General features: G+C 31.7%; 94 protein-coding genes, 1 tRNA gene and 1 pseudogene (1 of these 96 cut by a window edge). 61 read left to right on the top strand and 35 right to left on the bottom strand.

Annotated elements, in window-relative coordinates:
- From BTO16_RS00570 to BTO16_RS00560, 3 genes are all read left to right on the top strand, one after another.
- On the top strand, positions 1 to 398 hold the final stretch of the coding sequence (locus BTO16_RS00570) for a C45 family autoproteolytic acyltransferase/hydolase (RefSeq protein ID WP_105019749.1). 625 nt of this gene lie to the left of the window's left edge; the window shows 398 of its 1023 coding nt (coding positions 626-1023); the start codon falls outside the window, past its left edge; it ends in the stop codon at positions 396 to 398.
- A 75-nt stretch (positions 399 to 473) separates the two neighbouring features.
- Complete coding sequence (locus BTO16_RS00565; protein WP_105019748.1) at positions 474 to 1832, top strand: NAD-dependent succinate-semialdehyde dehydrogenase; 1359 nt, start codon at positions 474 to 476, stop codon at positions 1830 to 1832.
- A gap of 529 nt (positions 1833 to 2361) precedes the next feature.
- Entirely contained in the window at positions 2362 to 4704 is a 2343-nt protein-coding gene (locus BTO16_RS00560) for a transglycosylase domain-containing protein (RefSeq protein WP_105019747.1), read from the top strand.
- A gap of 322 nt (positions 4705 to 5026) precedes the next feature.
- Here the strand turns inward: BTO16_RS00560 and BTO16_RS00555 are convergent, their stop codons facing one another.
- Positions 5027 to 5629, bottom strand: a complete 603-nt coding sequence (locus BTO16_RS00555) for an RNA polymerase sigma factor (RefSeq protein ID WP_105019746.1) — start codon at positions 5627 to 5629, stop codon at positions 5027 to 5029.
- A 353-nt stretch (positions 5630 to 5982) separates the two neighbouring features.
- Here BTO16_RS00555 and BTO16_RS00550 point away from each other — a divergent pair, with 353 nt between their 5' ends.
- From BTO16_RS00550 to BTO16_RS00285, 54 genes and pseudogenes are all read left to right on the top strand, one after another.
- Positions 5983 to 7209: a M14 family metallopeptidase gene (locus tag BTO16_RS00550; protein ID WP_105019745.1), complete on the top strand. Its 1227-nt coding sequence runs from the start codon at positions 5983 to 5985 to the stop codon at positions 7207 to 7209.
- A 205-nt stretch (positions 7210 to 7414) separates the two neighbouring features.
- Positions 7415 to 8572, top strand: coding sequence for a FecR family protein (locus BTO16_RS00545; RefSeq protein ID WP_105019744.1), 1158 nt, complete (start codon positions 7415 to 7417; stop codon positions 8570 to 8572).
- A gap of 154 nt (positions 8573 to 8726) precedes the next feature.
- Positions 8727 to 12080: a SusC/RagA family TonB-linked outer membrane protein gene (locus tag BTO16_RS00540; RefSeq protein ID WP_170064389.1), complete on the top strand. Its 3354-nt coding sequence runs from the start codon at positions 8727 to 8729 to the stop codon at positions 12078 to 12080.
- 20 nt (positions 12081 to 12100) lie between these two features.
- Complete coding sequence (locus BTO16_RS00535; protein WP_105019742.1) at positions 12101 to 13714, top strand: SusD/RagB family nutrient-binding outer membrane lipoprotein; 1614 nt, start codon at positions 12101 to 12103, stop codon at positions 13712 to 13714.
- A 15-nt stretch (positions 13715 to 13729) separates the two neighbouring features.
- The gene (locus tag BTO16_RS00530; protein ID WP_105019741.1) at positions 13730 to 14875 is read left to right on the top strand and encodes a hypothetical protein; all 1146 of its coding nucleotides are present in this window, start codon (positions 13730 to 13732) and stop codon (positions 14873 to 14875) included.
- Between the two features lie 118 nt (positions 14876 to 14993).
- Positions 14994 to 16235, top strand: coding sequence for a T9SS type A sorting domain-containing protein (locus tag BTO16_RS00525; RefSeq protein ID WP_105019740.1), 1242 nt, complete (start codon positions 14994 to 14996; stop codon positions 16233 to 16235).
- 68 nt (positions 16236 to 16303) lie between these two features.
- Positions 16304 to 17140, top strand: coding sequence for a lamin tail domain-containing protein (locus BTO16_RS00520; protein ID WP_105019739.1), 837 nt, complete (start codon positions 16304 to 16306; stop codon positions 17138 to 17140).
- 338 nt (positions 17141 to 17478) lie between these two features.
- Complete coding sequence (locus BTO16_RS00515) at positions 17479 to 18759, top strand: TolC family protein (protein ID WP_170064388.1); 1281 nt, start codon at positions 17479 to 17481, stop codon at positions 18757 to 18759.
- 6 nt (positions 18760 to 18765) lie between these two features.
- Entirely contained in the window at positions 18766 to 19689 is a 924-nt protein-coding gene (locus BTO16_RS00510) for an efflux RND transporter periplasmic adaptor subunit (protein WP_105019737.1), read from the top strand.
- Entirely contained in the window at positions 19689 to 22688 is a 3000-nt protein-coding gene (locus tag BTO16_RS00505) for an efflux RND transporter permease subunit (RefSeq protein WP_105019736.1), read from the top strand. Before BTO16_RS00510 ends, BTO16_RS00505 begins: the two co-directional genes overlap by 1 nt.
- Position 22689: 1 nt before the next feature.
- The gene (locus BTO16_RS00500) at positions 22690 to 23832 is read left to right on the top strand and encodes a serine hydrolase domain-containing protein (RefSeq protein ID WP_105019735.1); all 1143 of its coding nucleotides are present in this window, start codon (positions 22690 to 22692) and stop codon (positions 23830 to 23832) included.
- Between the two features lie 72 nt (positions 23833 to 23904).
- Complete coding sequence (locus tag BTO16_RS00495; RefSeq protein WP_105019734.1) at positions 23905 to 24579, top strand: response regulator transcription factor; 675 nt, start codon at positions 23905 to 23907, stop codon at positions 24577 to 24579.
- 3 nt (positions 24580 to 24582) lie between these two features.
- Positions 24583 to 25833 carry a sensor histidine kinase gene (locus BTO16_RS00490; RefSeq protein ID WP_105019733.1) on the top strand — a complete coding sequence of 417 codons (1251 nt, stop codon included), beginning with the start codon at positions 24583 to 24585 and terminating at the stop codon, positions 25831 to 25833.
- Between the two features lie 65 nt (positions 25834 to 25898).
- Complete coding sequence (locus BTO16_RS00485; RefSeq protein ID WP_105019732.1) at positions 25899 to 28307, top strand: outer membrane beta-barrel family protein; 2409 nt, start codon at positions 25899 to 25901, stop codon at positions 28305 to 28307.
- Between the two features lie 162 nt (positions 28308 to 28469).
- Complete coding sequence (locus BTO16_RS00480) at positions 28470 to 28940, top strand: PepSY-like domain-containing protein (RefSeq protein WP_245891911.1); 471 nt, start codon at positions 28470 to 28472, stop codon at positions 28938 to 28940.
- Between the two features lie 139 nt (positions 28941 to 29079).
- On the top strand, positions 29080 to 29649 hold the full coding sequence (locus tag BTO16_RS00475) for a phosphatase PAP2 family protein (RefSeq protein WP_105019731.1): 570 nt from the start codon (positions 29080 to 29082) through the stop codon (positions 29647 to 29649).
- 123 nt (positions 29650 to 29772) lie between these two features.
- Positions 29773 to 30396, top strand: coding sequence for a flavin reductase family protein (locus BTO16_RS00470; protein WP_105019730.1), 624 nt, complete (start codon positions 29773 to 29775; stop codon positions 30394 to 30396).
- A gap of 6 nt (positions 30397 to 30402) precedes the next feature.
- Complete coding sequence (locus BTO16_RS00465) at positions 30403 to 31824, top strand: SDR family oxidoreductase (protein ID WP_105019729.1); 1422 nt, start codon at positions 30403 to 30405, stop codon at positions 31822 to 31824.
- A gap of 2 nt (positions 31825 to 31826) precedes the next feature.
- Positions 31827 to 31967: a DUF2256 domain-containing protein gene (locus tag BTO16_RS00460; RefSeq protein WP_105019728.1), complete on the top strand. Its 141-nt coding sequence runs from the start codon at positions 31827 to 31829 to the stop codon at positions 31965 to 31967.
- Complete coding sequence (locus BTO16_RS00455; RefSeq protein ID WP_105019727.1) at positions 31937 to 33247, top strand: DASH family cryptochrome; 1311 nt, start codon at positions 31937 to 31939, stop codon at positions 33245 to 33247. Before BTO16_RS00460 ends, BTO16_RS00455 begins: the two co-directional genes overlap by 31 nt.
- 1 nt (position 33248) lies before the next feature.
- Positions 33249 to 34781, top strand: coding sequence for a cryptochrome/photolyase family protein (locus tag BTO16_RS00450; protein WP_105021456.1), 1533 nt, complete (start codon positions 33249 to 33251; stop codon positions 34779 to 34781).
- A complete protein-coding gene (locus BTO16_RS00445; protein WP_105019726.1) occupies positions 34771 to 36261 on the top strand; it encodes a cryptochrome/deoxyribodipyrimidine photo-lyase family protein in 1491 nt (496 codons plus the stop codon). Before BTO16_RS00450 ends, BTO16_RS00445 begins: the two co-directional genes overlap by 11 nt.
- A 95-nt stretch (positions 36262 to 36356) precedes the next feature.
- Positions 36357 to 36791, top strand: coding sequence for a hypothetical protein (locus BTO16_RS00440; protein ID WP_105019725.1), 435 nt, complete (start codon positions 36357 to 36359; stop codon positions 36789 to 36791).
- Positions 36792 to 36800: 9 nt separating this feature from the next.
- Complete coding sequence (locus tag BTO16_RS00435; RefSeq protein ID WP_407675507.1) at positions 36801 to 37073, top strand: TIGR03643 family protein; 273 nt, start codon at positions 36801 to 36803, stop codon at positions 37071 to 37073.
- Positions 37074 to 37131: 58 nt separating this feature from the next.
- Positions 37132 to 37824 (top strand): GTP cyclohydrolase I FolE, encoded by a 693-nt coding sequence (folE, locus tag BTO16_RS00430; protein WP_105019723.1) that lies wholly within the window; start codon positions 37132 to 37134, stop codon positions 37822 to 37824.
- A gap of 3 nt (positions 37825 to 37827) precedes the next feature.
- Entirely contained in the window at positions 37828 to 38055 is a 228-nt protein-coding gene (locus BTO16_RS00425; protein ID WP_105019722.1) for a 6-phosphofructokinase, read from the top strand.
- 77 nt (positions 38056 to 38132) lie between these two features.
- Positions 38133 to 38348 (top strand): hypothetical protein, encoded by a 216-nt coding sequence (locus BTO16_RS00420; RefSeq protein ID WP_091894668.1) that lies wholly within the window; start codon positions 38133 to 38135, stop codon positions 38346 to 38348.
- Positions 38349 to 38353: 5 nt separating this feature from the next.
- The gene (locus tag BTO16_RS00415) at positions 38354 to 39037 is read left to right on the top strand and encodes an SDR family NAD(P)-dependent oxidoreductase (RefSeq protein ID WP_105019721.1); all 684 of its coding nucleotides are present in this window, start codon (positions 38354 to 38356) and stop codon (positions 39035 to 39037) included.
- A 17-nt stretch (positions 39038 to 39054) separates the two neighbouring features.
- Positions 39055 to 39525, top strand: a complete 471-nt coding sequence (locus BTO16_RS00410) for a glutathione peroxidase (RefSeq protein WP_105019720.1) — start codon at positions 39055 to 39057, stop codon at positions 39523 to 39525.
- A gap of 6 nt (positions 39526 to 39531) precedes the next feature.
- Positions 39532 to 39702, top strand: coding sequence for a Lacal_2735 family protein (locus tag BTO16_RS00405; protein ID WP_105019719.1), 171 nt, complete (start codon positions 39532 to 39534; stop codon positions 39700 to 39702).
- Positions 39702 to 40163 (top strand): annotated as a pseudogene (locus tag BTO16_RS00400) (TspO/MBR family protein). Before BTO16_RS00405 ends, BTO16_RS00400 begins: the two are co-directional and overlap by 1 nt.
- Before the next feature lies 1 nt (position 40164).
- A complete protein-coding gene (locus tag BTO16_RS00395; protein ID WP_105019718.1) occupies positions 40165 to 40632 on the top strand; it encodes an SRPBCC family protein in 468 nt (155 codons plus the stop codon).
- Between the two features lie 109 nt (positions 40633 to 40741).
- Positions 40742 to 42049 carry a cryptochrome/photolyase family protein gene (locus BTO16_RS00390; protein ID WP_105019717.1) on the top strand — a complete coding sequence of 436 codons (1308 nt, stop codon included), beginning with the start codon at positions 40742 to 40744 and terminating at the stop codon, positions 42047 to 42049.
- Positions 42050 to 42127: 78 nt separating this feature from the next.
- Positions 42128 to 42201, top strand: a tRNA-Thr gene (locus tag BTO16_RS00385).
- A 190-nt stretch (positions 42202 to 42391) separates the two neighbouring features.
- Complete coding sequence (locus BTO16_RS00380) at positions 42392 to 44227, top strand: WS/DGAT/MGAT family O-acyltransferase (protein WP_105019716.1); 1836 nt, start codon at positions 42392 to 42394, stop codon at positions 44225 to 44227.
- Positions 44227 to 45162, top strand: coding sequence for an alpha/beta hydrolase (locus BTO16_RS00375; RefSeq protein ID WP_105019715.1), 936 nt, complete (start codon positions 44227 to 44229; stop codon positions 45160 to 45162). Before BTO16_RS00380 ends, BTO16_RS00375 begins: the two co-directional genes overlap by 1 nt.
- A gap of 9 nt (positions 45163 to 45171) precedes the next feature.
- Positions 45172 to 46332 carry an alpha/beta fold hydrolase gene (locus tag BTO16_RS00370; protein WP_105019714.1) on the top strand — a complete coding sequence of 387 codons (1161 nt, stop codon included), beginning with the start codon at positions 45172 to 45174 and terminating at the stop codon, positions 46330 to 46332.
- A gap of 2 nt (positions 46333 to 46334) precedes the next feature.
- A complete protein-coding gene (locus BTO16_RS00365; protein ID WP_105019713.1) occupies positions 46335 to 49580 on the top strand; it encodes an HAD-IB family hydrolase in 3246 nt (1081 codons plus the stop codon).
- A 13-nt stretch (positions 49581 to 49593) separates the two neighbouring features.
- Complete coding sequence (locus tag BTO16_RS00360; protein WP_105019712.1) at positions 49594 to 50595, top strand: NAD(P)H-dependent glycerol-3-phosphate dehydrogenase; 1002 nt, start codon at positions 49594 to 49596, stop codon at positions 50593 to 50595.
- A gap of 10 nt (positions 50596 to 50605) precedes the next feature.
- Positions 50606 to 51118, top strand: coding sequence for a hypothetical protein (locus tag BTO16_RS00355; RefSeq protein ID WP_105019711.1), 513 nt, complete (start codon positions 50606 to 50608; stop codon positions 51116 to 51118).
- 7 nt (positions 51119 to 51125) lie between these two features.
- Positions 51126 to 51929: an AfsR/SARP family transcriptional regulator gene (locus tag BTO16_RS00350; RefSeq protein WP_105019710.1), complete on the top strand. Its 804-nt coding sequence runs from the start codon at positions 51126 to 51128 to the stop codon at positions 51927 to 51929.
- Between the two features lie 367 nt (positions 51930 to 52296).
- Positions 52297 to 52554 carry a hypothetical protein gene (locus tag BTO16_RS00345; RefSeq protein WP_105019709.1) on the top strand — a complete coding sequence of 86 codons (258 nt, stop codon included), beginning with the start codon at positions 52297 to 52299 and terminating at the stop codon, positions 52552 to 52554.
- A gap of 82 nt (positions 52555 to 52636) precedes the next feature.
- A complete protein-coding gene (locus BTO16_RS00340) occupies positions 52637 to 53476 on the top strand; it encodes a hypothetical protein (protein WP_105019708.1) in 840 nt (279 codons plus the stop codon).
- Between the two features lie 30 nt (positions 53477 to 53506).
- Positions 53507 to 53797, top strand: a complete 291-nt coding sequence (locus BTO16_RS00335) for a hypothetical protein (protein ID WP_105019707.1) — start codon at positions 53507 to 53509, stop codon at positions 53795 to 53797.
- 121 nt (positions 53798 to 53918) lie between these two features.
- Positions 53919 to 54581: a TetR family transcriptional regulator C-terminal domain-containing protein gene (locus BTO16_RS00330; protein ID WP_105019706.1), complete on the top strand. Its 663-nt coding sequence runs from the start codon at positions 53919 to 53921 to the stop codon at positions 54579 to 54581.
- A 2-nt stretch (positions 54582 to 54583) separates the two neighbouring features.
- Positions 54584 to 55894, top strand: coding sequence for an ABC1 kinase family protein (locus BTO16_RS00325; protein ID WP_105019705.1), 1311 nt, complete (start codon positions 54584 to 54586; stop codon positions 55892 to 55894).
- Between the two features lie 51 nt (positions 55895 to 55945).
- Complete coding sequence (gene udk, locus BTO16_RS00320) at positions 55946 to 56551, top strand: uridine kinase (protein WP_105019704.1); 606 nt, start codon at positions 55946 to 55948, stop codon at positions 56549 to 56551.
- Positions 56552 to 56596: 45 nt separating this feature from the next.
- Positions 56597 to 56872 (top strand): FtsB family cell division protein, encoded by a 276-nt coding sequence (locus BTO16_RS00315; protein WP_317045770.1) that lies wholly within the window; start codon positions 56597 to 56599, stop codon positions 56870 to 56872.
- Positions 56872 to 58227 carry a methylmalonyl-CoA mutase subunit beta gene (locus BTO16_RS00310; protein WP_105019702.1) on the top strand — a complete coding sequence of 452 codons (1356 nt, stop codon included), beginning with the start codon at positions 56872 to 56874 and terminating at the stop codon, positions 58225 to 58227. The genes BTO16_RS00315 and BTO16_RS00310 overlap by 1 nt, the downstream gene beginning before the upstream one ends.
- The gene (gene scpA / locus BTO16_RS00305; protein ID WP_105019701.1) at positions 58220 to 60295 is read left to right on the top strand and encodes a methylmalonyl-CoA mutase; all 2076 of its coding nucleotides are present in this window, start codon (positions 58220 to 58222) and stop codon (positions 60293 to 60295) included. Before BTO16_RS00310 ends, scpA begins: the two co-directional genes overlap by 8 nt.
- A gap of 101 nt (positions 60296 to 60396) precedes the next feature.
- Positions 60397 to 61791 (top strand): leucine-rich repeat domain-containing protein, encoded by a 1395-nt coding sequence (locus tag BTO16_RS00300; RefSeq protein ID WP_105019700.1) that lies wholly within the window; start codon positions 60397 to 60399, stop codon positions 61789 to 61791.
- 28 nt (positions 61792 to 61819) lie between these two features.
- Complete coding sequence (locus BTO16_RS00295; protein WP_105019699.1) at positions 61820 to 62059, top strand: CBU_0592 family membrane protein; 240 nt, start codon at positions 61820 to 61822, stop codon at positions 62057 to 62059.
- A 220-nt stretch (positions 62060 to 62279) separates the two neighbouring features.
- Positions 62280 to 65414, top strand: coding sequence for a cytochrome c biogenesis protein CcsA (ccsA, locus tag BTO16_RS00290; RefSeq protein ID WP_105019698.1), 3135 nt, complete (start codon positions 62280 to 62282; stop codon positions 65412 to 65414).
- 146 nt (positions 65415 to 65560) lie between these two features.
- A complete protein-coding gene (locus BTO16_RS00285) occupies positions 65561 to 66076 on the top strand; it encodes a hypothetical protein (protein ID WP_105019697.1) in 516 nt (171 codons plus the stop codon).
- A gap of 103 nt (positions 66077 to 66179) precedes the next feature.
- Here BTO16_RS00285 and BTO16_RS00280 read toward each other — a convergent pair whose 3' ends face one another.
- From BTO16_RS00280 to porU, 7 genes are all read right to left on the bottom strand, one after another.
- Entirely contained in the window at positions 66180 to 67793 is a 1614-nt protein-coding gene (locus tag BTO16_RS00280; RefSeq protein WP_245891910.1) for a PBP1 and LysM peptidoglycan-binding domain-containing protein, read from the bottom strand.
- A 5-nt stretch (positions 67794 to 67798) separates the two neighbouring features.
- Positions 67799 to 69334, bottom strand: coding sequence for a glutamine-hydrolyzing GMP synthase (gene guaA, locus BTO16_RS00275; RefSeq protein WP_105019695.1), 1536 nt, complete (start codon positions 69332 to 69334; stop codon positions 67799 to 67801).
- Between the two features lie 207 nt (positions 69335 to 69541).
- Positions 69542 to 70606, bottom strand: coding sequence for a 3-oxoacyl-ACP synthase III family protein (locus tag BTO16_RS00270; RefSeq protein WP_105019694.1), 1065 nt, complete (start codon positions 70604 to 70606; stop codon positions 69542 to 69544).
- A 100-nt stretch (positions 70607 to 70706) separates the two neighbouring features.
- Positions 70707 to 71093, bottom strand: coding sequence for a group III truncated hemoglobin (locus BTO16_RS00265; protein ID WP_105019693.1), 387 nt, complete (start codon positions 71091 to 71093; stop codon positions 70707 to 70709).
- Between the two features lie 80 nt (positions 71094 to 71173).
- Positions 71174 to 71656: a cytidine deaminase gene (cdd, locus tag BTO16_RS00260; protein ID WP_105019692.1), complete on the bottom strand. Its 483-nt coding sequence runs from the start codon at positions 71654 to 71656 to the stop codon at positions 71174 to 71176.
- Between the two features lie 74 nt (positions 71657 to 71730).
- Positions 71731 to 72858: a type IX secretion system outer membrane channel protein PorV gene (gene porV, locus BTO16_RS00255; RefSeq protein ID WP_105019691.1), complete on the bottom strand. Its 1128-nt coding sequence runs from the start codon at positions 72856 to 72858 to the stop codon at positions 71731 to 71733.
- A gap of 38 nt (positions 72859 to 72896) precedes the next feature.
- Positions 72897 to 76292: a type IX secretion system sortase PorU gene (porU, locus tag BTO16_RS00250; protein ID WP_105019690.1), complete on the bottom strand. Its 3396-nt coding sequence runs from the start codon at positions 76290 to 76292 to the stop codon at positions 72897 to 72899.
- Positions 76293 to 76489: 197 nt separating this feature from the next.
- Between porU and gldJ the strand changes: the two genes are divergently transcribed.
- Positions 76490 to 78172: a gliding motility lipoprotein GldJ gene (gene gldJ / locus BTO16_RS00245; RefSeq protein ID WP_105019689.1), complete on the top strand. Its 1683-nt coding sequence runs from the start codon at positions 76490 to 76492 to the stop codon at positions 78170 to 78172.
- A gap of 64 nt (positions 78173 to 78236) precedes the next feature.
- Positions 78237 to 79496, top strand: coding sequence for a UDP-N-acetylmuramoyl-tripeptide--D-alanyl-D-alanine ligase (locus BTO16_RS00240; protein WP_105019688.1), 1260 nt, complete (start codon positions 78237 to 78239; stop codon positions 79494 to 79496).
- A gap of 1262 nt (positions 79497 to 80758) precedes the next feature.
- Here the strand turns inward: BTO16_RS00240 and BTO16_RS00230 are convergent.
- Positions 80759 to 81610: a BadF/BadG/BcrA/BcrD ATPase family protein gene (locus tag BTO16_RS00230; RefSeq protein WP_105019686.1), complete on the bottom strand. Its 852-nt coding sequence runs from the start codon at positions 81608 to 81610 to the stop codon at positions 80759 to 80761.
- Between the two features lie 1148 nt (positions 81611 to 82758).
- Between BTO16_RS00230 and BTO16_RS00225 the strand changes: the two genes are divergently transcribed.
- On the top strand, positions 82759 to 83499 hold the full coding sequence (locus BTO16_RS00225) for a tyrosine-protein phosphatase (RefSeq protein WP_105019685.1): 741 nt from the start codon (positions 82759 to 82761) through the stop codon (positions 83497 to 83499).
- Between the two features lie 1359 nt (positions 83500 to 84858).
- Here BTO16_RS00225 and BTO16_RS00220 read toward each other — a convergent pair.
- The 26 genes from BTO16_RS00220 to BTO16_RS00090 all read right to left on the bottom strand — a co-directional run bounded on the left by BTO16_RS00220 (position 84859) and on the right by BTO16_RS00090 (position 113291).
- Complete coding sequence (locus BTO16_RS00220; protein WP_105019684.1) at positions 84859 to 87231, bottom strand: GumC family protein; 2373 nt, start codon at positions 87229 to 87231, stop codon at positions 84859 to 84861.
- Between the two features lie 12 nt (positions 87232 to 87243).
- Positions 87244 to 88017 carry a polysaccharide biosynthesis/export family protein gene (locus BTO16_RS00215; protein ID WP_245891908.1) on the bottom strand — a complete coding sequence of 258 codons (774 nt, stop codon included), beginning with the start codon at positions 88015 to 88017 and terminating at the stop codon, positions 87244 to 87246.
- A 336-nt stretch (positions 88018 to 88353) separates the two neighbouring features.
- Positions 88354 to 89745, bottom strand: a complete 1392-nt coding sequence (locus BTO16_RS00210) for an undecaprenyl-phosphate glucose phosphotransferase (protein ID WP_105019683.1) — start codon at positions 89743 to 89745, stop codon at positions 88354 to 88356.
- Positions 89746 to 89924: 179 nt separating this feature from the next.
- Positions 89925 to 90638: a WecB/TagA/CpsF family glycosyltransferase gene (locus BTO16_RS00205; RefSeq protein ID WP_105019682.1), complete on the bottom strand. Its 714-nt coding sequence runs from the start codon at positions 90636 to 90638 to the stop codon at positions 89925 to 89927.
- Positions 90639 to 91448, bottom strand: a complete 810-nt coding sequence (locus tag BTO16_RS00200) for a 6-hydroxymethylpterin diphosphokinase MptE-like protein (RefSeq protein WP_105019681.1) — start codon at positions 91446 to 91448, stop codon at positions 90639 to 90641.
- Positions 91423 to 92706, bottom strand: coding sequence for an O-antigen ligase family protein (locus BTO16_RS00195; RefSeq protein WP_105019680.1), 1284 nt, complete (start codon positions 92704 to 92706; stop codon positions 91423 to 91425). Before BTO16_RS00195 ends, BTO16_RS00200 begins: the two co-directional genes overlap by 26 nt.
- Positions 92707 to 92754: 48 nt before the next feature.
- Positions 92755 to 93726: a hypothetical protein gene (locus BTO16_RS00190; RefSeq protein WP_105019679.1), complete on the bottom strand. Its 972-nt coding sequence runs from the start codon at positions 93724 to 93726 to the stop codon at positions 92755 to 92757.
- A complete protein-coding gene (locus tag BTO16_RS00185; RefSeq protein ID WP_105019678.1) occupies positions 93719 to 94522 on the bottom strand; it encodes a 6-hydroxymethylpterin diphosphokinase MptE-like protein in 804 nt (267 codons plus the stop codon). Before BTO16_RS00185 ends, BTO16_RS00190 begins: the two co-directional genes overlap by 8 nt.
- A gap of 11 nt (positions 94523 to 94533) precedes the next feature.
- A complete protein-coding gene (locus BTO16_RS00180; protein WP_105019677.1) occupies positions 94534 to 95955 on the bottom strand; it encodes a polysaccharide biosynthesis protein in 1422 nt (473 codons plus the stop codon).
- Complete coding sequence (locus BTO16_RS00175; RefSeq protein WP_105019676.1) at positions 95956 to 96894, bottom strand: NAD(P)-dependent oxidoreductase; 939 nt, start codon at positions 96892 to 96894, stop codon at positions 95956 to 95958.
- Between the two features lie 5 nt (positions 96895 to 96899).
- Positions 96900 to 97979 (bottom strand): hypothetical protein, encoded by a 1080-nt coding sequence (locus BTO16_RS00170; RefSeq protein ID WP_146105322.1) that lies wholly within the window; start codon positions 97977 to 97979, stop codon positions 96900 to 96902.
- The gene (locus BTO16_RS00165) at positions 97976 to 98635 is read right to left on the bottom strand and encodes an HAD family hydrolase (RefSeq protein ID WP_105019674.1); all 660 of its coding nucleotides are present in this window, start codon (positions 98633 to 98635) and stop codon (positions 97976 to 97978) included. The genes BTO16_RS00170 and BTO16_RS00165 overlap by 4 nt, the downstream gene beginning before the upstream one ends.
- 4 nt (positions 98636 to 98639) lie before the next feature.
- Positions 98640 to 99332: a 6-phosphogluconolactonase gene (gene pgl / locus BTO16_RS00160; protein WP_105019673.1), complete on the bottom strand. Its 693-nt coding sequence runs from the start codon at positions 99330 to 99332 to the stop codon at positions 98640 to 98642.
- A complete protein-coding gene (locus tag BTO16_RS00155) occupies positions 99325 to 100209 on the bottom strand; it encodes an NAD-dependent epimerase/dehydratase family protein (RefSeq protein ID WP_105019672.1) in 885 nt (294 codons plus the stop codon). The genes pgl and BTO16_RS00155 overlap by 8 nt, the downstream gene beginning before the upstream one ends.
- Positions 100209 to 100994, bottom strand: coding sequence for an HpcH/HpaI aldolase family protein (locus tag BTO16_RS00150; RefSeq protein WP_105019671.1), 786 nt, complete (start codon positions 100992 to 100994; stop codon positions 100209 to 100211). The genes BTO16_RS00155 and BTO16_RS00150 overlap by 1 nt, the downstream gene beginning before the upstream one ends.
- Positions 100975 to 101436 (bottom strand): YhcH/YjgK/YiaL family protein, encoded by a 462-nt coding sequence (locus BTO16_RS00145; protein ID WP_105019670.1) that lies wholly within the window; start codon positions 101434 to 101436, stop codon positions 100975 to 100977. The genes BTO16_RS00150 and BTO16_RS00145 overlap by 20 nt, the downstream gene beginning before the upstream one ends.
- Complete coding sequence (locus BTO16_RS00140) at positions 101433 to 102107, bottom strand: acylneuraminate cytidylyltransferase family protein (RefSeq protein ID WP_105019669.1); 675 nt, start codon at positions 102105 to 102107, stop codon at positions 101433 to 101435. Before BTO16_RS00140 ends, BTO16_RS00145 begins: the two co-directional genes overlap by 4 nt.
- 44 nt (positions 102108 to 102151) lie before the next feature.
- Positions 102152 to 103279 (bottom strand): GDP-mannose 4,6-dehydratase, encoded by a 1128-nt coding sequence (gene gmd / locus BTO16_RS00135; RefSeq protein WP_105019668.1) that lies wholly within the window; start codon positions 103277 to 103279, stop codon positions 102152 to 102154.
- A 266-nt stretch (positions 103280 to 103545) separates the two neighbouring features.
- The gene (locus BTO16_RS00130; RefSeq protein WP_105019667.1) at positions 103546 to 104493 is read right to left on the bottom strand and encodes a GDP-L-fucose synthase family protein; all 948 of its coding nucleotides are present in this window, start codon (positions 104491 to 104493) and stop codon (positions 103546 to 103548) included.
- A gap of 79 nt (positions 104494 to 104572) precedes the next feature.
- Positions 104573 to 105010, bottom strand: coding sequence for an adenylyltransferase/cytidyltransferase family protein (locus BTO16_RS00125; RefSeq protein ID WP_245891905.1), 438 nt, complete (start codon positions 105008 to 105010; stop codon positions 104573 to 104575).
- Positions 105011 to 107208: 2198 nt separating this feature from the next.
- A complete protein-coding gene (locus tag BTO16_RS00115; RefSeq protein WP_105019665.1) occupies positions 107209 to 107589 on the bottom strand; it encodes an HU family DNA-binding protein in 381 nt (126 codons plus the stop codon).
- Between the two features lie 1499 nt (positions 107590 to 109088).
- Complete coding sequence (locus BTO16_RS00110; RefSeq protein WP_105019664.1) at positions 109089 to 109523, bottom strand: adenylyltransferase/cytidyltransferase family protein; 435 nt, start codon at positions 109521 to 109523, stop codon at positions 109089 to 109091.
- Positions 109524 to 109527: 4 nt separating this feature from the next.
- Positions 109528 to 109953: an adenylyltransferase/cytidyltransferase family protein gene (locus BTO16_RS00105; RefSeq protein WP_105019663.1), complete on the bottom strand. Its 426-nt coding sequence runs from the start codon at positions 109951 to 109953 to the stop codon at positions 109528 to 109530.
- A gap of 44 nt (positions 109954 to 109997) precedes the next feature.
- Positions 109998 to 110930, bottom strand: a complete 933-nt coding sequence (locus BTO16_RS00100) for a Gfo/Idh/MocA family protein (protein WP_105019662.1) — start codon at positions 110928 to 110930, stop codon at positions 109998 to 110000.
- Positions 110931 to 111408: 478 nt separating this feature from the next.
- Positions 111409 to 111753, bottom strand: coding sequence for a four helix bundle protein (locus BTO16_RS00095; protein ID WP_105019661.1), 345 nt, complete (start codon positions 111751 to 111753; stop codon positions 111409 to 111411).
- Between the two features lie 260 nt (positions 111754 to 112013).
- Complete coding sequence (locus BTO16_RS00090; protein WP_105019660.1) at positions 112014 to 113291, bottom strand: nucleotide sugar dehydrogenase; 1278 nt, start codon at positions 113289 to 113291, stop codon at positions 112014 to 112016.
- A gap of 839 nt (positions 113292 to 114130) precedes the next feature.
- Here BTO16_RS00090 and BTO16_RS00085 point away from each other — a divergent pair.
- The gene (locus tag BTO16_RS00085; RefSeq protein WP_105019659.1) at positions 114131 to 115048 is read left to right on the top strand and encodes a phosphatase PAP2 family protein; all 918 of its coding nucleotides are present in this window, start codon (positions 114131 to 114133) and stop codon (positions 115046 to 115048) included.
- Positions 115049 to 115343: the final 295 nt, after the last annotated feature.

Below are 115343 nucleotides of genomic sequence, written 5' to 3'. Positions count from 1 at the left end.
TGTTTTTATCACCAGATAATTTACCAATAGTTACCGATATTGCTTTTACTACCAATCATCAATTACAAGTGGATTGGCCAGAAAACGCTGCTTTTAACGGAACAATGAAACGTGCTACATTCTTAAAAAACTTACTAGAAACAGCACCTTTAAGTCCAGAGAATTTAACAAAAGCATTCTTGTATCCGCCTCTTTACAACACTCTTTTTAATGAAGGTTTTGGTACTTTATACACAAGTGTATACAGGCCTTTAGATGGTGCTGTGCAGTTGCATTGGCATCAGCAAGCAATTTATCAGTCTTTTGATCATTTTATAGAAGGAAATATATCCATCGAGATGGAAGGAAAACTTGAAATGAATATTCAAAAAACTACTTGGGACTATCTGTATCAGTAGCCTACTAAAATCAGCCTTTTAGTTAGTTTTAAATAAATAACTCACCCAGGTTTTCGAACCTAAAATTAATTAGCAATGGAATTTAAAAGTATCAATCCTTATAACAATCAACAAGTTGGTAACTATACAGCCCTTACAGAAGTTGAACTGGATAAAAAGTTAAGTAAAAGTCAAAAAGCATTTACAACTTGGCGCAACGTACCAATTGCAGAACGTTGCGCACTTATTAAAAAAGCCGGTCAAATATTGCGCAATCATGTAGAAGAATATGCAAAAATGATTACACTAGAAATGGGGAAACCTATTGCTGAATCTAGAGCCGAAGTAAACAAATGTGCTTGGGTTTGTGATTATTATGCAGATAACGGCGAAACCTTTTTAGCCAATGAGATTATTGCTACAGATGCTGCACAAAGTTTTGTAAAACACGATCCAATAGGTGCTGTTTTAGCAATTATGCCTTGGAACTTTCCGTTTTGGCAAGTTTTTAGGTTCGCTGCTCCTACTCTTATTGCAGGAAACACGGGTCTTTTAAAGCATGCGCCAAATGTTTTTGGAAGTGCAAAATTAATTGAAGAAGTATTTACAAAAGCCGGAGTTCCTGATGGTGTTTTTCAAAATTTAATAGTTCATCATGAGCAAACAGAAAAAATAATTGCACATACTGCAGTGCAAGCAGTTACCTTAACAGGAAGTGAAAGAGCGGGTTCTGCGGTTGCTGAAATTGCGGGCAAGCACATTAAAAAATCGCTTTTAGAACTTGGCGGAAATAACGCTTTTATTGTTTGGGACGATGCGGATATTGATGCTGCTGTAAAAACGGCCGTTGTTGCACGAATGTTAAACTGCGGACAGAGTTGTATAGCAGCAAAACGCTTTATTTTAATAGAACGTATTTATGATGAGTTTGTAACTAAATTTACACAAGCTGTGCGTGCATTAAATGCTGGTAACCCTTTGGATGAAGACACTAAAGTTGGACCATTAGCACGTAAAGATTTAGCAGATCAATTGCAAAAACAAGTAAAAGAGTCTGTTAAACTGGGCGCTGAGTTACTACTTGGCGGTCATCAGAAGGATTGTTATCATGAACCAACCATTTTAGGAAATGTTACCCCAGGAATGCCTGCTTTTGATCAAGAAACTTTTGGTCCTTTGGCTGCCATGATAAAAGCAAAAGATATTGAACATGCTTTTGCACTCTCTGAACAATCTACTTACGGATTAGGTGTTACAGTCTTTACCAAAAACATTAAAAAAGCGATTAGCTATGCAGATAAGGTTAGCGATGGCGCTTATTTTATTAACGAATTGGTAAAATCGGATCCAAGACTGCCTTTTGGAGGAACTAAAAAATCTGGTTATGGACGCGAACTCTCAAAAGATGGCATCCTTGAGTTTGTAAATAGAAAAACGATCTACGTAAAAAATTAAACGGCAATTAAATGTCTGTAATTTATTATATATCAGCCTCTAAATGGTGCTTAACATAGTTACTTATTTTTAAAATAGGTAACTATGTTCATTTTATACTGTCTTCATATACTCATTTAGCATAAAAACACCTTTTTTATCTGTAAAAATGCAAACTTTTTGGTTACGATCAGTACTAGCCTAGCTATTAAGCCTTGCGCACTAGAAAATAGTAGCTGCTAAATCAATTTTAAAAATGAAAGGTTTGATGTATATTGCAGTCGATTAATACGCTAGGCTAAGACTTTAAAATTAAGTTATAATAAGTTGTATTTCAAATAAATACACTTGTATAAATGTAAAATAGTGAGCATGAATTGTGTTACCTATAAAGTTAAAAGTGGTTCATTACTAGTAATATGTGGTACTTATATACCCTGCGGATGAACTTGCATAGCGTGCATTTTTAAAAAAAGTGAAAAGTAAAATGCTAAATGCAATTACTTGCCACTAGTAAATATATTAATAAAGCGATTAAAGAATAAATTGTATGTGGGATAACTATTTAAAAGAATTCAAAACCAAATTTATAGCACTTGTTTCATTTGTAAAAAAGCATCCTTTTAAAAGTGTCTTTTATGCAATATTATTAGGGTTTTCTTCTATAATTTTATTGGTAGTACTTACGTACTTGGGTGCGTTTGGTAAACTACCTTCTAAAGATTTTCTATTACAATTAAAAACGCCGCTAACCTCTACACTTTATGCAAGTAATAAAGAACAAATTGGCTTATATTTTCTTCAAAATAGAACCAATGTAGACAGTGTAGAAATACCTTCTGCTTTAAAAAATGCATTAATTGCTACCGAAGACAATCGTTTTTATGAACACAACGGTATCGATTATAAAAGTTATGGTCGTGTTTTTATAAAGTCTGTAATTCTTAGACAAAATGCTGGTGGCGGTAGTACACTTACGCAGCAAGTAGCAAAAAACACCTTTGGTAGAGAGCGCCATTTTATGTTAACAACACCCATTAATAAAATTAAGGAAGTTTTTATTGCCAAAAGACTCGAGGAAATCTACACAAAAGATGAAATATTACTCTTATACTTAAATACGGTTACGTTTGGAGAAAATATATACGGAATAGAAAAGGCGGCTTTGCGTTTTTTTAATAAACGCGCTAAAAAATTATCTGTTTCTGAATCTGCAACCCTGGTTGGCTTGCTAAAAGCGCCTACATATTACAGCCCAAGAGTGCATCCAGATAGAGCAACTACAAGACGTGATGTGGTATTACAACAAATGGTTAAGTACAACTACTTAACGCCAGAAGAACAGAAGGCTGCTCAGATTCCTTTAAAACTAAAATACCAAGAACCTAAAAAATTATCTTCTTTAACTACCTATTTTAAAGAATATGTAGAAAAGGAGTTTACTACTTGGGCAGCAGCTAATCCGGCGGCAGACGGTCATATCTATAATTTAGAAAGTGATGGTTTAAAAATATACTCTACGTTAAATACCTCTGTACAAAAATCTAGCGAAAGAGCAATGTTAAGACAAATGGAGAGCCTTCAAAAATTAATGGATCAACATTGGGATGCGCTAAGCACAGAAGGTGGTAAAGAAGCGTTGCTTAAAAAATTATTAAATCAAACAGTTGCTGTAAAACAATGGAAAGCAGAAGGAAAAAGCGAACTTGAAATTCAAAAATTGATTGCTGTTAAAAAGTCTAGAATTCAATGGACTATAAATGCAGGTAACATACCAAAAGTACAATCTTTAAAAGATTCTATTGCGGGTGCTATTAATAGATTACATACTGGTTTGCTCACAATTAGCAGTCAAACTGGGCGAATTATGGGCTATGTTGGAGGTATGGATTACGGAATGAGCCAAAGAGATAATATTTTAGAAAAAAATCAGGTAGGTTCTACCTTTAAACCAATTACCTATCTTGCTGCTCTAGAAAAAGGTAAAAATCCGTGTAATTATTACGATAATAATTTAGTTTCTTATGCTGATTATAAAGATTGGAAGCCTCGAAATTCAAATGGGCAGTATGGCGGCAGCTATAGTATGCACGGTGCATTGGCAAATTCTATTAATACAGTATCTGTACGAATTCAGATTGAAACGGGTATTGAACCGGTTAAAGCTTTAGCTAAAAATATGGGTATTACTGCTACGCTACCTTCTTGGCCTTCTATTGTTTTAGGTACTGCAGATATATCGCTGCTAGAGATGGTTACTGCTTATGCTAGTATTTCTAATGGTGGTAGACGTGTGCAACCCTATGCTATTGAGCGTATTGAAGATGATAACGGTAAAGTATTGTACCAAGCAAAACCGCCTTATGGAGATCGTGTAGCAAGTGAAGTAAATACCAAACGTTTGCAACAAATGATGGGTAGTGTGCTTACCGAAGGAACCGCAGGCCGTATACAAGGGTACGGAATTCCCAATAATTTAATTGGTAAAACAGGTACCACTCAAAACAACGGAGACGGTTGGTTTATTGCTTGTTCGCCAGAGATAGTTGTAGGTTCTTGGGTTGGTACTTATGATAAAAGAGTACAGTTTAAAACTACAAATATGGGTTCTGGTGCTAACACTGCATTGCCTATGGTGGCGTCTGTATTTAAAGGTATGAGTGCTTGGAACAATTCTATGCTTACTAATTTTGTGTATGAAAAAGACTATTTTGATTGTCCACCATTTTTAGAAATGAGTCCTTCCGAAGCTGCAGAATTTGCAAAAACAGATAGTACATATATTATGCAACGTAGGTTTAAAGATTCCATTTTTGATAACGGTGCTAAATTATCAGATTCTATTCTTACGCTTCCGCTAAAAACAATTAAAACAGATTCTATATCAAACTAGCCAAGACCTTTATTTCTTTCAATGATTTACTCCTTTAAAGGAATGTGTTACTGAATTTTAAATCCAGATAACCTATAATGAATTATAATACAGACTATTATATTTAAAAAATAATAGTTATTGGGCTTTGAGCTAAGCGTAAATGAGTAGAGTTTTCTATTTATTATACTAACCTTTAAGTTATTTAGCAGTAGCTAATTGGTCTTATTATTTAGAGATATTAATTTGTGAAGTTTTAGGTTTTTTTAATCCAATGGTCTGATTAGAAGTTATAGGTATACAAGTACCTTAAACAAAAAGTTTATTTTCATTAACTTTTTGTTTATTTAATTGGTTTAGCTTTTAAACTTCTTCCAAATAATAAAAACAGAATACCTTCAGTTTTATCTCCAAGAGCTGTTCTTAAAGTACAAAAAGCTTTTGTAATATGTGCTTCTACAGATTTTATCGAAACATTTAAATGTTCTGCAATTTCTATATTGGTAAGACCTTCCTCTTTACTCAATAAAAATGTTTGTTTGCATTTTGGTGGTAAATTTTCGATTTCTTTTTTTACAATTTTCATTAATCGTTCTAAGGAGTTTTCATCCTCTTCCTCTACAATGTATGTTAGTGCATCAATATATTTTTTATCGAGAACTAAAACTTTTTTATTTTTTCTGTATTGATCAATAAACTCATTGTATACAGATTTGTACAAGTATCCTTTAATTACAAATTCTTCTTTTAGTTTAAATCTATTTTTCCAAATACTCATAAAAACATTTTGAACAATATCTTCTGCTAAATCAGGGTCATTGGTTAAACCTAAAGCATACGTACACAGTTTTTTATGATATAAATTCACTAAAAAAGTATACCCATTGGTATCTCCTGTTTTTAGCGCAATTATTAAATCTAGATCATTTAAAAAAGTAGCTTTCATTCTAGAGTATCATAAATTTCAACCTTATCCGTAACGAATGTAGAAAAAAAATACTGTAACAGTTAGGGTTCTGTAATTTTATAACGTTTTAACTGTATGTAGAACAATCATAAATCAGAAAAAAATTTACTTTTTTATTTTAAAAGAAGGTTTAAGTACAATTAGTTAACGGTATTTTATGATATCAATTGAAAAATCTAAAACTCTGTAATTAAGTGTTTTTTTATTAGGATACTATTCAGAATCGAATACAAAAACTAAATATTTAAGAAGTTGATTGGTTGCTTCTCCACTTTTCTAATTTCATCCAATAAAATAAAAAATATTTTTAATACTTAATAAACCACATTCTTATGAAATTAGTTTTTTTTTACGCTGTACTTTGCTTTTTATTTTTAGGCTGTTATTCCGTTGAAAAAGTAACTTTTAAAACGCCCGTAGATACATCAAACAGAAAAATAATAAAACAAATTAAAAAAATATACCGTTTAAAAGAAGCAGAAGTTTTTGCTAGTAATACATTTGATGGCGCACGACTTAACGGTTTTGAGCAAGTAAATGATAGTACAGCCCAAGTTATAATATCGCCAGAAAACACCCCCATAAATAACAGTGCATACTATGCTTTTAAAACTTGGTCGAGTACTTCAAAATCTTTCTATTTTACATTTAAATATCCAACAGGTTTTAAAAATAGATACATTCCTAAATTAAAAATTAATAATCAATGGTCTATTATTGATAGTACGAATGTTTTTATAAAGGATAGTATTGTTACGATTAAACTTCAGTTAACAAAAACACCAATTACGGTGGCTGCCCAAGAAGTACAATCATCAAAAGATGTGGAGCATTGGTATACTAAACTTATTGAAGGAAAAGAAAATAGAGTGCACTTAAAAAATTATGGAAAATCGCCTTTAGGCAAGAAACTAACTGTTTTGAATATCTATAAAAACAGTTCGAAAGGGAAAGATATTATCGTGCTTCTAACAAGACAACATCCACCGGAAGTTACAGGTTATTATGCTTTTCAGTATTTTTTAGAAACTATTTTAGGTGATTCTGATTTAGCAAAAGAATTTCTAAATCGGTACCATGTTTTAGCTTTTCCGCTGCTAAACCCAGATGGTGTGGATTTAGGGAATTGGCGACATAACTCAAATGGTGTAGACACCAACAGAGATTGGTTTGAATACCATCAACCAGAAATAGAAAAAACAGTTAAATACATTAAAAAAACATTAAAAAAGAACCATTCAAGAATAGTTTTAGGGCTGGATTTTCATTCTACTTGGCATGATGTTTTTTACACAAACAAGAGCCGAACTGAAACTACATTACCTAATTTTACAGAAGATTGGTTTGCCGGTTTGGAAGCAAACATTCCTAATTATAAAGTTAATGAAGCTGCGGGAAATAGCGACAAACCAGTGTCTAAAGGATGGTTCTTATATGGTTTTAATGCAGTAGGTATAACCTATGAAATTGGCGATAAAACACCCGAAAATGAGATTCAATTAATAGGAGAAACATCAGCTGAACAAATGATGAAAATTTTATTAAAGGAAAAAAAGTAACCGATTATTTTATCGTGTAAACCAAAAAATGACATCCATTAGAAGTATTTTTTTTAATTCAGTTATTATATTCCTGACTTTTTTTAGTCTGAAAACCATCCTAAAAACGGCGTATCCTATTTTTTATCCATTTTAAATAAAAAAAAACACGAAAAACATTAGGGTACTGCAAATATGTTTCGTCTTACTACTATACACAAGTTTTATGTTGTCTACTAAAATAGAAAAAATTATTACCAAGTACCTTCTAAATCAGGCCTCTTTTTCTGAATTAGAAGCGCTAGAATTATGGCTTTTAGATAGTGAAAATGAGAAAATTTTTAAAGAGTTTATTAAAACGAACTATTTAATTGATTCTTCATTACTGAAATTTAACACGAGCCTTTCTAGTAAAAAGTTGCTAGCATTTATTACCAAAGAAAAACAAACTATTCGCGTAAGAAGGTTCCGAAATTATTTAAAATATGCGGCTGTATTTATTGGATTAGTAATGGTTGGCTACTTTTATAATTTAGGGAAAGATATAAGTACAAATACCCCAATTATAGTAGAAAGTATTCAAACAGGTAAAGATAAAGCAACCTTAACCTTAGAAAACGGAACTATCGTTTCTCTAGAAAAAGGCGCTTCTTTTAACAATAAAAATGCGCAAAGTAATGGTGAAAAACTTATCTATTTAAATAATACTAACAAAGAGCCAAAAAAGATTGCGTACAACTATTTAACAGTGCCTAGAGGTGGTCAATTTTATCTAAAATTGAGTGATGAAACTCAGGTTTGGCTAAATTCAGAATCGCAGTTAAAATATCCTGTAAGTTTTACAAAAGGGGAAATTCGTGTTGTTGAACTCGTTTATGGAGAAGCTTTTTTTGATGTTTCACCAAGTACAAATCATCAAGGATCACTTTTTAAAGTACATCATAAGGATCAAGATATACAAGTTTTAGGTACTACATTTAATATTAAAGCTTACAAAGACGAATCTAATATTTACACCACTTTGGTTGAAGGAAAGGTTGCCGTAAACTTTAAAGAAACTCAAAAAAACTTATCACCTAATGATCAATTAAGCCTTGATTTAGAGACAAAAACAGCGATCGTTCAAAAAGTAGATGTGTATAATGCCATATCATGGAAAGATGGCGTATTCAGTTTTGATGAAAAATCTCTTTTTGAAATCATGAGAGTTTTATCTCGCTGGTATGACGTTAAAGTTGTGTTTAAAAATGATAAAATAAAAGAAGAGGAGTTTATTGGAGTGCTTTCAAAAAATCAAAACATAGAAGATATTTTAAAAAATATTAAAAATTTTGGCCTTGTAAAAAGCTATTCCATAAAAGATAAAACAATAACATTAGAATAAAAAGGGCAAGAAGTTTTGATATTTCGCAGCATCTAACTTCTGTACCCTCAATTAAATAAGTATTAATTAATTTTAACTAACACCTTACAAATTTATGAAATTTAAACTAATTAAGACTCGTTATCTTTTTAAGAAACGGCTTGTTTTTACAGTTATGAAAGTATTTATATTCTTATTGTGCACTTCTGTATTTAGTATGAATACAGACAACTTGTTTTCTCAAGAAAAGGTTACTATTGATAAAACTCAATTGGCTACTGTTGATCAAGTGTTTAAAATTATTAAAGAACAAACTGATTATCGCTTTATTTACCCAAAAAATTTATTCAAAAATGCTTCTAAAATAAAATTGAACGCTGGTGAGATTAAAGTAACAAAATTATTAGAGAAATGCTTATCAAGTAACAATCTTCAATTTGAGTTGACTAAAAATAATACCATCATTATTAAAGAAAAGGTTGTTAGTATACTGATAGAAGAGCAAGTGCAACAACAGCAAACAATAACAGGTGTTGTAAAAGACAATACTGGTGTTCCGTTGCCAGGAGTTAGTATAACAATTAAAGGGACAACAACAGGAACATCCACAGATTTTGACGGTAAATTTAGTTTAAAAGTAGAAAGCACTAGTATTTTACAAATAAACTATTTAGGGTATAAAACGGTGGAAATAAAAGTTGGCAACCAAACCATTATTAATGTTACTTTAGAAGAAAGCGCCCAAGCTTTAGAGGAAATTGTTATTACAGCCCAAGGGATAAAAAAATCAAAAAAAGCATTAGGGTATGCTATCACAAGTTTAAATAGTGCAGATGTAGAACAAAGACCTGAAGCGGATGTAGCAAGAACGTTACAAGGTAAAATTTCTGGGGTTAGTATTTCTGCAACAAATGGAGAAACTGGGGCAACCTCTTCTATTAGAATTAGAGGATCTGTGTCTATAAATCAATCTAACGCTCCGTTAATTGTATTAAATAATGTACCTTTTAGTGGTGTTTTATCCGATATAGACCCTAATGATATTGAAAGTATGAATATTTTAAAAGGATTAAATGCCGCAGCTCTTTATGGAAGTGAAGGTAGAAATGGTGTAATTCTTATTCAAACTAAAAGTGGTAATGCTACCTTAGGCAAAAGTAAAACTACCGCTTCGTTTTCTACAACAAGTTATTTAAATATAGTATCTCAATTACCAGAATATCAAAATACAATAGGTCAAGGTGCAGAAGGATCTTATGTTTTATCAAACCTTTCTCATGGTGGACCTGAATTTTCGTCTTTAGAAGAAGTACCTCATCCTTATGCCGATTTAAGTAGTATTTTTCCTGAATATCAAAATGTGATGGTGCCTTATGAAGCAAAACCAAATAACGTAAAAAACCTTTTTAATACAGGTGTTGGTAAAATACACTCCTTATCAATAGCAACTTCTAAAGACAAAGTAGCTTTTAATATTTCTGCAGGTTATACAGATGAGTTGGGAATTATTGGCGACAATAATTTAAAACGTTTTAACATTGGTTTAGGTGGCGCTGCACAAGTAAGTGACAAACTTAATATTTCTGCAACCTTAAATTACTCCACTAGAAAAGTAAATCGCATACAAGCAAGAGATGTTTTTAACCGCGTTTTTTACTTAGCCAGAAGTATCGATTTAACAGAACTTCCTTATCAAAATACGGTTACAGGAGAATCTGTAAATTACCGAAATACAGAAACAAACCCTTTATGGTTATTAAAAAATGCTGGAAGTACCGATGATATTACAAGAGTTTTTGGAACCTTCAATACAAATTATGTATTGAATGATCATTTAAACTTTACCTACAGAATAGGATATGATAGTGAGCATAGAAATGATTTAAATTACTCTAACCGCGGTGGAAAAGATGGCGATTATATTATTGGATATTTAAACTTATCTAACAGAAAAGAAGTAACGGTAGATCAAACATTTCTTTTAGGATACACTAAAAACCTGAATGATGATTTTAGCTTAGAAGCTCAAATAGGTGCCAACTCTAAACTTACCAAAATAAAAAGTCAATCCTCAGATTCTGATCAACAAATTGTATATAATTTCCTGAATCCAAATAATTATGCAGCATCAGAAAGTTTTTATTATATGGAAGATCGCAATATTGCAGGTATTTTTGGACAGGCTCAATTAACGTATAAAAACTATTTGTACACAACTATATCTGGTAGAAATGATTTTGGTGCAAGTGTAGAAAAAGAAAATCAATCGTTGTTTTATCCTGGTGCTTCTGTATCGTTTATTCCAACTTCTGCATTTGATATGAAAGGAGATGTTTTAAATTATTTAAAACTAAGAGCAGCCTATGCTACTTCTTCTGGATATCCAGATCAATACAGAACTAGAAACGCACTAATTATAGATACGAACAGGTTTGTGGCAGCAGACGGCACTAAGCCCGTTACCAATAGGTTTAGCAGAATTTTTGGAAATCCGGATTTAAAACCAGAGATTCATCAAGAATTTGAAGTTGGTATAGAAACCAAACTTTTTAAAAACCGATTGAGCTTAGAAGCTTCGTATTACTCGAGAGTTTCTAAAGATCAAATTGTTGAATCTATTTTAGCTCCTTCTACCGGTTTTGATAGTAAATTTATTAATCTTGGTCGTATCGACAACCAAGGTTTAGAAATAGATTTAGGTTTTGATATTATAAAAAATAATGAGTTCAACTGGAATTTTAGAAATATTTTTACCGCAGAAAAATCCTTAGTAGTAGAAACAACGCCAACTGGTGGAAATATAGAATTAGGCGCAGACCGTTTTGCGGTTGAAGGATACCCGCTAAATACAATTATTGGTATTTATGCACTAAGAGATACTGATGGCAATTTACTTATCGACGGCACAGGCTCTAGCACCACTTATGGTAAACTATTAAACAGTGGCGACATTGGTAAAGATCCTAAAGTAATTGGAGACCCAAATCCGGAATGGCGATTAACAACCATAAACAGTCTTACGTATAAAAATTTTAGGCTTTCTGCCCAAATAGAATATACACATGGTGGCGAAATCTCTTCGTTAGCTGTAGAAGACATGTTAGAAAGAGGTGTAACTAGAGATACTGAAAACAGAGCGGGTTCTTTTGTAATTCCTGGGTTTTTAGCAAATCATCAAACGGGAGAACCTTTATTAGATGGCAATGGTGATAAAATACCGAACACCATACAATTAAACGGAATAAGAACTTTATTTGGAAACTACTATAATGCAAAAGATTTAAGCATGTGGGATACTTCTGTTTTTCGTTTAAGAGAAATTTCATTCGGGTATTCTTTTAAAAAGAAAAAAGATCAAAAATTACCATTTGAAAAACTTGATATTACTTTTATAGGTCGAAATCTTTGGTTCAGAGCGCCTAATTTTCCCAAATATGTAAATTTTGACCCTGAAAGCGATGGAGGTTTAGGAAGAACAAATGTTCCTTCTACAAAACGATTTTCTTTAGGTTTATCTATAACCTTTTAACTTTCTTAAAAATACAGAACATGAAAAAAAGATTAAAATATTTTAGCTTAAGCATACTGATGTTTTCATTATTCTTATCCTGCGAAGTCACTAATTTTGATTTACAAGACAACCCAAACTTACTAACACCAAATAGCGCAGATCCAGAATTTCTTTTAAATGAATTGCAATATTTGTTTCAAGATATTATGGGTGATATGAATATAAATACAGATGATGTAATGCGCTATGAAGCCTTAACGAGCAATTATGGTGATGTTGTAGATTCTGATATTTTAGACGCAGAATGGGAACGCTATTTTGAAGCGCTAAGTATTTCTAAAACAATTACAAATTTAGCAACTTCTAATGACGGATTAATATTTCATAACGCAGTAAATAAACTTCTTATGGGCTATTTAACCGTAACAATGGTCGATTATGTAGGTAGTATTCCGTATTCGGAAGCTTCTAAGCCAAATGAATTTAGCAATCCAAAATTAGACGCTGGCGCAGATTTGTATAAAATGGTTCTTACAGATATTGATGCAGCAATTACTGCTATAAATTCAACTACAGTTACTATTTCTTCGGATTTATTTTACAAAGGCAATAAAGAAAATTGGATTGCTTTTGCGAATACTTTTAAATTACGAATTTTAGTTCAAACGCGTCTTAATAGTTCTGCTATTGGCGTTACCGATTTAAAAGCACAAATTAACACTTTATTATCAGGACCAATAATAGACGGAGCATCAGAAGATTTTATGTATTCGTATTCAAATTCTGCGTCTCCAGAAAGCAGACATCCGTATTATCAAAGAAGTTATGTAGAGGGTTTCTCGCAATATATTTGTAACTATTTTATGTTTATGCTTAAAGATTCTAAAAGCATAAGAGACCCAAGAATTAGATATTATTTGTATCGTCAATCAAATATAGATCCTTTTAGTCCAAGAGTATATCTTGCTTGCCAAGGAGATCCAACGGTAACGTATTGTTATTTAGGTGATGGATACTGGGGATTAGATCAAGGGGAAGAAAGAACAGGTCGTGGAGATAATTTATTAAGAACTGCCTATGGCGTTTATCCTGCTGGTGGCATTTTTGATGAAGATCAGTTTAAAGATGCAACAAGCACAACGATTCAAAATAGTTCTTTATTAGGCGCGGGCATTATGCCAATCTTAACCTCTTCGTTTGCAAAGTTTTTAGCAGCAGAAGCAGCACTTACTATCGGCACAAATGGCAATCCAAAGACCTTGCTAGAAGAAGCCGTTAGAGCATCCATTGCAAAAGTTTTAAATTTTAGAAACTCAAGCTCTCCTTATACGCCTAATCCTATAGATGTTGAAAACTATGTTGCTGAAGTACTTAGCAACTATGAAAATGCTACAACAGACGAAGAACGATTAGATGTTATTATTACAGAATATTATTTAGCAGGTTTTGGAAACTCTGTAGAAGCGTACAATGCGTATCGAAGAACAGGATATCCTTCAAATATTCAAATACCTATTACAGATTCAAACCCAACATTTCCAAGAAGTTTTCCATACTCTGCAATTGCAGTTATGAATAATAGTTCAATTTCTCAAAAACAAAATACTGATAAAGTGTTTTGGGATACAAATCCAGCTGGGTTTATTAAATAAATAAAAGATAGTATTATGATAAAATATATAAAATTCGCCGCTTGTTTTCTACTCTTATTTTCATGTGCTGAAAACAGTAACCTGCCCGATGACTTTGCTTTTAGAGGCGGTTATGCACAGTTTACCATAAAGCCAATTCTTAATTTCAATATATTAGATATAGAGAATGAAAAAGTTATTGGTAGTTTAATAGATCCTAATAATAATATAACAAACTATTCTTTAGCGTTGCATTATAATGACACTGTTGTAGAAAACATTGCAGTCTTAACCTCATTTCCGGCAGCATTAGAAATTCCGTTAAGTTCAATTATTGCTGCTTCAGGACTTACGAGTAATGACATTAATTTAAGTACCAAATTTACTTTAGTAGCTACGATTATTACTCCAACAGGCGTGTTTTCTGGCTTATCTCCTATTGATGGTGGTTTAGGAGGAAACACTTCTACACGTCTTAAAAATCCTGAGTTTATGAACGCAGTAGAGTTTGATATTACCTTTTTTCTTCCACCGGCAAAAACCATCCGAAGAACTTCTTTTGAAGAAGTTGCTGTAGGCGCAAATGATGCAGTCTATACTAGAAACGGAGCTGAGGATGAAACTTTAGATTTAATTAATGGTGCAAATCCTCCTTTTGTAGATTTTATGGCCGTTGGCACTGCTGTTGAAAATGAATTAGGTTTTAATTCAGAATATGTTGCAGTACCCGGCATTAGTTCTAGCAGTTTAGGGTTCTCTGCTGAACGAATTGGGGTAACCGCATCTTTAGAAAATTTTGTTGCATATCCGGATGGGAAACAAGGTTTTCATTCAGAAGACGCAGATGGTACTATAAAGATTACGTTTGATACCGTTACTGTGCCTGCAGGACAAGCAAATTCTGGAGTTTCTTTTCAAGCATTTTTTGGCGATACCTCATGGGAAGAAAAAGACGGAATTTTTGCCTACTTAAATGTAACCAAAGATTCTGGCACCGAAGTTATTGAAATTGTACGTCTTTTTGATGACGATGTAGAAAATATAGCAGGAAAATGGAACGAGTTTAACACTGGGTTTTTAAAAAACATTCGCTCTTATCAGCTCGTAATTGAGATTTCTAGTGGCGCAACACCAGAGTATTTTTATATAGACAATGTTATTTTCTATGAGCCTTTAAAGTAATCTTTATACCTATTTATCCGCTATTTAGAAATACTAATTAGTTGGGTAGCTAGCTTAAAAAAAAAGATTAATTGTACTCAAATTTATCAATACGATGCATTCCTTTTAAATTTAAATTATGAGAAAAACAGTACTTATCCTTTTTTTATTACTTACTTTTTTAAGTGTACCTGCACAAACGGCTTCGGGCGATATAGAAAATTATGCTGAAAGTATTATTAATGCGATGCCTGGCAGTTCTACTAATACTTATATACAACCTACAACAGCAAATCTAGCAACTTGGGAATCTATAATTAATTTTATCTTATCGGATAAGCTTACAGATGCAAGAGCTTTAGCCGGTCCTATAAATTATCAGGTAACAGAATTTACAGATACTTCTTTAAATCCGAATAAAACATTTTATATTTTGGAGGAGAAAGCAGTACAAAACAGGTATTGGGGTACGTATATTTTTAATAAAAATCCTGTAAGAAACAATTTAATTATTGCGGCTCCTCATTCAAAATTTGATACAAATACAGGCAATCAAGCGGTATACTGTTTTAAAAATACGCTGGCCAAAGCGGTATTTATAAACGGGACACATCGTTGCAATTCATTTACAAGTAGCAATTGTTCTGGCACCACAAATGTCTGTGGATCTACGAGCAATTATAAAATTTCTGATCAAGCACATGCTACCTCTTCAATGTTTCAAAAAACTACAGAGGTGTTGTATAATAGCCTCTCTACTGCTGTGTTTGTTCAACTGCATGGCTTTACTAAACAAAGTAATGATCCTTATGTAATTATGAGCAATGGCACGAATAAAACACCAACTATCGATTATGCGGTACAAATAAAAAATGCATTGCTAAACGAAGACTCTAGTTTAACTTTTAAACTTGCGCATATAGATACCGATTGGACGCGCTTAACCGCATTTACAAATACACAAGGGCGGTATATTAACAATTCTTCTAACGCTTGTAGTACCGATGCAACTGCTACGTCTGGTCGTTTTATTCATATTGAACAAGAAAAAGAAAAGTTACGAGATAGCGCAAATGACTGGAGAAAAATGAGCAATGCCTTAAAAAGTGTTTTTACAAGCACTTTGGGTCTTGAAGAAAACCTTTTAGATACAAATATTACTGTGTATCCAAATCCGACGAGCAACACTCTTGAAATAAAAGCCACTAAAATTAAATCTGTGGAGCTTATAAATGTTTTAGGAAAATCGATGCGAATCTATAGAACTAATGAGTTAAAAAATACGCTACAAATTAATATAGAAGACCTTGCAAAGAGTATGTATTTTCTTAAAATAAATACAGCTACGAGCAGCGTTATAAGAAAAATTATTAAAAACTAATTTTAATAATCCAACTCAATAAATATTTAACCATAGGCAGAGAAACTGTTTATTAAAAACTAACAATTATGAAAAAAATTTACTTTTTAGTACTTGCATTTGCTTTATTTAGCAGCACAATGTCTGCGCAATTAATTATTAATGAAGTATTGTTTGATCCCGCATCTGATATTACTGGTGATGCAAATGGAGACGGAACTAGAAGTCCGAACGATGATGAATTTATTGAATTGGTAAATTCTGGATCAACTGCGTTAGATATTAGTGGCTACACTATTGAAGACACCTATACTGTAACCATAATACGACATGTAGTTCCTGCAAATACAGTACTTACAGCTGGTGGCGTTTACCTTGTTTTTGGAGGCGGAACTCCTACAGCTTCAGGAACTGCTGCTGGAAATTTTGGAACTGCTACTGTAATTGTAGCGTCATCAGGTGGCTTAGGGTTTAGTAATTCTAGCGAAGTAATTATTGTAAGAGATGCATCAGGAACGGCAATTGCTACTTTAGATGCAAGTACCTTATCAGTAAGCACAGGCGCTGACGCTTCTGTTACAAGAAGTCCAGATATAGCAGGCGACTTTATTTTACATCCAACAGTTAATGGAGTAGCTTTTTCGCCAGGTCTTAAAATTGATGGGAGCACTGTTTTAAATATTAAAGAAGATCTATTTGCTGTCTTTGCAATGTATCCAAACCCTGTAATTAATGGAAAATTAACAATCATATCAGCTTTTAATGGCTCAAAGAAAGTTGAATTGTTTGATACTTCTGGACGTAGTGTTTTGCAAACAAACTTAACAACGAATGTATTAAATATTGAAACCGTTAAAAGTGGTATTTACTTTCTTAAAGTATCGCAAGGCAGTAATATATCTACGTCAAAGTTACTTATTAAGTAGTTCAAGAATTGTTTATATGCATAAAAAAGCTACATCAAATAAAACTGGTGTAGCTTTTTTGTGTTTTAAGTTTGATTAATAATTTTGTCTTTGTTTCGTTCAATTAGGTTTCTTTTATCTAATAAAATTGAGTTTATACTTAACAGAAATAATTTTATCAGAAGAAATCAAGACTAGCTTGTAGAATAGTTCTTTATGATTTAATCCAAAAAAATATCTTTTAAACGTTTTAAAAAATCAACTAAAATATATCAAGCATTTGGGTAACCAAAAAAGCACTTCATATTTGCTTTAGATTTGATAAGTACATTTGTTCTTTTAAATTTAATATGTTGTTTTTGAGAACGCTACTACTTTTACTGCTCGTTTTTCTAAAAAGCATTGCTGCCTTTAGCCAAGAGAGTACCAATCTTGCCTATTTTAAGAAGCAAGCCATAGAAAACGCACCCACTTTAAACGAGAATAAAAACTTACTAAAAAGTGGCGAAATTAATAATAGCATTATCGATGCACAAAATAATGCATTTTTAGTAAATGCAACTTCGGAAGTATCGGTTGCGCCCTATTTTAATAACAACGGCCAACTTATAGACGTTACTACTAAGCCAACTACCAGCGCTTTTGGCTATGATGTGGGTATTACCAACGGTGGTTTATATGCGGCGCAGGTAAATGTTACAAAGAATTTATTTAACAAAGCAATTACAGGTAATTTACTATTTCAAAATAAAATTTTAAATAATACCATTTCCCTTTCTTCCGAAGAAATTACACATACAATTATTAAAAATATTACGGATGCGTATATACTTGCCTATCAAATACAATTGCAAGAAGAATTTACCAAAGGCATTTTAAAAGACCTTGAAAAAAGATTGCAAGTAGTTGAGTTGCTCACAAAACGCGCCATTGTAATGGAAAGCGATTATTTACTGCTAGCCTTAGACGTTGATAGTAAAAAGCTAGAACTGCAACAAATACAAATTAATTTTAACACCGCTATTAACCAATTACACAGTTTAAGTGGTGCCACTATAGGTACCGTTAAAAATTTAGATGCTCCCGATTTTGAGAATGTCGCAAAACCTACTCAGTTTTTTTATCAGAAAAGGTTTGAGAATGACAGCTTACAAATTATTGCGAATCAGCTTGTTTTTGAAAATCAATACAAGCCACAAGTAACTGCGTATGCAAATTCGGGTTTAAATGCCGTTGAAATACCCAACATTTACAGACGTTTTGGTGCAAGTGCCGGCTTGCGATTAACGATACCCATCTATGACGGAAAGCAGCGAAAATACAATGCGCAACAACGTATTTTAAAAGAAGAAAGTTTAGCGTTTTACAAAGACAATGCAAAGGTGCTACAAACTAACAATCTTAGCAGTATTGTGCAGCAAATAAATGCGTTGGATGCCAATATGCTGTTGCTAGACAAACAACTTGATAACCAAAAAAGAATACTAGAAATCTATAAAGGAAAGTTGGTGCAGGGGCAAGTTTCTGTTGTTGATTATTTAAATATTATTCAGAATTACAAGTTAAATAGTTACACTAAATTACAAATGCAAACAAACCACTGGTTATTAAAAAGTGAGTATAATTTTATAAACTGGTAACTACTTATGAAAAAAAAATATGCTATTTATAGTATTGCTTTGGCACTAAGCATCAATTTTATATTTACAGCTTGTAAAAAAACTGTAACAACTACTACTGATAAAAAAGCCCCGATTACTGTTTTGGTTGCTGAGGTAACCCAAAATCACCTCAAAGAATACTTAACGTTTAACGGTGTAACCGTTTATCAACAAAAAGAAACTATTCGTGCCAGCGTTACCGGTTATATTTCTAGGATGCATTATAAAATTGGAGATGCTATACGAATGGGTCAAACTTTTGCATCCATTAGAACAAAAGAGCAAGATGCGCTAAAAGAAGCGGTAAAAATTGATAGTTCATTAAGTAAATTTATAAACCCGATAATCATAAGAAGCAATGCAACAGGCATTTTTACACTGCTAAATGTTACCCAAAATGATTATGTTGCAGAAGGTGATCTCTTGGCAACTGTGGTGCAACCAGCATCGTTAGTGATACAATTAAATGTGTCTTTTGAATACGAAAACGCGATACAAATTGGAGCAACTTGCGAAATTATGCTTCAAAATGGAGAAACCATTACTGCAAAAATAACCAGCACACTGCCAACAATAGACGCAGTGGCACAATCGCAACTATTTATAATTGCGCTGCCAAAAGGAAATCTTCCAGAAAACTTAAATGTGCAAGTAAGAACTATTTACAAAGAAGACCAATCGGCATTAACAATTCCTAAATCGGCCTTGCAAACCAATGAATTATTAACGGAGTTTTGGGTGATGAAAGTAGTTGATAAATGGCTTGCAATAAAGCAAAAAGTAGTACCGATGCTAAAGAGTGATTCATTAATTCAGGTAACATCCAAAGGATTAAAAGTACATGATTTGGTGATTACGCAAGGCGGTTATCAGCTGCAAGATTCAACAATTGTAAGCTTTAAAAAGTAATGAAAAAACTGCATTCTAATTACAAATTTCCATTACTTGCCATTGGTATACTGCTACTTATTGGCGGTATTTTTACGTATCAAAATTTAAAAACAGGGTTATTTCCAGATATTACATTTCCTAAAATAAAAGTAATTGCAGACGCTGGGCAGCAGCCTGTAGATAAAATGATGACTACGGTAACCATACCGTTAGAAAACATTATTCGTAGCACCGAAGGGTTGCAATATATACGCAGTACAACTTCTCGCGGTAGTTGTGAGATTTCTGTGTTTTTAGATTGGAGCACAGACATTAATATAGCAAAGTCGCAAATTGAATCTTTTATCAATCAATCTCAAGGAAGTATTTTACCCAATACTGTTTTTTCTGTAGAAAAAATGAATCCGTCTATATTGCCCGTTATGAGATATTCTTTAGAAGGCGACGGATTATCGCAAGTAGATTTAAAGAAAATTGCAACCTACCAAGTAAAACCATTTCTTGCGGCAACACCAGGCGTATCCAATATTGCTGTTATTGGCGGAAAGGATAAAGAGTTTCAAGTAATTTTAAAACCCGATGTACTAAAATCGTTAGGTATTTCTGTTGCTACCATTCAGAATGCGGTAGTAAACTCTAACTTATTACAATCTAACGGATACATTAGCGATTTTAATAGAATGTATTTAACGCTTACCGATAATGCGGTTGATGATATTGACGATTTGCAAAACTTGGTCATTATTAATAGTCCTAATCGCTTAATTCGTTTAAAAGATGTTGCCAATATTGAAGTACATGAAGTTAAAGAATATGTAAAAATACTTGCCAACGGAAAAAATGTGCCAATAATTGCCATTGTAAAACAACCAAATGCCAACCTTATTGAAGTAAATAATACCATTGAACAAAAGATTGCTGAATTGGCAAAAACATTACCAAAAGGCGTAGTTTTAAAACCGTATTACAAACAAGCCGATTTTGTAAATACCAGTATTGCAAGTATTAAAGATGTACTTTGGATTGGTTTGGTGTTAGCCCTTTTGGTAGTTATTTTATTTCTGCGTTCGTTTTCGGCAAGTTTAGTGGTCCTTTTTACGATACCCGTTTCGTTGTCTTTAACGCTTATTGTACTTGATGCCATTGGTTATTCTTTTAACATTATGACCTTGGGCGCAGTTGCAGCCGCAATTGGATTGATGATTGATGATGTGGTAATTATTATAGAGCAGATTCATAAAATACGGGAAGAACATCCGAAAGAAAAAATGGATTGGATTGCGCACGAAGCGATTACACATTTGCTGCCTGCCATGATTGGTTCTTCGTTAAGTACGTTGGTTATTTTTATTCCGTTTGTTTTAATGACGGGCGTTGCGGGTGCTTATTTTAAAGTGATGGCGTTTAGTATGATGATTGCTTTGTCTGCTTCCTTTTTAGTAACCTGGTTATTGGCGCCTGTTTTATCTATTCTTTTTACCAAAAACAAAACAATTGAACACAAACAAGCAGCAAAAACTAAATGGATTCACAATGTTTTAGGAAAACCCTTTATTGGCATTGTTTTTCTGTTGCTTTGTGTTGCGATATTAGTTGTGGTTCCGTCAAAATTACCCTCTGGATTTTTACCAGAAATGGATGAAGGAAGTATTGTGTTAGATTATAACAGTCCGCCCGGCACCACCCTCGAAGAAACGGACAATATGCTGCAAATAGTAAATAGTGTTTTAGATACACAGCCCGAGGTTGAAGCCTATTCGGCAAGGTTAGGAACCCAGATGGGCTTTTTTATTACAGAACCTAATAGAGGTGATTATTTAATTAAATTAAAAGATAAACGCAGCGCAACTACCACAGCGGTTTCTGATAAAATTAGAAAACGGATTGAAGAAAAAGTACCCCAATTAACGATTGATTTTGGTCAAGTTATTGGCGATATGTTAGGCGATTTAATGAGTTCTGTGCAACCTATTGAGGTAAAAGTTTTTGGGAATGATGTAAAAACGTTAGAACGTTTATCAAGAGAAATAGCAAAAGAAATTGAAACGGTACAAGGTACAGCTGATGTAAATGACGGCATAATCGTTGCCGGCCCAAGTGTATCAATAATACCCAATGTACCTGTACTGGCACAATTAGGGATGACCGTTGCAGATTTTCAACTACAATTACAAACACAAATTGAAGGAACTGTTGTAAGCTCTATGATTGATAAAGAACAAATGGTCGCTATCCGTTTGATATACCCTGATGCCGGTAAAACCTCTATTTCTGATATAAAAAACACCGCTATTTTGTTGCCTAACGGTTCAAGTTTGCCAATGACTCAAGTTGCCACCATTGAAATAGGAAAAGGTGTTGCTGAAATTAATCGCGAAAATCAAAAATCGATGGGTGTAATTACGGCTCGTTTAAATAACAGAGATTTAGGTTCTACGCTTAAAGATATTCAACAGCATTTAACTAAAAAAATTGCACTTTCTACTGGGTATTCTATTGAATATGGTGGTGCTTACAAAGAGCAGCAAAAAGCTTTTAAGGAATTAATGATAATTTTAATTGCTGCTATTTTACTTGTTTTTATTGTGATCTTATTTCTGTTTAGAAAAGTAAAAATTGCGCTAGCTATTATTGTTATTGCCGTTTTGGGAGTTGCAGGAAGTTTATTGAGTTTGTACATCACTAGAACACCTTTAAACGTAGGTAGTTATACTGGTATTATTATGATTGTAGGTATTATTGGCGAAAACTCCATTTTTACCTACAGACAATATCAAGAAAGTGATGCTTCTTTAAGTCATATCCAAAAAATTGAATATGCGATTGCGGCACGTTTACGACCTAAATTAATGACCGCTTTTGCTGCGATAATGGCACTTGCACCCTTAGCGTTAGGCATTGGCGCGGGGGCACAATTACATCAGCCTTTGGCAATCGCGGTTATTGGAGGATTGGTATTTGCCTTGCCCCTTTTATTAATTGTGTTACCAACCATCTTAAAAATTATAAAAGAATAAAATGAACTATAAACTATCCTTATTTGCCCTCTTATTCTTGATTTTAAGTAGTTGTTCTGCTTTAAGACCGATACGATTTGGAGGGTTTCCAACACAGAAATCATACAAACGTTTTCCTAGCAGAGTTATAGAAAATGGTACGTCTGTATTTCATTTTATTGAACCTGCAAAAAATTATGATTTAGGTAAAAAAATAGGTCTTACCAATAAAGATTTTAATGCTACAAATGTTAGTTTAGATAGCTTTGTAAAATTACACAATACGGTTTCTTTTCTAATTATTAGAAGAGATACAATTCTTTATAAAAATTACCAACCCAATTTTACAGATACCACTTTAGTATCTAGTTTTTCGGTAGTAAAACCAATGGTCTCTACCTTGATAGGAATTGCTATTGACGAAGATAAAATACACAGTATAGAAGATAAAATCATTAATTATTTACCTGAATTTAAAAAAAAAGAAGGTTGGGATAAAATTAAAATTAGACACTTACTAGATCATACTTCTGGCATTGCTTTTAGCGATAGTAAATTCAATGTTTTATCTGACAATGCAGAGTTCTATTGGGGAAATGATTTGAGAGAACGAATGCTGAACGCGAAAATTGAAGAAAGTCCTGATAAAAACTTTAAATACAGTAGCATCAATACGCTGTTGTTATCGTACATTATTGAAAAAGTTACGAAAAAATCTACATCCAATTATTTACAAGAAAAAATATGGAAAGAATTAGGCATGGAAGCGCCTGCAACATGGAGCACAGATAGAGCCGACAATGAAGGAATTGAAAAAGCTTTTTGTTGTTTGCAAGCGCGAACCGTAGATTTTGCAAAGTTTGCCCGTTTATACATAAAAAAAGGAAATTGGAACGGTAAACAAATTATTTCTCGTGATTGGGTTGAGAAATCTACCAAACCACATCCGATAGGGAATAACAAACATTTTTATCATAATAATTGGGGAATTGGGCCTTTAAAATATGGTAGTTTTTTTGCTATTGGCTTATATGGGCAATATTTATATATGTATCCTGAACAAGAAATTATTATTGTTCGTTTTGGTGATAGTTCTATGAATTTACAAACCTCTTATTGGAATAGTATTTTTTTACAAATTATTGATCAATTAGAAACCTTGTAATGTGTAGTTTACTTAAATATTTTTTATCATAACTCTATTCTTAACCATTATTATAGTCTTAAATTTACAGACATGAAATATCTAATAGCCGAAGACGAAATAGATTTGCAACAAGCAATTGTTACCTATTTGCAACGTGATGGAAATATTTGTGAAGTGGCATCCGATTTTAGAGAAGCTTCCGAAAAAGCGGCCATTTATGAGTATGATATTATTATATTAGATATCAACTTAAATTCTGGTAGCGGTTTAGACATCCTAAAAACACTAAAAAAAGAAAAGAAAAAAGCAGGTGTGATTATTATTTCTGCTAATAATTCTTTAACCGATAAATTAGAAGGTTTAGATTTAGGTGCGGACGATTATATTACAAAACCTTTTCATTTAGCAGAATTGAATTCGAGAATAAATGCAGTGCTTCGTCGTGGTACTTATGGCGGTGATGAGGTGATGGAGTTTAACGAAATTAAAATTGACACCAAATCGAGAGCAGCGTATATAGACGGCAAAGCGATAGGACTTACCAGAAAGGAATACGATTTATTAGTGTTTTTTATATCAAACAAAGGGCGCATTTTATCCAAAGAAATTATTGCCGAGCATCTTTGGGGAGATGATAGTGATTTACTAGATAATTTTGATTTTATTTATGTGCACATCAATAATTTGCGAAAAAAGTTAACTGCAGAAGGTGCAAAATATATTAAAACTGCTTATGGCAGTGGCTATAAATTTATAGAAGATTAACCAATGCCAAAAAAAATAACGCTTATAAAAAAAACATCTAAAACCTTTCTTTTAACCGGATTCGTTTTGGCTTTTTTGAGTTCTGTAGCATTGTATTTTTACACAAAACACTTGTTAAAAAATGAAGTAGAAGAAGTATTATATTCTACAGAAGCCAGAGTTGCAGATGCTCTAAAAGAACACAATACCATATACTCTTTGCCACCTGTAACAGAAATAAAAATAGTAAAAACACTAAAAAACAAGTTGTTAAAAGACACAATTATCTATGATCCTTCGCAGGATGAAATGGAGCTATTTAGAGAATTATCTATTTTTAAAAATATTAATGGTACAAATTACCAAATAACCGTTCGGAATTTAGTGGTTGAATCTGATGATTTTTTATTGGCAATTGTACTCTCTAATATTATAATATTTCTACTGGCTTTTCTGTTTTTATTTTACTTTAACACCAAAAGAAATCTAAAATTATGGAAACCGTTTTTTATGAATTTAGAGCAGATGAAACGATTTTCTTTAACGTCAAAAAAACCGTTAGTACTTGTAGAAAGCGATGTCTTAGAATTTTCGGAATTGAAAAATGAGATTACGTTGCTTACTAATAAAGTAAAAACAGATTATGAGAATTTAAAGCAGTTTACCGAAAACATATCCCACGAAATACAAACTCCTTTAGCAATTATCCAAGCAAAAATTGACAACCTCATCAATGAATATGAAATAAATGACAAACAATTTAGCCAAGTAACTTCTATTCAAAAAGATATTCAGCGTTTAAAACAATTGAATAAAAAAATAACAATTCTTACTAAAATAGACAACAATCAGTTTATTAACATAGAAAACGTTGAACTAACCGTTTTAATCAACGAAAAGATTGAAAGCTTTAAAGAAATGCAGTTTGCAACTATTTTGCATACTTCTAAAAAGGAATTAATCGTTACAATGGATTCTTATCTTGCTGATATTTTGATTAATAACTTACTATCAAATGCCATTAAACATGGTGAAAAAGGAGAAGAAGAAATTGTAATTTTCACAACAGAATCAACCTTGACTATTTCAAATTTTGGAGAAACAGCACTTGCGAATCCAGAAAGTTTGTTTTTACGTTTTTATAGAGAATCTGATGGCGCACAATCTACAGGATTAGGTTTGGCAATCGTTAAAAAGATTTGCGATTTTTATGGATTTACGTTGTCTTATCATCACGAAGAACAAAAACATGTTTTTTCTATACTGTTTAAGTAGTTCGTAAATGAAAACTTAAAAATTGCTTAAGATTTGATTGGTATTATTGCATTAAAATTAAAATAATGATCAAAAAAATACTGCTATTTGCTGTTGTAATTTTATTTTATACAACTGCTTTTGCCCAAAATAATGTTACCATTTCTGGAACTGTAAAAGATAAAAACACTCAAAATACGATTCCGTATGCAAGTGTAGTTCTAAAATCTAAATTAGGTAATGCCTTTGTTATCGGAACGGCAACCAACGAAGAAGGCCTTTTTACTTTTGCCACTCTAAAATCTGGAAACTACTTTCTAGAAATTTCTACCATTGGATACATTACTTATAAGGAATCTGTCTATATAGGAACACTCTCTAAATTTATAGATTTAAAAAGCATTGAACTTAGCGAAGATATAGCCAGTTTAAATGAGATCGTTATTGACACTAAAAAAGATGAAATTAGTGCCAAGATGGATAAAAAAACCTATTCTTTAAAAGATAATATTAGTCAAAGTGGCGGTTCTGTTTTACAAGCCATGCAAAATTTACCAAGTGTAAGCGTTTTGGATGGAAAAGTAAAATTACGCGGAAATGATAAAATAATTGTGTTGATTGATGGCAAACAAACTGCGCTTACTGGTTTTGGAAATCAATCTGGATTGGATAACATTCCGTCTTCTGCCATTGACCGAATTGAAGTAATTAATAATCCGTCTTCTAAATATGATGCGAATGGAAATGGCGGAATTATCAACATCATTTACAAAAAAAATAAAGCGGAAGGCTTTAACGGAAAAGTTGGTTTTACTGGCGGTTTAGGTGCTTTATGGGTTCGTAAAGAAAACCTGCCAACTAGTAGACCGCAGTATACTGCCACGCCAAAAATAAATCCGTCTGTTTCTTTAAATTATAGAAAAGAAAAGGTAAATATCTTTTTTCAGGGTGATTATTTATACACCGAAACTTTAAATAAAAATGAATTTGTAACTAGAACCTATGATGACGGAACCATTATAAATCAACAATCGAAACGAAATAGAGATACCCATTTTTCGACTTTTAAATCGGGTGTAGATTGGACCTTAGACGACAAAAACACCCTAACTTTTTCTGGTTTATACGGCACAGAAGTAATTATTGATAATGGAGATCAACCTTTTTTTAATGAAGATTTTAGCAACCGTTTACGCCTTTGGCAATTTTTAGAAGATGAAGTAAAAATAACAGCAATGGCAACAGCAAGTTATCTACATAAATTTAAAGAAGCCGGTCATAACTTAACATTGGGATTTAATTATACGTTTCATAGGGAGGATGAAAAATACTTTTTCGATAATATTTTACCTAACCAACCAATTAGTAAAAATTCTTTTAAACTACTTTCGGATGAGCAGGTTTATGATTTTAATATCGATTACGTAAAGCCATTAAAATATGGTAAAATGGAAACAGGTATAAAAGTAAGACAAAGAAATATACCAATTAATATGCAGTTTTTTCCAGGAACGAACACTCCGCTAGATATTGAAGCAGGTGGGGAAGCAGAATACAAAGAATTTATCCCTGCTATTTATGGAAATTATATATATGAAAATGAAAAATATGAAGCAGAAATTGGTTTGCGAGTAGAATACGTTGATTTAAATTATTTTGTAAACCCAAATCATAACACCTATAAAACTGGAGGTTACACTTATTTTGAACCTTTCCCGAATGTACGATTTGCTAAAAAATTTGATGAAAACAATAAAATTTCACTTTTCTATAACAGACGTGTAGACAGACCAAATGAAGTTGATATTCGCATTTTTCCTAAATATGATGATGCCGAAATTATTAAAGTTGGGAATCCTAATTTACGTCCGCAGTTTACCAATTTATTAGAGTTAGGTTATAAAACAAGCTGGAATTCTGGTAGTTTATATTCCGCTTTTTATCATCGTTTTGCAGACGGAACTATTACCCGAATTTCGAGTACAGTTGGCAATGATCCTTTAATTTATGCAATTTTTCAGAATGCTGGTAAAAGTTTCAATAGCGGACTTGAAGTAATTTATGAAGAAGAAGTATCCGACAGCTATTCTTTTAATTTAAATGGAAATGTGTATCAAAATCAGATTGATGCTTTTTCGGTAGTTAATTTATATCCAACGGAAAATATTTTCTCGGCAGACCAACAAAAAATAACTTCTGGAACGCTAAAATTAAACAATAGCTTTCATTTTTCTAAAACGGTAGATGCGCAATTAACCGCTAGTTATTTAGCTCCGGATATTATACCGCAAGGAAAAAGAGCTTCTCTATTCTCGTTGGATTTGGGTCTTAAAAAATTAATTCAGAAGGGAAAAGGAGAACTCTTTTTAAATGCTACAGACTTATTAAATACAATGGTTACTAAGCAGACTATTAAAGGAGAAACATTTAGTTATACCAGCAATAATTATAACGAAACACAAATAATCCGTTTGGGATACACGTATAAATTTTAATAATTTTGTGCGCTATTTAACTCTTATAAAAAGGCGAATCAATAAGTAGGTTCGCCTTCTTTGTTAAATTAGATTCCTTTAAAATTTCTTTAGATTCTCTTAAACTCATCTTTAGAGTTGATGCCTAGATTTACACTATTATTAATCTTAAAAACAATAAAAATGAAAACAGTAAAAATGAAAACAATAAAAATAGTTTTAAGCACTTTATTAGCATGTTCTTTATTTGCTTTTACGTCAGGTGATAAAGCGCCATTAAAAGTTACACAGGCTTTTTCTAAAAAATTTCCTACCGTAAAAAAAGTAAAATGGGATAAAGAATCTGCAACCCAATGGGAAGCCGAATTTAAAATGAATAAAGTGGAATATTCCGCTAACTTTTTAGAAGATGGTACTTGGCAAGAAACAGAGCATGAAATTAGTAAAAAAGACATTCCTGCAACTATTAAAACTGCATTAATGGCTGCTTTTCCGGGCTATGAAATTGAAGAAGCAGAAATTTCTGAAACTCCGAAAGAATTGCTTTATGAGTTTATGATTGAAAAAGGCGAAATAGAAATGGAAGTAGCTATCAATGCTAACGGAACAATTGTTAAACAAGAAGTGAAAAATGATAAAGAAGATAAAGATTAGTTTGATTTTTAATTGATTAAACTTAATTTTAAAAATCCCAAAATGCAAATACGTGTTTTGGGATTATACTTAAAATTAATGATCAACTTAAAATTCCTTTAAAATTATTACTTATTTTTAAGAACTATTACCGTATCCAATGAACCCTAAATCTATAAAATTTTTAATCCTACATTTTATTGTTTTATTTTTTACATATTCGCCAATTTTTGCGCAAGAAACAACCTCAAAAAAAGTAGGAACAATTCAAAAAACAGGTGACCTAATTCTTTTTACAATGCCTCTAGCTAGCTTAGGAACTACTTTTATTATTGGTGATAAAAAAGGTGCATGGCAATTTACAAAAGGACTATTAACTACCTGCGCTGTTACCTACGGATTAAAATTGAGCATCAACAAAGAACGACCAGATATGACTAACAATAATTCATTTCCGTCTGGTCATACGGCTGCAACTTTTCATAGTGCGGGTTTCATTCATAGACGCTACGGATTTAAATACAGTATTCCTGCTTATCTGCTTGCTGGTTTTACGGCTGCTAGTAGAATCGATTCAAAAAAACACGATGTTTTTGATGTTTTAGCGGGTGCAACTATAGGTCTTGGTAGTACTTTGTTATTCACTACAACTTACCAACAAAAACATATGGAACTTACTTTTAATAGTAACAAAGGCGACTATCTTTTGGGCTTTCAGTACAGTTTTTAATTTGAATTCTAAAAAATTTATTTTTAGTTCAAACGCTCATTTTTAACGATACCTTGTGTTTAACTTATGGTGTAATTCGTTAAACAATTTGTATCTTTGTATGTATAAGTTAAAAATAAATACATGCATTTTTTTGATAACAAAGACATTCAAAGTCTCGATAAAATATACAAAATCAATTTAATAAACAGTTGCTCAGGCTTTAAGTCTGCAAATTTATTAGGTTCAATTTCTGCTGATGGCGTTGCTAACGTAGCCGTTTTTAGCTCTGTTACGCATCTAGGATCAAATCCGCCAACGTTGGGCTTTATTTTAAGACCTACAACTGTGCCTAGAGATACCTATAAAAACTTAAAAGAATCGGGTGTTTTTACCATTAATCATATTTGGGAAGATATCATAGAAGATGCACACCACACATCCGCAAAATATCCTACAGATGTTTCTGAATTTGATATGACAAATTTAGAATCAGAATTTAAAGGAAAATTTAAGGCGCCTTTTGTTAAAAATGCGCCCGTACAAATGAGCATGAAATTTATTGAAGAAATTTATGTACCTTCAAATGATGTAATGTTGGTAGTTGCTCAAATTGAGGAATTGTATATAAAAGACGAATTGTTACAAGACGATGGTTTAATCAATTTATCGATTGGTAAAGTGGCTACTATTAACGGTTTAGACACCTATGCAATTCCGCAATTCAAAAAACAACTTACATACCAACGACCAAAAAAAACTAAATAAAACTTTATGAAAATTCTCGTTACAGGTGCAACCGGCTATATTGGCAAACGTTTAATTCCGTTATTATTACATGACGGCCATACCATCGTGTGTCCTGTTAGAGATAAAAAAAGGGCTCAAAATTATTTCAAAGATCAAAAAAATGTAGAACTTGTTGAAGCCGATTTTTTAAACGGCCCATCGTTAAAATCAATTCCTAAAGATATTGATGTTGCGTATTATCTAATACACTCCATGTCTAACTCGGCAAAAGAATTTCATATTTTAGAAGAAAAGTGTGCGTTTAATTTTAAACGTTTTGCAGAACAAACTGCTATAAAACAGGTTATTTATTTAAGCGGAATTACAAATGACACCAAACTTTCTAAACATTTACTTTCAAGAAAAAATGTAGAGAAAACTCTGGCATCAGACAAATATGCTCTAACCACTTTTAAAGCCGGTATCATTGTAGGTTCTGGAAGTTCATCCTTCGAAATTATTAGAGATATTGTAGAAAAATTACCATTTATGATTACTCCTAAATGGTTAAATACAAAAACACAACCGCTATCAATTAGAGATGTATTGTCGTTTTTACACAATGCTTTAGATAAAAAAGAATTATTTAATACTTCGTATGATATTTTTGGTCCCGAAATAATGACCTATAAAAATATGTTATTGCAATTTGCAGAAGTACGAAAACTAAAAAGATGGATTGTTACAATACCTGTAATGACGCCAGGTTTGTCTTCATATTGGCTTTATTTTGTAACCTCAACGTCTTACAAATTAGCACGAACTTTAGTAAATTCTATGGGTGTAGAAGTTATTGGTATCAAAAGCGACATCAATCAAATATTAGATGTAAACCCAATGACTTATAAAGAAGCTGTAGAACTAGCTTTTAAAAAAATTGAACAAAATAGTATTATTTCTAGTTGGAAAGATTCTTATGTAAGCAGTGGGAAATTAAAAAATTATGTTCACGAATTTATAAATGTTCCAGAATATGGTTGTTTTAGAGATTTCAAAAAAAGAAAAGTTAAAAATAAAGAAGTTGCCTTAAATAGAATTTGGTCAATTGGCGGTGAAACCGGATGGTATTACGGCACATTTCTATGGAAAATTCGTGGAATTGTAGATCAATTTTACGGCGGTGCAGGTTTGCGAAGAGGCAGAAGGCATCCGTCTGAATTAAATTCTGGTGATGCATTAGATTTTTGGCGCGTAATTTATGCCGATAAAGAAAAGGGCAAACTACTACTCTATGCAGAAATGATTTTACCAGGCGAAGCTTGGTTAGAGTTTAGAATTGAAGACGGCATTTTATATCAAACAGCCACTTTTAGACCTCACGGTTTGGCAGGCAGGTTGTATTGGTATTCTGTAATGCCTTTTCATTGGTTTGTTTTTAACGGAATGATTAACAACATCAATAAGTAATTTTGAAAAAAGAAAACCTTCCAACTAAAATTTGCCTTGTATGTGAACGACCTTATACATGGCGCAAAAAATGGGAAAAAAATTGGGAAAACGTAAAATATTGTAGCGAAAAATGCAGGAGAAACAAAACAACACAGGTTTAATATGGTTTCGTAATAATCTACGAACGCTCGATAATATAGCACTCAAAAACGCCGTTGAAAAGCATGAAAAAGTAATTGCGGTATATTTTTTTGATCCTAAATTCTTTAAAGAGGATGCCTTCGGGTTTCAAAAAACAGCAAAGTTTAGAGCAAAATTTCTTATTGAAACCATCACCGATTTAAAAAAGAATTTAGCAGCTTTAAATATTACGCTCCTCACCTATTTTGATGCGCCAGAAAATAAAATTGCTGTTTTGTGTGATGAATTTTCAGTAAATGCAATTTACACGCAAAAAGAATGGACACGAGAAGAACTTGACACCAACGAGTTGATAAAAAAAACATTGTCTGCCGATGTGAAATTTATTGAAGAATACGATCAGTTTTTATACCATCCAGAAACCGTTTCTAAGAATTTTAGCAACATTCCGGATGTGTTTACACAATTTAGAAAGAAGTTAGAAAAGTATGTTGAGATTCCAGAGGAAGTTTTCATCTCTAAATTAGCATCCACTAATAACATTGAAAATAAAACAACAATTCCTTCGCTTTCAACTTTAGGTTTTGACGATTTTGAAATGCATCCAAAAACTGCGTTTCCGTTTTTAGGAGGAGAATCCGAAGCTTTAAAAAGAGTAAATTATTATCTTTTTGAAAGTAAAAAAGTGGGGTTTTATAAACAAACGAGAAATGGTTTGGTGGGTGTAGATTACTCCACAAAATTTTCTCCTTGGTTGGCAAACGGCAGTTTATCCGCAAAAACTATTTACTGGAAAATTAAAGCCTACGAAAAAGAATTTGGTGCAAATGACTCTACTTATTGGGTGATTTTTGAGTTGATTTGGAGAGATTATTTTAAATATATTTCTTTAAAATATGATGCTAAAATCTTTAAAATTGGGGGAATTTTAGATAAAAAGTATCATTGGAATACCGATAAAAAAATTATTCAGCAATGGATTAACGGCGAAACCAAAGACGATTTTGTAAATGCAAATATGATCGAATTTAAAGAAACTGGTTGGATGAGCAATAGAGGAAGACAAAATGTAGCCTCTTATTTTGCCAAAGAATTATTATTAGATTGGCGCATTGGTGCCGCTTATTTTGAGTCTATGTTACTAGATTATGATGTGCATAGCAATTATGGAAATTGGATGTATGTTGCCGGAGTTGGCAATGACCCAAGAGACCGAAAATTTAATACACAATTGCAAGCAGAGCGCTATGATGCAGCTTATACCTTTAGAAAATTGTGGTTATCAAAAACATTGTTTTAAGATGAAAAAATTACGCTTACTTTTAGGAGATCAACTTAACAGCGAACATTCTTGGTTTTCAAAAACCGATGAAAATGTGATTTATTGTTTGTTTGAAATGCGCCAAGAAACAGATTATGTAACACATCACATTCAAAAAGTGGTTGGTTTTTTTGCTGCGATGAGAAACCTTGCCGAAGAATTAAAAAAAGCAAATCATAGCGTTATTTATTTTGATATTAATGACGTAAAAAATACCCAAAGTTTAGTAGAAAATATAGCACTTTTAATTAAGGAAAATAACATCGAAAAATTTGAATATTTAGCGCCTGATGAATATCGCTTAGACACGCAGATAAAGGATTTTTCTAACAGTTTAAAAATTGAATCCGAAGTTTTTTCAACAGAACATTTTTATACAGAAAGAGGCGATTTAAAAACTTTTTTTAAAGGAAAAAAGCAATTTTTGATGGAGAATTTTTATCGCCAAATGCGTAAAAAACATCAAATATTAATGGTTGATCAACAGCCAGAAGGTGGTAAATGGAATTTTGACGCAAGCAATCGAAAAAAATGGAAAGGAGATGCTTTAATTCCGCAAGAAATTAGTTTTGACAACAACGTTTCTGCTATTATTTCTGATCTAGAAAAAGCTGGAGTAAAAACGATTGGAAAGATTAATGCTGCTTATTTTGAATATCCTATTTCTAGAAAACAATCTTTGGTTCAATTGGCCTATTTCTGCGAGCATTTATTAGTTCATTTTGGCGATTACCAAGATGCGATGCATACAGATAAAATATATCTATTTCATAGCCGAATTTCCTTTGCGATGAACACAAAAATGATTTCGCCAAAAGAAGTTGTTGATACGGTTTTAGAAACCTATAGAAAGCAAGAAGATGAAATCGACATATCGCAAGTTGAAGGTTTTATAAGACAAATTTTAGGTTGGCGAGAATACATGAGAGGTATGTATTGGATGCTAATGCCAGCTTACAAAAAGGAAAACTTTCTTGGCAATACGAACAAATTACCAGACTTCTTTTGGACAGGGAACACCAAAATGAATTGTGTAAAAAATGCGGTTCATAATTCCTTAAACAATGGCTACGCACACCACATTCAACGATTAATGATTACCGGTAATTTTGCGCTTTTGGCACAAGTGCATCCAGATGAAATTGATGCTTGGTATTTGGGTATTTATGTAGATGCTATTGAATGGGTTCAGTTGCCAAATACGCGCGGAATGAGTCAGTTTGCAGATGGCGGAAAAATAGCAACAAAACCATATGTTTCTAGCGGAAGTTACATTAGTAAAATGAGTAATTATTGTGACACATGTGTGTATAAAAAAGCCAAGAAATTTGAAGATGATGCCTGTCCGTTTAATACGTTATACTGGAATTTTTTAGACGAAAAACAAGCACAATTAGCCTCTAACTTTAGAATGAAAATGATGTACAGTGTTTTAAACAAAATGTCATCCGAAGATAGATCAAAAATTAAAGAGAAAGCAAATCATATAATAGAAAATATAAATGAATATTAACAGAGAAGAAATACATGTAGTTTGGTTAAAACGTGATTTACGTTTACAAGATAACGAGGCAATTTACAACGCTTTACAATCTAACGAACGCACGCTTTTCTTATATGTTTTCGAAAATTCTTTATTAGAAGACCAACACTATAATGTACGCCATTGGAACTTTATAAAAGAATCTATAAGAGATCTTAACGAAGAATTAAAGAATTACAATACTAAAATTCTTTGTGTTCAAACAGAAGTTGTAAATGCATTTAACCAATTGTTAGGCACTTATAAAATAAATGGTGTTTTTTCACACCAAGAAACGGGTTTATTAATTACCTATAATAGAGACAAAGATTTTACAAGATATTGCAGGAATAACTCCATAAATTGGGTTGAAAATAAAAACAATGCTGTTTTAAGAGGATTGTTAAATAGAGAAGATTGGTTTGATAAATGGGAAGACTATATGACCCAAAATCTGATTAAAAATGAACTGAAATCAGAAAAATTTATTTCTTTTGATGAAATTACTGCGCTAGAAAAATACTTTCAGATTGTAGATTTAGAAACACCAAAAGAAGCTGTTTTTCAAAAAGGCGGCTCAAAAATGGGATGGAGATATGCCAATAGTTTTTTTGACAAACGTCACGAAAAATATATGTTTAACATCTCTAAGCCAGCATTAGCAAGAGAAAGTTGCAGCAGATTATCGCCTTATATTGCTTGGGGAAATGTATCTATTCGTCAAATTTATCAAAAAGCATGCGAAGTAAAAGACGCAGAAAACTCGAAACCTTTAGGTGCATTTGTTTCTAGATTGCGTTGGCAAGCACATTTTATTCAAAAGTTTGAAATGGAACACACCATGGAAAACGTAAGTCTGAACAAAGGATATCAGAAATTAAAAAAAAGCATCTCTGATGAATATCAAAAAGCTTGGCAAGAAGGAACTACAGGTTTCCCTTTAATTGATGCAAGTATGCGTTGTTTAACTGAAACTGGTTATTTAAATTTTAGAATGCGCGCAATGTTAATTTCTTTTTTTACCCATATTTTATGGCAGCCTTGGCAAGCAGCCTCGCAACATTTATCAAAATTATTTTTAGATTTTGAACCTGGTATTCATTTTCCGCAATTGCAAATGGGTTCTGGCGAAACAGGTATAAATACACTGCGTATCTACAATCCTATAAAAAATAGTTTAGAACACGATGCAGACGCTGTTTTTATAAAAAAATGGTGTCCAGAGTTGGCCGGATTACCCGTTCCGTTTATACACGAACCTTATATCATGACTCCGTTAGATGAGTTGTTTAACAATTTTAAATTGGGCGAAAAGTACCCGAGCCCAATTGTAGATATAAAATCTGCAAGAAAAAGAGCAAGTGACATTCTCTGGGAGTTAAAAAAAGATAAGGAAGTTGTAATAGAAAATAAACGCATTTTAAAAAAACATACTATTACAGAAAGAAATAGAATGCTAAAAAACAGCTAATCACTTCGCTATCATAACTTATAATATTTTGTTAAACTTTGTTTAACTTATTAAGCATAACGTTAAACATAATCTTTTTTTTTGTATATTTGTGTGTGTTTTACAATACAACATATAAAAACAGAGACGCAGAAGCTACAATTAACGATTTAATTGGCAAGCGTTACTCTTTTATTGAATCTATCAAATTAAAAGGGACAGGATCTAAAAGAATGATGATAGACGATGTTAGCATCGGTTTTAAAAAAATCATCAATTCTGTGAGTGATATCAATTACGGAAATATTGAGATCAGAGAAAAAGGACTTTTAGTTCACATTAACAAAGGGCTGAATAATTATAGTTGGGCAATTCCTTTTTATCAATTACATATTTACAAAACGAATGGCTACAGCCTACATGCGCAAGGAAACTTTGTTCGCTTTAAAACAAATAAGCTTTATACAGAAAACAAAAAATTTCTTGACAGAATTTTACAATTAAAGGTTGAAAACGAAGCCAATTATTCATTTTATGAACCTATTAAATAACCATTTATAATGCAATTAGACAGTATCGCAATCGATAGAATTATAGAAATGGCTTGGGAAGACCGAACTACTTTTGAGGCAATACAGTTTCAATTTGGTTTAAAAGAGCAAGAGGTTATCGATTTAATGAGAAAAGAAATGAAGCTGAAAAGCTTTAAAATGTGGAGAGAACGAGTGCAAGGCAGAAAAACCAAACACGAAAAATTGCGAGTTTTTGAAAAAGGAAGGTTTAAGTGTACAAGACAAAGAACAATAACAAATAACTCTATATCAAAAAGATAAAACGTGCTTTGCTTTTAAGTTTAGGGTACTTAATGACAGCACATTAAAAAGAAAAGATATGATTACAGAAACATTAACAGGAGAAAAAAAACAAACATTTAACAGTTTATCATTTGACGAAATTGGAGATGACCACTTATTTACAGGTTTAGAAACACCAATGAAACCAAATGCATTTGACATATCTGACGATGTGAAAAAAGAAAAAATTGCGGCTCTTTTTACACAGATAATGGATGTTATGGGCTTAGATTTAACAGACGATTCATTACAAGGGACTCCTAAGAGAGTTGCAAAAATGTATATTGATGAAATCTTTTCGGGCTTAAATCCTGCAAATAAACCAAAAGTTGCATTGTTTGATAATAAATACAAATACAACCAAATGTTGGTTGAAAAGAATATTACTTTTTACTCGAATTGCGAACATCATTTTGTGCCAATTATGGGAAAAGCACATGTTGCTTACATTTCATCAGGAAAGGTAATTGGATTATCTAAATTAAATAGAATTGTACAATATTATGCAAAAAGACCCCAAGTGCAAGAGCGCTTAACAAATCAAATTGCAGAAGAATTAAAAGCAATTTTAGAGACAGATAACGTTGCTGTAATTATAGATGCAAAACACTTGTGTGTTTCATCTAGAGGTGTAAAAGACGATACATCTTCTACAGTAACTTCTTATTTTGGTGGTGTTTTTAACACATCAGAAAAAATAGCAGAATTACAAAACACTTTAAATTACTAAGCCATGGAATTAATTAAAAAAGCCTTAGAGTTCGAAACAAGAAAAATGAGATTTCCTACAACTAGCGATCGCATTTTAGCTTCTAGAGAAGCAAAAGCTCTAATTTTAAGTCTAAACGAAGTTTACAAAGAGAGCAAAGACAAAAAAATAATGGACATTATGAAACGCTTAACATCTGTTAAACAAAGAATTGAGAAGCGTCTAAAAGGGAAACCACTTACTGCCTCTTAATAAAGCGTTTTTTTTGTTGATTTTCTAACTTTTATAATTATATTCACAGATTAGTAAAAATTAGGAAAAAACAAGAAATGAATTTAATTGAAAGAGCTATAGAGTTTGAGAACAGAAAATTCTCATTCAAAACAACTAGCGACAGAATTTTAGCATCTAGAGAAGTAAAAGCACTTATTCTAGAACTTAATGAAGTTTATAAATCAGAAAAAGATCCAGAAATGATGGATCTAATGAAGCGCTTAACTGCTGTAAAGCAGAAAATAGAAAAGCGCTTAAAAGGAAGACCATAAAGCATATGAAGAAAATAGTAGTAATTGGGGGTAGTAAAGGAATTGGTAATGCAATCGTTAAATCTTTGGTTGAGAACAACCAAGTAGTTAATATAAGTAGATCAGTTCCTCTACTTTCTCATACAAATCTTACTCATTTTTCTTGCGACATTCTTAATGACGAATTGCCTGATATTGATCAAATAGATTCTCTTATTTATTGTCCAGGAAGCATCAATTTAAAACCTATTTCTAGATTAAGTCTAGATGATTTTAGAACAGATTATGAAATTAATGTTATCTCCGCTGTAAAAGCCATTCAACACTTCTTACCTGCTTTAAAAAAAGGGACGAATCCGTCTATTTTATTATTTAGTACCGTTGCTGCAAAATTAGGCATGCCTTTTCATGCAAGTGTAGCAGCTGCAAAGTCTGGTGTAGAAGGTTTAGCAAAATCTCTAGGGGCAGAATTAGCGCCAACAATTAGAGTAAATGCAATTGCACCTACAGTAACAGATACCGATTTGGCGTCAAAATTATTAAGAAACGAAAGAATGATCGAGAGCATTACAGAACGTCATCCTCTTAAAAAATTCCTAGCTCCGCAAGAAGTGGCAGATATGGCTACTTTTTTAATTTCTGATAAAGCACGTTCTATTTCTGGTCAAATTTTTGAACTAGATTGTGGAATAGTAAGCTTTAAAATATAATCTAACTCACTTAACAAATGAATCTTTACGATATTAAAATTGATAGTTTACAAGGTAAACCTATAAATCTATCTGACTTTAAAAAAAAATATATATTATTTGTAAATGTTGCTTCTAAATGCGGATTTACACCTCAATACAAAGATTTAGAAACTTTAAGCGCAACCTACAAAGACAACTTAGTGGTTATCGGAGTTCCCTGTAATCAGTTTGGAAAACAAGAACCTGGAAATGCGGATGAAATTCAAGAATTTTGTCAAGTAAATTATGGTGTTTCTTTTTTAATGACCGAAAAGATTGATGTAAAAGGAGACCATCAACACCCTTTGTATACGTGGCTTACTACTAAAGAAATGAACGGTAATAAAAGTTCTTCAGTAAAATGGAACTTTCAGAAATACTTTGTGGATACAGAAGGTGCTTTAATAGATTATTATTTCTCATTAACAAGCCCTACAAGCTCAAAAATTACTAAATATTTAAAATAAAAAAATATGTTTAATATATTTAAAAAAAAATCTGAAATTGACAAACTACAAGATTCTTATAAAAAGTTAATGGAAGAAGCTTATAAATTGCAATCTATTAATAGAAGTGATAGTGATCAAAAGTATTTCGATGCCGATGTGATTCTTAAAAAAATAGAAGAAATTCAAGGTAAATAATGAAACAGTTTCGTTTAACCATTTTATTTTTAATAATTAATTTTGGTGGCTTAGCCATTGGAAGTTGGTTAATGGATAACGGTCCTTTAACAGATTGGTACACAAATTTAAATCAAGCACCTTGGACGCCGCCAGGAATTGTTTTTGGCATTGCTTGGACTCTTATTATGATTTGTTTTTCAATTTATTTAGGGAAACTTTTTTTAGAAGATACTTCTAAGAAAATGAAAATTATTTTTCTAATTCAATTTATTTTAAATGTAAGTTGAAACTTTATTTTCTTTAATCAGCATTTAGTCTTAGTCGGCTTAATTACAATTACACTACTAACTTCACTCCTATTTATCTACTTCTTTAAATTAAGTAGCAAAGTAGGCAATTATAAATATTTACTTTTACCATATATGATTTGGCTTTGTATTGCAACATCTTTAAATCTATACATTTTAGTTCATAATTAACATGAAAATATACACGCTTCATAAATCACAAAAATTACCAATTACGGTAGATCAAGCTTGGGACTTTTTGTCAAATCCAAAAAATTTAAAAATAATTACGCCAGATTACATGAGTTTCAATATTATTTCTACTATTGACAGACCTTTGTATACTGGACAAATTATACAATATATTGTTACTCCAATTCTTGGGATAAAAACAAAATGGGTTTCAGAAATTACACACATAGAAGATAAAAAATATTTTGTTGACGAGCAGATGTATGGACCATATGCATTATGGCATCACAAACATTTTATCAAAGAAATTGATGGTGGCGTAGAAATGGAAGATATTATTGATTATAAAGTTCCATTAGGAATTTTAGGACAATTGGTTCATCCTTTCTTAGTAAAACCAAAACTAGAAGAAATTTTTGCCTACAGACAAAAAAAATTACTAGAGCTCTTTGGTGAGTATAAAAAGTAAAAAAATATTATTTTTGCCATAAATTCAAGAATTCAAGATCTTTTAAAGATCTAAAATTTTTGAATTTGTGGCATTTTTATTTTCACAAATCAAACTAAAAACAAAAAACATGAAAACAACAATAAATATTTTTTGGTTTAGAAGAGATCTGCGTTTAGACGATAATTGCGGATTATTTAATGCGCTTTCTTCGGATAAAAAAGTACTTCCTATTTTTATTTTTGATGAAGACATCCTAAATAAATTACCAACAGATGACTCCCGTGTTTCGTTTCTTCATCAGGAATTAGAAAATATTCAGCAGCAACTTTTAAAAATGAATAGCAGTATTTCTGTTTTTCATGGAAAACCAATGGAAATTTTCAAAGATTTATCAGAAAAATACACCATTGATACTGTTTTTACAAATCATGATTATGAGCCGTATGCGCTTCAAAGAGATTTAGAAATTTCATCATTTTTAGAATCAAAAGATAGCAGTTTTAAAACGTTTAAAGACCAAGTAATTTTTGAACGAGATGAAATTGTAAAAAAAGACGGAACGCCCTATAAAGTATACACACCCTATTCAAAAAAATGGCTAGAAGCTTTTGAACTTCAAGGTATTGAGTTTTTTCCTTCGGAAGAAAAATTAGAAAATTTTATCAAAAATGAAACTATTCAATTTTTATCCTTAGAAGAAATTGGTTTCAAGACATCTTCTATAAAAGTAGCTTCTTATAAAGTAGACGCTACTTTAATTGATACTTATGAAGAAACTAGGAACTTTCCTGCAAAAAACAGTACTTCTAGACTAGGAACTCATTTACGTTTTGGAACGGTAAGCGTAAGGAAAATGGTTGATAAAGGATCAAAAAGCAACAATATTACTTTTTTAAAAGAGTTAATTTGGCGCGAGTTTTTTATGCAAATATTATGGCATTTTCCACATACCACAAAAGACAGCTTTAAGCCACAATACGATAGAATTTTATGGCGAAATAACGAAGAAGAATTCAAAGCTTGGTGTCAAGGAAAAACAGGATACCCATTAGTAGATGCAGGCATGCGAGAATTAAACCAAACAGGTTTTATGCACAATAGAGTGCGTATGTTGGTTGGTAGTTTTTTATGTAAACATTTATTAATAGACTGGAGATGGGGCGAAGCTTATTTTGCAGAAAAACTGCACGATTATGAACAATCTAGTAATATTGGTAATTGGCAATGGGTTGCAGGAACTGGCGTTGACGCATCCCCTTATTTTAGAATTTTTAACCCAACCACTCAGATTCTTAAATTTGATAAAAAGTTAGAATACATCAAAAAGTGGGTTCCAGATTTTCAAGAATTTACGTATTCTAAAGAGATTGTAGATCATAAAATAGCAAGAGAACGCTGTTTAAAAACCTATAAAGCGGCATTACAAGAATTTTAAATTGTTTTGTTAAAAAAAAAGCATTTTTATCTTGGTAAACTTCAATTTTAGTATTTAATTTGCGCACTTAAAATAAAAGCCGATGTAGCTCAGCTGGCTAGAGCAGCTGATTTGTAATCAGCAGGTCGTGGGTTCGAGTCCCTCTATCGGCTCAAATACTAAAAGTCTCAAAAAATTAATTTTTTGAGACTTTTTTTTTACCAAAAATTGGCTAAAAGTCTATAATTTCAAATTAGAAAATGTAACTAAAATTATTTATCTTGCAGAGTGGAGAAATTTATAGAAAAAGATATAAACGCTTTGTTTCTCAGCAAAAAATTGAATATATAAATTTAGAAATACATGGCTAATAAGGTAATTAAAGATCTTTTACAAGAAGTTTTAGACAGTTCTATACAACAAGTATCTGGGCAAGATGCTACATTTTTGTATGCAGAATCTCCAACTAGCCCTATGCATGTTGCAACTTTAACAATTGTTGAAGGTTCTATAGAATTTAATGATTTTAGAGAAATAGTAGCTTCGAAACTGCATTTAATACCTAAGTTTAGAAAGAAACTTTTAAATGTTCCTTTAAATTTAGACAATCCATATTGGGTAGATGATCCAAATTTTGATATTGATTTACATATCAACAGATTAAAACTTCCAGATCCTGCAAATTGGAAAACATTAAGAGAGATGACTTCTTCTATTTTTAGTAGTCCTTTAGATTTAAGAAGACCTTTGTGGTCTATCGATTTTATTGAAGGTTTAGATGAAGTTTCTCAAGTACCTAAAGGATCAATTGCTATTGTGTCTAAAATTCATCATGTAATGATTGATGGAAGCTCTGGAGTTGGTGTTATGAGTATTTTGTTTGATAAGAGTGAAGAAGACAAAAATAAAAAACCATCAAAACCAAAGCCTTACGAACCAGAACCGTTGCCGGATGAAATAAGTTTACTGATAAAAAGCACCTATGGTTTTCTTAAAAACCCATTAAAGGTTCCTAAATTAATTGGAGAAACTGCATTTTCTTTTATAAAAGGAAGAATGAATAATCAATTAAATAGCAAACGATCGCCACTTAAAAGCGCTTACGCTACTCCAAAAACAATTTTTAACGAATCTGTTTCTCCTAAAAGAACTTGGGGAACTGCCATTTTATCTTTTGATAGAATAAATACGCTTCGTAAAATTATGGAGGTTAGTATTAACGATTTAATTTTAGCAATTTGTGCAGGTGCTATACGAAGATATTTAGAAGAGCGAGAAAAATTACCAGTTCAACCCTTAGTTGCCAATGTTCCTATTTCTATTCGTGTAAAAGGCGAAGAGCAAAAAATGAACAATCAGATTTCTAATATGCTGGTTAAAATTGGTACGCATATTAAGAACCCTATTGAACGTTTAGAATTTATACAAGAACAAACTAGTTTAGGAAAGTCTAAACACAAAGCCGTTGGCGCAAAAGCACTTTCTAAAATGGCAGACGCAGTGCCTTTTGGTTTGGCAAATTTAGCTGCTGGTTTGTATAGCAAATACAATATTAAAGAATTTCACAGACCGCCTTTTAATGTTACTATTACAAATGTTCCTGGACCACAGAATCCGTTGTATTTAAAAGGTCATAAAATTGTTGGTATTTTTGGGTTGGCACCTGTTTTAGACGGCTTTGGGTTGATTATAGCCGCGTTTAGTTATAATGGTTCGGTTTCTATCACCACTACTTCTGATGCTAAAACAATGCCAGATGCAGATAAGTTTTCTAGATATATTAGAGAATCTGCAAATGAACTAGAATTACTTATTTTAGCAAAAGAAAAGGAAAAAACAGTCGAAAAAATTCAAAAAATTAAAAGTTTAGTATTTTTTACAGCATTTAAAAAATATATAAATGAAGATGAAAATAGAAGAGAAAAAGCTATTGGTTTATATGATTTTGATCTAAATATAAGCGAGTCAGAAACTAATTATCAGCTAGCAGTTTTAAAAGAAAGTGTTTCTGTTAAAAAGAAAAAAACAACAAAACCTACTGTAAAAATTGAAATTGATGACGATAATTTAATGAATCTTTATAAAAAGAATTTATTGTTACAAGAAACCATCATTCAAGAAAGAGTAAAACTTACAGGAACAAAAAAGAACGTTGATAAATTCTCTCAACTGCTTTCTGAATTTTTAGAAAAAAATTAATGGGTTTTACAACAAGCACCTTTAAAACAGTGGATGATGAAACTATTTTCTATTACAAATGGCCATCAGACAAAAACATACCCTTAAAAGGAATTGTACAAATTGCTCACGGAGTTGGTGAACATGCCGGTAGGTATTATCCAATAGCAGAAAAATTGCAAAATGAAGGTTTTGAAGTATATGCTAACGACCATAGAATTCACGGAAAATCAGTAAAAAATCATGATTATTTAGGGTATTATGATGGTGATGATTATTTTTTAGATGCTTTAAACGATATGCGTAAGCTTACAGAAATTATCCAAAAAGAACATCCGAAGAAAAAAATAATTTTATTTGGTCATAGTATGGGTTCTTTATTAAGCAGAGAATATGTTACTAAATATGGTGATGATTTAGATGCTTTAATTTTATCCGGAACGGCAAGTTTTATGAAAGGTTTGGGACCTGTTGGTCTTTTTAGCGCAGATATTTTAGGCAAAATAAATGGCAAACATAGAAGTAATGAATTATTAAAAAGTCTGTTTTTTACTCAGTTTAATAAAAAGTTTAAACCAAACAGAACAAAAGTAGATTGGATTAGTAGTGATGAAGACCAAGTTGATTTATTTGAAGCCGATCCGTTAAGAGTTGAAGATTTTTCTTTAAGTGTTTTTAGAGATATCTTAAAAGGAACTAAGAAAATTAGTTTAACTGAAACTTTTGAAAACACGCCAAAAGACTTGCCTATTTTAATTTTTTCGGGTGATAAAGATCCCGTTGGAGAAATGGGAAAAGGCGTACAAAAAGTGGCAAATAAATATAAAAAAGCGGGCATTAAAGATCTAACACTAAGGCTTTACGAAGGTGGCAGACATGAAATGCTAAATGAAATTAATAAAAATGAAGTTGAACAAGATGTCATTAATTGGCTAAATGATAGAATTAAGGCATAAACTATAAAAATGGAAAACAATAAAACTCTCTATACCTCCTTTACAAAACTTGCGTTAAAAGTTGCGATGTCTAAAGGCCTAACCTTACTAAAAGCAAAAGACATCGTTATTCGAAAGTTTGAACTTCATCCTTTCGAGGAAATGATTATTGGCCTTATTGATGATAATAAACTTATAAAAAAAGAGATAAATACATTATTGAACGAATGCATATCTGTTTGTGAAGATTTTGGTCCTGATAGAGATTATGTAACTTTAATTATTGTGCTAGATAGAATAAACAAAGTTAAGCCTGCAAAAAAAGGCAGCAACGAAATTGCAAATCAAGTGCTAATTACCTTTAAAGAAAAGATTGAAGAAATAAATACAAGAATAGAATCGCCACCATTATTTAATGTATTGTTAGAAACAAGATCTGTTGTAGAGTGGGTTTCTATGTTTGGTATTTATCCGTTTATACCAAAACACAAAGCGAGTAAAAATAGACCCGTTTTATTAATGCCTCCTTATTTAGGAAATGATTTATCTACTACTTTTGTTAGAAATTATCTTAGATCTGTTGGCTTTAAAACCTATAAATGGGAGTTAGGTGTAAACATGATTAACTCAAAATCATTGCCAAAATTGATAGAAAAGCTAGACGAAATCTTTGAAAAACATCAAGAAAAAGTAAGTCTTGTTGGCTGGAGTGGCGGCGGAATTTTTGCAAAAATAATTGCAAATAGACATCCTGATAAAGTAGAACAATTAATTACAATTGGTTCTCCTGTTTGGGGTGTTAAAAACATGAAAACGCCTGTAGTTCGATCTTTAGAATTTTTAAGAGGACGAAAATTAAAGGAAAGAAATGATAAATTTATTAAAGAATTAGAAGAAATTCCGGATGTACCCGTAACCTGCATTTACACAAAAACCGATGGACTTTTACCTTGGAAACACTGTATGGAAGCAGAAACATTAAGAAAAGACATAAAAAATATTGAAGTTTTTGGAAGTCATTGTGGTATGGGTGCAAACGCATCTGTACTATTAACCGTTGCAAATTCTTTAAACACAAATATTACTGGCAAAAAACCAGAAGGAATCATTACTAAGGTTGAAAGTTTATTTTTCCCTGAGTTTTGGGAACAAAAAGGAATATCAAAATTTACAAACCTCTTTTTTAGCTAATTATGGAACATAGTTTACAGAATATTATAGCGCATCCTAAATTTCAAGAAAAACTACAAGAAATTGCTGAAGAGCAAAAAACTGAATTTTCTGAAGTTCAAAAACAAGGAGCCGATTGTGTTGCAGAATTGTACTCGCAGCAGCATCCTATTGCAAATATGTTATCTGTAAAAGGGTTTCAATTTATGATGTCTAAAGCGTATAATAGCAAAATAGATATTGACCCTAAAGAAATAAAAAAATTGATGAAATTAATGCGACAAAATTCTGTTGCGTTTATTTTAACACACAAAACCTATTTAGATACTGTTGTTTTAGTAACCACTTTAGCTAGATATGGAATGCCTATTCCGTATACTTTTGGTGGTATTAATTTAGCCGTTCCTGGTTTTAAACAGTTGGGAAAAAAATCGGGTTTAATTTTTATCCGAAGAAGTTTTAAAGAAGACCAAATTTATAAAGCTGCTTTAAGACATTACATTTCTTGTATGATAGAAAACGGCGATCATTTAACTTGGAATATAGAAGGAACACGCTCTAGAACTGGTAAGATTGTCTACCCACAAATGGGGATTTTAAAATACATCATGGAGGGTGAGAAAGAAAGCACAAGAAACATAAAATATGTACCTGTTTCTATTGTGTATGATTTGATTCCGGATGTTAAAGAAATGACTGAAGAAGGCAAAGGTGTTGAAAAGAAATCTGAAAATATTGGCACTTTTATCAACTACTTTAAAAAATTAGGAAACGAATATGGTAAGGCTGCCATTAGATTTGGTGAACCTGTAGATGCTGGTGCACACCAAAATGCCATCATACCGGATATTGAAGAAGACAGTTATTCGGATGTAAATACATTGCCTCGGTTTGCTTTTGAATTGATTCATAATGCAAACATGATTACACCTGTAACGACTGTTTCATTGGTTTGTAATGTGTTGTTAAACAATTTTTCGCTTACCAAAAATGATATCGAGTTTAGTGTTATTAAGTTGATGAATTATATTGAACAACGTAAAAAAGATGTCTTAATTGAACGTGGAAAAAGCATTAGTGCATCTGTTCAAAAATCATTGAACTTACTACAAAGCTCAGGCATTATTCAAAAAAATAAAGCGGGCTATAAAACGCAATATAGCTTAGCTTCAACAGAGTTTTTATCAGCAACCTATTATGCAAATATGGCTTCTGCGCATTTGTACCATAGAGCTTTTATAGAAATGGCCTTGGTTAAAATTAAGGATGAAGACTCTTCGGGTAGAATTCTTTCTTTTTGGACAGAAATAATGCGATTAAGAAACTTGTTTAAATTCGAGTTTTTCTATACAAATAAACCTAAGTTTAGTAGTGAGATTGAAGCCGAATTAACCTTGTTTGATAAAAATTGGAGAGCTATTATTAGTGATCCAAAAGGAGATATAAACGGCTTATTAGCAAGACAAGAAATGTTTGTTTCTAAAGGTTTGTTATTAATTTATTTAGAAGCGAACAAAGTAGTTTGTCAAACTTTACATTCTTGGGATTTAGAAGATGAATTTACAGATGAAGATTTCATAGAGTTATGCCTTTTTAAAGGAAAAGAATTGCATTGGCAAAATAGAATTAGCAGGTTAGAAAGTGTTTCTAAACCCTTTTTAGTAAGCGCTTTACGATTGGCTAAAAATAGCAAACTTACTCCGATTAATAAAAAAATAGATATCAAAGAATTAGATATCTGGATGGATTTACTTGAAAATCTTACAGAACGATTACGCTTTTTACAAAAATTAGAAATTGTAAATACAAAGAAATTAATCAACCAAAGAAATGAAGAAAATGAATTTGTTCCTGGCGCCGAATTAAACAGTATTTCTGATGATGTTTTAGAAGATGAAGAAGGTTCGCATATTGCTGCATTTTTTGATTTAGACAGAACATTAATAAACGATTTTTCTGCCAAACAATTTTTAAAATCTCGTTTATTAAGTGGCAAATCTACTGCTAAAGAATTGCTTTCTCAATTAGCAACCGTTTTAGTATATGCCTCTGGGAATAGAGATTTTGAAATGCTTACAAAAATTTCTGCTTTAGGGGTAAAAGGCATCAAAGAAAAACAGTTTATAGATTTAGGCGAAGAAGTATATCAAGAACATTTAGCAAACACCATTTACCCAGAAGCAATTGCATTAATTGCATCCCATGTAAAAAGAGGACATCAAGTCGTTATTATATCTGCTGCAACCCGTTATCAAATAACACCAATTGCAAATGAGCTTGGCATCAAAGATATTTTCTGTACAGAAATGGAGGTCAGAAAAGGAAAATTTACTGGAGTCATCTCAGAAATGTGTTGGCAAGAAGGGAAAGCCAGAGCAGGTAGAACGTTTGCAAAAGCAAATAAAATAGATTTATCAAAAAGTTTTTTCTACACAGATAGTATTGACGATTATCCGTTGTTAGAAATTGTAGGCAAACCAATTGCTACAAATCCTGATACAAAATTATCTCAATTAGCTTTTGAAAACGATTGGAAAATTCTTCGTTTTCAAGAAAATAAAAGAAAACCTTTAGTTAACGGATTAAGAACTGGTTTGGCAGCTGCAAGTATTTATCCATCCGCTTTAAAAGGTTTATTAAAAGGATCTCTTTCTTTGTCTAGACAAGAAGGTGCAAATACTACTATTGCTAGTATTGGCGATTTAGGCACAAAACTGGCTGGTTTAGACATCAATGTAAAAGGAAAACATAATTTAGAAGATCATAGACCTGCCATTTTCTGTTTTAATCACCAAAGTTCTGCAGATTTTTTTATCCTATTAAAAATATTGAGAAAAGACATTGCTGGTATTGCTAAAAAGGAATTAGAATACACACCTGTTGGACCAATTTTTAAAGCGATGGGTGCTATTTTTATTGATCGTTCAAATAAAACAAAAGCGATTGCAGCGATGAAACCAGCAATAGAGGCCTTAAAAAAAGGAACCTCGATTGTAATTGCTCCTGAAGGAACAAGAAGCGGAACAAAAACTTTAGGTAAATTTAAAAAAGGTGCTTTTCATTTAGCAATAAAAGCTGGGGTGCCAATTGTACCAATTGTTATTAAAAACGCATATATGGCAATGCCAAAAGGAAGTAAAATATTTAAGCCTACACATATAGAAGTAGTAGTTTTAGATCCTGTAGACACTTCTGAATGGAAACCAAAAAACATAGATAGCTATGTTGAAGAAGTTAGAAATTTATTTTTAAAGGAATTAGAAAACTAATAAAACTAAAATTATGAAATTAAAAGTTGGATTGTTGGGTGGTGGTTCTTGGGGAACAACTGTTGCTTCCTTAACTGCAAAAAATAGCCCAACTATTATTTGGGCAAGAAACCAAGAAATAGTTGATGAAATTAATACGCATCACACAAATACCAAATATTTACCAAATGCAAAATTAACGCATTCTTTAAGAGCCTGTATTTCGATAAAAGAAACCGTTGAAGATGCCGATGTTATTGTTATGGGTGTACCTTCACAAAGTTTAAGAGAAGTTTTGGCAGAAGCAAAACCACATATTAGACCTTGGGTTCCTATTATAAATTTAGCAAAAGGATTAGAAATTAGCACAAAAATGCGAATGACAGAGGTAATTGAAGAATTAATGCCAGGACATCCAATTGGTGTTTTAACAGGTCCTAATTTAGCTAAGGAAATCCATTTTGGTAAAGCAGCAGCAGCAGTAATTGCGATGGTAGATCATTCTATTGCACAAAGTTTACAACCCGTATTTAGTTCGGGTTTATTTCGTGTATATACAAATGATGATGTTATCGGTTGCGAATTAGGCGGCGCTTTAAAAAATATTTATGCAATTGCAACAGGAATGGGCGATGGCTCAAATGCTGGAGATAATACGCGTGCTGCAATTATAACCAGAGGTTTGGCAGAACTTACACGTTTAGGCATTGCTATGGGCGGTAAAAAAAGCACCTTTTCTGGTTTAGCAGGAATGGGCGATTTGGTTGCTACTTGTTCTAGTGCTAAAAGTAGAAACCATCATGTTGGTTTTCAGTTAGGAAGAGGCAAAAGTTTAGAACAAATTATTAGCGAAATGAATGAAGTTGCCGAAGGTGTAAAAACCACAAAAGTGGTAATGGAACTTGCTAAACATTATAAAATTGACATGCCAATAGCAAAAGAAATTTATAAAGTATTGTATGAAGGCAACAACGTAAACGATGCTTTTAAAGGTTTATTAAAATATGAAACTGGCTCTGAAAAAGAACCAGGTTAAAATTAAAATAATGACAAAAAAACAAGACCAAACAGCCTCTTTTATGGTTCGTTTTAATCAACGAATATTTGAAGAAAATGGCGAATCTAAACTACAATGGCGCGGTAAAATTTCTCATGTTCAGGATGGCGAAGAAAAACGTTTTTCAGATTTTAATGATGCGCTTACTTTTATGCAACAAAAATTAGGCGAATTAACAGAAGAAGCTACAAAGCACCAAACTAGTGAAGAACAAGAAAGCATTATTCAAAAAAGCTTTTCTATGTGGAAAACCATTAAAGAAATTGGTCCTAAAGTTATTAGAGATACCTTAAAAGATCCTAAAAAACAGTTTACACATTTGCAAGATGAAATTCAGGATAAAATTAGCACATTTGGCGAAGAATTTTCTGAAAAAGTACAAATTGATCAATGGAGAAACGCATCAAGATCTGACTTTAATAAGATACAGAATCAGATAGAAAGCTTGTCATCAGAAATAACAAAACTTGCTGCAAAAATAGACACTATAAAAACGAAATAGTTGCGCTATGTCTAATGCTCTTCAACAATTACAAGAATTACAAGCCTTTCAAAAAGATGCGCAAATTAGCATTGAAACTTTAGGGCATTTTTGTGTGTGGAGAAATCACGAAAAAATTGATAGTAAAGAATGGGCAAGAGACAAAACAATTCAGTTATTACAATATTTAGTTTCTAATCGTAAACGAAATGCACTTCATAAAGAAAAAATTATGGATGGTCTTTGGGAAGATTGGAATGATCGTGATTTTAAAGTGGCGCTTCACGGAATTAATAAAGTTTTAGAGCCAAAAAGACTTTCTAGAACAGAATCAGAATATATTATAAGACAAGGTGTTAGTTATCAAATTGATTTAGAAAAGGTTTGGATTGATGTAGAAGCACTCGAAAAATATATTATTATTGGCAATGAAGCCTTTACAATTGATAACAATATTGCCAAAATAGCCTACAAAGCAGCTATCGATTTATACAAAGGTTCTTACTTACCAAACAGGATTTTTGAAGATTGGACATCCGAAGAAAGAGAAAAAACACAACTTTTAATTTTAGGTGCTTATATTACTTTGGCAGAAATTTTGCTACAAGAAAATCCTTTAGAAAGTATTCGCTTGGCACAAAATGCGTTGGCTATTGATGCTACTTGGGAAGATGCGTACAGGATACAAATGCAAGCGTATATTCTTAAAGGCAACAGACCACAGGCAATAAAAACGTACATGAAATGCGAAGTTATTTTAGAGGAAGAATATGGTATTTCTCCGCTTCCTGAAACAAAGAAACTTCTTAAAGAGATTGAGGAAATACATTAACTATTTAAGACTACGAATTCACGGATTTACACGGATTGTTGTTTTGAGATTACGCTAATGGTTTAAATAAAGACACAGATTTCACGGATTTACACGGATTGTTGCTATGAGTTTACGCTGCTGTTGTAATGAAAGACACAAATTTCACAAGTTTTCAAAGACTTTAGCTTAACTGATATGGCGTTAGATAAAATAAAAAAATCTAATCATTTTTACCTGTTACTATACACTTTAACACGTTTTATTAGTGAAAACCTTTGAAATCTGTATCAAAAAAAAACCTAAAACTACCAAAATATTAATTTGTAACTCATTTGTAACTACTCGTTTTTATATTTGCATCAAATTAGTATTAAAACTAAAGAAGATGAAAACAATTTCGAAAATAAACATTAAAGAACAAACCTTAAAACTAAACAGTTTTGCTTTAAAATCTACTGAAAAAGTAATTTTAAAAACTATTAGTAGTGCAGAAAATTTACAAGATAAAACTTCTAAAAAATTAAAAAGCACCTTAAAATTCACAGCGAAACAACAAGACAATTTCTTTAACAAGCTTGAAAATGGAAAAGGAATGATCTGGAAAAAACTAAATAAGTCATTAGATTTTTTTAGCAAAAACTAGTTTGTAACTCATTTGCAACTATCATAAATTAAATTTGCAGCATAAATAACAATAAAAAATAAAAACTTAAAACATATATATTATGGCAACTAAAAAGTCTAAAAAGGAAAACACATTAGGAAAAGCAAAAGCAATTGTTAAAAAAATTAATAACGATTTAATTGATGCTTCTTTCAACGCTATTGAAACTACCGTAAAAACTGGTGAGAAATGGCAAAAATTAACGGCTAAATTAATTAAGAAAGCAGAACCATTAACAAAACAACAAATTAATATGGTTGTTGAAACTGCAGAATCTATTAAAGGTCAATTAGAAAATAGTACAGAACGTTTAAAAGCATTAGTTGGTTATGATCCAAAAATGGTTGAAAACGCAAAAAAAATGATTAGTAAAAATCCTTTAGTTGAAAAAGCTGAAGCGATGAAAAATAAAATTGAAAAAGAAGTTGCAAGTAATAAATTAGTTCAGAAAGCAGAAAAAATGTCTTCTAAATTAAAAAAGAACATTTCTGAAACAATAGAAAACGTAAAAGATAGAATCGAAGATTATACAGAGGATGTTATTGAAGACGTTAAAGAAAAAGTAAGTGAAGCAACTGAAACAAAAAAAGCACCTATTAAAAAAGTTACTGTAAAAAAGACAGCTTCAAAAAAGAAGGTAGTTGCTAAAAAATTAGAAATCGTAGAAAAAGTAGTGGTTATAAAAACGGACGTTATTAATGACTTAAAAGTTATTAAAGGTATTGGACCCGTTTTAGAAAAAAGTTTAAATGAACTAAATGTTACTGCTTACGATCAAATTGCAAAAATGTCAATTACAGACTTAACTAAGTTATTAGATGATGCAGGAATAAATGCTAAAATCTATGATTTAGAAGGTTGGAAAGCTCAAGCAGCTTTAGCTTTAAAAGGAAATCTATAATTGAAACAATAACATTAAAAAAATACGAACATGAATACAAAAAAAATAAATAAAGCAAAGTTAACAGAGAAAGTTAACACGATTTTAGAAACTGCAAAAACATCTGTAAAAAAAGCAAATGAATATGCTTTACACACAACAGAAGAAGTAGTTACAGAAACTATTAGTGTTGCAAGTGAATGGCAACAAGTTGCTGACAAAGCATTAAAAGGCGGAGTGAAATTATTAGACAATCAACAAAATATTATTTTTGATACTTTAGAATCTTACAAAAATCATTTTGTTAGCGGTAAAAAAAGATTAGGCAAAATATTTGCTTAAATAACATTCCCAACTTTCTATAGAAACCAAGTTACTTTTTAACTTGGTTTTTTTTGTTTTATATACCTTGTTTTTCTTTAAACAACAAAACGTTTCGTATTTTTGCACTTTAAATCTTTATATGAAAAAAAAGAAAAATATTTCTAAATTAGACGTCCTAACAATGTACATGGATTTTGTTGTAGAAAGCCAACAAAAGCCAACAGACATAGAGGAATTCTGCGAAAGTGTAAGCATAGAAGAAGACCAATTTTACAGCCATTTTAAATCTATAAAAAGTGTAGAAAAAACAGTTTTTAAAGAACTTTTTAAAAACTCGATAGACGTTTTAAATGAAAGTGAAGAGTTTCCTGCTTTCGATAAAAAAAATAAACTAATCAGTTTATATTTTACTTTTTTCGAGAATTTAAATCTTAATAGAGAATATGTTTTAATCGCATTAAAAGGTTGTAAAAATAAATTAAACTCTTTTGGATCTCTTTCTGGTTTAAAGAAAAGTTTTATGGCTTTTGTAGCTCATTTAGACTTATCAGAAAGCATCTTACCTATTGATGGTTTAGAAAAAATTCAAAGAAAACTAATCAACGAATCTGCTTGGATTCAGTTGTATTTAACCGTGCAGTTTTGGTTAGAAGACACATCAGAATCATTTGAGAAAACAGATATTTTAATAGAAAAATCAATCAACACTAGCTTCGAACTTATAGAAAACAAATTTTTAAAAAATGTTTTCGACTTAGGAAAGTTTGTTTATAAAGAAAAGTTTCAAAAAAAGGTGATTTAAGTATGAAAAAAGCAAGTACGATTCCCATTTCAAAAATTCAACGTGCAACAAAATTAGTGGCAACTGGCGCCAAAGTTGGTGTGAATTATTTAAAGTATTATGGAGAAAAAATTTTAAATACAGAAGAAGAAGCCAGAGAAAAATTAAACAAATCAAATGCAGAAGACATTTACGATAGCTTAAAAGACTTAAAAGGAAGTCCGCTTAAAGTTGCACAAATGTTAAGTATGGATAAAAGCATTTTGCCAAGAGCATATGTAGAAAAATTTTCTTTAGCACAGTTTTCTGTACCACCACTTTCTGAAGCATTGGTATTAAAAACATTCAAAAAAAGTTTTGGAAAGTTTCCGTCAGAAATTTATGATGAGTTTGATGTAAAAGCTTACAATGCTGCAAGTATTGGACAAGTACATAAAGCTAAAAAAGACGGAAAAGAATTGGCCGTAAAAATTCAATATCCAGGAATTGCAGATAGCATTAAGTCTGATTTAGCATTACTAAAACCTTTTGTTATTAGAATGTTTAAAATGAAAGGCAAAATGTCTGACGATTATTTTCTTGAGGTTCAAGATAAATTATTAGAAGAGACAGATTATGTGTTAGAAATAAGTCAGAGTCAAGAAATTGTTGATGCGTGTAAACATATCCCAAATATATCGTTTCCTAATTATTATAAAGATTTGTCATCAAAACAAATTATTACGATGGATTGGATGAAAGGAATTCATCTTTCTGAATTTACGAATATCAACACAGATCAAGAAAAATCGAATAGTTTAGGACAAGCTTTATGGGATTTTTACATGTTCCAGATTCATAATTTAAAGAAAGTACATGCAGATCCTCATCCTGGAAACTTTTTAATTTCTGAAGACTTTAAACTAATCGCATTAGATTTTGGTTGTATGAAAACAATTCCATTAGATTTTTACAATCCGTATTTTGTATTGGCAAGAGAAGAAACATTGGCTGACAAGAAGCTTTTTGAAGAAAAAATGTATGAATTAGAAATTTTATTAGCATCAGACGGTAAAGAAGAATCAATATTTTTTAGTGCGATGTTTCATGAAATGTTAAGTATTTTTACACAACCTTTTCATGCAGAAACGTTCGATTTTTCTAACGAAGCCTTTTTTAATCAAATATCAGAATTTGGAGATAAGTTAACTAAAAGTTCAGAGTTAAGATCCTACAATGCAAGCAGAGGTTCTAAGCATTTTATTTATATGAACAGAACGTTTTTTGGTTTGTATAATTTAATGTTCGATTTAAAAGCGAAAGACATAAAAATTAATAATTTCATCACTTTATAAAAAGTTTATTATTTTAGTAAAATAATTTTCAAGAAAAATCAATTAAAATATATGCTAATTATAGGAATTGCCGGTGGAACTGGAAGTGGAAAAACGACCGTAGTAAGGCAAATTATAAAACATTTACCTACGGATGAAGTTTGTGTAATATCGCAAGACTCGTACTACAAGGCCACAGAAAATTTATCTTATGATCAACGAAAAAAGATAAATTTTGATCATCCAAGAGCTATTGATTTTGAGTTAATCGTAAAACATTTAATTGCGCTAAAAGCAGGTGAAATTATAGAACAACCTATCTATTCTTTTGTAACGCACAATAGAACAATCGACACGTTAAAAACACATCCACGAAAAGTGGTTATTGTAGAAGGAATTTTAATTTTTAACAGTGAAGAATTGCGTAACTTATTCGATATTAAAATCTTTGTACACGCAGATACAGACGAACGTTTGATACGAAGAATTCGAAGAGATATTACGGAAAGAGGCAGAGATATTGATGAAGTTTTAAACAGATATCAAGACACTTTAAAACCTATGCATCAGCAATTTATAGAACCAACGAAAAATTTTGCTGATATCATCATTCCTAATGATAGGTTTAATACTGTTGCCATTGATATTGTTAGAACTGTAATAAATGAACGTTTATAAATGAAGTTTTTTGATCGTTTAAAAGAAAAGCCTGTTTACAAAATTTTGACAAACATTTTTGTGATCTTTTTTATTCCTTTTATCGTTTGGATGCTTTTTTTTGATGACAATTCATATTTGGTTCATCGCGAATTTAACAAAGAGATTGAGGATTTAGAAAGTACGATTACTTTTTATGAAGAAAAACTATTTTTAGACAAAGAGATGATCAAAAATCTTCAAGATTCTTTGGAGTTAGAACGCTTTGCTCGAGAAAAATATTTAATGAAAAGAGAAAACGAAGACATTTATATTATTGAATTTGATACCATAAAAAAATAATGAGCAATTTTCTATTTGATGAATTTGAACCAGTAACTGCCTCGGCTTGGAAACAAAAAGTTCAAGTAGATTTAAAAGGAGCCGATTATAATGAAACACTGCTTTACAAAACTGATGAAGGTATCATTGTTAGGCCTTTTTACACCAAAGAAGACCGAACAAATTCGAAAATAAACCTTCCTAAAAAAGGATTTAATATCTGTCAAGCAATCTTTATTGATGACGAGAAAATAGCCAATTCTCTAGCTTTAGATACTTTAAGAAGGGGCGCAAACGCTATTCAATTTAAAGCCATAAAAAAGTTTGATTATCAGAAAGTTTTAAAAAACATAGACCTTAAGTCGAATACTATTTATTTTCAATTGTCTTTTTTAGATGCTGATTTTCAAATAGAACTTTCTACTTTTTGCGATTCAGAAACTGTTTATTTTCAAACGGATATTATTGGCAATTTAGCTGAAAGTGGCAATTGGTTTATCAGCCTAAAAGAAGATCATAGAAAATTAGAAAATATCGTATCGTCTACCAAAAATTGTATTTCAGTTTCAAGTGATTTGTATCAAAATTCAGGAGCAAATATAGCACAGCAATTGGCGTATACACTTGCGCATGCAAATGAATATTTAGCTCATTTTGGAAAAGATGTTGCAGATAAAATCCATTTTAACTTTTCTGTAGGTAGTAATTACTTTTTTGAAATCGCCAAATTAAGAGCCTTTAGAGTTTTATGGCAAACGCTTTTAAATGAATATGAAGTAAAAAATGTGGAAGCACATATTTTTGCGCAACCTAGTTTGCGTAACAAAACATTGTATGATTACAATGTAAATATGCTGCGAACTACAACAGAATGCATGAGTGCTATCTTAGGTGGTTCCAACACAGTTTCTAATGTTTCTTATGATGCTATTTATCACAAATCGAATGAATTTGGAAATCGGATTTCAAGAAATCAGTTGCTGATTTTACAACAAGAAAGTTACTTACAAGAAGCACAAAGTTTTGCTGATGGTTCTTATTATATCGAAACAATTACAGATCAATTGGCCGAAAAGGCATTGCTGATTTTTAAACAAATTGAAAAAGCTGGCGGATTTTTACATCAGCTAAAAGCAGGAGCAATCCAAAAGAAAATACAAGAAAGCGCATTAAAGGAAGATGACAATTTTACGAGTAAAAAAATTATTTTGTTAGGATCAAATATGCAGTTAAATGCAGCTGATAAAATGAAACATGACTTGGAATTGTATCCTTTTGTAAAACAGCGAAACATTAAAACGATACTTATACCCATCAATAAAAAACGCCTTTCTGAAACTTTAGAAAAAGAAAGATTAGCCCAAGAAAATGTCTAGAAAATCATTCGAACATATTAGTTTAAAAAAATCAGAGTTCAGCGTTCAGGATTCAGAGTTAAAAACTCGTAAACACGAAAATTTTGTAGCAGGAATTGCGCCAAATTTAAGAGGTCCGTATTCTACAATGTACGTAATTAGACCTTGGACGATTCGCCAATATGCAGGTTTTTCTACTGCGGAAGAAAGCAATGCTTTTTATAGACGGAATTTAGAAGCGGGTCAAAAAGGATTATCGGTTGCGTTTGATTTAGCAACCCACAGAGGTTATGATTCAGATCACGAGCGTGTACAAGGCGATGTTGGTAAAGCTGGTGTTGCTATTGACTCTGTAGAAGACATGAAGGTGTTGTTTGATCAAATTCCTTTGGATAAAATGTCGGTTTCAATGACCATGAATGGCGCTGTTTTACCCATTTTAGCATTTTATATCGTGGCTGCAGAAGAGCAAGGAGTTGCACCTGATCAACTATCCGGAACGATACAAAATGATATTTTAAAGGAATTTATGGTGCGTAACACGTACATCTATCCTCCTTCTCCATCTATGAAAATTATTGCTGATATTTTTAAATATACAAGCAAATACATGCCAAAATATAATTCCATTTCTATTTCTGGATATCACATGCAAGAAGCAGGTGCAACCGCAGAAATTGAATTAGCGTATACCTTAGCAGACGGATTAGAGTATATTAAAAAAGGAATTGAAGCAGGAATGGATATCGATTCTTTTGCACCAAGATTATCCTTCTTTTGGGCAATTGGTATGGATCATTTTACAGAAATTGCAAAATTAAGAGCAGCAAGAATGTTGTGGGCAAAAATTGTAAAGAAATTTAATCCGAAAAATCAAAAATCGCTCATATTAAGAACACACTGTCAAACAAGTGGCTGGTCTTTAACGGCGCAAGATCCTTTTAACAACGTTGCAAGAACAACTATCGAAGCGATGGCTGCCGTTTTTGGAGGCACACAAAGTTTACATACAAATGCATTGGATGAAGCGATTGCTTTGCCAACAGATTTTTCTGCACGTATTGCAAGAAACACACAGATATTTTTACAACAAGAAACAAAAATCACCAAAACAGTTGATCCGTGGGCAGGAAGTTATCATGTTGAACAACTTACAGAAGAGATTGCCAACAAAGCTTGGGACTTAATTAAAGAAGTTGAAGATTTAGGCGGAATGACCAAAGCCATTGAAAAAGGAATTCCGAAGTTAAGAATTGAAGAAGCTGCCGCAAAAAAACAAGCCAGAATTGATAGTGGAAAAGATGTAATTGTGGGTGTAAATAAATACCAATTAAAACAAGAAGATCCTTTACATATTTTAGAAGTTGATAATGAAGCGGTTCGTAAATCGCAAATTGAAAGATTGAATACCTTAAAAGCTGATAGAAATGCAGAAGAAGTTCAAAAATCTTTAGTAAATTTAACAACTGCAGCAAAGTCTGGTGAAGAAAACTTACTTGATTTAGCAGTAAAAGCAGCAAGAAATAGAGCTACTTTAGGTGAAATATCTGATGCTTTAGAGGTTGTTTATGGCAGACATAAAGCAGTTACAAAAACCATATCTGGTGTGTATAGCAAAGAAATAAAAGACGATAAACTATTTAAAAAAGCAGCTGAATTAGCGAATAAATTTGCTGATTTAGAAGGAAGGCGTCCAAGAATTATGATTGCCAAACTAGGGCAAGATGGTCATGATCGCGGTGCAAAAGTAGTTGCAACGGGTTATGCCGATTTAGGTTTTGATGTTGATATTGGTCCGCTTTTTCAAACTCCAAAAGAAGCTACCAAACAAGCTGTAGAAAACGATGTTCATATTTTAGGTATTTCGTCTTTAGCTGCAGGTCATAAAACATTGGTTCCGCAAGTAATTGCAGAACTTAAAAAATACGGACGAGAAGATATAATGGTTATTGTTGGTGGGGTAATTCCGGCACAAGATTATCAATTTCTTTTTGATGCTGGCGCTGTTGGTGTTTTTGGACCGGGAACAAAAATTGCACAAGCAGCTATCGATTTATTGACTATTTTGATTGATAGTGTTGTAGAATAAATTTTTTAGCTTTTAGATTCAACTTAGCACATGCTTGGTTATTTCGTTGTTAAGAATATTAATCTGCTTAATCCTCTTATTAAAATTAATACTCAAAAACTGTGAAAAGAATTGTAGCAACGCCATTAAAAGTTTGTGGATTTCTTACAATAGTAATTGGATTAAGCATTGCTGTTCTCCCTTTAGGGTATTTGATACTTCTCGGGTTGTGTATTGCAGGTATTGGGCTTCTACTTTATCTAATTGACTTTTTACTTAAAATAAGTATAACCAACAAAAGAGTTTTTAAAATAAGTCAAATTAGTATTACAGTCATTTATGTATTATTTTTATGTTGGTCCTATTTAAAATGGCAAGAGCATAACCAAATTATATTTCCAAAAGGCTTTAATGGAGAAGCTGGAATAATATTCGGTATTGATGCGTATCCAAAACTTCCAGAAACTATCTTTTGGACTAAAAAAATAAATATTCCGGAAAACGGAATCCTTATAACATCAACAAAAATTGAAGAAATACCTAACAGAATTCAATTATATACTGAAAATGGCAGGGTAACCGATATTGATAAAATTAATTGGAATCCAAATTTCGAATATGACTGCATCATCAATGAAAATGTAATAAAAGCGTGGCTTTTTACAACCCAGAAATCTAAAGAGAATACTGCTAAAACTAAAATTACAGCGCTCTGTAATGACATTGAGCTTAACAATATTAACAGCAGTTATAAAAGAAAGAACCCGATTATTTGGTCTGATATTAAAGGAAAATATTTATGGCTTCAAAGTAAAGGATTGACTTCATTGCCCGATGGATTAGATACATTGAATATTTACAAAGCAATTCTAACAGGTAATGATTTAACAGAAATACCAAAACAAGTTTTTGAAATTAGCACGTTGCAAGATTTAATTATGGCTGCAAATCCGATCAGTGAATTTCCTTGTGCCCTAAATAAACTAAAGCGATTAAAGAGTCTCTCGTTTGCTGCAACAAGAATTAAAGAAATTAATTGTGATTTATCAGAATATGGTAATTTAGAATATTTTGATATATCAAGAAACAAACTAACACAACTACCAGACGAAATTAAAAACATCCCAAATTTAAAATGGCTTTCTTTAGATGGGAATTCATTTACTAATTTGTCTTTTGTAGATAAACGTCTTGAAAAATTAGAAACTCTTGATTTGTATTCAAATAAGATACATAAATTAGGTATTGAAACGCACTATTTATCAAATATTAAAGTGCTCTTAATTTTTGATAATCAAATAGAAAGTATTCCAGAAAATATCGGAGATATGGTTCAGCTTGAGAAATTAGAAATTTGGGATAATCCTATAAAATCAATTTCCTCAAATATAAGGAAGTTGACAAACCTAAAGTCATTGAAAATAGATGATGATTTTCTGACAAAAAAAGACAAAGAAAATTTAAAGAATTGGCTGCCAAATTGTTCTATAAAGTATCAAACAAGAAGCGATAAATAGTTTTAAAAACCTTAATAAAATTTAACAAATGAACATAATAGACTGGATTGGTTCTGTGGGTGTTTCCTTTATACTTTTTGCCTACATCTTAAATATAAGCGGCAAACTACACCATAAAAACTTATTTTTTATCCTATTCAACTTAATTGGCGCAAGTTTAGCTTGTGTTGCATCCATTTTAATGGAATATCTTCCTTTTATAATTCTTGAAGGTGTATGGGCTTTTGTTTCTCTAATTTCTCTTTTAAAATATAAAAAACAACATTAGATGATTTCTAATTTGAATATTTATAATATCCAATAATCAAAGAAATAGTACTAGGCGAAACTACTAATTACAGATTACAAAAAAAGAGTAAATAATAAGCTGCCAAAATAACTTTTAAGCTAATTTTTAACACTTCTTAACAACAAAAAACATCCTATCAGTATCAAGTCTTGTTGCTTTTATCCTTATTTTTGCATGACTTTAAAAAGCAACAATTCAGATGAAAAAAATTTTCAATTTCCTCTACTCAACACGATTAACAGCAGTCTTATTTATTATTTTTGCAGCTGCGATGGGCATTGCAACTTTTATAGAAAATGACTATGGCACGCAAACCTCTAAAGCTTTAGTTTATAACGCTTGGTGGTTTGAAGCGATTATGGTCTTTTTTATGATCAATTTTTTTGGAAACATATTTAGATACAGATTGTACAAAAAAGAAAAATGGGCTACATTAATGTTTCATTTATCTTTTTTATTAATTCTTGTAGGCGCTGCAGTAACAAGATATATTGGTTTTGAAGGTATTATGTTGATCGATGAAGGTCAAACTACCAGTCAATTTTTATCAGAAACTACCTACATAAATGTCATTGTAGATAACAATGAAGAACAAAAAACAGTTCATAAACCTATTTTACTTTCTGCTTGGGGCAAAAATTCTTGGTCTTATGCAGATGCATTTAGAGACAAAGAATACAAAGTAAATTTAGTGGATTACATCCCTTGGGCAGAGAAAAAATTAGTTGATGATGAAAACGGAGATGAGTATTTGTTTTTCGTGGAATCTTCTAGCGGAAGTAGACATGAACATTATATAAAATCTGGTACTATTCAAAATATCCACAATATTTTAGTGGGTTACAATGCTCCAGACAATTCAGCATCCATCAATATTTTTAAGAGAAATGACTCCTTAAAAATTAATGCAAAAGAAGCTGGTACTTTTCAAGTTATGGCAACTCAAGAAAAAGGAACCTTGGCACAAGACAGCATTCAAGATTTTAAATTACGTTCTCTTTACAATGTGCATGGATTGCCTTTTGTAGTGCCTCAATATCCTAGTAAAGGAGTAATGAAAACCATTAGTGGCGTTAAAGATGATAAAATGTTAGATGTTGTTGTTTTAGATATTATCACTAATAACGAAACAAAAAGAGTAGAACTTACAGGCGGGAAATTTAATAGCGATGATACAAAAGAATTTACCTTGAATGGATTGAATTTTAGAATGTGGTATGGAGCGAAAATATTAGAAACTCCTTTTAAAGTAAAACTGAATGATTTTCAGCTAGAAAAATATCCAGGATCAGAAAGTGCAGCCTCATACGCTAGTGAAGTAACTGTAATTGATGATAATGAAACCTTTGATTTTAGAATTTTTATGAATCATATTTTAGACCATAAAGGTTATAAACTATTTCAGGCTAGTTATGATTTATCCGGAGAGAAAGAACAAACGCACCTTTCTGTAAATCATGATTTTTTGGGAACCCTAATTACATATTTAGGATATTCATTTTTATATACAGGCATGATTTGTATCTTCTTTGCAAAGTTTACACGATTTGATGATTTAAAAAACTCATTAAAGAAAATTAGAAAGAAAAAAATAACGATGTCTGTTATGCTTGCTGTTTTCTTATCTTCTTTTAGTTACAGCCAACATGAAAATGGGCATGGCGCTAGCAGAATTTCTGATCAACAAGTAGATTCTTTATTAAAATCTAATTTAGTTTCTTTAGAACATGCAGAAAGTTTTAACAAATTAGTAATTCAGGATGCTGGTGGGCGAATGAAACCTGCGCATACTTTTGCATCAGAATTGGTAAGAAAAGTTAGTCAAACAGAAACTTTATATGGCATGGAACCTAGTCAGGTTTTACTATCTATTATAGAAAACCCAAGGCTTTGGTATGAAGTTCCTGCTGTTTTTTTAGAGAAAGGAAATACAAAAATTAGAGCACAATTAGGTTTACCTGAAACTGCCAAATATGCCCGTTTATCAGATTTTTTTACAGATAATGCAACTTATAAAATTAGAGAAGACGTTGCCGAAGCACAAAAGAAAAGTGTAAAGAGTTATTTTGATAAAGATTTGATTAAAATTGATAAAAGAGTTGGCTTATTATATGGTGCAATTGGTGGTGGAATTTTAAAAATTTACCCAATTCCTGGTGATGAAAATAATAAATGGGTTTCACAACCAGAAACTTCGTCAACAGAAGGTTTTAAACCACAAGATTCAATCTTTGTTCGCAAATCATTACCTCTTTATGTGCAGTTATTGCAAACGGCAAAAAAAACAGGCGATTATACTAAAGCAAATCAGCTTTTAGCGGGTATAAAAAAATATCAAGAGAAGTTTGGGTCAGAAGTTCTTCCTTCAGATAGGCAAGTAGAATTAGAAATCGCGTACAACAAATACAGTGTTTTTTCAAAATTGGTGCGTTATTATGGTTTTGCAAGTTTACTTTTAATACTATTTGTAGTTGCACAGATATTTAGTGCTAAAAAATGGATTAATTATGTTGTAAAAATTTTAATTGGTGTTGTTGTCTCTTTCTTTATACTGCACACTTTAGGCTTGGCTGCAAGATGGTACATTAGTGGAAACGCACCTTGGAGTAATGCCTATGAATCTATCATCTTTGTAGCCTGGGCAACCATGTTATTTGGATTATTTTTAGGCAGAAAATCTGCTTTAACCATTACTGCAACTACATTTATTACTGCAGTTACACTATTTTTTGCAAGTCAAAGTTGGTTAGATCCAGAGATTGCAAATTTACAACCTGTATTAAATTCTTGGTGGTTAAAAGTGCATGTTTCAATAATTGTGGCAAGTTATGGTCCTTTCACTCTAGGGTTAATTTTAGGAATATTCTCTCTTTTCATAATGCTATTTACCAATGAAAATAATAAAAAAAGAATGGATGTTCATATTAAAGAACTTACCGTTATAAACGAAATGGCAATTACTGTTGGACTCGTTATGCTAACAATCGGTACTTTTTTAGGCGGTATGTGGGCCAATGAAAGTTGGGGTCGTTATTGGGGTTGGGATCCAAAGGAAACTTGGGCACTAATCTCTATTATGGTGTACGCTTTTGTTTTACATATGCGTTTAATTCCTGGTTTACGAGGTAGATATACCTTTAATCTTTGGTCTATCATTGCATATGCATCTATTATGATGACTTACTTTGGAGTAAATTTCTATTTATCTGGATTGCATTCTTATGCGAGTGGAGATCGAGTAATTACACCAACAACTGTATACTACTCCATAGGATTTGTTGCCATTCTTGGAACATTTTCTTGGTTTAAATATAAAAAACACTACAAGAAATAGTTTAATCCCTACAAGTTTTCTTATCCTGAACTAGATTCAATATAAAAAGCTTGTAGGTATTTTCATTTTAAAATGTATTTTTGCATTTCACTTAGTAAAACGATCGCTCGAATTTAATCGAGATTACAAAAAATTATATATATACAATGTTTCATAAAAACATAAAATTAGTTTTAGCAGCTTTAATTTCAGCTTGGGCTGTTTACCAATTTAGTCAAGGAAATATTATGAACGGAATTTCCATCTTATTATTCGCCGGAATTTTCATTTTGTTCTATTTTAAAAATGAATTTATTTTATTGGCTTTTTTACAATTGCGTAAACAAAATTTTCCTGCAGCACAAAAATGGTTAAACTATATCAAAAACCCAGAGGCTGCTTTGATTACAAAACAACAAGGGTATTATAACTATTTACACGGAATTATGTTAAGCCAAACGAACATTACACAAGCAGAAAAATATTTGCGTAAAGCGGTAAAAATAGGCTTGTCTATGGATCATGATTTAGCAATGGCAAAATTACAATTAGCAGGAATTGCAATGACCAAAAGACGCAAGCGAGAAGCAACTAATTTAATGGCAGAAGCTAAAAAATTAGACAAACACGGCATGCTAAAAGAGCAAATACAAATGATGAAAACACAGATGAAGAAAATCTAATTTTCTTAATTTCTAATATAAAAAAAATCCGCTTTTAGCGGATTTTTTTATTTTATATATTTTTCATTACTAACTGATTAAAATACCTTAAATGTATAAAATATTACTTCAACTTTGTTAACGTTAAATCTTTATTATATTGCACAATAAACAAACCTTGATTCTCTGACTCTTGGTTTCTGTAGTCAAATTTTGTCTCAATTCTTGAGGATGCGCCGTCTTTAAAAGTTGTCTTTAAATCATTTCCGGATGCTAATCTTACTAAGATATCATAAGTTATATCGAACCCTTTAGTAGCATAAAAAGAAGGTAATGTATTATTCTTTTTGTAATATTGACTGTTAAAAGCTCTGGTTTCTGGCGAATTCTCATCAATAAACTCATCGCTTACATAGGTAAAACCAACTTTTGCTAATTTTCTATTATCCACATTTTCGTAGACGTTGCTTTTGTCAAAAGAGAAAACTTTGGTGGTGGTTTCTTCTGGTAAACTAATTAAACTATTTATTACATCAGCAATAATTAAGTTGCTATCCGAAGCAATAATAACCCAGTTTTTTGTGTTTGGTTTTAATATTTGAGAAAATCTTGATTTTGCAATATAGCCTTTACTTGGGGTTAATAAATGAATGCTACTTGCACTAATTTTAGATTGTAAAGAAGACCTTAACATTCTACTCGTTTCTAACGAAGCCGCTTTATCATCACTCACAATTATAATGTTTCCATGATCAAAGTGTTCTTTAATATATCTTTCTAACTCTTCTCTAAAAACACTTTTTTCTGGTGATGTTTTAACAATATTTGAAGAAGAAAATTCTGATTGATTATTAGAATACACCGGAAATACAACCGGAACATTTACACTATTTGCTACTATTTTAACTTCTTCTGAATACAAAGGACCAATAACAACGTCGCTGTTGTTAAAATTTCTATTTGCCAAAATACTTCTTACTCCGTTTGCACTTCTATCACCTGTATCAAAAACATTAAAATCTATTTGTACACCGCGACCTCTTAAAGAATCTATGGCAATTTCTGCACCCATATAAAAATCAGTTGCAATATTTACAAGAGTAGCATTTTTAATAAAAATCTCTTTTGGTGCAAGTGTATCAATATTATACAGATCTGCTTTAAACGGTAACAATAACGCTACTTTTAAAGAGGTGTTTGGCTTAATGTAATCATCATAAAAATTTATATCAGAAATAACTTTAGCAGCTATCTCCTTAATTTTTAAGATCTGACCAACTTTAATGCCTTCAATCAACTCAGGATTTAGTACTAATAATTGCGCTCTTGTAACATTAAAAAGTTTGTTTAGGTTATAAAAAGTCTCTCCTTTTTTAACCTCATAAAGAACATACTTCTCTCTTAATTCATTTAAAAGTTTTGCCTTTGCATCCATAGCAGCGTCTTCATTAGAAGTTGCATTTGTGTCTACAGCAGTTTCTGTTTGCTCTTTTATGTTTTTAGACATATAATTGTTCAAACTCTTTTCTGGCACAACGATATAAGAATCTGCTCTAAGCCCACCAGCTACATCAGGATTTAAACGAAGTAAATCTTTCGCATCCATGTTTAAATTACGAGCGATACTACTAATAGTTTCGCCTTTTTCAACTTTGTATTGTATGTATCTTTTCTGTTGACCGCAAGAAACGGTAAATGTTAAAATACATAGAAATATAAAAATTTTTACGTGCTTCATATGTTCTATTCCCATTCTATAGTTGCAGGTGGTTTTGAGCTGATGTCATACACAACTCTATTTACACCTTTTACCTGATTTATTATTTTATTCGATATTTTTTGCAAAAATTTATACGGTAAATCTACCCAATCTGCCGTCATACCGTCTGTACTTTCTACCGCTCTTAAAGCAACCACTTTTTCATACGTTCGCTCATCACCCATTACTCCTACAGAATTTACGGGTAATAACATTGCTCCTGCTTGCCAAACTTTATCATACAAACCATCTTCTTTTAATCCGTTTACAAAAATAGCATCTACTTCTTGTAAAATACGTACTTTTTCTGCGGTAACATCTCCCAAGATTCTAATTCCCAATCCTGGTCCAGGAAAAGGATGACGTCCTAATAATTCTGGATCAATACCTAAAGATGCACCTACTCTTCGCACCTCATCTTTAAAAATCATTCGCAACGGTTCCACAATTTGCAACTTCATATAATCTGGCAAACCGCCTACATTATGATGACTTTTTATAGTTGCTGATGGACCTCCATTTACAGATACAGATTCAATTACATCCGGATAAATAGTACCTTGCGCTAACCATTTTACATCCTGTATATGATGCGCTTCGTCATCAAAAACATCAATAAAGGTACCACCAATTGCTTTTCTTTTTCCTTCTGGATCAGAAATACCTGCTAATTTATCTAAAAAACGTTTTGATGCATCTACACCTTTAACGTTTAAACCCATTCCTTCGTATTGTTTAAGTACGCTTTCGAACTCATTTTTACGCAACAAACCATTATTAACAAAAATACAATACAAGTTTTTGCCGATCGCTTTGTGTAATAAAACTGCTGCAACCGTAGAATCTACACCTCCAGAAAGCCCTAAAACAACTTTATCTGTGCCAACTTTTTCTTTAATAGCAGCTACCGTACTTTCTACAAAAGAATCTGGCGTCCAAGTTTGTGCAACCTTTGCAATGTCTACCAAAAAGTTTGCCAATAATTGTTTTCCGTCTTTTGTATGATATACTTCTGGGTGAAATTGAATGGCAAATGTATCTTCGCCTGCTATTTTATAAGCCGCATTTTCTACATCTTTTGTACTTGCCAATAAAACGCCGTTCGTTGGTAGTTCTTTAATAGTATCGGAATGACTCATCCAAACTTGGCTGCCTTCAGAAATATTTTGAAAGAACATTTCATCATTTTTTACAAATGACAAATTTGCTCTACCATATTCTCTTGTGTTTGATGGTGCTACTTTTCCTCCAGAAAAATGAGCTAAATATTGCGCTCCATAACACACTGCCAACAAAGGTTTTTTTCCTCTGATTTCCGATACATCTGGATGTAGCACATTTTCTCCTCTTACAGAGTTTGGACTTCCTGATAAGATGACTGCTTTAAAGTTTTCTAATTCCTTTGGTGGATGATTAAAAGGGTGAATTTCACAATAAATGTTTAATTCCCTAACTCTTCTCGCAATTAACTGAGTGTATTGCGATCCAAAATCTAAAATAAGTACTTGGTCTTGTTGCATGCGCAAAAATAATATTTTGATATTAGATTTCCGATATAAGAAGTTAGAATTTTTAAGTTAATTTATTTGCAAAAAAGATCGAGAATTCGTTCACTAAATAGTTACCATATCATTAAAAAGATTAGATACATAGGTTCATAGAAAACAGCGTTAACAGTATATATTGTAACTCATTTTCTATGAACTTTAAACCTTTAATAAAAAACTTTAATATTTGTACACAATCGCATTTACGTTCATTCCCGCTCCTACAGAGGCTAAAATGATTACATCACCTTTATGAACCGATTGATTCTCAATTTTTCCTTTTAAAACCAAATCGAGTAAAGTTGGCACTGTTGCCACAGAACTGTTTCCTAATTTATGAATACTCATTGGCATAATACCTTCAGGTACTGCCATTTTATACAATCTAAAGAAACGTTTTACAATCGCTTCATCCATTTTTTCATTAGCCTGGTGAATAAAAATTTTCTTTACATCACTAATATCAACACCGCTTTTATCCAAAGCCATTTTCATTGCCGTAGGAACATTTGTTATCGCAAATTCGTAAATTTTACGTCCAAACATTTTAATGTAGCGTACATTTTTGTCTTCATCTTTGTTAAATGAACTTCCGTAATGTAAATAATAGGCTTCTTCTTTTGCAAAAGTTTGCGTTGCATGACTTAAAATTCCTGAGTCTGTTTCTGTTGTTTCTTCAACAATACAAGCTCCTGCACCATCACTATATATCATAGAATCTCTATCATACTTATCAACTACTCTTGATAAAGTTTCTGCTCCAATGACCAAACATTTTTTTGCAATTCCGGCTTTGATAAAAGCTTGTGCTTGTATAACACCTTGAATCCAGCCTGGGCAACCAAATAAAATATCGTACGCTACACAATTTGGGTTTTCTATTTTTAACTTATACTTTACTCTGGTAGCTAAACTTGGTAGCATATCACCCTGAATCGTTCCTACTTTTACATCACCAAAATTATGCGCAAAAATAATATAATCGATCTCTTCTTTGTTGATATGAGCATCTTCGATTGCTTTTTGAGCAGCAAAAAAAGCCAAATCAGAACTGGTGTATTCAGCTCGGGCATAGCGTCTTTCTTGAATACCTGTAATTGCTTTAAATTTTTCTATAATAACATCATTCTCTGATGCAAGGGCAGAACCATCAGCGTTTAAAAACTTTTCATTTAAAAAATCTGTGTTCTCTTTTTTTAGAGTCGGAATAAAGGTTCCGGTACCTGTAATTTTTGACGAAATCATTTTGCTTTAAATTAACAACTGATGTAAAATTAAGTGGTTTTTAAATAGACCAAATGTTAAATTACTATAAAAAAACGAAATTCAAATTAAAAAAAGAAACTTATTTATCTGTAAAAAGGTTCAGTTTTAATTGCATCACTGTAGCAATAGATTGAGCTCTGGTCTTCATTCTTTCTGAATTTTCTCCTGCAAAATAAGTATCAATAGTTTCTAAAAAATACGATACCCAAAGTGTAAAATGTTCTTTCTTAAAAGTTACAAAAACGTTTTTATCTAGATGTTTTTTCATCACATTGTTACTATATGAAATTGTGTCAAAAAGGATATCGTTCCAAAAATCGGTAATTACTTCTAAATGATGTTCTAATTGATTTTCTATGACAATATCACTAAAAAAAGGAATCATTTTTTGGTCCACCAATAACTTTTCATAAAATTTTGAGATGATGTGTTTAATGTCTTTTCTACTAGAGATATCTGCTTTCATAATTTAAAAGAAACCTTTCTAAATGCCAACGTAATCGTCGGGCACAGGTTAAAGGTAGTAATTAGTTCACTAATTTTATTTTAAAGATAAGAGCTATCAAAAGAAAAAGGCAATAATGAAAGCAGCGATTCAGTTTTTACAATTTCACCAACTTCGCCCATAAACAGCACTTGAAAAGGTTGCTTTTGTTTAATTTCATATTCTGATAAGGATTGCCTACAAGCACCACAAGGTCCTACGGGTTTATCTACTTTTTTAATAGATGAACTTGCTGATATTGCTAATTTTAAAATTTTTACACCAGGAAATGTTGCTCCTGCCATCCAAACGGCAACTCTTTCTGCACACATTCCTGACGGATACGCAGCATTTTCTTGATTGTTTCCTAAAACAATTTCATTATTTTCTAACAACAAAGCGGCACCAACATTAAATTTAGAGTACGGCGCGTATGCCTTTTTTCTAGCTTTTACCGCCTTATCCATTAACATTTTATCCTCTAAAGAAAGTTCAGACACATCATTAAAAAGGGTTGCAGCTGTTGCTATTTGTATTTTTTTCATAAATAATGGAGTCAAAAAAAGCAGCCTTTTTTGACTGCTTCTATAATTGTAAATTTACTAAAAATTTATCACTTTTAATAATTGTCATAGATTTCTCCTAAATCAAAAGATAAAGAAAAACGTAAAGAGTTTTCTAACGGATTATTTACATCCGAAGAGTTAATTAAATAAGATAAATCGATATTTAAAGCGTTGGTTTTAAAACCAGCACCTAATGTAAAATATTGTCTGTTTCCTTTGTCTTGACTTTCGTGAAAATACCCACCTCTTAAAGCAAAAGCATTATTGTATAAATATTCTGCTCCTAAAGCATAAGTAAATTCTTGCAATTCTTCACTAAATCCGCCTGGCGCATCTCCAAAAGAACTAAACATTCCTTGAATCCATCCTTGGTCTTGATCAGAACCGTCTGGTTGTGGCGTTGGCACTAATAATTTTGTAAATTCTACCGTTGTAGAGATAATGTTGTAATCGTCTAAAATAAAATCAAAACCACCACCAAATTTTAAATTTGTTGGTATAAAATCTTCTTGACCTGGTGTGTAAGATACTTTTGGTCCAATATTAGCAATATTAAAACCAATTCTATAACGTCCATTAAAATTACCGTAATTTTCTTCAAAAGATTGATAATACCCAGAAACATCTACCGCAAAAGAATTAATTGGCTGTAAAACATTTCCTGCTGTTCCGTTAAAGGCTAAATTAGATCGTATGTATTTTAAGGAAACACCCATAGAAAAAGTTTCGCTTAATTTTAAAGCGTATGAACCTGTTGCAACTAATTCATTAGGGTTTATACTTCCGTTAGAGTCTCCTTGATCGTTTGTTAAATCGATTTGTCCTAAAGAAAAATATTTAAAATCTGCTCCCCAGGCAGAGTTTTCACTAAACCGATTAATATAAGAACCACTTCCAATAAAAATATCATCGGTTAAATTACGCAACCAAGGCGAATACGTTAACCCTGTTTTTATTTGTCGATCACTAAAAACAATTTTTGCAGGATTGTGAAATAATGAAAAAGCATCTGCTGTTGTTGCAACACCCATATCTCCCATTCCTCCTGCTCTAGCATCGGGTACAATTAATAAAAACGGAGTAGCAGTAGTTATCCCACCTGTTTGTTGTGTATCGGTTTGAGCGCTTATTTTTAAACTTACTAGAGCACAAAGTGCAATACAAAATCCTATTTTTTTCATCTTCTGTTATTCTTGTTAGTTTTACAAATATCTAATTTTTATTGCAGTATTACTAATTTTTCATACTTCTCTGAAACCAAATTACTAGCAGTCGATTTTACTCTTAACTTATAAATATAGACTCCTTTTCCTATTTTATTACCAAAATCATCTAAACCATTCCAAGTAATACTTCTTGATAAATTACCTGTAGTTTGTATATTTTGATTAATGGTTTTTACCAATTTACCAGAAACTGTAAAAACATGAACTTGCACCTCTAAAGGCTCATTTGGCTTGTTATGATTAAACCAAAACTCTGTATAATTTACAAAAGGATTGGGATAGTTTAGCACATTTTCTAAATTTAAAATAGCATCACTAACTACCACAAAATTTAACGTAGTTTCTGATGAGTTATTGTAAGTGTCCCACGCTTTTAGTTTTAAAGTGTGCGGCCCAACCTCTAAATCCCGTAACGTATAACTTACTTTTCCTTTCGAAAAATCGTTTAATTCCGTTTGATAAAAGTCATTTAAAATAATTGGGTTTGCTGTATCGCCGTCTAAAATTCCAACAATATCATGGTCTACAGCGGTTATAGAGGTGTTAATTCCGCTTGCATCAAATAGCACAGCAATTAAATTAGGAGACGCATTTGTATTGCCACCATCAATAAAAGATTCATCATTCATGAACAATTTTATTTCTGGACCAAGCGTATCATCAGGCGCATTTTCGTCAATTCCGCCCACAATAACGTCAAAATTATATCCCGCTTTGTCTATTTCTCCGTTTTCTGCGTAAAAACTTAATTTCCCTTTTCCGTAAGCGATTTTAATGTCTTTTGGCACAATAAAGTCAAAACTAAATTTCCCGTTTTCTACCGTTGATTTTCCTCTAAACAACTTACTATCTTGGGTATCAAAAGTCATTTTAACACCAAAACCATCATTATCCAAAGTTGTTTTATCAATTAATTTATCAAAAACAGTGGTAGAAAGTGTGCCATTAAAATTGGTTAAAATGGCATTTGAATTGTCTGTAACAATGCCTTCAAATCGTACTTTAGACAATGCTTTAATCGTATCTAAAGATTGGGTAATGTCTATATCATTCATTTTGGTAATACGAATGTTTGGTTTAGGAACTGCTAATTTCATGGCAGGATCACCAAAAGAATAAATAAAGAACTTTTGGGTGCTAGAAAAATTGTTTTTTGCAGTCATTAATGCCTCTGCAATGGTAAAATCTTCATCATTAAAAGCTAATAAAATCCGAATTAATTCTTCATTAAAACGTTGACCAACCGAAATAAAAACTTCTCTTGTGGTGGTAATCATGTTTGCCGCACCGCCATTTTTATTTTTTAATGTTAACTCACCCGCTGTAATTCTATTCGGATTGTCGAATCGAGAAAAATCGCAGGTAACCGTAATTAAAAGAGGCAACGTATTTGGGTTGTTAAAACCCTGAATTTGAGGAACATCTAAAATACGTTCTGATGCAAAACCATCTTCCCCACCGTGTCCAAAATAATCAAAAACTAAGGTTCCTTTTTCAATGGCATTTGTAATGGCTTTGTTTACCTCAGGATAGCGTTCTCCTCCAGAAGAATTTTCTTGTACATAGGCATCTGCATAAATTTTGTTGATGTTAAAAATTGGCTGATTTACTTTAATTTCATCCGCAATCGATTCTACCCCTTGTTCTAAAACTTCCTCGCCAATTTCATCAATATCATCTGCTACCAAAGTGATCGTATTTCGCCAATCTCCAATCGTCTTTTTACTATAATAATTTAAAATTTTATCCACAACAATTGTTGCTTCAGAAATTGTGGAAACCGGAATTCGGCTCGAAGCGATATCGACAGTATGTGCGGTAGACATGGTTCCTTCATTGGCATCCATCATCACAAAAAAGTCGTCCGTAACCCAAGAACTTGCCAAATTAAAACTAATAGTAGATAATTTTACAGGCACAATATTATTATTGCCTTGCAATCTATCTTTATAATCATAAGATGCATCGCCAAAAAAACAGACATATTTTAGTTTTTTTTCTGCGGATGAATTGGAATCATATACATGTTTTATAAAATCACGAATTCCTGTAATATCTTTAGAACCAGAAGAAAACTCATTATATATTTCATCTAACAAAACCACTTTTGTAGTTAAGTTTGAATTATTTTGATGGTAATCTGCTAATCGTTGCGCTTGCCCAGAAAGTTGCGAATTGGTAATTACAATATAGTTAAGATCTTTGAGCGCATGTAAATTCTGATTTCTAATTTTAGCATTTGCTACCGTTTCTGGTCTGTAAAAATCACTGTTCTCTAAAATAATATACTCTTTAAGTGCTCCTGCAGTGTCCTTAAAAGTAAACTCATTAGTAGTACTTTCATTGGTTATTACTTGTGGGTTGATTGCATTTGTAACATCCCAGACTTGAAAAGCAGCCGCACCATTTACTATTTGATACGCCACCGTACCGGATGTTGTTGCTTGTGCTAAACTTCTAAATGAAAACTGAAAATCAGAAAATACTAATTGTTTTTGCCCAACAATTTCTATATAATCTAAAAAGGCGTTTGCAGACGGATTCCCATTATTGTTATAAGTAATAGAAACGTCAATATTTTCGGATGTGTTTGCAAGTGTTGCATTTCGATCAACATCATAGGCCTTTGTTAACGCACTTGGGTTTACGGCAGGATAGTTAATTACAAAAGCGTTTTGTGCATTCACTTTTACATCCATCGTAGAGGAAACCACAGAATTAGAAACTCCTTTAACTCTTACATTTATATTTCCGTTTGGAACCGCATTTTTAAAAGGGATTTTAAAATTCTGAGTATTTATAATATTAAAATCGCTATTGTAAAACCATTGTGTACCCGCAGCTAAAATACTTTTTTGCTCTTTTTCTTGAAATATAAAATCATCAAAAACAGTTATTTGAGTCGTCGCGTTTGTTGTAATTGGTGTTTTAGATTGTATTCTTTTTCCATCAGTCGCATTCACTGTTATAAAATAATAGGCTTTATCAGAATAGATGTTTTGCCTATGTTTTATGGAGTTGGCACTTGGGTTTACTTCCCAATCGTGTGGCCCTTTTGCATAAAAAAGGATAAAATCACTACCATCAAAAGAACCATCATTTTCTCCTGCTATAAAAATGGCGTTTTCTTGCAAATCATCATATCTAAAATCGCTGTTTACTTCTGGTAGAAGTTGACCGCCATTTCCGTAAATGTGAATTTTCTTCGGATTTAGTCCGTTGGTAGCAATACCAATTCTCTGCAACAAAGCCCTATCAATCTTAAATACACCCGTTGTATCCACAGAAAACTTGAACCAATCTCCAGAAGCCAAAACAGAATTTGAAGTTTGCGCAAGGTTTAACTGCACTAAAAAGAGGCAAAAAAGAAGTACGAACTGTTTTTTCATATAGGTATTCAAATAACGCAAATTATATTTAGATATTTTACAGCAAACAAAGATAAATTATACTAAACTAAAAAAGCAATCGTTTAGTAAGAATAAGCATAAAAAGGATGCGTTAATTTTTACATTTTACTTGGTAGAAATTATATTTATTGTAAATTGCATCACTATAGAAAACCCTATCAATTTTAAATTAGGAAATGAAAAACATTTTTAAAATAACATTAGTTATCCTAACAACATTGCTGTTAGCTAACTGTAATAGATCGAATTCAAATAAATCTACACTTACTGGTTTATCCTTTAACGATCCAAAAAACGGTAACTTTATAAAAGGAAATACAGAAGCTGGGCAAAAACCACCTTTAGGCATGGTTGCTGTAGAAGGCGGTACATTTACAATGGGCCAAGTACAAGACGATGTAATGTTCGATTGGAATACCACGCCAAAGCAGTTGCACGTTCGTTCGTTCTTTATGGATGAAGCAGAAGTTACCAACTCAGAATATTTTTTATATGTACAATATACAAAGAATGTTTTTCCTCCATCGGAAGAGAATTACAAGCATATCTACAACTCCGTTCTACCAGATACCTTAGTTTGGAGAAAAAGTTTAGGAAATACAGATATTTTATCTGAAAATTATTTTCGCCATCCAGCATATTCAGATTATCCTGTTGTTGGTGTTACTTGGTTGCAAGCCAATGAATATTGCAAATGGCGTACCAATGCTGTAAATTTAAAAACCTTAATAGATAAAGGTCATATCAAAAATATTTTTGAACAAGACTCTATAAGTAACTTTTTTGATACAGATGTTTTTTTAACGGATGCTACCAAGTTATTTGATGGCGATTCTACAATCTATAAAAGAGGTGTTGGTAGAACGGTAAGACAGCGAGGTGTTCCAAGACCAGGAAGAGGAGCTTTTCAAGGAAGAAAAATTTCGCAAGCGGATGGTATTTTATCACAGCGTTTTAGATTGCCAACAGAAGCAGAATGGGAATTTGCAGCAAAAGCGAATATAGAAAACCGAGAATATAACAATATTAGAGGTAGAAAAAAATATGCTTGGAATGGTAAATATTCTAGAGCAAAAGGAAATAGAAATAAAGGAGATCAATTAGCAAACTTTAAACAAGGAAAAGGCCAATATAGTGGCTTACCAGGTTGGAGTTCTGATGGTTCTGATATTCCTAATAAAATAAAATCGTATCCTCCAAACGGCTTTGGATTGTATGATATGTCTGGTAACGTGGCAGAATGGACTGCAGATGTATACAGACCTATAATAGATAATGAAGCAAATGACTTTAATTATTTTAGAGGTAACATTTTTACCAAAAAAATGATTGATAAAGAGGGCAATGTAGTTATTGCAGCAAGTGATGCTAGCGCAGAAGTAGCATATGACACCTTACCAAATGGTAAAATTATTCCTAAGCAGCTACCAGGAACTATAAAATACATACCAATTACCAAGGATGACGCAACGTTGAGAAGAAATTTCTCTGTTTCTGATAACTCTAATATTGGTGATGGCGATTTAAATTCTTCTCGCTTTTATAAAGATGATGAAGATCAGTTTAAAGCAAGACCTAATATGTACAACTCACCTAAAAGTCCAGAAATAGTAACAAATTCTGAAACCGGTGCTACTACTTTTACAAATGATGATAAAAACAGAACTACATTAATTAGTGATATTAGTAGAGTTTACAAAGGAGGTTCTTGGTCTGATAGAGAATATTGGTTAGATCCTGCACAAAGAAGATATTTACCAGAATACATGGCAACAAACTATATTGGTTTTAGATGTGTGTCTGATAAAGTAGGACCTATGTCAAATCAAAAAAGAAAAGCTAGAAATCCTAGCAGATAAAATAGTATATTTAAAAATACAGCCTCATTGTTGAAAAATAATGAGGCTTTTTTATACCTTATAAATGAACACAGCAGCGCTTTACAACCTATACAATCAGCACTATTTAGTTGATACAGACACTAGAACCATTAGAAAAAATACTATTTTCTTTGCCCTAAAAGGCGATAATTTTAATGGAAATACATTTGCAGAACAAGCACTAAAACTTGGCGCAAGTTATGCTGTTGTAGATGAAAAGGAATTTAAAACTAACGATCGTATACTTTTAGTTGCTGATGTTTTAGAATCCCTTCAAAAACTTGCCAATTTTCATAGAAAACAGCTAAACATACCAATTATAGGCTTAACTGGTAGCAATGGAAAAACAACGACCAAAGAGTTGATCAATGTAGTTTTAAGTAAAAAATACACTACGGTTGCCACCAAAGGAAACTTAAACAACCATATTGGTGTGCCGTTGACCTTACTTTCTATGAATCCTAAAACGGAACTAGGTATTGTAGAAATGGGTGCAAATCATCAAAAAGAAATTGAATTTTTATGTACTATTTGTGAACCAGATTTTGGCTACATCACCAATTTCGGAAAAGCGCATTTAGAAGGTTTTGGAGGTGTAGAAGGGGTTATTAAAGGTAAAAGCGAATTATATACGTTCTTGCTAGCAAACCATAAAACAGTTTTTATAAATATTGATGATCCCATTCAGGTTGAAAGAGCAAAAGAAATCAACTCCGTTTGTTTTAACCCCAACGATGTTCAGTTTATAGAAGTAAATCCCTTTGTAAAACTTTCCTATAAAAACGAATCGATTCAAAGCAACTTAATCGGGAACTATAATTTTACAAACATTGCTGCTGCAATTACAATTGGTGCTCATTTTAAAGTTTCTGAAACAGCAATTAAACAAGCAATCGAAAGTTATGTGCCAACAAATAACCGCTCCCAAATAATTAAAACACTCCACAATACGATTATTTTGGATGCCTACAATGCAAATCCTTCTAGCATGAAAGTAGCGCTTGAAAATTTTGATACTATAAAAGCAGCGTCAAAAGTAGTTATTTTAGGTGATATGTTTGAAGTAGGAAAAGAAAGTGCACCAGAACACCAAGCGATAACTGAGTTAGCAACTTCTTTCAATTTTGATCAAACTTATTTTGTAGGCGAGAATTTCAACATCGCAAAAACCGACAAGCCTCAATTTAAAACCTATCAAGAGTTAGAAGACTTTCTCAAAAAGAACCCGCTAAAAAACCATTCTATTTTAATTAAAGGCTCCAGAGGTATGCGTTTAGAACGAATTTTGGAGTTTATTAGTTGATCTGTGTTCAGTAATCAGTGGTCAGTTATCAGTAATCAATTATCGGTTATCACTTTTCAATTATCAGTTTTCAGTGTTCAGTGTTCAGTAATCAGTAATCAATTATCGGTTATCAGTTTTAAATTATCAGTTGTCAAAAAACAGTTTTCAGTTGTTAGTTATCAGTATTCGGTAATCAGTGTTCAGTAATCAGTTATCGGTTATCAGTTTTAAATTATTAGTTGTCAATAAAGAGTTTTCAGTTGTTAGTTATCAGTGTTCAGTTGTAAATAAACAGTGTTCAGTGTTCAGTGTTCAGTAATCAATTATCAATTATCAATTATCAATTATCGGTTTTAAATTATCAGTTGTCAATAAAGAGTGTTCAATAATCAATTATCGGTTATCAGTTTTAAATTATTAGTTGTCAATAAAGAGTTTTCAGTGTTCAGTAATCAGTCTTCAGTTATCGGTTATCAGTTATCAGTTGTAAATAAACAGTTGTAAATAAACAGTTTTCAGTTGGTTAGTTATCAGTATGTGAAAAAGTAAAGAATCTTATAGGTATTATAGCCCGCTGTGTATTTGAGTAATTAAATTTGTTAGCACGTCAGTTCGAGTGATTTTTTTTTAAAAATTGTATCGAGAACCCATTTAGCAAACAAAATTCTAATTCTCAAAACAAATCTTACTGAATACTTCCTAATACCAGTTGATATTTAAATCTCCCAACTGAACACTTACAACTGATAACCGTTAATTGATAATTGATAATTATTTAATAACAATTGAGAACCCAATACTGCTACTGCTACTGAAAACTTACAACTGAACACTAAAAACCGATAATTGATAATTATTTAATAACAATTGAGAACCCAATACTGCTACTGCTACTGCTACTGAACACTTACAATTGAACACCGATAACCGATAACTGATAACTGATAACTGATAACCGTTAATTGATAATTGATAATTATTTAATAACAATTGAGAACCCAATACTGCTACTGCTAATGAACACTTACAATTGAACACTAAAAACCGATAATTGATAATTATTTAATAACAATTGAGAACCTAATACTGCTACTGCTACCGAACACTTATAACTGAACACTAAAAACCGATAATTGATAATTATTTAATAACAATTGAGAACCCAATACTGCTACTGCTACCGAACACTTACAACTGATAACTGACAACCGATAACTGATAACCGATTACTGAACACTGTTAACTGACAACCGATAACTGACAACTGATCACTGATAAAACTAAACAATATTCTTCTTATGATACTCCAACAGATTATCAATAGGACGTTGAATAACATCCGTAATTTTTAAATCGTATTTTTCGGCAACTTCCTCTAAAATATCTCTAAAGTAAAAAGCGATAGACCCAATAAAGTAGAGCGGAGTTTCTAATCCTTTTTCAAAAGGTAAGATTCGATACTTAAAGAATTCTTGAAATCCTTTTCTTATTATTTTCTTAATGTACTTATCTTCTTTAAATTCGAACATAAACTGTGCAAAGGAGGCTAAATACATATTCGGATTTTGCTCTCTGTATAAGTTTTTCTTAATAAAATCTGGCTCCAAATTAAATTGACTTTCAAATTTTTGTGCAATTCCTTTTGGCATTCTTTCGTAATAATAAGCTCTTAACAAACGTTTACCAAAATAATTACCACTCGCTTCATCCATAATTATAAAACCTAACGAAGCAGCTTTCATGTGTATATTTTCTCCGTCATAGTAACAACTATTAGATCCTGTACCTAAAATACAAACAATTGCAGGTTTATTACCCGCAACTGCATATACCGCTGCAAGCATATCTTCTGCAACAGAAACTTTTGCATTGGTAAAAATGGATTCCAACACATCTTGTAAAATTTTTGTAGCCACAGGAGTACCACAACCTGCACCATAAAAATAGATTTCTGTAACCTCTTTTTTGATTTTTATAAGCTGAAACATGTTTACAATTCGGTTTTTCAACTCTAATTCGGTAATCACTTCTGGGTTTAAACCCAAAGTTCGTACTCTAAATGCTTCGTTTTTATCTTTATTGATAGCTATCCAATCTGCTTTTGTAGAGCCACCGTCTGCAATTAAAATCATAAGTAGTGTATTTTACCCAAATATATTATAAGTTATAGTCTTATACAATAGTTTGGAAAACTTCAATCGTTTTCGTTCTTAAATTATTTTTGAACCTGGGTTATAGTAGCACTAATTTATGTAGGCGGAATCAGCACAAATCCCTCCAAATGAAAGAACATTAAGAATTAACTTACATGAAGGTATCGAAACAGAAACAACCTCGGTTATCGTCATTGCGAGGAGTTGCGAGGAACGAAGCAAAGCAATCTCATCTATAGCTGTTCTAAATCATAAGATTGCTTCAATCGTACCTCTTTCGCAATGACGTGTAGTCTTCGATTAGGAATCAGAATTTAAACCCGACATACTTTTATTTTTCGTAGAAAACCAAAATATATTTTGGTTGTAGGTAACTCGCATAGCGAAAAATAAGTCTAGATTTTTGTTGAAGCCTGTGCTGAACTTGATTTAGTGTTCAGCAATGGAGAAGAAAAATAAACAAGATTTTAAGCATTAAAGTAAAAAAAATGAGTGTTCATCTTTTGTCTTGATACATTCCGAATGTAAGTTCGGAGCAAAAAAAAATCAAGATAATCCCTATGAAATTGCTGCGCAGCATTCTCTTTTGATATTCCATGCTTAGTGCTGCGCACCGCACTTCCATTTGGCTTCGCCAGATACCTTCGAATGAAATTTTATTTCATTCTCGGTAGCGTTCATTATTTCTTGGGATCACGAGGTCTGATTTTAGAAGTATTGTTTAATTCAAAATTCTTTTGCTCATCTTATGGGTACACTAAAATTAGAATTTAAAACCAACCTATTTTATTTTTAGTAATAATTGAACAGATTGCTTCAATCGTACCTCTTTCGCAACGACGTCTTGTTTTTTTGATTAAGAAATAAACAGCCTCGGTTACCGTCATTGCGAGGAGTTGCGAGGAACGAAGCAAAGCAATCTCATTAATAGCTGTTCTAAATCATGAGATTTCTCGTCGCTCATATCTTCGCGCTATCGAAATGACACTTCAATTCTGCTTTATCAAACATGAAACATTCTATATGAATCCCTTCCGAGTGTAATTATAACAAAAGGCAGATGAACTAACCCAATACATGCTTTAATATCAATAGTAAAACCGTAAATTTGTTTCAAATTATAAGAAATGTTTTTTTTTAAGAAAAAAGAAATACCACTAAACGATTTTTTCCCTGAAGGATTTGTAGATATTCATTCGCATTTATTGCCAGGAATCGATGACGGCGCAAAAGATCTTGACGATGCAATTGCATTAATTGAGAAAATGTCCTCATTCGGAATTAAAAATTTCATTACAACTCCGCATATCTTAGGTGAAATTTATCCAAACACCCCTGAGATTATAAAAAGCAAGCTAAAAGAGGTTCAAGACGAATTACTAAAGAGAAATTTCAAAGATATTACCATAACCGCAGCTGCAGAATACATGTTAGATGAGCAATTTTCTGCCATTTTAGAAAAAGATGATCTTCTTACTTTAAAAGACAATTTAGTGTTGGTAGAAATGTCGTATTTCAGTCCTCCTATCAATTTATATGATACTTTATTTCAATTACAATTAAAAGGATATAAGCCTATTTTGGCACATCCAGAGCGTTACAATACCTACCACAATAACTTTAAAGAATACCACAAACTAAAAAGAGCGGGTTGTTTGTTTCAATTGAATTTATTAGCACTTACGGAGCACTACGGAAAGCAAGTGCAAAAAATAACCGAAAGACTTTTAAAAGAAAACATGTATGATTTTGTGGGCACAGATGCACACCATCATCAGCATTTAGAAACCCTGCAAAAAATAGGGACTCCAAAGAATTTAAAAAGTATTGAGGAGTTGTTGTTGAATAGTAAGAGGTTTTTGAAATAAAAAAAAAGTAAGTCATAGCTATTTCCTTCACTTACAAAATTGACTATGAAGTTTGTTAATGTGTTAGCGTGTCATCCCGATATGAGTTTTTACGATTGAAGGATCTTATTATTCAGAACTCTAATTCATGAGATTTCTCGGCGCTCGTACCTTCGCTTTGTCGAAATGACATTGGAGTTTTTTAACCAGTTGCATGTCATTCCGAAATGAGTTTTTACGATTGAAGGATCTCGTTATTCAGAACTCCAATTCATGAGATTTCTCGGCGCTCGTACCTTCGCTTTGTCGAAATGACATCGAGGCTTGTTAACGTATTAGCATGTCATTCCGAAATGAGTTTTTACGATTGAGGGATCTTATTATTCAGAACTCCAATTCGTGAGATTTCTAGACGCTCGTAACTTCGCTTTGTCGAAATGACATTGGAGTTTTTTAACCAGTTGCATGTCATTCCGAAATGAGTTTTTACGATTGAGGGATCTTATTATTCAGAACTCCAATTCATGAGATTTCTCGTCGCTCGTACCTTCGCTTTGTCGAAATGACATCGAGAGTTACTTTAATAGTCAGAATTTAAACCCGACATACTTTTATTTTTCGTAGAAATTCAAAAGACATGAAACGGCTAAGCGTCCAAAGAGTGCAACGGTCTGGATGCGACAGTGTAGTGTCTTGTAGAATTTGAGAAAAATAAAATAAGTCTAGATTTTTGTTTCTTTTCATCAATGGAAAAGAAAAATAAACAAGATTTTTAAGTATTAAACTTTAAAAAAAGGTGAGGGTTTAACTTATTAACTTGAATGTTATTCCGAAATGAGTTTTTACGATTGAGGGATCTTATTATTCAGAACTCCAATTCATGAGATTTCTCGGCGCTCATACCTTCGCTTTGTCGAAATGACATCGAGAGTTACTTTAATAGTCAGAATTTAAACCCGACATACTTTTATTTTTCGTAGAAATTCAAAAGACATGAAACGGCTAAGCGTCCAAAGAGTGCAACGGTCTGGATGCGACAGTGTAGTGTCTTGTAGAATTTGAGAAAAATAAAATAAGTCTAGATTTTTGTTTCTTTTCATCAATGGAAAAGAAAAGGGAATAATATTTTAATTACTACGATACAACAAGAAGTAAGTACTTTAATAAAAGTAAAAAAAGCTGATTTACTATCAAAAGATTGCTTCAATCGTACCTCTTTCGCAATGACGTTTATAAGTTACTTTAATAATCAGAATCTAAAACCAACCTCTTTTATTTTTAAAAATAATTCTAAAGACTACTTCAACGACCTCTCTCTCACAGTAACATGTATTCTTTAAACAAAAAAAAAGGAAGCAAATTGCTTCCTTTCATATTATTTTAATTTAATATTCTCTTATACCATGGTTTTTTAACTTGCTCCACATAGGCATTTCCATACCCATAGCCATAGCCATATCCGTAACCATAGCCATAACCTCTGGTCATGTCTGTATCATTTAATACAATGGCTATATTTGGTAATTTTTTCTCTCTGTATAAGTTTTGCACCACATTTAACATGCGTTTGTCTAAATAATTGGCTCTTGCTACATACAAGAACATATCTGCATATTTAGCCACTAATAAGGTATCTGTAACTAAATTAACAGGCGCAGTATCTACGATGATAAAATCGTAGTCTTTTTTAACCTCTTCGAATAAGTCCTTAATTTTTGAGTTTAGTAATAACTCAGAAGGATTTGGTGGTATGACTCCTGATGCAATAATATCTAAACCTTTAATTTCAGGGATAGAGAACTTAATATCATCTAAAGAAATAGTATCATTGGTAATATAATTGGTAACTCCTTTTCTTTCTGCAATTCCTAAATATTCGGTTACTTTAGGGGCTCTTAAATCAAGCCCAACTAGCAATACTTTTTTGTTGGACAAAGACAAGGCAGCTGCCAAATTGATTGACATAAAAGATTTCCCTTCACCACTTGAGGTAGACGTCACAAAGATCACATTTCCTAGACCATCTGTTTTGGCTGGCAACATAAAATCTAAGTTGGTTCGTATCAAACGAAAAGCTTCTGCGGTACTGGTTCTTGAATCATTACCAATCACAATTTTTTCATCGGTTTCAGAATGCGGTACATCTCCCATAAAAGGTAAGGAAGTTAGATCTTCGATATCTTTTCTTGAGTGGATCTTGGTATCTAATAAATCTTTCACATAGATGTACCCAAAAGGAAGCAACAATCCCATAAATAAGGCAGCTACTAATGTCAACTTTTTATTTGGAGCTATCGGCTTTTTAGAACCGTAAGCAACATCAATTATTTTTGCATTGGCTACTGTTATCGCTAAAGATATTGAGGTCTCCTCTCTCTTTTTTAATAAATAAGAATACAACCCAGAAATAATCTCTTGCTCTCGTGCAATATCTATAAACCCTCTTTCTAAATAAGGTAATGAATTAATTTTAGTATCCAGTTTTGAAGCTTCCTCTTTAACTTGTTTCAATTTGATTTCCGAAGAAATAATTAGATTAGAAATACTTTTTTCTAAATTAGATTTAATTGCATTTATTTGCGTTTTGTACTCCACAAGTAAAGGATTCATTTCACCTGCATTAGATGCTAGCCTATTTTTTTCCAAAACTAGAATGTTATAATTCTCTATTGCTTTTGAAATTCCAATATCAGAAAAACCAAGGTTTTGGGGTAAAATTTCGTCTTGGTTTACCGAATTTTTCAAACTCTGTTTAATGAAGTTTGCAACTTCTAATTCGGTTCGAATTTTAATCAATTCCTGTGTGTTTTCAGAATACACCTCCAAAGTTAATTCTGCTTCACTAGGTAAGCCTGTAATCTTATTTTCTATCTTATAATTTTTAACATCGTCTTGCACTAGCTTTAAATTTTTACCAATACTTACTAACCTTTCGTCAATAAAAGTCATCGTTTTTAACGATATTAAATTTTCGTCATTTATACCGTCTAAGTTGTATTGTTTAATCAATTCATCCAAGATATGTTGACCTTTCGTAACAACATTAGTTTCAATATTTAATTTAATAACTGGCGAGAGATCATCAATAGCGGTTATATTTATAATTTTTAAATAGCTATCTATTAAAGCATTTTCAGGTTTTATAGTTATTAGTACTTCTTTTTCATCTTCTAGTTTTACAAAATTTTCATTGAGTCTCACCTTAAAAGTACCCAACTCTGTAAGCACTTCCTTCCCAAAATCATGATTTACTTTTGTTATTTTATCTATATCGCGAATTTCATAGGTTCGATTGTTTAGAATAGAAATCACGAACGAAGTGTCTATATCAGACAACACCGGATTTTTTTGAATTAAATCGAAAATAATCGGGTTTGTGTTATCATATAACTCTACAGTCCGTATCCTTCCTTCTCTAAAATAAGACACCTCCAAGCTTAAAGAGTCAATTACCCTGCCTATGATCTTTCTAGATTTTAAAATTTCAATTTCATTTTCAGGATTATTTGCGGATCCCCCTCCAAGAATTCCTAAATCTTCAAAAGCAGCCAACTCAGTAGAAATACCCGCCTGCTTATTATCCTTTATCATTATCACAGCATCTACGCTATAAGTAGGTGAAGAATACCTTAAGTATATAAAACCAGAAAGTACCGCAATAAAACCACAAATAGCAAACAAACGCCAATGATAAAGATACTTTAGGGCCTCTTCTTTAATGTTAATGTTTTCATTTTCTTCCATATAATTCATAGTTTATTGTTATTATCTAGTAAGTATCGTCAATAATGAAATTATTACAGAGCCCAAAGAGATAAACAACCCTGTATTTCTTGTATAAACTGCCTCTTGAACTTTTGCGCTGTTCTGTTCAATATATACCACATCATTTTGTTGTAAATAATAGACAGGCGAAGTCATTATTTTATTAGATGTTAAATCAACTATATATTTGTTTTTCATATTATTTTCTTCTCGTATAACAGTTACATTTTGCCTTTTACCAGAGAGATTTAAATCTCCGGCTAAGCCAATAGCGTCCAGAATCGTTACTCTTTCATTATCAATATTAAAAACTTGAGCACTTCGAACATCGCCAATTACTGTTATTTTAAAATTTGTAATTAAAATATTTACCAATGGATTTTTTAAGTATGCGGGTGTCAATTTGTCCTTAATTAACTTAATCGCTTCAATTCTAGTGAGACCACCTAATTTTAAACGCCCTAAAATTGGAAATTCAATTTCTCCATTTACATCGACCAAATAAGATTGAATTTTAGGATTACCCTGAGCATTAATAACGGTGGGTGAGGAAGCAATTATAGGTAGATTAAAAGGTTGCGATGCTATTAAATCTTCTGATGAGACAATAATTTGCAAGAAATCATCTGGTTTAAAAGTTAATTGATAATTATTGGATACTTTAGACTGGTCAATTTCATCAAATTGAAGATATATTACATCTTTTTTAGAAGCGCAAGATGAAATCAAAATAAGTGCAAAAATTACTAAGAAATACGTACTCTTTTTAATCATAATTAAATTTTTTGGCTAAAATAACATAAATTTTAAAATACGAACTAATTAAATCTACATTAAGGGTTTGTATATCTAATGTTTCTTCGAATGCTTCTAACTTTTTCTCGAATTTGTGCGGCATCTCGATACAAAATTCTTTTGCTGCCGCACAGAATTTCACTCGACGTGACAACGTACAGTTAAAAATCATCACAAATGGCAGTTCGAGTGATTTTGATTTTTTATCAAAATTGTATCAAGAACCTTTATTACTTCCAAATCATAAATGCATCTCGATACAAATTTCTTCTTAACGTCATAAATTCTCTCGATGTAACAACGCTGTCAAAACAACTAAAAAGCATTTTCATCCTTCTTAAAAAACATAGACCATGCAGTTGAACATACAATTTTCACATCTAAAAAGAAACTCCAGTTTTCAATGTACCAAATATCTGCAGCAGCCCTATTTTCCATATCTTTAATATATTTTGTTTCGCCTCGAAAGCCATTAATTTGTGCCCAACCCGTAACGCCGGGTTTTGCAAAATGTCTAACCATGAACTTATCCACCAAAACTCTATATTCTGCAGTATGCTTTAGCATGTGTGGTCTTGGACCTACTAAAGACATGTTATTCAACAGCACATTAAAAACCTGAGGCAATTCATCAATACTTGTTTTTCGCATAAAAGCACCAAATGAGGTTACCCTAGCATCATTCTTGGTGGCTTGTAACTGATCTGAAACCGAATTTACCGTCATGCTTCTAAATTTAAAACATTTAAACGCTTTGTCGTCTTTACCTGTTCTTTCTTGTACAAAAAATACAGGTCCTTTACTGGTGAATTTAATAATGAGCGCAATGATTGGAAACAACCATGAAAATAACAAAATAACGATAAGCAATGAAAATACTACATCAAAAATTCTTTTTAAAATTCGGTTTGTCAAACTTTTTAAAGGCTCGCTCCGTAATTTCATAATCGGAATATTTTCGATATAATAAATTGAAAAACTTTGCGACAAATACTCAGAAAACTCAGGTATAACGCTAACTCGCATCATATTGTTGTCTGCAAATCTAAATAAATCGTTGATTAATTTACTTTGCTGATACGGCAAGGATATAATAAATTCATCTACGCTATTATTTTCTAAAAAAGTGGTGATTTCAGACAGTTTTCCTTTATAATAACTCTCAAGCCCCTGACTTACAATAGCATCAGTATACAAACCTACAATTTGAAAACCATACTTAGGATTTAAATATATTTTATTAATTAATGTAGCAATGTTTTCATTCATCCCTACTAGTAAAATTCTACTAGGACTATGACCTGTTTTCCGATAAGACTTGACCTTTGCAAATGCAAATAATCTCCACAACAAAACAAAAAAACTAAAAAAGAGCATTGAATACGTGAAAAATAGTCTTGAAAACTTATAATCTGTTAAAAAGAAAATGGCTCCAGCACTTAAAAAAGTGAAGGTAATGAGTGCATATACGTTTTTAGCCAACACTTTATAGCTAAAAAGTATTCTAGGTATTTCATACAAATCGTACTTAAGGCAAATTAGTACCCAAAAAATACACCATCCTAAAATTAACGAACTATAATAAACAAAGTGTGGAATCTTACCTTCAAAAACGAGGTGCTTTGCCAATAAAAAAGAGGCAATTAGTAATAGAATATCAACGACCGAAAACAGTAATAGTATAAATTTAGATTTTTCTTTTCTCATTTATTGTTTTTTTATAGCGAGACAAGTATCATTTTTTTATTTGCAAATTGCTTCAAATAGTACCTTTAAAATTAACAACACCCCTTGACTTTAACTTAGTATGAATTTTAGAATAATCACGAGGTAGATTTGTTCAGAAAACTCTTTCACTAGCATATCTTTAAGCAAATTGATGATTCTTAGATCTTGTTTCTAAATATTTTTTCTCTTAGAATGGCAACTATAAAAATAGGATTTCCTAATATATAACGGCGCCACATTCTTTTAGGCTCTTTAAACAATCTATAGAACCACTCCAACTCTAATTTAATCATCCATTTTGGTGCTCTTTCTACTTTACCTGCATAAAAATCAAACACAGCTCCTATACTGCATACGTGCCCAACATTTAATTCTTTAAAGTGTGTATACGCCCATTTTTCTTGTTTCGGTGCGGTCATTCCTACAAATAAAACATCTGGTGCAAATTCATTAATTTCATGAATCATATACTCATTTTCTTCTCTGGTAAATGCAGGTTTGTAAGGAGGCGAATAGGTAGCAATATTTACATTTGGAAATTCAATCTTAGCTTTTTCTTTAATTTTTAATAAGGTATCTTCAGAGCTACCAAAAAAATAACATTTTCCTTGTATTTTCTCTAAGCGATTCATTTCATAATAAAATAAATCTGCTCCTGCTATTTTTTTTAGTTGCTGCCCAAATAAAAGCTTTGCAGCCCAAACCACCCCAACACCATCTGGTATCAAAATATCACTATGTAACAATGCTTTTTTAAACAAAGCATCTTTTTGAGAGACATTATAGGAATAGGCATTAATGGTATTAATCAATAATTTGCTATTTTGTAAACTCTCTAATGATTTATCAAAAATTGTAAATTCTTTAAGCATTTATTGTATATAATTTTGAATGTCATCTTTTATAAAAACGGTACACTTGCCTCCTTTAGTGCAATCAATTATCTTTCTATTGTCTTTTTCAAACATTTCTCTTGCAATACCATAAAAATATTCCGAAGAAATTAAATCTGGTGTCTCCCATTTAGAGCCCTTTGGAAAATAATTTGGGTGAAAATGATTTTTATCTTCTTCTTCATCTCTTACTTCTGTTTCATTCGGTCTATTTTTCTTTTTTGTTTGAAAATTATGATCCATACCTATGATTACAACTTGAGAAAAACCCATATAATAAATAATTTGCAAAGCTGCATAGGTAACAGTTGCAGCAGGATTCAAACTCTTGCTCATATCCTTCCCAAAAGAATTCCCAAAAAAACTTTTATAAATAAAATGATTAGAAGTATCGGACTTATCAAATAAACCTCTGTTTTCCCAATTTAAAAATTTTGGAATCTTTATGTTTGATATTTCTTCATTAAATTGTGACAGTACTAAACCGTTGATACTTACCAAATAATCATTTGTAAACTTCATATCTTCATAAGCTAAATAAATTCTATTCAGACCAAAAGATATTTCATCTTTTAAAAATTTTAAATCCATTTTTTTTAGACTAGGACCATTTGCCACTAAAAAGCACGTTTGCCCTTGATACTTATTTTTATACGTTTCTAATTTTGCCTTGTTTATTTTTCCTTTATTAGAAAAAGACCAAGCCACTTTTTTAGGTAACGCTTTAATCCGTCTTAATACGGCATTGTACACTCTATAAAAGCTAAGTTCTTTTAATTTTATTCTCATATCCGTCCGACTTTATATTAATAATTAAAAAAATAAATATATTTACCATAAAAAAAACATATACAACATTACTATAATAAAATCCAAACATAGTTTCTCCAATACCTACAAAACTATAGTATAATAAATTACCTAAAACTAATAATGAAATACTTCGATATTTATTCCATATTTTTTTTATGTTGCTTATAACAATAAACTGAACTATTAAATATATCAAAACCCCGAAATAACCATAATCTAAGGCAATAGATAAATATGTATTATGTGGATGCATTAATTTAGCATCTTCGATATTTCCAAAAATATATGCATATTTTTGAGATATACCAGCAGCATAATGTCCATAACCACCATAACCAAAGATGTGATGGCTTACATCAAACGTAAAAAATTCACTTATTGCAAAAAACCAAATAACCGATCTTGAGTTACCCGTAACCAAATCTCCTGAAGTTCTAGACAAAGAACTACCATAAACACTATCTGATAATAAAGCTAAAAAAGAGAGAAGTAATATTGGGCCAAAAAAACCGACTAAAGGTATTAGCCATAAAAATCTTGGCCTTTCCGTTTTATTATAATAAAATTTTAAAACTATCACAATTAAGATCGAATACATCATTGGCCCTCTACTATCAGTTAATAATAAAGAACCAAGCGAAAACAAACAACCAACAAAAAAATATTTTTTATAGCTTTTTAATATAAAAAAACCTATTAAACTTAAAGTAAATAAGATACCTAATTGAGATCCATAGGCATTTGTTCCTGATGCTAATAAAAACTGCACTCTATTTATTGAAATCCCTAAATAAGATAACATTACAGCTGATCCTATTGAACTTCCAGAATTACGAAATGACAATAAAAAATTAATTACTACGAACGTTAAAAAAGGTAAAAACACACACTTAACAAAAACTTCTAAATAATTAAAATGATTTATTCTATTTTTCACAGCCATAATGAAGGTAAACACAAAAACAACAAGTTTTAAAATTAAAAACATTTTAAATTGAACTGAAATATTTGGCTTATTATTATATATTACTCCAATAACAGTTATTAACAGCAAAACTAGCAAAAAGAAATTTTTCTTTTCTAAAACTTTAATGCTACCATTATTGTTATTAAATTTTTCTTCAAAAAAAACAAATGACAACATAAACAAAGGCACTAATCTAATTATAGTGTTATTTGTCAGAGCATCAAAATTAATAAATAATAATACTGTTGCTATTAATAATTTATACATAAAATATTATTTTTAATTATAAATATAAGTGTTAAATAATACAATTACTTATAACATATTAAAGAAATATTTACTGTCATCAAAAATATTTGATTCGTAAATCTCACTCTCAAAAGAGTTAACAATAACAGGTAATTGATTTAAACTTTTTACTTTAATTAAATTTTTATATTCTAAAAACATACGATCCAAATATCGATTTTCTCTAACAATTATAGGTTTATTAAGCTGAAGAGCTCTTCCAAAAAAACCAGAAGGCCTATCATTAGTATAGAAACAATATATAATATGGCATTTATTTAATAAATATAATAATTCTTCATTTGACAAAAATCTATTTAAAACCAAACAATTTTCTAATTCCTTAAGTATTACTAAATCTTCTTTCTGAACATTTCCTGCGATAATAAAATTAAAGGTTTTATTAATCTTTAAATAATCTATTAATTCACTTTTTGATCTTTGACCATTTAACCGCCCTGCTACTAGAACTGTTTTTTTCATTTCATGAAAAATATTTTCATCAATTTCAGGAGGTTTAGATTTTAATATACTTAGCACGTTCAAATCCCAAAGTTGAGGATCATAAATAAAAGAATTCACGTATTTACCAATGATCTTTTCAAACGGATGATTTTTATGAATAGATATTAAATTAGTATTGGAGAAACATTTAATTACACGAAACATATTTTTTTTAATATACGATTTAAAAAATATTAGATCCTCTGGTTTTTTCAAAAACTCTTTAAAGGTCCCGCCTTCAATTAAATATTCTGTTCTAACACTAATTGCATAATTACCGTTAGTCCAAATTGATCTCAAAAGAATTAATGGTAAGAAAATTAAATCTCTACTATCAATATCAAAAAACATTATAGCTTTATTAGATAACAAATATTTTAACTTTAACCAACTATTTTTAACATTAATAGCTTTTTTCTGAGTCGAAATCAGCAGAAAATAATCATCATGATGACAAGTCCTATTAGCTGAAAAACAAACAATTGACTTATTCATTAATAAATTCTTTTAATGTTTTTCTATTGAAAATATCTAATGCACCACCCTCTGTACAATTCACAATAGATCTATTATCGTTTTCAAAATATTCTCTTGCCATTTTATAATGAATCTCAGAACCTAATAAATCTGGTAATTGCCATTTTACACCATCACTAAAATACTTGTCTGAAAAATGATTTGGATCTTTTTCTCCTGAAACAACAGTCATATTAGCTGAACCTTTTGTAGCAAAATTATGGTCACATCCTACAAGTGCAACATTTTCAAAACCTAAATGATATGCTACTTGAAGTGCTACATATGTAACGGTATAACCTTGACATATAGATCCTGAAACATCTCCTGCAAACTTCAATTGAAAAGGTAATGAATATAAATAATTTATATTTTTTTTATTTTTAATATAAGTACTAGCAGAACTATCCAAAATCAATGGAATATCTGTTTCATTAAAAAAATCCTTATTTTGTTCAATTACTAATTTATTTACGGATATGATAAAGTCAGGTCTAAAATCAGTTTTGTCGAATAATAAATTTATTTTGTTAAGACCAATAGTAACCATTCCTGAATCCTTTAACATCTTAAAGTCTACCTTGTTAAGACTAGGCCCGTTACATAACAAAACTAGCTTATGACCTTTGTAGCTATTACGCATGGAATTTAAATAACTTTTACTTTTCCAAGATTTATAATTAAAATCCCATAAGATTTTATTTTTAAGAAAACCTAAAATCATCTTATAAAGATTAATTTTTTTATTCAATTTTATTTGAGATAGATAATTCATACTTCTAATTTTTAAAACTTTAAAAGACTACAAATGATTAATATTACTAAAGGAATTAAGACTCCTTTTTTTTCAAACGTTAAAAACCCAACAGATAAACTATTTAAAGAATGGTATGCCGCATACCAAGCATAAAAGCCTAAATACCCTACAAGCATCCCTATAGGAATTGCATAAATACCAAAACTATCAACTAATAAAAAACCAACGGCACAAAATATGATGCCTGAAATGCCATCTGCAATATGAGAAATAACATGATTTGTAGTTAGGTATAATTGCATATGCATAGCGCCATATCGGTGTACAAAAAAAGCTGCAGACAATAATAGCCAAAAATCATTAGAAACAAAAGTAATATTACTATTAATCATCGCTAACAATTGTTTTGAAAATAAGGAAACAGAAATGACTCCTAAAACAAAAACTATATGCCCCACAAACATCCCTTTTTGTGCTTTTTCTTTCAATAATTCTAATTTACCTTCAACTCTTAACCTAGACAATAGAGGGATTTTACTATAAAAGGGAGCCATAGATATCTCCTTAATTTGTGTTATTAGTTTTAAAGCAAGTAAATAAGCGGCGACCATTTCAACAGAGCCTATTTGTGCGTATAAAATACCACTTATATGAGTAAGACCATTTGACATCAATCCAGAGAGACCAGCTCTCCATGCTGGCTTCCAAATTTTTAGAAATAATACTTTATCAAAAGATTGTTTTTTAAAAGCTTTATACCTGCCTTCTTCAACTATTCGTGCTAAATACCAATTACGTATTACATTTAAAACTACCCATATTTGTAATGCTATAACTAACTGAAGAATAGAGCCTCCTAAAAGTAATACCGAAATAGTTGTTAATATTGCCCCTAGAGACATAAAAGACTCTATTCTTCTAATTAAAGCAATTTTATTTAGACCTTCTAAATAATTTTGATAAATAGTACCATAGAATCTAATAATGGACGTAAAAATAATAACTCCCCAAGCTATCCAAGCCTCCTGTTTGTTTTCTACCAAAGAAATTGGTTTTAACAATGCCCATGAACCAAATATAGCAAATAAAAATAATAGCAAAATAGACAGAAAAAAATAGATAACATTCATATTAGAACTTATTTTCTCTATCAAATTCCAATTTGGTTCGTTTATCTTGGTTACACCTCCTGCTTTATAAATACCAACATCTTGAGCACCTCCAATTGCAAAAGCGATAATTCTAGAAAATGTTGCTTTAAACCCTAAATCAGCTAAACTTGTTAACGTAATGATAGAGCTAAACAAATACCACAAACTAATTTCTCCTACAGAAAAATTCTTAAGAATTAAGGGTAAAACAATAAATAAACTCAAAGCCTTGGTAGAATAACTCATCCATGTCATTATGGTTGGAGAATTCCAGGCTCTTTTCATTACATTACTAGCCATTTATTTTTGATCTATCAATTCAAATAAATTTGCAATAGACTTAGACCCTTGCTTCACAACACTTTGAAAAGTTCTAGAACCAACATGTGGTGTAATAATTACATTTTCTACACCTTGCAATTTTTCTCCCACTTCCATAGGTTCTTGTGCTAAAACATCTGTTAGATAACCACGAATGGCACCTGTGCTTAACCCATTAATAACAGCATCAACATCAATTAACATTCCTCTAGATGTATTTACAATAATAGGATTCTTTTTAAATTTATTGTTAATCACATCTGCATTAATCATTTTCTCAGACTCAGGTGTATGTGGTATGTGCAAACTAATAATATCTGCATTTTCATAAATTTCATTGATATCTTCGGTAAATTTCATTTCTGGGTACGCTGCAATAAATTCATCATTTTTAAACAAATCAAAGCCAATAACATGCATACCCAATGCTAATGATTTTTTTACCAACTCTTTACCAACAGAGCCTAAACCGATAATACCAATAGTACGTCCTTGTATTTCATTACCAACCCAACGTTTCCAACTTCCTGCTTTGGTAGAATTGTATTGTAGGTGTACATTTTTCTCAAAAGTAAATAATAAAGCTAATACATGTTCAGATACCGATACTTGATTTACTCCGGGCACATTACGAACTGGAATCCCTAACTTTTCAGCTGCTTTTAAATCTATACGATCCAAGCCAACACCATATTTAGATAAGAATTTTAATTTCCCTGCCTTTCCTTTTGTTAAAACGGCTTCGGTATATTCATCATCTCCACAAATAACACCATCATAGTTTTGAATAATAGGCAACAATTCATCTTCCATAATCGGGCCTCTAAGCATGTCTATTTGATACCCTCTACTGTGCAGTAAATCGTGATGTGCTCCTGGTGTATCTTGAAAAGATGTAGATGTTAATAGTATTTTCATTTTCTTTATTTTTTATTATTCTTTTTTAATGCTTTAGTATATTCTTTTTCCTTAAAGGCAATAGTATCTATATTCATATAATATCTTTGACTTTTTCCTGAAATAAAAACATCCCAAGGATATATAGATTCTTTTTTATTTTTTATGTTATATTTTAATAACCTATAATGAATATCTTTGTCTTCTATGGCTATCGTAAATAATTGTGTTTTCCCTAATTTATCTGCTAAACCATATAAACTATCTAAATCATTACTATTAATATATTGCTGTTTCAATTCAGCTATTCCACCATCAAAAACCTGATATATTTCATTCCAGTTTCCATTGTAATTGTTCGTTAAAAAAACCATCTCATGATATATTTTTCTAATCTCAAATTTCCAATTTTCCAGAAAATTAATCACAGATTTCTTTTGAAAATCTTCATATTCTTTTACTAGTTTATTAACTTCTTTCCCTTTGTTACTTTGTTGAGTTACACTAGAAATTAATGTTGATTTTAAATTTTGTTTTCTGTTTAACTCTTTTTTTTTATTTTCAAATTTATCTAAGCAATAATTGCAGAAACATCCCATTTTATTATCCATCACTAAACGATAGTTAAATACTGCATCATCAACGAAAATAGCATAAGCCCCTAAAGAAGCCAATTTTAATCCTTGTTTTAAAAAAACACCATTAAATATTGGATTATTTACACACCCCCAATACGGATTATTAATCTTCCAACTTTTCATCCAAGGAGCGACATATAAATTTCCGTTATAATCTAATATTCTAGATTTTTTTGTGGTATAACCTAATGAATCTGGATATTGTGGATTGATTGCTAAACTATATGGTAGATTATACTTTTTATAAATTTTTAATATTTCTACATCATCGCAATATGTCCAATCTATTCTTTTCGGATTTAGTTTTTTAATGGCTTCAACGGTGCTTTGTAAATCTTGATCTCCTCTTGGGTGAAAAAATCTTGAAGACAACACATTTGAAGGTTCCTTTTGGTAATTGTTTTGTAGTAGCATACAAGAACTCACAAAAAAGAGCACCATAAGCCATAAAAAAACAATTTTCCTCATCCCTTTCCTTGCTGTATTTTATTCAATACCGTATGGAGTGTTGTCATGTCATCTAAGCGATACCCTTTGTAATCTTTAAATAAATCAACGGCCTCTTCTGTATCTCTTAAAATAAACGTAATATCATTTTCAATTGCTGCATTATAATCTGCTAAAGCATCACCTATAAAAACACACTCGTTCGCCAAAATATTTTCCTTTGTTAAAATATGTTGCACCCAATGTCCTTTCTTTTCAGGAGAACCAAAGGCCTCTACAAAAAAATGATCCATTTTACGTTGTACTAATATTGGCTTAATTTCAACTGTTGGTGTACCCGTAATTATATATTTTTTATAATTATTTGACGATTTTAAGAAATCAAGCGCCCCTTTAACTTCAGGAGCATTTACTACACCATCTACAACTAGTTCACTAAATACATTTGCTAATTCTTCAATACGTTCTTGTGTTAAAGTTTCTCCTAACCATTCACCATTATAAATTTTCACCTTTTCATATCGTGAAACTCCTCCGTTTGCTAAATGATAGTTAACTACTTTTTGAGCGAACTCCTCTCCATAAGAAAGATACATTGTTCTAAATGCCTCTGTTTTAATATTTACAGATTCTGCTAATACACCATCAAAATCAAACAATAAGTATTTCTTTTTCATATATTTAAGCTATTAACCATATTAGATTTGGATATTCTTTGGCAATTCTGGATATTGGATATTCTGTAACTTTTTTAGAATATACTTCTTGCATAATCACTTCTTTTTCTTCGCCTTTAGCAATTACAAAAATATGATTCGCATTTAAAATTAATTTATAACTAAATGTAATTCTTTCTGAGTTTAATTGTGGTACATAATTTGAAAACACTAATTTATCATCTTCTAACAATCCTATAGTTTGCGGAAATAAAGAGGCTATATGACCGTCACCACCCATACCCAATAATATTAAATCGAATTTTGGCACCCCTGTATCAGATAAAATTAATTTAGTTTTTATGAGCTGTTCGTATTGGCTAGCAGCTTCTTTAACATCGGTAACTTCATTTACCATCGCATAACAAGATGCATTAATATGACTAAAAAAAACCTTATGTATGTTACCAAAATTACTCTGCCCATCCGAAATTGGAACGCATCTTTCGTCTACTAAAAAAAAATTAATTCGTTCCCAATCTAATGAAGCTTTTTTTAATTCTTCTAATATTGGAATAGGAGTTGTACCGCCAGATAAAGCTACATTTAGCTTTCTATTTGTTAACTTTAACTCGTCAGAAATTCTTTTTTCAATAATTGAAGAAACTTTTTCTGTAAAATTTTCAGCTTTAAATTTATGTAAAATTTTACTATCCATTTTGATTATTGTATACAGCCCTTACGCACTCCAAGAGTCCTTGCCCCATATCTATATGAGGATTGGCAATTAGTTTTTTACTTACAGATGGATCAAAAGAATAAGGTGTAAATTTGTAATGATTGGCATAGCCAGTATCATTGCATTTAATTTCAACTTTATTATTTAAAATTTCATTAATCATTTGAAATAATTCTTTTCTTTGCATTCGCTCATTTCCCGTTAAAATTACATGGATATTATTGTAATACTCAGATTCTATAACATCAACTGAAAGTTTAGCGGCATCTGAAGCGTGAATATATTCACGAATCTCGTTACCATCTCCTTTATGATTTATTTTATGAGTAAGTAAAGCCTCTTTAACTAAATTATAAATGTAATTATTATCATAATCTCTTTCAGAATATACAGATCCATATCTCAGAATAACAAACTCCAACTTGTGCTTATGATGATACTCTTCAATAATTTTCTCAGAAGCTAGCTTGCTAATTCCATAAAACGAGCCTTTATTACTTACAGCATACGCACTACTTGCATAAACAAACTTTTTTATATTGTGCTTCAAACATTCATCTATAATATGTATATTTCCCACTACATTTAGCTGAATTGTTTTTAAAGGGTTTTTTATAGCCCTATCTAGATTTGCAAAACCAGCTAAATTGTAAACAAAATCAAACGTATCAGTTTCAAAGACATGCTTTACCATTTCTTCATTTGAAATATCACAATAATGATAGCTAACTAAATTTTCTAGCTGATCATTTGTTTGAATATCTGCAACGGTAACCTCGTATTTTTTAGATAGTAATTCTTTTACTAAATAATAACCCAAAAAACCAAAACCTCCAAAAACCAAAACCTTTTTCATTATAACTTGCTTTTAAGTTTGGCCATTTCTTCTCTTGCTTTGTCGCCTAAAAAAAAGAAGTCTAAACTAAATGCAAGAAAAGAATATCCTTTATTAATTTTTTCTAATGTTTTAGAATAGCCAGAATCGATTACATGAAATCCTAAAGGCTTATTTAATTTTTTAGCAATAATGTCAATTCGTTCTAATGCTTCTTTTACATCTTCACGCTCATATTCACCAGGATACCCCATTGATGCAGATAAGTCATAAGGCCCAACGATGATACCATCAATCCCTTCTACCGAAAAAATATCTTCCAAATTATTTACAGCGTCGATGTGCTCAATTTGTGCAATTACTACAACCTCATCTTTTACCCATTGCTGGTAGGTATCAAAGGCTGTTCCGTATTTTTGAGCTCTGTTTAAACCAACCCCTCTTTTACCCAAGGGAGGATATTTAACATAATTAACTGCTTGTATTGCTTCTTCTTTATTCTTAATCATTGGCACTATTACACCATCTGCTCCAGCATCTAGCACCCTTTTAATCGCAACCTCTTCATTTTTACTAACTCTAACTAAAGCTTGCATTCCATTACCCTGGATGTGGCCAATTAAATTCATGATAGTTTCGATACTAATAGGAGAGTGTTCCATATCTATAGTAAGCCATTCAAAACCTGCTGTACTAAGTATTTCTATGACTGCTTGGTGCGGTATTGTAAGCCAAGAACCTATAGAGAGTTCTTTATTCTGTAATTTTTCCTTTAAAGGACTGTGTTTATGAGAAAAGTTTTTCATCTATTTTAATTACGATTTTTTTTAATGTTTCTATTTTACCGTTTACTGCGTACTGAGGATTATGAATATCATCAGGAAAAAATACAGCCATATAACCTGGACATAAATTTATTTCAGATACCGGTATATTTATAGGATTGTAAAACTGACAATCACTAGATTCTTCATATGGTAGCGTTATTTCTACATTATTTGACTCAAAAATTTTAATAGACTCATTTCCTAATAGTAAGATTTGAACATCTACTTCTTTTCTATGTGATTCAGTTATATCTGACTCTAATTTTGTTTTATAGCTCATCACCTTAAAATAAAAATTAGGATGATTTTTATACACCCCATTTGGCGTTTCTATGCTATATGTCTCTAACTGTTTAAATAATTCATCAAAAATCTCTCCTTTGAAATATAATTTTCTATTTGCTATTTTGTCTAATATCATGATAATAGTTTAAAGATTGCTTCTGCAATTATGAAATCTTGAGGCTCGTCTATATCAACAGCCTCAATTTTGTCTATTTCAAACATAAATGGTGCATTTCCAATTCTTTTACCTCCAGATTTATCAAAAGAGTCTTTTGTGAAAATATAAAAATTAGAATTTTCCTCATACAAAGGCTCTAAATCTTGCGTTCTCAATAATTCGTGAGGGTTATGATTGAAGGGCTCTCCTGTTTTTGTATATAAACGCGTTTGTAATTTTGTAACCGAAAAAATAGAGTCGTAAATACCTTCTTTGTTTAAAGAAAACATTTTTTCTACAGCATTATCTATAGAAGCTGAAGTTAACAGAGGATTCGTGCTATGTGTTTGTAAATAAAAGTCAGCTTTCACACTGTTAATATCACATTCTATGATTTTATTCATGGAAACCATATCTCCGACAATATTTTGAGGCCTATCAATAATAATTACATCTTCTAAAAAATGTTTAGATAAATCTTCTTTGATGATTTTACTATCTGTATTCACAATCACTTTATCAATATACTTTGACGAAAGCAAAACATTCATAACTCTATGATATAAAGGTTTTCCTGCGAAATCTTTTAAGTTTTTATTTGGAACTCTTTCCGAGTTTCCTTTCATTGGTAATAAAGCTATGATTTTCATATTTTGAGTATTCATACTAATTTAGATCAAGTTGCGATTTTTTTTTACTCCGCCTGTTTCAAAATTTCGTGACCTGCTTTTAACAGCACAACATCTTTTTTCATTAACGTCACATCACTTACCATCATATCTTTTACTAAAGAAGCTAAATCATGCTCTGGAATCCATCCTAATTTATTCTTTGCTTTAGAAGGATCACCAATTAACAAATCAACCTCTGTTGGGCGAAAATAAGACGGATCTACAGATAAAACCTCTTTACCTATTTCTACTTGAAAATCTTTGTGATTACAAGCTGTAACATATGCTTTTTCGTCTACACCTTCTCCTTTAAAGGCAACCTCTAAGCCCACTTCATTAAATGCTAAACGAACAAATTCTCTAACGGTTGTAGTAACACCTGTTGCAATTACCCAATCTTCTGGCTGTTCTGCTTGTAAAATCATCCACATCATGCGTACATAATCTTTGGCATGCCCCCAATCACGTTTCGCTTCTAAATTTCCTAAATAAAACTTCTCTTGCAAGCCTAGTGCTATTTTAGCAACCGCACGCGTAATTTTTCTGGTTACAAAAGTTTCCCCTCTTCGTGGTGATTCATGGTTGAACAAAATACCGTTACACGCAAACATGTTATAGGCTTCACGATAGTTCTTCGTAATCCAAAATCCATAAATTTTAGCAACTCCATAAGGAGAACGGGGGTAAAAGGGAGAAAGTTCATCATAAAAACCTTTAGCATTTTTATTTTCTGGCATCCCTCCATATAATTCTGAAGTGGAAGCTTGGTAAATTCTAGTTTTCTTTTCTAATCCTAAAATTCGAACTGCTTCTAAGATTCTTAACGTTCCCAATCCATCAACATTACCAACATATTCAGGAGTATCAAAAGAAACAGCAACGTGAGACATGGCTCCTAAATTATAAATCTCATCTGGTTGACATTCTTGGATAATACGAGTCAAATTCATTGCATCGGTTAAATCTCCATAATGCAACTTTAACCGTTGATCTGGATCGTGTGGATCCTGATATAAATGATCGATTCTATTGGTATTGAAAAGCGATGATCGTCTTTTTATACCGTGCACCATGTACCCTTTCTCTAATAACAACTCTGCTAAATAAGAGCCATCCTGCCCTGTAATTCCCGTAATTAATGCTACTTTCATATTTTTTTATTCAATTCTCGTTGTTCGTTTTACGATGGCCGGTTTTCGTTGCTCGTTGTTCGTTGTTTGATTTTCGTTGTTCGTTTTACGATGGACGATAATCGGTAAACGATGGCCGGTTTTCGTTGCTCGTTGTTCGCTGTTTGATTTTCGTTGTTCGCTTTACGATGGACGATAATCGGTAAACGATGGACGATTTTCGTTGTTCGTTTCTCGTTTTACTAAAATCTAACGATAATCGAAAAACGATGGACTATTAAACGTCCTTACATTTTAACCTCCTTAACACTATTAATATTCTCTAAAAACCAAGCATAGGTCTTTTCAATCCCTTCTTTTAATTCTGTTGAATATTGCCACCCCATCTCTTTCATTTTAGAAACATCCATTAACTTTCTTGGCGTTCCGTCTGGTTTTGTTGCGTCCCAAATAATTTCACCTTGATGACCAACTGCTTTTTGAATGGTTTCTGCCAATTCCTTAATCGTAATATCTTTTCCAGAACCTACATTATATAGATATTCTGGTAATTTATTTTCTAATGCATATACGACAGCTTCCGCCATATCATCAACAAATAGAAATTCACGCATTGGTGTTCCGCTTCCCCATAGGGCAACAGGTGTATTATTAAGCTTCGCTTCGTGAAACTTTCGAAGCATTGCAGGCAGCACGTGAGAGGATTTTAAATCAAAATTATCATGTGTACCATATAAGTTTGTTGGCATTAAACTTACGTAGTCTTTATTAAATTGTTTTCTAATGGCTTGACAGGCTTTTACACCTGTTATTTTTGCGATTGCATACCACTCGTTTGTAGGCTCTAAGGAATCTGTAAGTAAATACTCTTCTTTTAAAGGTTGTGTCGCAAATTTTGGATAAATACAAGAACTCCCTAAAAATATAAATTTCTCAATTCCTGATTTTAAGGCAGTATCAATTAAATTATTTTGAATTTGCATGTTTTCCATCAAAAACTGATATGGATAGTCATTATTTGCTAAAATACCACCCACTTTTGCAGCTGCATCTATAACAACTTCTGGTTTTTCATTTTGAAAAAAGTTAAGAACACTTTGTTGATTTCTTAAATCTAAGTCTGCACTCGTTTTACCTACTAAATTAGTATACCCTTTCTTTTCTAAAGCGCGCCATACAGCAGAACCTACCATTCCTCTATGACCTGCTATGTATATTTTTGTTGTTGTATTCATTTTGTAGCTAAAAATTTCTCTAATTTCAAATTGTCCGACTGCTTTTCTTGTTAACTAAAAAAAAGGCCGATCAGTCTATTTACTTATTTTTCAACAACCATGACGAAGATTGAATCTTATCTCCCAAACCATCAATTAATTGAATGTTTAATTCTTTACAAATTGGTGCTTCTGGTATTGAATTATTATCCTGATCACCTCCATTTGCAAAACCCAAGTCGTATTCTTCGCCGTACGTTTCAAAAAGGGTACGAATAGATGCACATACTGTTCTATCTGTGTCCACAGAAATAATTGCGGTATCTACAGCTTTAATATTTTGAACAATAAATAAACGTTCTTCTTCTTTTTGAAATTCTTTAGATCCTTTTAAAGCTCTCTGTACATCGCTGTTTACAATTACAAACAACTCATCGGCTAAACCTTTTGCATTATTAAAGTATTCTAAATGCCCTTTATGTATAGGATTAAAATATCCTGAAACAATAATGGCTTTCTTTTTTATGTGTGAGTACATAATTTTAATTTTGACAAATGTATGTTAAATTATCTAACTACAAAAAGGATGTTTTCCCCCTTTTGTTATTATTGCGTTATTTCTAATCTTTTGCGCTATTTTTACGGATTCCTTAGCATCGACTAATGCAAAACTCTCTATTTTAAGGATTTGAAAATAGCTTTTTGTATGTAATTTTGAGCCCACCGTTAATGCGAGGCTTTTTTGCCGAAGCAACCTATTGAAAGAGAAACCTATTAAAGAAGTACGTTGGCTATAAGGTACAGGGGTATACGATGAACAGATTGCTTCGTACCCTCGCAATTACAGTAATTATATCTCATTTCAATAGAGCGGTATATATGAGCGACGAGCAATCTCAATAGGCCTACCGTTATTGCAAAAGAGGAACGATTAAAGCAAGCTTAAAATTACATTTTCCTTACTTTATTTGGAAATAAAAACAAAAAGATTGCTTCGTAGCATCGTAATAACGGTAACCGTGGTTGTTTCCTCTTTAAAGTAAACACAACTGTCAGTTTGAGTGTCTCCTTTTTTTTATCAGAATTGTATTGCATCTCGATACAGAATACCAGCGCTATCGCAAGTGATTTTACTCGATGTGACATCTGTAGGTTTTAAATTAAAATACCTAATTGTCAGTTCGAGTGATTCCGATTTTTCATCGGAATTGTATCGAGAACCGACTAAATAGCTGAAAACTAACCTTATTTCGAAAGAGAGCCGATTGAAGCAATCTTTTCAATATAGAAAAGACTAATAAAGTACATTATTTCACTGTATTCGTGTTTTGATTGTTTCAGTTTTGTGAAAGAGGAATTTCAGCAGAAATTCAGAAGTTTGCAAAAAAGCGACAAGTTTTAATGTATGGTATATTTTATAACCATTGTTGCCACACATAATTATTCAACTGTTTCTTTTAGACTTTCTAAAAATTTCTTGTTATTTTCTTTATTTTTTGTAATGAGTTTCTTAATATCTTATTCAAATTCAAAAGTTAAATTTTATTTTTCTACTATAAGCGTAATTCCATTTGACTCCTTTATATGTAACATAATCTATACTTTATAATTCTCTTTTACTCACATTATAATGATATAAATTTTCCTGATTATATTGATTTTTTTTTTAAATTTCATAGTTTTAGTATGACAACTATATAACATGATTATCCTTTTCCTTTAATTATAATACTTTTTGCTTGATCAAAAAGTATTCAAAAAATCAAGACTCACTTTTATTTTTTATAATTCTAAAAGACATTCCACTACCGCATCCAGACACTTGGCGCAGGCTGGCCCATTCGCTATAAATGTCCACTTGACATGTATTGAACGCTTTGGGCGCTTTGCTGTTTCATATCTTTTGAATTATTACGAAAAATTAAATAGGTCGGGTTTAAATTGTGACTTTTTAAAGTAATTCGTCATTGCGAGGCTTTTTTGCCGAAGCAATCTGTTGAATGAGACTCCTTATAAAAAAGTGCGGTAGCGATAAAATACAAAGGTATGCAATGAACAGATTGCTTCGTACCCTCGCAATGACAGTTATTAGATGTCATTTCGACAAAGCGAAGGTATGAGCGCCAAGAAATCTTTTGTTTTAGATTACTGGACATTTTAGATTCCTCAATCACCTAAAAAGGCTCATTTCGGAATGACACCAGAACTTTTAAATTAAATCTGGATGTCATTTCGACAAAGCGAAGATATGAGCGCCGAGAAATCTTTTATGTTTTAGACTTGATAATAATGAGGTTCTTGGTAAGTTTAAATTGCGCAAAGTAGAAAGGTAAAAACTCATTTCGGAATGAAAAAAGAAGAACAAAAGAACAAAAATTTTAACAAATATTGCCTCTTATAATCGAAACTATTTAGTGTTTTAACACTAAATTTCTTCTCCTTTTCTTACTGATATTGGGTAAATACCACAGTAAAAACGATTAAAAACACCCATTTATAACTTTTAAAACACGCAACTATAACAAAACAATACCTTAAAAGAGCACTACTATTAAACCAATAGTTACTTTAGTTTAAAGTTAAGTTACTTTAGTAGTAAAGTAAAGATACTTTTTATAAAAAGTTAGGTAAGTTTCTACCAAAACTAACGTAACTTTTTAAAATAGAAAGGTAACTTTTTTGCATAAAAAAACCTCAATAGTCAAGACTATTGAGGTTAAAAAATTAGATTTTTTTTTATGCTTCTAAACTAAATTTCATAGTGTCTAGCATTTCTCGCATCCTAGTATCAGGTCTAAAATTAACATGACTTTTCTTTACCAGAAAACTGCTTACTTCTTGTTGAGTATCCACTCCTTCAGAACGAACTCCTATCTGAAAAGAACCTAGCTTGTCTAATTTAACAATTCTACCTTGCTTTAGTTCGTCCATAATATTATGCAATAACGACAGCAAAACTGCATAACAATCGGCTTCTCGCACCGTACTTTGGTGTGATACTAAATATGCCAATCTTTCTAGATCTGTAGTTCCTTTAGAAACTGCTTGAACATAAAACTTTTTTTCCGCTGTTCTGTCCTGCGGGTTAGGACGCTCTATTGTTTTTACTTTTACCATTAAGGTGTGTGTTTAAAATTTAAAAAATTATAACTTTTATTTAAAGAGACTGTTATAGAAATCTCTATCGTCGCTTTAAAAACTCTGTGCAAAGCACCAAACTATTCACGATTTAGAATAGAAAAACATTAAGAAACAGATACTTAATGGAGTAAGTGAACATAAAATTAAGTCATAATTTACCAGATGCAGTTTGGCGAACTGCTTTATTTTTAATAAAATAAATTTGGTAAGTTTTAAGAAGTATTGTAATTTTGAGGTCTCAAATCCAAAACAAACACTTCTTAAAGTGTTACCGTTTTAAAAAAAGGTCTTAAAGCACCAACTTTAAGGCTTTTTTTATTTCTGTAAAGATACAATACTCAATAACAATTAACAGGATTCACTTTAACCAACTTATCAACAACATAAAGTTAATAAGTAATTTCATTTATATAATTACTTGTATTTTTAAAAAAAACGCCTTAAAATGCTTTAAATTGCGTTTAAATAAAAACAGATTCACAGAAAAAGTAGTATCATTTTAGTATTAAAAAACGATTTACTTTCTAAAGCGCTATCGTTTTATAAAACCCATGACTTACAACTAGATTATTACTGCAAGAAGTTCTATTTAACCACTAAAGAAACGCTAAACACTTGCCATCAAAGGGAAATCCTCATTGCTACACTCTAAACGACATAAGCTATTACCAACCCACTTACTTGAGTCTGATTACTATCTTATAATGAATTAAACATTTTGTAAGCTCGTTTTTCGTCTTAGATAAGTATCATTTTTAGTTGCTTTTTACCTGCACATTTATTTGATAAGCTTCAAAGAGATTGTCAACTTGATAATGCCAAATTAATTGCGCATCGCATTCAAGTTTGTAGCTATTTTAAACTAAAACCCTCAAAAACTGTCACATCAAATAAAATAAGGTGCGATAGCTAACGTATTTTGTATCGAGATGTAATTATGAATCCTAACGACGAAACTATTCTCGATACAATTTTGCAAAAAAGCAAAATCACTCGAACTGACAACTTAGAATATTGCCACATGGAATGAATTTGCGACGCTAAGAGTAAATTTGTATCGAAATGTAATTATAAATTTCACTCCTTAAACATTCCGTTAAATTCACTGTAACTGGCACCCAGATTATTGTCACATCGAGCGAAATACTGTGCGATAGCTAGAGTAATTAGATGTAATTATGAATCCTAACGACGAAACTATTCTCGATACAATTTTGCAAAAAAGCAAAATCACTCGAACTGACAACTTAGAATATTGCCACATGGAATGAATTTGTATCGAGATGCAATTATGAATTTGCACAAAAAAAAAGCGACGGTTTTATTGCTAAAATCGTTGCTTTCTATATATGTTTCAAAAAACGATCCTCAAATTTTGAAAATCAATAGTTCTTTCATAAAGTATTTTTGAATATTCGCTTTTTTGTCATAATAACAAAAACACACTGCAAATATCAGCTAGGAATAAAAAAACCTTACTTACTTTTCTTATTATTTGCATTTTCTTTTTCCTGTACTTCTTTGCGTAACATACTGCTAGAAAAACGGTGTTCTCTTTTATTGTAAAAAAGTTCTATACCAGATTGCTCGCAATATTCACGACCTGTAAATGGCTTGTGTTCATATTCATCGCCAACAATACGAACATCAATTTTAAAGGAACGCAATACGTCTTCTAAGTCTTGCTCAGTTGCATATGGTACTATTTCATCAACATATTTACAACCTTTTAATTGAATGTAACGCTCTACAACCGACTGAATGGGTCTGTTTTTTTCTGGACGATCTAAAGTTGGGTCTGTTTGTAAACCGCAAATTAAGTAATCGCATTCTTGTTTTGCATCCTCTAACATTTTTACATGTCCTGCATGAAACAAATCAAAGGCACTAAAAGTGATTCCTACTTTCATAAATTTATTGTTTGTTTAATAGCCAAGAAGAAGATTGTATTTTGTCTCCTAAGCCATCTATTAGTTGAATTCCTAATTCTTTACAAATTGGAGCCTCTGGAATGGAGTTGTTGTCTTGGTCACCTCCATTAGCGAAACTTAAATGATACTGTTGTCCGTAATTTTCATGAATAAAACGAATCGATTCACAAACAGTCCTATCTGCATCCACAGAAATAATTGCTGTATCTACTGCTTTTATATTCTGAACAATAAATAAACGTTCGTCTTCTTTTTGAAATTCTTTAGACCCTTTTAGTCCTCTTTGTAAATCGCTATTCACAATTACAAACAACTCATCTGCTAAAGATTTGGCATTATTGAAGTATTCTAAATGCCCTTTGTGAATAGGATTAAAATATCCTGAAACAATAATTGCTTTTTTCTTCATATTGGGTATGCAATTTAAATTCTGACAAATGTATGTTAAATTATCTAACTACAAAAAGGATGTTTTTCCCCTTTTGTTAGTATTGCGTTATTTCTAATCTTTTGCGCTATTTTTATGGATTCCTTAGCATCTTCGAGACCGAAACCTTCTCCTTTCAAAATTTGCTTATAACTTTGGGTATGTAATTCTGTAAAACCTGAGCTAAACTCGAGTTCTTCATTATTAATCGTGATCGATCGATAGGTTCTTTGCCCTATTTCTTGAATCCTTTTCGGTAAAGAGTTTTCATCAATAGATAAATACCAACGAACACGCGCTTTTTCAAACTCTAAATAGCCTGCTGATTTGTCTTTTTCTCTTAAATGAACGATATTCTCTTGCACATCTCCAAAAAGCCACGCTAACATATCAAAAAAATGGATTCCTATATTGGTCGCGATTCCGCCAGATTTACTTTCATCTCCTTTCCATGAAATATCGTACCATTTTCCTCTTGACGTGATGTAGGTTAAATCTACATCGTATTTTGTATCCGAAGTACCCGCATCAATCTTTTTCTTTAAGGCAATAATACTAGGATGCAATCGCAACTGTAAAATAGTATGGATTTTTTTACCTGATTCTTTTTCAATATCTAGCAACGCATCTACATTCCAAGGATTTAAAACCAGCGGTTTTTCGCAAATAGCATCTGCCCCACTTCTTAACGCCATTCTAATATGTGCATCATGCAAGTAGTTTGGAGTACAAATACTCACGTAATCTAACTGCGTTCCGTTTCTTCGTAACTTTTCGATATGCCTGTCAAAACGCTCAAATTCTACAAAGAAATCTGCTTTCGGAAAATAGCTATCCATGACTCCTACACTATCAAACTTATCTAGTGCTGCAATTAAAGTATTGTTGGTATCCTTAATTGCTTTTAAATGTCTAGGAGCGATATAGCCTGCAGCTCCGATTAAAGCAAAGTTTTTCATATTTTTTTCGTTGTTCGTTGTTCGTTGTTCGATGGTCGATTTTCGTTGTTCGTTATTCGTTGGTCGATTTTCGTTGTTCGTTGTTCGTTGTTCGTTGTTCGATTCACGATGGACGAAAAACGGTAAACGTTGGACGAAATTCGTTATTCGTTGTTCGTTGTTCGATTCACGATGGACGAAAAACGGTAAACGATGGACGAAATTTGTTGTTCGATATTCGTTGGTCGTTGCTCGTTGTTCGATTCTCGTTATTCGTTATTCGATTTTCGTTATTCGAGGGTCGTTGTTCGTTGTTCGATTCTCGTTATTCGTTATTCGTTGGTCGATTTTCGATGAACGATGAACGATGAACGAAAAACGGTAAACGATGGACGAAATTCGTTGTTCGATGGTCGTTAATCGATGGACGAAAAACGATAATCGGTAAACGATGGACGAAAAACGGTAATCGGTAATCGGTAATCGGAAAACGACAAACCTACTTCAACGATTTTATCAATTTATACAACATCATTTTAATTCGTGTACATATTTCAAACAATTCAACATATTTCTCTTCAGTTATATACTTCAAATCCTTTGCCAAAAACAACTGATAATTTGCTTCTTCTAAAGAACCTTTTGCAATATACAAAAACTGTATAAACTCCTTTTTATACTGCCGTCCTTGTCCTTCTATTATATTTGTCGGAACGCTACTTGAACTTCTTCTTACTTGACTGGTTAGTCCGTATATTTCTGAAGAAGGGAAGTTTTTTGAAACTTCGTACACAGCTAATGTTAATTGATGTGCTAGTTTCCAAACTTCCAATTTGCATTCCATATTTTTTTTGTTCGTTGTTCGTTGTTCGTTGGTCGTTGTTCGATGAACGAAAAACGGTAATCGGTAAACGATGGACGAAATTCGTTGTTCGTTGCTCGTTATTCGATTTTCGATTTTCGATGAACGATGAACGAAAAACGGTAATCGGTAAACGATGGACTAAATTCGTTGCTCGTTGCTCGTTGTTCGTTGTTCGTTGCTCGTTATTCGTTGGTCGATTTTCGATGAACGATGAACGAAAAACGGTAAACGAAAAACGATTACAAACTTTTATCTCTGATAGCTAGAAAATTCTTAATATCATACACCACAGACTCCTTGTTCTTTAATTTTAAAATATCAATATCAATAAACTCTGAATGTGCTACTGCCAAAACGATGGCTTCATATTTTTTAGTATAGATATCCTCAATTAAATCGATATCATATTCTGTTTTTACCTCTTCTTTTTTAGCCCAAGAATCATAAACATCCAAATGAACGCCAAAACTTTTTAAAGAGCGATACAAATCAATCACCTTGGTGTTTCTAATATCTGGGCAATTTTCTTTAAAAGTGATGCCTAAAATTAACACATTGGCTCCTTTTACCTTCACCTCTTTGTCAATCATCAGCTTTACCACTTCGGATGCTATATGCGCACCCATACTATCATTTAAACGTCTACCTGAAAGAATTATTTCTGGATAATAGCCAAATTGCTGTGCTTTTTGAGCCAAATAAAAAGGATCTACACCAATACAATGTCCGCCAACCAAGCCCGGTTTAAAGGGAAGGAAATTCCATTTGGTAGCTGCCGCTTCTAAAACTTCGTTGGTATTGATATCCATTAAACTGAATATTTTTGACAACTCATTTACAAAAGCAATATTGATATCTCTTTGGCAATTTTCTATGATTTTCGATGCTTCCGCCACCTTAATAGAAGGTGCTAAATGCGTACCTGCTTTGATGACCGATTTATACAAAGCATCTACTTTTTTTGCCGTTTCTGCAGTAGAACCCGAAGTAACTTTTAAAATATTTTCAACGGTTCTTACTTTATCTCCCGGACTAATTCTTTCTGGAGAATACCCAACAAAAAAATCTTGATTAAAAACAAACCCTGATTCCTTTTCTAAAACCGGAATGCAATCTTCTTCTGTTGCTCCTGGATACACCGTTGATTCGTAAATAACAATGTCCTCTTTTTTTAAATACTTTGCAATGGTTTTGCTAGCACTCAATAAAGGTTTTAAAACGGGTTGGTTATTTTTATCTACGGATGTTGGCACGGTAACAATATAATAGGTACAGTCTTTTAAATAGTCTGCATCAGACGTAATAAAAAGTCCGTTTTTAGTATTAGAAACATCCTTGAGCACTTCTTTTAACAACTCACCTTCTACCTCTTGGGTAGCATCTGTTCCTTTTTTTAAGTCGGCAACTCTACTTATATTGATATCAAAACCAACAACAGCATACTTTGTTGCAAAGAGCCTAGCAAGCGGCAAACCAACATAACCAAGACCGATAATCGCAATTTTTACAGTACTCATTAATAGGATATATTTACAGTTTGCGAAGTTACAAAAAAGGTTTTTTATGCAGAGTATGAAATCATTTTTAAAAACAGGATGTTATTGCGAAAACTTGTTGCGATTAAAGCAGCAACTACAAATGAAGCAATCTTATAATTTAAAGTAACTAACATTGAGATTCCGCAAAAGTAAAAACTCATTTCAGAATGAAATCCTAACTTTTTAATGTAAACGATTTGTCATTTCGAATGATTCCCATTCTTCCTCGGAATTGTATCGAGAAAACATTAAACTACCAGCCATTGCAAAAACTTGTTGCAATGAAAGAGCAAAAAAGAATGTAGCAATCTCATAATTTAAAGTACCTAACTTTAAGATTCCTTAATCGTAAAAAATTATTCCGGAATGACGCCTAAACATATTCAAAAACTCAATTGTCAATTCGACAGAACGAAGAACGAGTGACGAGAAATCTCACGATATAGACCGCCTAGCATTCAGATTCCTCAATCGTAAAAAAAACTTATTACAGAATTAAGCTCTAACTCTAAAATGAAAACGAATGGTCATTTCAAGTAATTCCGGTTTTTCATTGGTATTGTAAGGAGAAATCATTAGACCACCCCATAGCAAAAATTCGTTGTGATGAAAGAAGTTAACTCGATTGAAGCAAACTCAATTACCACCTATCCCTATTATTAAAAGCAACAAAATTTAAAAAATTACTTTTACGATGTTCCTCGAAATTCTTCACACAATAATTAACACAGAACAATATTAAATGAAAAACCTTTAATTTTGTTGAGAAACTTTTCATCATAATTTGTATTTTTGTTTTAAAATAATAAATCTTTGCAATGAAAAAGTACCTAAAATATATACTGTTATTTAGCACTATAGTTGTTTTCTCTCAAAATCCGCCACAAAAGAAAAATCATTTTCAAACCGCAGGATCTGTTATTAAAACAAGCTTTAAAACGATACCAGGTGATTTTATTTATTTAGGAAAAGAATTCTCAAATGATTGGAAAAAAACAGGGTATTATGCCGCTAGTATTTTAGGATTGATTGCCACAGATAAAATCACTACGAACGCTTTTCAAAATCTTGAAAAAAATATTAACTATAAATTACCAAACTTTACACCAACTTTCTTAAGAGGTTCAAAAAATAGGTGGATAAACAGTGGCGAAAACAATTACTTAACCTATCCTATTATTGGAATCTATTTAGGTTCACTGATTACCAACAATGAAAAAGGGCAGTTTGTGGGTGCAAATGCCTTCAAAGCGATTGCTTACTCTACCTTAATTACCCAAGTTACCTTAAAAACAATTTTTGGAAGAAACAGACCAGAATTTCCTTTAAATACTACTACTAAGGGATATCCATTTACCAATGATAACTGGGATTTCTTCAACAGAAGAGAAAATACGATAATACTTTCTGATCATAAAGCAACTGCCATGCCATCGTTACACGTAACCACCTATTTTGCAATAGCAAAGGTGCTGCAAATGGAATATGACAACTATTGGATACCTTATGGATTAATGTCTGTAGTATTTTTCTCAAACGTACAAGGCCACCAACACTGGTTTAGCGATATGGTTGTGGGCGGTTTAGTAGGCACCTTAATTGGTCGCTCTATTGTTAGAAGTAGCTGGAAAGCTAGAGGGATTTTAGACACTACAAAACAAGGAGGAATTTCTTTTAATTATATGCCCGCATTTTCCTCAGAATTCACAGGAATACGGATTGTTGGTAGTTTTTAATCATCGTCTTTAAGATTGGTCGTGACTTTAAATATTACGTCATTGATAAATATGTATGATCAAAGGAATATTTTTTATTTTAAACTAACTCTTAATATTATAATTACAAAAAGTGTTATTTTCCTTTTCTTTTCCATTGCTAAATACTAAATCAAGTTCAGCACAGGCTCCAACAAAAATCTAGAATTATTTTTCGCTATGCGAGTTATCTAGAACCAAAATATATTTTGGTTTTTGATAGTCTTAAATTCTACAAGACACTGCTCTATCGCATCCAGGCTTTTTATGGCTCAAT

Source organism: Polaribacter glomeratus (assembly GCF_002954665.1).
GTDB lineage: Bacteria > Bacteroidota > Bacteroidia > Flavobacteriales > Flavobacteriaceae > Polaribacter > Polaribacter glomeratus.
This window is presented reverse-complemented; position numbering and strand designations above follow the sequence as displayed.

What these genes read in the sequence shown, in the direction of transcription:
- BTO16_RS00230 (WP_105019686.1), bottom strand. Translation starts at nt 81,610, where the DNA reads ATGATTTTAATTGCAGACGGTGGCTCTACAAAAGCAGATTGGATAGCT.
- BTO16_RS00125 (WP_245891905.1), bottom strand. Translation starts at nt 105,010, where the DNA reads ATGTACTCACACATAAAAAAGAAAGCCATTATTGTTTCAGGATATTTT.
- BTO16_RS00555 (WP_105019746.1), bottom strand. Translation starts at nt 5,629, where the DNA reads ATGAAAGCTACTTTTTTAAATGATCTAGATTTAATAATTGCGCTAAAA.
- BTO16_RS00550 (WP_105019745.1), top strand. Translation starts at nt 5,983, where the DNA reads ATGAAATTAGTTTTTTTTTACGCTGTACTTTGCTTTTTATTTTTAGGC.
- BTO16_RS00200 (WP_105019681.1), bottom strand. Translation starts at nt 91,448, where the DNA reads ATGAGAATAAAATTAAAAGAACTTAGCTTTTATAGAGTGTACAATGCC.
- BTO16_RS00090 (WP_105019660.1), bottom strand. Translation starts at nt 113,291, where the DNA reads ATGAGTACTGTAAAAATTGCGATTATCGGTCTTGGTTATGTTGGTTTG.
- BTO16_RS00155 (WP_105019672.1), bottom strand. Translation starts at nt 100,209, where the DNA reads ATGAAAAAGGTTTTGGTTTTTGGAGGTTTTGGTTTTTTGGGTTATTAT.
- BTO16_RS00285 (WP_105019697.1), top strand. Translation starts at nt 65,561, where the DNA reads ATGTTTCATAAAAACATAAAATTAGTTTTAGCAGCTTTAATTTCAGCT.
- BTO16_RS00205 (WP_105019682.1), bottom strand. Translation starts at nt 90,638, where the DNA reads ATGCTTAAAGAATTTACAATTTTTGATAAATCATTAGAGAGTTTACAA.
- BTO16_RS00405 (WP_105019719.1), top strand. Translation starts at nt 39,532, where the DNA reads ATGTTTAATATATTTAAAAAAAAATCTGAAATTGACAAACTACAAGAT.
- BTO16_RS00330 (WP_105019706.1), top strand. Translation starts at nt 53,919, where the DNA reads ATGAAAAAAAAGAAAAATATTTCTAAATTAGACGTCCTAACAATGTAC.
- BTO16_RS00395 (WP_105019718.1), top strand. Translation starts at nt 40,165, where the DNA reads ATGAAAATATACACGCTTCATAAATCACAAAAATTACCAATTACGGTA.
- BTO16_RS00450 (WP_105021456.1), top strand. Translation starts at nt 33,249, where the DNA reads ATGAAAAAATTACGCTTACTTTTAGGAGATCAACTTAACAGCGAACAT.
- BTO16_RS00410 (WP_105019720.1), top strand. Translation starts at nt 39,055, where the DNA reads ATGAATCTTTACGATATTAAAATTGATAGTTTACAAGGTAAACCTATA.
- BTO16_RS00310 (WP_105019702.1), top strand. Translation starts at nt 56,872, where the DNA reads ATGAGCAATTTTCTATTTGATGAATTTGAACCAGTAACTGCCTCGGCT.
- BTO16_RS00170 (WP_146105322.1), bottom strand. Translation starts at nt 97,979, where the DNA reads ATGAGGAAAATTGTTTTTTTATGGCTTATGGTGCTCTTTTTTGTGAGT.
- porV (WP_105019691.1), bottom strand. Translation starts at nt 72,858, where the DNA reads ATGAAAAAAATAGGATTTTGTATTGCACTTTGTGCTCTAGTAAGTTTA.
- BTO16_RS00105 (WP_105019663.1), bottom strand. Translation starts at nt 109,953, where the DNA reads ATGAAGAAAAAAGCAATTATTGTTTCAGGATATTTTAATCCTATTCAC.
- udk (WP_105019704.1), top strand. Translation starts at nt 55,946, where the DNA reads ATGCTAATTATAGGAATTGCCGGTGGAACTGGAAGTGGAAAAACGACC.
- BTO16_RS00115 (WP_105019665.1), bottom strand. Translation starts at nt 107,589, where the DNA reads ATGGTAAAAGTAAAAACAATAGAGCGTCCTAACCCGCAGGACAGAACA.
- cdd (WP_105019692.1), bottom strand. Translation starts at nt 71,656, where the DNA reads ATGAAAAAAATACAAATAGCAACAGCTGCAACCCTTTTTAATGATGTG.
- BTO16_RS00520 (WP_105019739.1), top strand. Translation starts at nt 16,304, where the DNA reads ATGAAAAAAATTTACTTTTTAGTACTTGCATTTGCTTTATTTAGCAGC.
- ccsA (WP_105019698.1), top strand. Translation starts at nt 62,280, where the DNA reads ATGAAAAAAATTTTCAATTTCCTCTACTCAACACGATTAACAGCAGTC.
- BTO16_RS00225 (WP_105019685.1), top strand. Translation starts at nt 82,759, where the DNA reads ATGTTTTTTTTTAAGAAAAAAGAAATACCACTAAACGATTTTTTCCCT.
- BTO16_RS00365 (WP_105019713.1), top strand. Translation starts at nt 46,335, where the DNA reads ATGGAACATAGTTTACAGAATATTATAGCGCATCCTAAATTTCAAGAA.
- BTO16_RS00335 (WP_105019707.1), top strand. Translation starts at nt 53,507, where the DNA reads ATGAATACAAAAAAAATAAATAAAGCAAAGTTAACAGAGAAAGTTAAC.
- BTO16_RS00265 (WP_105019693.1), bottom strand. Translation starts at nt 71,093, where the DNA reads ATGAAAGCAGATATCTCTAGTAGAAAAGACATTAAACACATCATCTCA.
- BTO16_RS00270 (WP_105019694.1), bottom strand. Translation starts at nt 70,606, where the DNA reads ATGATTTCGTCAAAAATTACAGGTACCGGAACCTTTATTCCGACTCTA.
- BTO16_RS00425 (WP_105019722.1), top strand. Translation starts at nt 37,828, where the DNA reads ATGGAATTAATTAAAAAAGCCTTAGAGTTCGAAACAAGAAAAATGAGA.
- BTO16_RS00525 (WP_105019740.1), top strand. Translation starts at nt 14,994, where the DNA reads ATGAGAAAAACAGTACTTATCCTTTTTTTATTACTTACTTTTTTAAGT.
- BTO16_RS00435 (WP_407675507.1), top strand. Translation starts at nt 36,801, where the DNA reads ATGCAATTAGACAGTATCGCAATCGATAGAATTATAGAAATGGCTTGG.
- BTO16_RS00210 (WP_105019683.1), bottom strand. Translation starts at nt 89,745, where the DNA reads ATGAGAAAAGAAAAATCTAAATTTATACTATTACTGTTTTCGGTCGTT.
- BTO16_RS00500 (WP_105019735.1), top strand. Translation starts at nt 22,690, where the DNA reads ATGAACTATAAACTATCCTTATTTGCCCTCTTATTCTTGATTTTAAGT.
- BTO16_RS00445 (WP_105019726.1), top strand. Translation starts at nt 34,771, where the DNA reads ATGAATATTAACAGAGAAGAAATACATGTAGTTTGGTTAAAACGTGAT.
- BTO16_RS00095 (WP_105019661.1), bottom strand. Translation starts at nt 111,753, where the DNA reads ATGGAATGCAAATTGGAAGTTTGGAAACTAGCACATCAATTAACATTA.
- BTO16_RS00325 (WP_105019705.1), top strand. Translation starts at nt 54,584, where the DNA reads ATGAAAAAAGCAAGTACGATTCCCATTTCAAAAATTCAACGTGCAACA.
- BTO16_RS00465 (WP_105019729.1), top strand. Translation starts at nt 30,403, where the DNA reads ATGAAAATTCTCGTTACAGGTGCAACCGGCTATATTGGCAAACGTTTA.
- BTO16_RS00085 (WP_105019659.1), top strand. Translation starts at nt 114,131, where the DNA reads ATGAAAAAGTACCTAAAATATATACTGTTATTTAGCACTATAGTTGTT.
- BTO16_RS00145 (WP_105019670.1), bottom strand. Translation starts at nt 101,436, where the DNA reads ATGATATTAGACAAAATAGCAAATAGAAAATTATATTTCAAAGGAGAG.
- BTO16_RS00360 (WP_105019712.1), top strand. Translation starts at nt 49,594, where the DNA reads ATGAAATTAAAAGTTGGATTGTTGGGTGGTGGTTCTTGGGGAACAACT.
- BTO16_RS00110 (WP_105019664.1), bottom strand. Translation starts at nt 109,523, where the DNA reads ATGAAAGTAGGAATCACTTTTAGTGCCTTTGATTTGTTTCATGCAGGA.
- BTO16_RS00240 (WP_105019688.1), top strand. Translation starts at nt 78,237, where the DNA reads ATGAACACAGCAGCGCTTTACAACCTATACAATCAGCACTATTTAGTT.
- BTO16_RS00345 (WP_105019709.1), top strand. Translation starts at nt 52,297, where the DNA reads ATGAAAACAATTTCGAAAATAAACATTAAAGAACAAACCTTAAAACTA.
- BTO16_RS00140 (WP_105019669.1), bottom strand. Translation starts at nt 102,107, where the DNA reads ATGAAAATCATAGCTTTATTACCAATGAAAGGAAACTCGGAAAGAGTT.
- BTO16_RS00480 (WP_245891911.1), top strand. Translation starts at nt 28,470, where the DNA reads ATGAAAACAGTAAAAATGAAAACAATAAAAATAGTTTTAAGCACTTTA.
- BTO16_RS00390 (WP_105019717.1), top strand. Translation starts at nt 40,742, where the DNA reads ATGAAAACAACAATAAATATTTTTTGGTTTAGAAGAGATCTGCGTTTA.
- BTO16_RS00355 (WP_105019711.1), top strand. Translation starts at nt 50,606, where the DNA reads ATGACAAAAAAACAAGACCAAACAGCCTCTTTTATGGTTCGTTTTAAT.
- BTO16_RS00370 (WP_105019714.1), top strand. Translation starts at nt 45,172, where the DNA reads ATGGAAAACAATAAAACTCTCTATACCTCCTTTACAAAACTTGCGTTA.
- gmd (WP_105019668.1), bottom strand. Translation starts at nt 103,279, where the DNA reads ATGAAAGTAGCATTAATTACGGGAATTACAGGGCAGGATGGCTCTTAT.
- BTO16_RS00420 (WP_091894668.1), top strand. Translation starts at nt 38,133, where the DNA reads ATGAATTTAATTGAAAGAGCTATAGAGTTTGAGAACAGAAAATTCTCA.
- gldJ (WP_105019689.1), top strand. Translation starts at nt 76,490, where the DNA reads ATGAAAAACATTTTTAAAATAACATTAGTTATCCTAACAACATTGCTG.
- BTO16_RS00475 (WP_105019731.1), top strand. Translation starts at nt 29,080, where the DNA reads ATGAACCCTAAATCTATAAAATTTTTAATCCTACATTTTATTGTTTTA.
- BTO16_RS00280 (WP_245891910.1), bottom strand. Translation starts at nt 67,793, where the DNA reads ATGAAGCACGTAAAAATTTTTATATTTCTATGTATTTTAACATTTACC.
- BTO16_RS00535 (WP_105019742.1), top strand. Translation starts at nt 12,101, where the DNA reads ATGAAAAAAAGATTAAAATATTTTAGCTTAAGCATACTGATGTTTTCA.
- BTO16_RS00295 (WP_105019699.1), top strand. Translation starts at nt 61,820, where the DNA reads ATGAACATAATAGACTGGATTGGTTCTGTGGGTGTTTCCTTTATACTT.
- BTO16_RS00540 (WP_170064389.1), top strand. Translation starts at nt 8,727, where the DNA reads ATGAAAGTATTTATATTCTTATTGTGCACTTCTGTATTTAGTATGAAT.
- BTO16_RS00340 (WP_105019708.1), top strand. Translation starts at nt 52,637, where the DNA reads ATGGCAACTAAAAAGTCTAAAAAGGAAAACACATTAGGAAAAGCAAAA.
- BTO16_RS00195 (WP_105019680.1), bottom strand. Translation starts at nt 92,706, where the DNA reads ATGTATAAATTATTAATAGCAACAGTATTATTATTTATTAATTTTGAT.
- BTO16_RS00415 (WP_105019721.1), top strand. Translation starts at nt 38,354, where the DNA reads ATGAAGAAAATAGTAGTAATTGGGGGTAGTAAAGGAATTGGTAATGCA.
- guaA (WP_105019695.1), bottom strand. Translation starts at nt 69,334, where the DNA reads ATGCAACAAGACCAAGTACTTATTTTAGATTTTGGATCGCAATACACT.
- BTO16_RS00560 (WP_105019747.1), top strand. Translation starts at nt 2,362, where the DNA reads ATGTGGGATAACTATTTAAAAGAATTCAAAACCAAATTTATAGCACTT.
- BTO16_RS00220 (WP_105019684.1), bottom strand. Translation starts at nt 87,231, where the DNA reads ATGAATTATATGGAAGAAAATGAAAACATTAACATTAAAGAAGAGGCC.
- BTO16_RS00485 (WP_105019732.1), top strand. Translation starts at nt 25,899, where the DNA reads ATGATCAAAAAAATACTGCTATTTGCTGTTGTAATTTTATTTTATACA.
- BTO16_RS00455 (WP_105019727.1), top strand. Translation starts at nt 31,937, where the DNA reads ATGCAGGAGAAACAAAACAACACAGGTTTAATATGGTTTCGTAATAAT.
- BTO16_RS00150 (WP_105019671.1), bottom strand. Translation starts at nt 100,994, where the DNA reads ATGAAAAACTTTTCTCATAAACACAGTCCTTTAAAGGAAAAATTACAG.
- BTO16_RS00180 (WP_105019677.1), bottom strand. Translation starts at nt 95,955, where the DNA reads ATGGCTAGTAATGTAATGAAAAGAGCCTGGAATTCTCCAACCATAATG.
- BTO16_RS00350 (WP_105019710.1), top strand. Translation starts at nt 51,126, where the DNA reads ATGTCTAATGCTCTTCAACAATTACAAGAATTACAAGCCTTTCAAAAA.
- scpA (WP_105019701.1), top strand. Translation starts at nt 58,220, where the DNA reads ATGTCTAGAAAATCATTCGAACATATTAGTTTAAAAAAATCAGAGTTC.
- BTO16_RS00165 (WP_105019674.1), bottom strand. Translation starts at nt 98,635, where the DNA reads ATGAAAAAGAAATACTTATTGTTTGATTTTGATGGTGTATTAGCAGAA.
- BTO16_RS00495 (WP_105019734.1), top strand. Translation starts at nt 23,905, where the DNA reads ATGAAATATCTAATAGCCGAAGACGAAATAGATTTGCAACAAGCAATT.
- BTO16_RS00215 (WP_245891908.1), bottom strand. Translation starts at nt 88,017, where the DNA reads ATGATTAAAAAGAGTACGTATTTCTTAGTAATTTTTGCACTTATTTTG.
- BTO16_RS00470 (WP_105019730.1), top strand. Translation starts at nt 29,773, where the DNA reads ATGCATTTTTTTGATAACAAAGACATTCAAAGTCTCGATAAAATATAC.
- BTO16_RS00510 (WP_105019737.1), top strand. Translation starts at nt 18,766, where the DNA reads ATGAAAAAAAAATATGCTATTTATAGTATTGCTTTGGCACTAAGCATC.
- BTO16_RS00380 (WP_105019716.1), top strand. Translation starts at nt 42,392, where the DNA reads ATGGCTAATAAGGTAATTAAAGATCTTTTACAAGAAGTTTTAGACAGT.
- BTO16_RS00190 (WP_105019679.1), bottom strand. Translation starts at nt 93,726, where the DNA reads ATGAATAAGTCAATTGTTTGTTTTTCAGCTAATAGGACTTGTCATCAT.
- porU (WP_105019690.1), bottom strand. Translation starts at nt 76,292, where the DNA reads ATGAAAAAACAGTTCGTACTTCTTTTTTGCCTCTTTTTAGTGCAGTTA.
- BTO16_RS00100 (WP_105019662.1), bottom strand. Translation starts at nt 110,930, where the DNA reads ATGAAAAACTTTGCTTTAATCGGAGCTGCAGGCTATATCGCTCCTAGA.
- pgl (WP_105019673.1), bottom strand. Translation starts at nt 99,332, where the DNA reads ATGGATAGTAAAATTTTACATAAATTTAAAGCTGAAAATTTTACAGAA.
- BTO16_RS00375 (WP_105019715.1), top strand. Translation starts at nt 44,227, where the DNA reads ATGGGTTTTACAACAAGCACCTTTAAAACAGTGGATGATGAAACTATT.
- BTO16_RS00530 (WP_105019741.1), top strand. Translation starts at nt 13,730, where the DNA reads ATGATAAAATATATAAAATTCGCCGCTTGTTTTCTACTCTTATTTTCA.
- folE (WP_105019723.1), top strand. Translation starts at nt 37,132, where the DNA reads ATGATTACAGAAACATTAACAGGAGAAAAAAAACAAACATTTAACAGT.
- BTO16_RS00490 (WP_105019733.1), top strand. Translation starts at nt 24,583, where the DNA reads ATGCCAAAAAAAATAACGCTTATAAAAAAAACATCTAAAACCTTTCTT.
- BTO16_RS00545 (WP_105019744.1), top strand. Translation starts at nt 7,415, where the DNA reads ATGTTGTCTACTAAAATAGAAAAAATTATTACCAAGTACCTTCTAAAT.
- BTO16_RS00505 (WP_105019736.1), top strand. Translation starts at nt 19,689, where the DNA reads ATGAAAAAACTGCATTCTAATTACAAATTTCCATTACTTGCCATTGGT.
- BTO16_RS00130 (WP_105019667.1), bottom strand. Translation starts at nt 104,493, where the DNA reads ATGAATACAACAACAAAAATATACATAGCAGGTCATAGAGGAATGGTA.
- BTO16_RS00175 (WP_105019676.1), bottom strand. Translation starts at nt 96,894, where the DNA reads ATGAAAATACTATTAACATCTACATCTTTTCAAGATACACCAGGAGCA.
- BTO16_RS00565 (WP_105019748.1), top strand. Translation starts at nt 474, where the DNA reads ATGGAATTTAAAAGTATCAATCCTTATAACAATCAACAAGTTGGTAAC.
- BTO16_RS00185 (WP_105019678.1), bottom strand. Translation starts at nt 94,522, where the DNA reads ATGAATTATCTATCTCAAATAAAATTGAATAAAAAAATTAATCTTTAT.